This window comes from Klebsiella sp. CN_Kp097 (assembly GCF_040064495.1).
Lineage (GTDB): Bacteria > Pseudomonadota > Gammaproteobacteria > Enterobacterales > Enterobacteriaceae > Klebsiella > Klebsiella aerogenes.
Map to the genome: position 1 here is coordinate 1 of NZ_JBEAIL010000031.1, position 113,743 is coordinate 113,743.

111 protein-coding genes, 1 tRNA gene and 1 pseudogene (1 of these 113 cut by a window edge) are annotated in these 113,743 nt (G+C 54.2%); 54 read left to right on the plus strand and 59 right to left on the minus strand.

What is annotated here, in order from left to right; all coding sequences use genetic code 11:
* On the plus strand, positions 1–215 hold a 215-nt coding region (locus tag ABLV07_RS22370), incomplete at its 5' end, for a hypothetical protein (protein WP_348861502.1).
* Between the two features lie 15 nt (positions 216–230).
* Here ABLV07_RS22370 and ygfZ read toward each other — a convergent pair.
* Positions 231–1,214: a tRNA-modifying protein YgfZ gene (ygfZ, locus tag ABLV07_RS22375; RefSeq protein ID WP_032712495.1), complete on the minus strand. Its 984-nt coding sequence runs from the start codon at positions 1,212–1,214 to the stop codon at positions 231–233.
* A 223-nt stretch (positions 1,215–1,437) separates the two neighbouring features.
* Between ygfZ and sdhE the strand changes: the two genes are divergently transcribed.
* Positions 1,438–1,704, plus strand: a complete 267-nt coding sequence (gene sdhE / locus ABLV07_RS22380) for an FAD assembly factor SdhE (RefSeq protein WP_015369791.1) — start codon at positions 1,438–1,440, stop codon at positions 1,702–1,704.
* On the plus strand, positions 1,685–2,095 hold the full coding sequence (locus ABLV07_RS22385) for a protein YgfX (RefSeq protein WP_020077981.1): 411 nt from the start codon (positions 1,685–1,687) through the stop codon (positions 2,093–2,095). Before sdhE ends, ABLV07_RS22385 begins: the two co-directional genes overlap by 20 nt.
* A 7-nt stretch (positions 2,096–2,102) precedes the next feature.
* On the opposite strand, the gene fldB is transcribed toward ABLV07_RS22385, so the two are convergent.
* Positions 2,103–2,624 (minus strand): flavodoxin FldB, encoded by a 522-nt coding sequence (gene fldB / locus ABLV07_RS22390; protein WP_015369793.1) that lies wholly within the window; start codon positions 2,622–2,624, stop codon positions 2,103–2,105.
* A 100-nt stretch (positions 2,625–2,724) separates the two neighbouring features.
* On the opposite strand from fldB, the gene xerD reads away from it, so the two are divergent.
* The 5 genes from xerD (at position 2,725) to lysS (ending at position 8,807) form a co-directional block, all read left to right on the plus strand.
* On the plus strand, positions 2,725–3,621 hold the full coding sequence (xerD, locus tag ABLV07_RS22395) for a site-specific tyrosine recombinase XerD (RefSeq protein WP_015703420.1): 897 nt from the start codon (positions 2,725–2,727) through the stop codon (positions 3,619–3,621).
* Positions 3,622–3,643: 22 nt separating this feature from the next.
* Positions 3,644–4,357, plus strand: coding sequence for a bifunctional protein-disulfide isomerase/oxidoreductase DsbC (gene dsbC / locus ABLV07_RS22400; RefSeq protein WP_348853335.1), 714 nt, complete (start codon positions 3,644–3,646; stop codon positions 4,355–4,357).
* Between the two features lie 5 nt (positions 4,358–4,362).
* On the plus strand, positions 4,363–6,096 hold the full coding sequence (gene recJ / locus ABLV07_RS22405) for a single-stranded-DNA-specific exonuclease RecJ (protein ID WP_348853336.1): 1,734 nt from the start codon (positions 4,363–4,365) through the stop codon (positions 6,094–6,096).
* A gap of 85 nt (positions 6,097–6,181) precedes the next feature.
* A protein-coding gene (prfB, locus tag ABLV07_RS22410) for a peptide chain release factor 2 (RefSeq protein WP_096335406.1) occupies positions 6,182–7,280 on the plus strand; the annotation gives its coding sequence in 2 pieces (ribosomal slippage) (positions 6,182–6,256 and positions 6,258–7,280; 1,098 coding nt in all).
* Between the two features lie 9 nt (positions 7,281–7,289).
* The gene (gene lysS / locus ABLV07_RS22415) at positions 7,290–8,807 is read left to right on the plus strand and encodes a lysine--tRNA ligase (protein WP_348853337.1); all 1,518 of its coding nucleotides are present in this window, start codon (positions 7,290–7,292) and stop codon (positions 8,805–8,807) included.
* A gap of 105 nt (positions 8,808–8,912) precedes the next feature.
* On the opposite strand, the gene idi is transcribed toward lysS, so the two are convergent.
* On the minus strand, positions 8,913–9,467 hold the full coding sequence (gene idi / locus ABLV07_RS22420) for an isopentenyl-diphosphate Delta-isomerase (protein WP_015703418.1): 555 nt from the start codon (positions 9,465–9,467) through the stop codon (positions 8,913–8,915).
* 231 nt (positions 9,468–9,698) lie between these two features.
* Here idi and actS point away from each other — a divergent pair, with 231 nt between their 5' ends.
* The 4 genes from actS (at position 9,699) to ABLV07_RS22440 (ending at position 13,515) form a co-directional block, all read left to right on the plus strand.
* On the plus strand, positions 9,699–10,418 hold the full coding sequence (gene actS, locus ABLV07_RS22425) for an amidase activator ActS (protein ID WP_015369803.1): 720 nt from the start codon (positions 9,699–9,701) through the stop codon (positions 10,416–10,418).
* Positions 10,419–10,498: 80 nt separating this feature from the next.
* Positions 10,499–10,572: transfer RNA gene (locus ABLV07_RS22430), tRNA-Gly, on the plus strand.
* A gap of 522 nt (positions 10,573–11,094) precedes the next feature.
* Positions 11,095–11,631: a DUF2778 domain-containing protein gene (locus tag ABLV07_RS22435; protein WP_045359433.1), complete on the plus strand. Its 537-nt coding sequence runs from the start codon at positions 11,095–11,097 to the stop codon at positions 11,629–11,631.
* 705 nt (positions 11,632–12,336) lie between these two features.
* Positions 12,337–13,515, plus strand: coding sequence for a nucleoside transporter C-terminal domain-containing protein (locus ABLV07_RS22440; RefSeq protein WP_015703389.1), 1,179 nt, complete (start codon positions 12,337–12,339; stop codon positions 13,513–13,515).
* 34 nt (positions 13,516–13,549) lie between these two features.
* Here ABLV07_RS22440 and ABLV07_RS22445 read toward each other — a convergent pair whose 3' ends face one another.
* The gene (locus ABLV07_RS22445) at positions 13,550–13,792 is read right to left on the minus strand and encodes a hypothetical protein (protein WP_020077988.1); all 243 of its coding nucleotides are present in this window, start codon (positions 13,790–13,792) and stop codon (positions 13,550–13,552) included.
* Here ABLV07_RS22445 and ABLV07_RS22450 point away from each other — a divergent pair.
* The 3 genes and pseudogenes from ABLV07_RS22450 to ABLV07_RS22460 form a co-directional block, all read left to right on the plus strand.
* Positions 13,686–14,972 carry an OprD family outer membrane porin gene (locus ABLV07_RS22450; RefSeq protein WP_157195182.1) on the plus strand — a complete coding sequence of 429 codons (1,287 nt, stop codon included), beginning with the start codon at positions 13,686–13,688 and terminating at the stop codon, positions 14,970–14,972. The genes ABLV07_RS22445 and ABLV07_RS22450 overlap by 107 nt on opposite strands.
* A gap of 43 nt (positions 14,973–15,015) precedes the next feature.
* Complete coding sequence (gene aphA / locus ABLV07_RS22455; protein ID WP_162866820.1) at positions 15,016–15,717, plus strand: acid phosphatase AphA; 702 nt, start codon at positions 15,016–15,018, stop codon at positions 15,715–15,717.
* A gap of 124 nt (positions 15,718–15,841) precedes the next feature.
* Positions 15,842–16,111, plus strand: a pseudogene (locus ABLV07_RS22460) (hypothetical protein); the annotation flags it as partial.
* Between the two features lie 33 nt (positions 16,112–16,144).
* On the opposite strand, the gene ABLV07_RS22465 reads toward ABLV07_RS22460, so the two are convergent.
* Positions 16,145–16,663 (minus strand): hypothetical protein, encoded by a 519-nt coding sequence (locus ABLV07_RS22465; RefSeq protein WP_015703385.1) that lies wholly within the window; start codon positions 16,661–16,663, stop codon positions 16,145–16,147.
* Position 16,664: 1 nt separating this feature from the next.
* Positions 16,665–17,453 (minus strand): winged helix-turn-helix domain-containing protein, encoded by a 789-nt coding sequence (locus ABLV07_RS22470; protein ID WP_015369826.1) that lies wholly within the window; start codon positions 17,451–17,453, stop codon positions 16,665–16,667.
* Positions 17,454–18,096: 643 nt separating this feature from the next.
* Here ABLV07_RS22470 and ABLV07_RS22475 point away from each other — a divergent pair.
* From ABLV07_RS22475 to ABLV07_RS22510, 8 genes are all read left to right on the plus strand, one after another.
* Entirely contained in the window at positions 18,097–18,645 is a 549-nt protein-coding gene (locus ABLV07_RS22475) for a fimbrial protein (RefSeq protein ID WP_015369827.1), read from the plus strand.
* A gap of 69 nt (positions 18,646–18,714) precedes the next feature.
* On the plus strand, positions 18,715–19,263 hold the full coding sequence (locus ABLV07_RS22480; RefSeq protein WP_032712484.1) for a fimbrial protein: 549 nt from the start codon (positions 18,715–18,717) through the stop codon (positions 19,261–19,263).
* 40 nt (positions 19,264–19,303) lie between these two features.
* Positions 19,304–21,775 carry a fimbria/pilus outer membrane usher protein gene (locus tag ABLV07_RS22485; protein ID WP_157195183.1) on the plus strand — a complete coding sequence of 824 codons (2,472 nt, stop codon included), beginning with the start codon at positions 19,304–19,306 and terminating at the stop codon, positions 21,773–21,775.
* A gap of 26 nt (positions 21,776–21,801) precedes the next feature.
* A complete protein-coding gene (locus ABLV07_RS22490; protein WP_020077992.1) occupies positions 21,802–22,578 on the plus strand; it encodes a molecular chaperone in 777 nt (258 codons plus the stop codon).
* An 11-nt stretch (positions 22,579–22,589) separates the two neighbouring features.
* Positions 22,590–23,195 (plus strand): fimbrial protein, encoded by a 606-nt coding sequence (locus tag ABLV07_RS22495; protein ID WP_015703381.1) that lies wholly within the window; start codon positions 22,590–22,592, stop codon positions 23,193–23,195.
* Positions 23,192–24,256: a fimbrial protein gene (locus ABLV07_RS22500; protein WP_015369834.1), complete on the plus strand. Its 1,065-nt coding sequence runs from the start codon at positions 23,192–23,194 to the stop codon at positions 24,254–24,256. Before ABLV07_RS22495 ends, ABLV07_RS22500 begins: the two co-directional genes overlap by 4 nt.
* Positions 24,257–24,265: 9 nt before the next feature.
* Positions 24,266–24,805, plus strand: a complete 540-nt coding sequence (locus ABLV07_RS22505; protein WP_015369835.1) for a fimbrial protein — start codon at positions 24,266–24,268, stop codon at positions 24,803–24,805.
* Position 24,806: 1 nt separating this feature from the next.
* Complete coding sequence (locus ABLV07_RS22510; RefSeq protein ID WP_157195184.1) at positions 24,807–26,474, plus strand: O-antigen ligase family protein; 1,668 nt, start codon at positions 24,807–24,809, stop codon at positions 26,472–26,474.
* A gap of 32 nt (positions 26,475–26,506) precedes the next feature.
* On the opposite strand, the gene ABLV07_RS22515 is transcribed toward ABLV07_RS22510, so the two are convergent.
* The 6 genes from ABLV07_RS22515 to ABLV07_RS22540 form a co-directional block, all read right to left on the minus strand.
* Complete coding sequence (locus ABLV07_RS22515) at positions 26,507–28,330, minus strand: ATP phosphoribosyltransferase regulatory subunit (RefSeq protein ID WP_049035057.1); 1,824 nt, start codon at positions 28,328–28,330, stop codon at positions 26,507–26,509.
* A gap of 112 nt (positions 28,331–28,442) precedes the next feature.
* Entirely contained in the window at positions 28,443–29,711 is a 1,269-nt protein-coding gene (hisS, locus tag ABLV07_RS22520; RefSeq protein WP_015369838.1) for a histidine--tRNA ligase, read from the minus strand.
* A gap of 116 nt (positions 29,712–29,827) precedes the next feature.
* The gene (locus ABLV07_RS22525) at positions 29,828–30,964 is read right to left on the minus strand and encodes a histidine decarboxylase (RefSeq protein ID WP_015369839.1); all 1,137 of its coding nucleotides are present in this window, start codon (positions 30,962–30,964) and stop codon (positions 29,828–29,830) included.
* Between the two features lie 34 nt (positions 30,965–30,998).
* On the minus strand, positions 30,999–32,345 hold the full coding sequence (hdcC, locus tag ABLV07_RS22530) for a histidine-histamine antiporter (protein ID WP_015703377.1): 1,347 nt from the start codon (positions 32,343–32,345) through the stop codon (positions 30,999–31,001).
* A gap of 331 nt (positions 32,346–32,676) precedes the next feature.
* Positions 32,677–33,261 carry a cytochrome b/b6 domain-containing protein gene (locus ABLV07_RS22535; RefSeq protein WP_032709087.1) on the minus strand — a complete coding sequence of 195 codons (585 nt, stop codon included), beginning with the start codon at positions 33,259–33,261 and terminating at the stop codon, positions 32,677–32,679.
* Positions 33,258–34,331, minus strand: a complete 1,074-nt coding sequence (locus ABLV07_RS22540) for a catalase family peroxidase (protein WP_042897711.1) — start codon at positions 34,329–34,331, stop codon at positions 33,258–33,260. The genes ABLV07_RS22535 and ABLV07_RS22540 overlap by 4 nt, the downstream gene beginning before the upstream one ends.
* Positions 34,332–34,833: 502 nt before the next feature.
* Here ABLV07_RS22540 and ABLV07_RS22545 point away from each other — a divergent pair.
* From ABLV07_RS22545 to ABLV07_RS22575, 7 genes are all read left to right on the plus strand, one after another.
* A complete protein-coding gene (locus ABLV07_RS22545; protein WP_162184320.1) occupies positions 34,834–35,790 on the plus strand; it encodes a LacI family DNA-binding transcriptional regulator in 957 nt (318 codons plus the stop codon).
* Positions 35,791–35,906: 116 nt separating this feature from the next.
* On the plus strand, positions 35,907–36,716 hold the full coding sequence (locus ABLV07_RS22550; protein ID WP_348853345.1) for an inositol monophosphatase: 810 nt from the start codon (positions 35,907–35,909) through the stop codon (positions 36,714–36,716).
* Between the two features lie 111 nt (positions 36,717–36,827).
* Positions 36,828–38,186: an MFS transporter gene (locus ABLV07_RS22555; RefSeq protein WP_015703372.1), complete on the plus strand. Its 1,359-nt coding sequence runs from the start codon at positions 36,828–36,830 to the stop codon at positions 38,184–38,186.
* 25 nt (positions 38,187–38,211) lie between these two features.
* Positions 38,212–39,477 carry a histidine-type phosphatase gene (locus ABLV07_RS22560; RefSeq protein ID WP_032709084.1) on the plus strand — a complete coding sequence of 422 codons (1,266 nt, stop codon included), beginning with the start codon at positions 38,212–38,214 and terminating at the stop codon, positions 39,475–39,477.
* Positions 39,478–39,943: 466 nt separating this feature from the next.
* Positions 39,944–40,912: a hypothetical protein gene (locus ABLV07_RS22565; protein ID WP_071609852.1), complete on the plus strand. Its 969-nt coding sequence runs from the start codon at positions 39,944–39,946 to the stop codon at positions 40,910–40,912.
* Positions 40,913–40,927: 15 nt separating this feature from the next.
* A complete protein-coding gene (locus ABLV07_RS22570; RefSeq protein ID WP_032715767.1) occupies positions 40,928–41,518 on the plus strand; it encodes a hypothetical protein in 591 nt (196 codons plus the stop codon).
* Between the two features lie 183 nt (positions 41,519–41,701).
* Positions 41,702–41,938, plus strand: a complete 237-nt coding sequence (locus tag ABLV07_RS22575; RefSeq protein ID WP_063444659.1) for a hypothetical protein — start codon at positions 41,702–41,704, stop codon at positions 41,936–41,938.
* Positions 41,939–42,011: 73 nt separating this feature from the next.
* On the opposite strand, the gene ABLV07_RS22580 is transcribed toward ABLV07_RS22575, so the two are convergent.
* Together ABLV07_RS22580 and ABLV07_RS22585 are read right to left on the minus strand one after the other, a co-directional pair.
* On the minus strand, positions 42,012–42,668 hold the full coding sequence (locus ABLV07_RS22580; protein ID WP_020078001.1) for an epoxyqueuosine reductase QueH: 657 nt from the start codon (positions 42,666–42,668) through the stop codon (positions 42,012–42,014).
* A gap of 116 nt (positions 42,669–42,784) precedes the next feature.
* Entirely contained in the window at positions 42,785–43,891 is a 1,107-nt protein-coding gene (locus ABLV07_RS22585) for a nickel/cobalt efflux protein RcnA (protein WP_015703366.1), read from the minus strand.
* Between the two features lie 118 nt (positions 43,892–44,009).
* On the opposite strand from ABLV07_RS22585, the gene rcnR reads away from it, so the two are divergent.
* Positions 44,010–44,282, plus strand: coding sequence for a Ni(II)/Co(II)-binding transcriptional repressor RcnR (gene rcnR, locus ABLV07_RS22590; RefSeq protein ID WP_015369853.1), 273 nt, complete (start codon positions 44,010–44,012; stop codon positions 44,280–44,282).
* A 48-nt stretch (positions 44,283–44,330) separates the two neighbouring features.
* Here rcnR and potE read toward each other — a convergent pair whose 3' ends face one another.
* The 3 genes from potE to speFL form a co-directional block, all read right to left on the minus strand.
* On the minus strand, positions 44,331–45,647 hold the full coding sequence (gene potE, locus ABLV07_RS22595) for a putrescine-ornithine antiporter (RefSeq protein WP_015369854.1): 1,317 nt from the start codon (positions 45,645–45,647) through the stop codon (positions 44,331–44,333).
* Positions 45,644–47,842 carry an ornithine decarboxylase SpeF gene (gene speF, locus ABLV07_RS22600; protein WP_348853338.1) on the minus strand — a complete coding sequence of 733 codons (2,199 nt, stop codon included), beginning with the start codon at positions 47,840–47,842 and terminating at the stop codon, positions 45,644–45,646. Before speF ends, potE begins: the two co-directional genes overlap by 4 nt.
* A 263-nt stretch (positions 47,843–48,105) precedes the next feature.
* Entirely contained in the window at positions 48,106–48,210 is a 105-nt protein-coding gene (gene speFL, locus ABLV07_RS22605; protein WP_006819052.1) for a leader peptide SpeFL, read from the minus strand.
* 548 nt (positions 48,211–48,758) lie between these two features.
* Here speFL and ABLV07_RS22610 point away from each other — a divergent pair.
* Positions 48,759–50,309 carry a peptide MFS transporter gene (locus tag ABLV07_RS22610; RefSeq protein ID WP_015369856.1) on the plus strand — a complete coding sequence of 517 codons (1,551 nt, stop codon included), beginning with the start codon at positions 48,759–48,761 and terminating at the stop codon, positions 50,307–50,309.
* Between the two features lie 134 nt (positions 50,310–50,443).
* On the opposite strand, the gene ABLV07_RS22615 is transcribed toward ABLV07_RS22610, so the two are convergent.
* The 4 genes from ABLV07_RS22615 to ABLV07_RS22630 are packed head-to-tail and all read right to left on the minus strand — an operon-like array spanning position 50,444 to position 55,161.
* Positions 50,444–51,916 (minus strand): MdtP family multidrug efflux transporter outer membrane subunit, encoded by a 1,473-nt coding sequence (locus ABLV07_RS22615; RefSeq protein ID WP_063410810.1) that lies wholly within the window; start codon positions 51,914–51,916, stop codon positions 50,444–50,446.
* Complete coding sequence (locus ABLV07_RS22620; RefSeq protein WP_348853339.1) at positions 51,913–53,844, minus strand: FUSC family protein; 1,932 nt, start codon at positions 53,842–53,844, stop codon at positions 51,913–51,915. Before ABLV07_RS22620 ends, ABLV07_RS22615 begins: the two co-directional genes overlap by 4 nt.
* Positions 53,845–53,853: 9 nt before the next feature.
* The gene (gene mdtN, locus ABLV07_RS22625) at positions 53,854–54,882 is read right to left on the minus strand and encodes a multidrug transporter subunit MdtN (RefSeq protein WP_032706346.1); all 1,029 of its coding nucleotides are present in this window, start codon (positions 54,880–54,882) and stop codon (positions 53,854–53,856) included.
* A gap of 6 nt (positions 54,883–54,888) precedes the next feature.
* Positions 54,889–55,161: a YtcA family lipoprotein gene (locus ABLV07_RS22630; protein WP_015369860.1), complete on the minus strand. Its 273-nt coding sequence runs from the start codon at positions 55,159–55,161 to the stop codon at positions 54,889–54,891.
* 274 nt (positions 55,162–55,435) lie between these two features.
* Between ABLV07_RS22630 and yjdI the strand changes: the two genes are divergently transcribed.
* Positions 55,436–55,666: a 4Fe-4S mono-cluster protein YjdI gene (yjdI, locus tag ABLV07_RS22635; protein ID WP_020078004.1), complete on the plus strand. Its 231-nt coding sequence runs from the start codon at positions 55,436–55,438 to the stop codon at positions 55,664–55,666.
* Positions 55,667–55,677: 11 nt separating this feature from the next.
* Complete coding sequence (locus tag ABLV07_RS22640) at positions 55,678–55,950, plus strand: GNAT family N-acetyltransferase (RefSeq protein WP_015369862.1); 273 nt, start codon at positions 55,678–55,680, stop codon at positions 55,948–55,950.
* A 36-nt stretch (positions 55,951–55,986) separates the two neighbouring features.
* Here the strand turns inward: ABLV07_RS22640 and ABLV07_RS22645 are convergent, their stop codons facing one another.
* From ABLV07_RS22645 to ABLV07_RS22700, 12 genes are all read right to left on the minus strand, one after another.
* Positions 55,987–57,465, minus strand: coding sequence for an EAL domain-containing protein (locus ABLV07_RS22645; RefSeq protein ID WP_045359464.1), 1,479 nt, complete (start codon positions 57,463–57,465; stop codon positions 55,987–55,989).
* The gene (locus tag ABLV07_RS22650) at positions 57,452–58,357 is read right to left on the minus strand and encodes a fimbrial protein (RefSeq protein ID WP_045359466.1); all 906 of its coding nucleotides are present in this window, start codon (positions 58,355–58,357) and stop codon (positions 57,452–57,454) included. The genes ABLV07_RS22645 and ABLV07_RS22650 overlap by 14 nt, the downstream gene beginning before the upstream one ends.
* 17 nt (positions 58,358–58,374) lie before the next feature.
* Positions 58,375–58,878 (minus strand): fimbrial protein, encoded by a 504-nt coding sequence (locus ABLV07_RS22655; protein WP_032709077.1) that lies wholly within the window; start codon positions 58,876–58,878, stop codon positions 58,375–58,377.
* A gap of 12 nt (positions 58,879–58,890) precedes the next feature.
* On the minus strand, positions 58,891–59,418 hold the full coding sequence (locus tag ABLV07_RS22660) for a fimbrial protein (protein WP_170926280.1): 528 nt from the start codon (positions 59,416–59,418) through the stop codon (positions 58,891–58,893).
* A gap of 13 nt (positions 59,419–59,431) precedes the next feature.
* Positions 59,432–62,065, minus strand: coding sequence for a fimbrial biogenesis usher protein (locus tag ABLV07_RS22665; RefSeq protein ID WP_163374875.1), 2,634 nt, complete (start codon positions 62,063–62,065; stop codon positions 59,432–59,434).
* A gap of 81 nt (positions 62,066–62,146) precedes the next feature.
* Positions 62,147–62,833, minus strand: a complete 687-nt coding sequence (locus tag ABLV07_RS22670; RefSeq protein ID WP_020078009.1) for a fimbria/pilus periplasmic chaperone — start codon at positions 62,831–62,833, stop codon at positions 62,147–62,149.
* A 74-nt stretch (positions 62,834–62,907) separates the two neighbouring features.
* The gene (locus ABLV07_RS22675; RefSeq protein ID WP_020078010.1) at positions 62,908–63,447 is read right to left on the minus strand and encodes a fimbrial protein; all 540 of its coding nucleotides are present in this window, start codon (positions 63,445–63,447) and stop codon (positions 62,908–62,910) included.
* Positions 63,448–63,519: 72 nt separating this feature from the next.
* Positions 63,520–64,068: a type 1 fimbrial major subunit FimA gene (gene fimA, locus ABLV07_RS22680; protein ID WP_015369870.1), complete on the minus strand. Its 549-nt coding sequence runs from the start codon at positions 64,066–64,068 to the stop codon at positions 63,520–63,522.
* Between the two features lie 495 nt (positions 64,069–64,563).
* Positions 64,564–65,160 (minus strand): type 1 fimbria switch DNA invertase FimE, encoded by a 597-nt coding sequence (fimE, locus tag ABLV07_RS22685; protein ID WP_015703357.1) that lies wholly within the window; start codon positions 65,158–65,160, stop codon positions 64,564–64,566.
* A 578-nt stretch (positions 65,161–65,738) separates the two neighbouring features.
* Positions 65,739–66,344, minus strand: coding sequence for a tyrosine-type DNA invertase (locus ABLV07_RS22690; protein WP_015369873.1), 606 nt, complete (start codon positions 66,342–66,344; stop codon positions 65,739–65,741).
* A gap of 124 nt (positions 66,345–66,468) precedes the next feature.
* A complete protein-coding gene (locus tag ABLV07_RS22695) occupies positions 66,469–66,597 on the minus strand; it encodes a hypothetical protein (protein ID WP_015369874.1) in 129 nt (42 codons plus the stop codon).
* Between the two features lie 581 nt (positions 66,598–67,178).
* The gene (locus ABLV07_RS22700) at positions 67,179–67,790 is read right to left on the minus strand and encodes a LysE family translocator (RefSeq protein WP_015703356.1); all 612 of its coding nucleotides are present in this window, start codon (positions 67,788–67,790) and stop codon (positions 67,179–67,181) included.
* A gap of 138 nt (positions 67,791–67,928) precedes the next feature.
* Here ABLV07_RS22700 and ABLV07_RS22705 point away from each other — a divergent pair, with 138 nt between their 5' ends.
* On the plus strand, positions 67,929–68,402 hold the full coding sequence (locus tag ABLV07_RS22705; protein ID WP_032706451.1) for an Lrp/AsnC family transcriptional regulator: 474 nt from the start codon (positions 67,929–67,931) through the stop codon (positions 68,400–68,402).
* A gap of 33 nt (positions 68,403–68,435) precedes the next feature.
* Here ABLV07_RS22705 and ABLV07_RS22710 read toward each other — a convergent pair whose 3' ends face one another.
* The gene (locus ABLV07_RS22710) at positions 68,436–68,681 is read right to left on the minus strand and encodes a hypothetical protein (protein ID WP_015369878.1); all 246 of its coding nucleotides are present in this window, start codon (positions 68,679–68,681) and stop codon (positions 68,436–68,438) included.
* Positions 68,682–69,031: 350 nt separating this feature from the next.
* Here ABLV07_RS22710 and ABLV07_RS22715 point away from each other — a divergent pair, with 350 nt between their 5' ends.
* The 4 genes from ABLV07_RS22715 (at position 69,032) to ABLV07_RS22730 (ending at position 73,844) form a co-directional block, all read left to right on the plus strand.
* The gene (locus tag ABLV07_RS22715; RefSeq protein WP_046883052.1) at positions 69,032–69,598 is read left to right on the plus strand and encodes a fimbrial protein; all 567 of its coding nucleotides are present in this window, start codon (positions 69,032–69,034) and stop codon (positions 69,596–69,598) included.
* A gap of 51 nt (positions 69,599–69,649) precedes the next feature.
* Positions 69,650–70,333 (plus strand): fimbria/pilus periplasmic chaperone, encoded by a 684-nt coding sequence (locus tag ABLV07_RS22720; RefSeq protein ID WP_348853340.1) that lies wholly within the window; start codon positions 69,650–69,652, stop codon positions 70,331–70,333.
* An 18-nt stretch (positions 70,334–70,351) separates the two neighbouring features.
* A complete protein-coding gene (locus tag ABLV07_RS22725; RefSeq protein WP_047053710.1) occupies positions 70,352–72,835 on the plus strand; it encodes a fimbrial biogenesis outer membrane usher protein in 2,484 nt (827 codons plus the stop codon).
* 487 nt (positions 72,836–73,322) lie between these two features.
* Positions 73,323–73,844, plus strand: coding sequence for a hypothetical protein (locus ABLV07_RS22730; protein ID WP_015369883.1), 522 nt, complete (start codon positions 73,323–73,325; stop codon positions 73,842–73,844).
* 43 nt (positions 73,845–73,887) lie between these two features.
* Here ABLV07_RS22730 and ABLV07_RS22735 read toward each other — a convergent pair whose 3' ends face one another.
* From ABLV07_RS22735 to ABLV07_RS22785, 11 genes are all read right to left on the minus strand, one after another.
* The gene (locus tag ABLV07_RS22735; protein WP_045359475.1) at positions 73,888–75,168 is read right to left on the minus strand and encodes an MFS transporter; all 1,281 of its coding nucleotides are present in this window, start codon (positions 75,166–75,168) and stop codon (positions 73,888–73,890) included.
* Between the two features lie 131 nt (positions 75,169–75,299).
* The gene (locus ABLV07_RS22740) at positions 75,300–75,794 is read right to left on the minus strand and encodes a flavin reductase (RefSeq protein WP_015703350.1); all 495 of its coding nucleotides are present in this window, start codon (positions 75,792–75,794) and stop codon (positions 75,300–75,302) included.
* 11 nt (positions 75,795–75,805) lie between these two features.
* The gene (locus ABLV07_RS22745) at positions 75,806–76,774 is read right to left on the minus strand and encodes a PDR/VanB family oxidoreductase (protein ID WP_015369886.1); all 969 of its coding nucleotides are present in this window, start codon (positions 76,772–76,774) and stop codon (positions 75,806–75,808) included.
* 24 nt (positions 76,775–76,798) lie between these two features.
* Entirely contained in the window at positions 76,799–77,539 is a 741-nt protein-coding gene (locus ABLV07_RS22750; protein WP_015369887.1) for an SDR family NAD(P)-dependent oxidoreductase, read from the minus strand.
* A gap of 7 nt (positions 77,540–77,546) precedes the next feature.
* Positions 77,547–78,026 carry an aromatic-ring-hydroxylating dioxygenase subunit beta gene (locus ABLV07_RS22755; protein ID WP_021469133.1) on the minus strand — a complete coding sequence of 160 codons (480 nt, stop codon included), beginning with the start codon at positions 78,024–78,026 and terminating at the stop codon, positions 77,547–77,549.
* On the minus strand, positions 78,026–79,330 hold the full coding sequence (locus ABLV07_RS22760; protein ID WP_348853341.1) for an aromatic ring-hydroxylating dioxygenase subunit alpha: 1,305 nt from the start codon (positions 79,328–79,330) through the stop codon (positions 78,026–78,028). The genes ABLV07_RS22755 and ABLV07_RS22760 overlap by 1 nt, the downstream gene beginning before the upstream one ends.
* A gap of 22 nt (positions 79,331–79,352) precedes the next feature.
* Complete coding sequence (locus ABLV07_RS22765; protein WP_015369890.1) at positions 79,353–79,865, minus strand: nuclear transport factor 2 family protein; 513 nt, start codon at positions 79,863–79,865, stop codon at positions 79,353–79,355.
* Between the two features lie 17 nt (positions 79,866–79,882).
* A complete protein-coding gene (locus ABLV07_RS22770) occupies positions 79,883–81,049 on the minus strand; it encodes an acyl-CoA dehydrogenase family protein (protein WP_015369891.1) in 1,167 nt (388 codons plus the stop codon).
* 39 nt (positions 81,050–81,088) lie between these two features.
* Positions 81,089–82,234 (minus strand): amidase family protein, encoded by a 1,146-nt coding sequence (locus tag ABLV07_RS22775; RefSeq protein WP_230250013.1) that lies wholly within the window; start codon positions 82,232–82,234, stop codon positions 81,089–81,091.
* 347 nt (positions 82,235–82,581) lie between these two features.
* A complete protein-coding gene (locus ABLV07_RS22780; RefSeq protein WP_058676403.1) occupies positions 82,582–83,052 on the minus strand; it encodes a MarR family transcriptional regulator in 471 nt (156 codons plus the stop codon).
* Positions 83,053–83,214: 162 nt separating this feature from the next.
* The gene (locus tag ABLV07_RS22785; RefSeq protein WP_015369894.1) at positions 83,215–83,721 is read right to left on the minus strand and encodes a MarR family transcriptional regulator; all 507 of its coding nucleotides are present in this window, start codon (positions 83,719–83,721) and stop codon (positions 83,215–83,217) included.
* An 80-nt stretch (positions 83,722–83,801) separates the two neighbouring features.
* Between ABLV07_RS22785 and ABLV07_RS22790 the strand changes: the two genes are divergently transcribed.
* Positions 83,802–84,668, plus strand: coding sequence for an EamA family transporter (locus tag ABLV07_RS22790; RefSeq protein ID WP_042897674.1), 867 nt, complete (start codon positions 83,802–83,804; stop codon positions 84,666–84,668).
* A gap of 112 nt (positions 84,669–84,780) precedes the next feature.
* Here ABLV07_RS22790 and ABLV07_RS22795 read toward each other — a convergent pair whose 3' ends face one another.
* Positions 84,781–84,993: a YdgH/BhsA/McbA-like domain containing protein gene (locus tag ABLV07_RS22795; protein WP_015369896.1), complete on the minus strand. Its 213-nt coding sequence runs from the start codon at positions 84,991–84,993 to the stop codon at positions 84,781–84,783.
* A gap of 369 nt (positions 84,994–85,362) precedes the next feature.
* On the opposite strand from ABLV07_RS22795, the gene ABLV07_RS22800 reads away from it, so the two are divergent.
* Positions 85,363–85,680: an antibiotic biosynthesis monooxygenase gene (locus tag ABLV07_RS22800; protein WP_015369897.1), complete on the plus strand. Its 318-nt coding sequence runs from the start codon at positions 85,363–85,365 to the stop codon at positions 85,678–85,680.
* A gap of 21 nt (positions 85,681–85,701) precedes the next feature.
* A complete protein-coding gene (locus ABLV07_RS22805; protein WP_348853342.1) occupies positions 85,702–86,403 on the plus strand; it encodes a winged helix-turn-helix domain-containing protein in 702 nt (233 codons plus the stop codon).
* Between the two features lie 21 nt (positions 86,404–86,424).
* Here ABLV07_RS22805 and ABLV07_RS22810 read toward each other — a convergent pair whose 3' ends face one another.
* From ABLV07_RS22810 to ABLV07_RS22830, 5 genes are all read right to left on the minus strand, one after another.
* Positions 86,425–87,015 carry a helix-turn-helix transcriptional regulator gene (locus ABLV07_RS22810; RefSeq protein ID WP_015703343.1) on the minus strand — a complete coding sequence of 197 codons (591 nt, stop codon included), beginning with the start codon at positions 87,013–87,015 and terminating at the stop codon, positions 86,425–86,427.
* On the minus strand, positions 87,015–87,719 hold the full coding sequence (locus ABLV07_RS22815) for a hypothetical protein (RefSeq protein ID WP_015369900.1): 705 nt from the start codon (positions 87,717–87,719) through the stop codon (positions 87,015–87,017). Before ABLV07_RS22815 ends, ABLV07_RS22810 begins: the two co-directional genes overlap by 1 nt.
* A 400-nt stretch (positions 87,720–88,119) precedes the next feature.
* A complete protein-coding gene (locus ABLV07_RS22820; protein WP_348853343.1) occupies positions 88,120–88,986 on the minus strand; it encodes an aldo/keto reductase family oxidoreductase in 867 nt (288 codons plus the stop codon).
* A 115-nt stretch (positions 88,987–89,101) separates the two neighbouring features.
* Positions 89,102–90,331: an amino acid permease gene (locus ABLV07_RS22825; protein ID WP_015369902.1), complete on the minus strand. Its 1,230-nt coding sequence runs from the start codon at positions 90,329–90,331 to the stop codon at positions 89,102–89,104.
* Between the two features lie 139 nt (positions 90,332–90,470).
* Positions 90,471–90,932 carry a multidrug/biocide efflux PACE transporter gene (locus tag ABLV07_RS22830; RefSeq protein ID WP_108684073.1) on the minus strand — a complete coding sequence of 154 codons (462 nt, stop codon included), beginning with the start codon at positions 90,930–90,932 and terminating at the stop codon, positions 90,471–90,473.
* A 102-nt stretch (positions 90,933–91,034) separates the two neighbouring features.
* Here ABLV07_RS22830 and ABLV07_RS22835 point away from each other — a divergent pair, with 102 nt between their 5' ends.
* From ABLV07_RS22835 to ABLV07_RS22850, 4 genes are all read left to right on the plus strand, one after another.
* Positions 91,035–91,910: a LysR family transcriptional regulator gene (locus ABLV07_RS22835; protein WP_045363499.1), complete on the plus strand. Its 876-nt coding sequence runs from the start codon at positions 91,035–91,037 to the stop codon at positions 91,908–91,910.
* Between the two features lie 111 nt (positions 91,911–92,021).
* Positions 92,022–93,200, plus strand: a complete 1,179-nt coding sequence (locus ABLV07_RS22840; RefSeq protein ID WP_015369905.1) for an acetyl-CoA C-acetyltransferase — start codon at positions 92,022–92,024, stop codon at positions 93,198–93,200.
* A 366-nt stretch (positions 93,201–93,566) separates the two neighbouring features.
* On the plus strand, positions 93,567–94,328 hold the full coding sequence (kduD, locus tag ABLV07_RS22845; protein WP_015703339.1) for a 2-dehydro-3-deoxy-D-gluconate 5-dehydrogenase KduD: 762 nt from the start codon (positions 93,567–93,569) through the stop codon (positions 94,326–94,328).
* Positions 94,329–94,622: 294 nt separating this feature from the next.
* Positions 94,623–96,041: a sugar porter family MFS transporter gene (locus ABLV07_RS22850; protein ID WP_015369908.1), complete on the plus strand. Its 1,419-nt coding sequence runs from the start codon at positions 94,623–94,625 to the stop codon at positions 96,039–96,041.
* Here ABLV07_RS22850 and ABLV07_RS22855 read toward each other — a convergent pair whose 3' ends face one another.
* Positions 96,042–97,037, minus strand: coding sequence for a LacI family DNA-binding transcriptional regulator (locus ABLV07_RS22855; RefSeq protein ID WP_042897666.1), 996 nt, complete (start codon positions 97,035–97,037; stop codon positions 96,042–96,044).
* A gap of 223 nt (positions 97,038–97,260) precedes the next feature.
* Here ABLV07_RS22855 and ABLV07_RS22860 point away from each other — a divergent pair, with 223 nt between their 5' ends.
* The 4 genes from ABLV07_RS22860 to ABLV07_RS22875 all read left to right on the plus strand — a co-directional run bounded on the left by ABLV07_RS22860 (position 97,261) and on the right by ABLV07_RS22875 (position 102,188).
* Positions 97,261–98,502 (plus strand): MFS transporter, encoded by a 1,242-nt coding sequence (locus ABLV07_RS22860; RefSeq protein ID WP_015703337.1) that lies wholly within the window; start codon positions 97,261–97,263, stop codon positions 98,500–98,502.
* Between the two features lie 18 nt (positions 98,503–98,520).
* Positions 98,521–99,951, plus strand: a complete 1,431-nt coding sequence (locus tag ABLV07_RS22865; RefSeq protein WP_320896856.1) for a glycoside hydrolase family 32 protein — start codon at positions 98,521–98,523, stop codon at positions 99,949–99,951.
* A gap of 109 nt (positions 99,952–100,060) precedes the next feature.
* Positions 100,061–101,416 (plus strand): carbohydrate porin, encoded by a 1,356-nt coding sequence (locus ABLV07_RS22870; RefSeq protein WP_049045432.1) that lies wholly within the window; start codon positions 100,061–100,063, stop codon positions 101,414–101,416.
* 79 nt (positions 101,417–101,495) lie between these two features.
* Entirely contained in the window at positions 101,496–102,188 is a 693-nt protein-coding gene (locus ABLV07_RS22875) for an aspartate/glutamate racemase (RefSeq protein WP_320896536.1), read from the plus strand.
* On the opposite strand, the gene ABLV07_RS22880 is transcribed toward ABLV07_RS22875, so the two are convergent.
* Positions 102,175–103,101, minus strand: coding sequence for a LysR family transcriptional regulator (locus ABLV07_RS22880; RefSeq protein ID WP_047055153.1), 927 nt, complete (start codon positions 103,099–103,101; stop codon positions 102,175–102,177). The genes ABLV07_RS22875 and ABLV07_RS22880 overlap by 14 nt on opposite strands.
* A 136-nt stretch (positions 103,102–103,237) precedes the next feature.
* Here ABLV07_RS22880 and lysA point away from each other — a divergent pair, with 136 nt between their 5' ends.
* On the plus strand, positions 103,238–104,500 hold the full coding sequence (gene lysA / locus ABLV07_RS22885; RefSeq protein ID WP_015369915.1) for a diaminopimelate decarboxylase: 1,263 nt from the start codon (positions 103,238–103,240) through the stop codon (positions 104,498–104,500).
* Here the strand turns inward: lysA and ABLV07_RS22890 are convergent.
* Positions 104,493–105,494, minus strand: a complete 1,002-nt coding sequence (locus tag ABLV07_RS22890) for a LacI family DNA-binding transcriptional regulator (protein WP_161798777.1) — start codon at positions 105,492–105,494, stop codon at positions 104,493–104,495. The two genes, lysA and ABLV07_RS22890, sit on opposite strands and share 8 nt — an antisense overlap.
* 196 nt (positions 105,495–105,690) lie before the next feature.
* Here ABLV07_RS22890 and ABLV07_RS22895 point away from each other — a divergent pair, with 196 nt between their 5' ends.
* Entirely contained in the window at positions 105,691–106,170 is a 480-nt protein-coding gene (locus tag ABLV07_RS22895) for a GNAT family N-acetyltransferase (protein ID WP_015703332.1), read from the plus strand.
* Here the strand turns inward: ABLV07_RS22895 and galR are convergent.
* Complete coding sequence (gene galR / locus ABLV07_RS22900) at positions 106,131–107,147, minus strand: HTH-type transcriptional regulator GalR (RefSeq protein ID WP_015703331.1); 1,017 nt, start codon at positions 107,145–107,147, stop codon at positions 106,131–106,133. The genes ABLV07_RS22895 and galR overlap by 40 nt on opposite strands.
* 619 nt (positions 107,148–107,766) lie before the next feature.
* On the opposite strand from galR, the gene aas reads away from it, so the two are divergent.
* Complete coding sequence (gene aas, locus ABLV07_RS22905; protein WP_348853838.1) at positions 107,767–109,926, plus strand: bifunctional acyl-ACP--phospholipid O-acyltransferase/long-chain-fatty-acid--ACP ligase; 2,160 nt, start codon at positions 107,767–107,769, stop codon at positions 109,924–109,926.
* Positions 109,919–111,112, plus strand: coding sequence for a lysophospholipid transporter LplT (lplT, locus tag ABLV07_RS22910; protein ID WP_020078036.1), 1,194 nt, complete (start codon positions 109,919–109,921; stop codon positions 111,110–111,112). The genes aas and lplT overlap by 8 nt, the downstream gene beginning before the upstream one ends.
* An 85-nt stretch (positions 111,113–111,197) precedes the next feature.
* On the opposite strand, the gene ABLV07_RS22915 is transcribed toward lplT, so the two are convergent.
* The 4 genes from ABLV07_RS22915 to mutH all read right to left on the minus strand — a co-directional run.
* Positions 111,198–112,238, minus strand: a complete 1,041-nt coding sequence (locus tag ABLV07_RS22915) for an NADP(H)-dependent aldo-keto reductase (RefSeq protein ID WP_015369921.1) — start codon at positions 112,236–112,238, stop codon at positions 111,198–111,200.
* A 251-nt stretch (positions 112,239–112,489) separates the two neighbouring features.
* Positions 112,490–112,708, minus strand: coding sequence for a YgdI/YgdR family lipoprotein (locus ABLV07_RS22920; protein ID WP_004867116.1), 219 nt, complete (start codon positions 112,706–112,708; stop codon positions 112,490–112,492).
* 123 nt (positions 112,709–112,831) lie between these two features.
* The gene (locus tag ABLV07_RS22925) at positions 112,832–113,545 is read right to left on the minus strand and encodes a TerC family protein (RefSeq protein WP_015369923.1); all 714 of its coding nucleotides are present in this window, start codon (positions 113,543–113,545) and stop codon (positions 112,832–112,834) included.
* Positions 113,546–113,607: 62 nt separating this feature from the next.
* Positions 113,608–113,743, minus strand: partial view of a DNA mismatch repair endonuclease MutH gene (mutH, locus tag ABLV07_RS22930; protein WP_015369924.1) — the final stretch only. 560 nt of this gene lie beyond the right edge of the window; only the last 136 of its 696 coding nucleotides appear in the window; its start codon lies off the right edge, out of view — the gene reads right to left on this strand; it ends in the stop codon at positions 113,608–113,610.

Genomic DNA, 113,743 nt, shown 5'->3' on the forward strand with positions numbered 1-113,743 from the left:
CTTACCGTGGCTACGATATTCTGCGGCCTGGAAATTCCACGGTGGCGCTGCGCTTACCGTGGCTACGATATTCTGCGGCCTGTAAATTCCACGGTGGCGCTGCGCTTACCGTGGCTACGATATTCTGCGGCCTGGAAATTCCACGGTGGCGCTGCGCTTGCCGCGGTCACGATGTTCTGCAGGCTGGTAGCCCGGCTGAGGCGCAAGCGCCGTAAGCCGGGAACTGTTCCTTAATCTTCTTCCAGCGAATACGGCAATGGCTTGATGCTCAGGCTGCCGGCATCATCACGCACGCGGAACACGCTGTCCGGTTCCATATCGTTATTCATCACCACCTGGACCATCAGGCTTCCGTCATCCAACTGTACGGCTGCCAGCACCGTACCAGTGCGGCGCCAGTTGTCGCCCATTTTCAGCTCCAGATCTTCCCCGGCTTCCGGCACCCGGCTGGCGGTACCCGCCAGCGTCCACAGCGCGCGTTTATTGGCGCCGCGGAATTTCGCCCGGGCGACCATTTCCTGGCCGGTGTAGCAGCCTTTCTTGAAGCTGATACCGCCCAACGCCTGCAGGTTGGTCGCCTGCGGAATGAACTGCGCGCTGTTTACGCTGTCGATAACCGGCAGACCGGCCTCGATGTTCAGCGCCAGCCACTGCTGGCTGTTGTTAAGCTGCGCTTCGCCGCGCAGCGCTTCCGTCACCCGGTTGGCGGTGTCGGCATCGGTCACCAGCAGGAAGCGTTCGGCAGGATGTTCAAACCACAGCAGGCTGGTCACGCCTTCGGTGACCACCGGTTTACCAGCGTCCGGCAGCGCGGCGAACAATGGAGCCAGCGCGGCGCGCGCCTGGAAACCGGCAACGCCCAGCAGGACCAGATCGTCGTTTGCGGCGATGGTGACTTTGGAGAAGACGGCATATTTTTTCAGTTCGGTCAGCTGCGCTTCGCGCAGGCTGCGGCGCTCAATCCACGCGAAACCGCCGTCGCGGTGGAAGACGCGCAGGTTGCTCCACATTTTGCCTTTGGCATCACAGTGCGCGGCAAGCAGATGCTGATCGGCGGTTAAATGGCTGACATCGGCGGTGATCTGCCCCTGCAGATACTTCTCGCCATCCGGACCGGTAATCGTCGCCAGCGCCCAATCATCCAGCGTCATCAGCGTTAACGGCAGACGAGCGGAAGAAGAGGGCTGACGCGGAGGAAAAGGTGTAAAAGCCATAGTCATATCCTGAATAGCTTAACGCAGAGTGAATGACTAATGGTAAAAGAGCTATGGTGCAATGCAAGCGCTTTCGGCAAGCCATTTGTGCCCTCAGGATGAGGTGAATAGCCAACCGGATTTTGGGCTTTTATGGAATGCTGCTCGCACAAGGCGATATTACTGTAAAGTAAGTGCCTAAAAAGGGTTAAACTAAGCTATATCTTGATGCTGGAAGGACAACATGGACATTAACAACAAAGCTCGCATCCACTGGGCATGCCGCCGCGGTATGCGCGAACTCGATATCTCCATCATGCCGTTTTTCGAGTATGAGTACGACACGCTCAGCGATGACGATAAGCGCCTGTTCATCCGTTTGCTGGAGAACGATGATCCGGATCTGTTTAACTGGCTGATGAATCACGGCAAGCCGGCAGATGCGCAACTTCAACGGATGATTAATTTAATCCAGACTCGGAATCGGGAACGTGGTCCTGTGGCAATCTGATTTACGTATTTCCTGGCGTTCGCAGTGGTTCTCGCTGCTGCTGCACGGGGTGGTGGCGGCGATAGTGCTGCTCATGCCCTGGCCGTTAAGCTACACCCCGATTTGGCTTCTGTTGCTATCGCTGGTGGTGTTTGACTGCGTGCGCAGCCAGCGGCGGATCCACGCCTGCCAGGGAGAAATTAAGCTGTTGATCGATTCCCGTTTACGGTGGCAAAAAACGGAATGGGATATCGTCGGGACGCCATGGGTTATCAGTAGCGGTATGCTGCTGCGCCTGAAGCATGCGGAAAGCGGCCGTAGCCAGCATTTGTGGGTGGCGGCGGATAGCATGGATGCGGGGGAATGGCGGGATTTGCGCCGGCTGGTGCTGCAAAAACCGGCGCACGACTAACTCAGGATCAGGCGAAGTGCTCCGCCATTTCGCCGAGGATCTGCTCGCACCAGTTCTGGATGCGCTCATCGCTCAGGTCGTACTGATTGGTTTCATCCAGCGCCAGGCCGACAAACAATTGGCCATCGGCGATAACCGGTTTCGGGCTGGTGAACTCATAGCCCTCGGTTGGCCAGTAGCCGACAAACTTCACGCCTTTGGTCGCCAGCTTATCGTGCAGCATCCCCAGCGCGTCAAGGAACCATTCGCCGTAACCAAGCTGATCGCCCATGCCGTACAGCGCGACGATTTTGCCATTCAGATCTAAGGCGTCGAGCTGTTCCCAGACCGCTTCCCAGTCTTCCTGAATTTCGCCGAAATCCCAGGTCGGGATGCCGAGAATCAGCACGTCGTACTGGCTCATCAGCGCGGGGGAGTCATCTTTCAGATTATGCAGCGTCACCAGCTCGGGGCCGATGATATCGCGGATTTTTTCCGCGGCCATTTCGGTGTAGCAGGTACTGGAGCCGTAAAAAAGACCTATATTCATCGCGTAAACGTCTCAATTCTTGCCGTGAATTGCGCCCAGTGTACCAGAAAGGCGGCCTCTTAAGGCATAATGAGGGCGTATAACGAACAAAGAGGCCGATGTGAAACAGGATCTGGCACAAATTGAACAGTTTCTCGATGCCCTTTGGCTGGAGCGTAATCTGGCGGAGAACACGCTCAGCGCCTATCGCCGCGATTTGACGATGTTAGTAGAGTGGCTGCATCATCGCGGGCTGTCGCTGGCGAGCGTCGGCAGCGACGATCTACAGGCGCTGCTGGCCGAGCGGCAAACCGGCGGCTACAAAGCGACCAGTACCGCACGGCTGCTTAGCGCCGTGCGCCGCTTCTTCCAGCATTTGTACCGGGAGAAAGTCCGCCCGGACGATCCCAGCGCGCTGCTGGCTTCGCCGAAGCTGCCGCAGCGGCTGCCGAAAGATCTCAGCGAGGCGCAGGTTGAGCGTCTGCTGCAGGCGCCGCTGGTGGAGCAGCCGCTGGAGTTGCGCGATAAGGCGATGCTGGAAGTGCTGTATGCCACCGGCCTGCGCGTCTCCGAACTGGTTGGCCTGACGATGAGCGATATCAGTCTGCGACAGGGCGTACTGCGGGTCATTGGTAAAGGCAACAAAGAGCGGCTGGTGCCGCTGGGCGAAGAGGCGGTGTCATGGGTAGAAAATTACCTTGAATACGGCCGCCCGTGGCTGCTGAACGGCGTGGCTTCGGACGTGCTTTTCCCCAGCCAGCGCGCGCAGCAGATGACGCGCCAGACATTCTGGCACCGCATTAAACACTATGCCGTACTGGCGGGGATCGACAGCGCGAAGCTCTCCCCGCACGTGTTGCGTCATGCGTTTGCCACGCATTTGCTCAATCACGGCGCCGATTTACGCGTGGTACAGATGCTGTTAGGACACAGCGATCTCTCCACCACGCAGATCTACACCCACGTGGCGACCGAACGGTTACGACAACTTCATCAACAGCATCACCCGCGGGCGTGAGTGCTGAATAAAAGGACTGAGTATGAAAAAAGGTTTATTGATGTTCACCCTGCTGGCGGCTTCACTCTCCGGCGCGGCGCATGCCGATAGCGCGGCGATCAAACAGTCGCTGGCGAAACTGGGTGTGCAGAGCACCGATATCCAACCGTCGCCGGTTTCCGGGATGAGCACGGTGCTCACCGACAGCGGCGTGCTGTACGTCACTGACGATGGCAAACACATTATTCAGGGACCGATGTATGACGTTAGCGGCGCGCAGCCGGTTAACGTCACCAACCAGTTGCTGGTCGGCAAGCTGAACGCCTTAACCAAAGAGATGATTGTCTATAAAGCGCCGAAGGAGCAGCATGCCATTACCGTCTTTACCGACATCACCTGCGGCTACTGCCACAAACTGCACGAGCAGATGAGCGACTATAACGCGCTGGGGATCACCGTGCGTTATCTGGCCTTCCCGCGCCAGGGGCTGCAAAGCCAGGCCGAGCAGGATATGAAAGCGATCTGGTGTGCGAAAGATCGTAATAAAGCGCTGGATGACGCCATGAATGGTAAAGGCGTGCAGCCGGCGAGCTGCAGCGTAGATATCGCCAAACATTATACCCTCGGGGTGCAAATGGGCGTCAACGGCACCCCGGCGATGGTTCTCAGCAACGGCATGGTGCTGCCGGGCTATCAGGGGCCGAAAGAGCTTAAAGCTTTCCTCGACGAGCATCAAAAACAGACAAGCGGTAACTGATTCGCGTGAAACAACAGATACAACTACGCCGCCGCGAGGCGGTTGATGGCGTCGACCTCCCCGCCGACCTGCCGCCTCTGCTGCAGCGGTTGTATGCCAGCCGCGGCGTGCGCAGCGCGCAGGAGCTGGAACGCGGCGTCAAAGGCATGTTGCCATGGACGCAACTCACCGGCGTTGAAAAAGCCGTTGAAATGCTGCATGACGCTTTCCAGAAAGGGTTACATATTGTGGTGGTCGGCGATTTTGACGCCGATGGCGCCACCAGTACCGCGCTCAGCGTGCTCGCCTTGCGCGCGCTGGGCTACGGTAACGTTTCCTATCTGGTGCCGAACCGTTTTGAAGACGGCTATGGTTTAAGCCCGGAAGTGGTCGAGCAGGCGCACGCGCGCGGCGCGCAGATGATCATGACCGTCGATAACGGCATTTCATCACATGCCGGCGTCGATCACGCCCATAAGCTCGGTATCCCGGTGCTGGTGACCGATCACCACCTGCCGGGCGATACGCTGCCGGCGGCGGAGGCCATCGTTAACCCTAACCTGCGCGATTGCGACTTCCCGTCAAAATCACTGGCCGGGGTCGGGGTGGCGTTTTATCTGATGCTGGCGCTGCGCACCTTCCTGCGCGATAACGGCTGGTTCGAGGCCCGCGGTATCGCCGCGCCAAACCTTGCCGAGCTGCTGGATTTAGTGGCGCTGGGCACCGTTGCGGACGTGGTGCCGTTAGATGCCAACAACCGCATCCTGACCTGGCAGGGGTTAAGCCGCATTCGCGCCGGAAAATGTCGGCCAGGCATTAAAGCGCTGCTGGAAATTTCCAACCGCGATCCGCAAAAGCTTGCCGCCAGCGATCTCGGTTTCGCCCTCGGGCCGCGCCTGAATGCTGCGGGGCGGCTGGATGATATGTCCGTCGGCGTTGCACTGCTGCTGTGCGATAACATCGGCGAAGCGCGGGTGCTGGCCAATGAGCTCGATGCGCTTAACCAGACGCGTAAAGAGATTGAACAGGGGATGCAGGCCGAAGCGCTGACTCTGTGTCAGCAGCTGGAACGCAGTAGCGACACCCTGCCCGGCGGGCTGGCGATGTACCATCCGCAATGGCATCAGGGGGTAGTCGGCATCCTGGCATCACGGATTAAAGAGCGCTTCCATCGCCCGGTTATCGCTTTTGCGCCTACCGGCGACGGCACGCTCAAAGGTTCTGGCCGCTCCATTCAGGGGCTGCACATGCGCGATGCGCTGGAGCGCCTTGATACGCTTTATCCTGGGTTAATCCTGAAGTTTGGCGGCCACGCGATGGCGGCGGGCTTATCGCTGGAAGAGGCGCGTTTTGAAGAGTTTCAACAGCGCTTCGGCGAGCTGGTGACCGAGTGGCTGGATCCCGCATTATTGCTGGGCGAGGTGGTTTCCGATGGCCCGCTGGCGGCGGCGGAGATGAGCATGGAAGTGGCGCAGATGCTGCGCGATGCCGGGCCATGGGGGCAGATGTTCCCGGAACCGTTGTTTGATGGCCGTTTCCGCCTGCTGCAGCAGCGGCTGGTGGGCGAGCGTCACCTGAAAGTGATGGTCGAGCCGGTTGACGGCGGGCCGCTGCTGGACGGTATTGCCTTCAACATCGATACTTCCATTTGGCCGGATAATGGCGTGCGTGAAGTACAGTTAGCCTACAAGCTCGACATCAACGAGTTCCGCGGCAACCGCAGCCTGCAGCTGATCATCGATCACCTCTGGCCAAATTGACAACAGTGTATTAATAAGGGCGCGAATCCGGTAGAATTCCGCTCTTATCACCGCATTTTGACAAATCCATTAAAAGAAACCGACCATGTTTGAAATAAATCCGGTAAAAAACCGCATTCAGGACCTCACGGAGCGCTCCGACGTTCTTAGGGGGTATCTTTGACTACGATGCGAAGAAAGAGCGTCTCGAAGAAGTAAACGCCGAGCTGGAACAGCCGGACGTCTGGAACGAACCTGAGCGCGCACAGGCGCTGGGCAAAGAACGTTCTTCTCTGGAAGCTATCGTCGAAACGCTGGATCAGATGACCCAGGGTCTGGAAGATGTCGCCGGACTGCTGGAGCTGGCGGTAGAAGCCGAAGACGAAGAGACCTTCAACGAAGCGGTTGCCGAGCTGGACGGGCTGGAAGAGAAGCTGGCGCAGCTTGAGTTCCGCCGCATGTTCTCTGGCGAATATGACAGCGCCGACTGCTATCTCGATATTCAGGCCGGTTCCGGCGGCACCGAAGCCCAGGACTGGGCCAGCATGCTGATGCGCATGTACCTGCGTTGGGCGGAAGCGCGCGGCTTTAAGACCGAAATCATCGAAGAATCCGAAGGTGAAGTCGCGGGCATTAAATCGGTGACCATCAAAATCATTGGCGATTACGCCTACGGCTGGCTGCGTACTGAAACCGGCGTTCACCGCCTGGTGCGTAAGAGCCCGTTCGATTCCGGCGGCCGCCGTCATACCTCCTTTAGCTCGGCGTTCGTTTACCCAGAAGTTGATGACGATATCGATATCGAAATTAACCCAGCCGACCTGCGCATTGACGTATACCGCGCGTCCGGCGCCGGTGGTCAGCACGTTAACCGTACGGAATCCGCGGTGCGTATTACCCATATCCCGACCGGGTTAGTGACGCAGTGCCAGAACGACCGTTCGCAGCACAAGAACAAAGACCAGGCCATGAAGCAGATGAAAGCGAAGCTTTATGAGCTGGAAATGCAGAAGAAAAATGCCGAGAAGCAGGTGATGGAAGATAACAAATCCGACATCGGCTGGGGCAGCCAGATCCGCTCTTACGTGCTGGACGACTCGCGTATTAAAGATCTGCGCACCGGGGTGGAAACCCGCAACACTCAGGCGGTGCTCGATGGCAGCCTGGACCAATTTATCGAAGCAAGTTTGAAAGCAGGGTTATGAGGAACCAACATGTCTGAACAACAAGCACAGGGCGCTGACGCGGCAATTGACCTTAATAATGAACTGAAAACCCGTCGTGAGAAGCTGGCTGCGCTGCGTGAGCAGGGCGTCGCATTCCCGAACGATTTCCGTCGTGACCATACCTCTGACCAACTGCACGCTGACTTCGATGCCAAAGAAAACGAAGAGCTGGAAGCGCTGAATGTCGAAGTGGCCGTTGCTGGGCGCATGATGACCCGTCGTATCATGGGTAAAGCGTCTTTCGTTACCCTGCAGGACGTCGGCGGCCGCATTCAGCTGTACGTCGCGCGCGATGATCTGGCGGAAGGCGTCTACAACGATGAGTTCAAAAAATGGGATCTCGGCGATATCATCGCCGCCCGCGGTAAGCTGTTCAAAACCAAAACCGGCGAGCTGTCCATCCACTGCACCGAGCTGCGTCTGCTGACCAAAGCCCTGCGCCCGCTGCCGGACAAATTCCACGGCCTGCAGGATCAGGAAGCGCGCTACCGTCAGCGTTACCTTGATCTGATCTCCAACGACGAATCCCGTAACACCTTCAAAGTACGTTCGCAGATCCTGGCTGGCATCCGTCAGTTCATGGTTGGCCGCGGCTTTATGGAAGTAGAAACCCCGATGATGCAGGTGATCCCAGGCGGCGCTTCCGCGCGTCCGTTCATCACCCATCACAATGCGCTGGATCTGGACATGTACCTGCGTATCGCGCCGGAACTGTACCTCAAGCGTCTGGTGGTTGGCGGCTTCGAACGCGTCTTTGAAATCAACCGTAACTTCCGTAACGAAGGGATCTCCGTTCGCCACAACCCAGAGTTCACCATGATGGAACTCTATATGGCGTATGCGGATTATAAAGATCTGATTGAGCTGACCGAATCCCTGTTCCGCACCCTGGCGCAGGACATCCTCGGTAATACCGCGGTGCCTTATGGCGATCAGACTTTCGATTTCGGCAAGCCGTTTGAAAAACTGACCATGCGTGAAGCCATCAAGAAATACCGTCCGGAAACCGAGATGGCGGATCTGGATAACTTCGATTCCGCGAAAGCGATCGCTGAGTCTATCGGCATCAAAGTTGAAAAGAGCTGGGGTCTGGGCCGTATCGTGACCGAGATCTTCGAAGAAGTGGCGGAAGCGCATCTGATCCAGCCGACCTTCATCACCGAATACCCGGCAGAAGTTTCTCCGCTGGCCCGTCGTAACGACGTGAATCCGGAAATCACCGACCGCTTTGAATTCTTCATCGGCGGCCGCGAAATCGGTAACGGCTTTAGCGAGCTGAACGATGCCGAAGACCAGGCGCAGCGCTTCCAGGATCAGGTTGACGCGAAGGCCGCAGGCGACGACGAAGCGATGTTCTATGACGAAGACTACGTCACCGCGCTGGAACACGGCCTGCCGCCGACCGCCGGTCTGGGTATCGGTATCGACCGTATGGTGATGCTGTTCACTAACAGCCACACCATCCGCGACGTTATTCTGTTCCCGGCGATGCGTCCGCAGAAATAATCGCTTTTCGCGAAAAGCAAAAACCCGGCTTGCCGGGTTTTTTTATATTTGATGTCAAGGTTCGTCGCTGGCGTAGCCCGGCTCTTTAATGCTCGTCACTCGCGGTTACGCGCGTAAACGCGCGACAAAGTCTATCAACGCCTGACGCGCGTTTTTGTTTTTGGCTTCCAGCACCATCCACGGGCTAAAGGCCCACGGGGTAGCGGCCAGCGCGCTTAACATTTCCGGCAGCTCAACCCACTGATAATCCATGACTTCATCATCATTAGGTTGTAGTTCGCTGACCACGCGTGCGGCAAAAACCGGGCAGACTTCGTTTTCGACGATGCCATTCGGTGCGACGGCGCGGTAGCGGAAGGCCGGGTGGACGGGGGCAATATCAGCGATCTCGACGCCCAGTTCGAAGCGGCAGCGCCGGGTGACGGCCTGCTCGAAGGTTTCGCCCTGTTGCGGATGTCCGCACACTGAGTTAGTCCACACGCCGGGCCAGGCTTTTTTGCTAAGCGAGCGGCGCGTGACCAGGAACTGGCCTTGCTCATTGAACAACCAGCAGGAAAACGCGAGATGCAAAGGGGTATCGAGCGTGTGGGCGGCATACTTCTCCAGCATACCTGTGGGTTTATCTTGCTCATCCAGCAAAATGACGTGTTCCCCGGCCATGACGACTCCTGAAAAAAATAAATGACCCGGCACAAACCCGCCGGGTCATGTACTCAGGCCACTAGGGTAGCCCATAAATGGGAGAAAGGCATTACCAAAACAAGCCCTGCAGGTATTCGTCGGGCGAGAACAATAGTAGAAAAAGCCCAGAACATTGGGGATCGTCCATCGGGCTGGTATGATATTCGCCCATGATGCCGAGATGAGAAACCGTTGAGTGCAGGACGCCTGATGAAAACACGCTTTTATATCGCGATAATGCTGCTTGCTAGCCTGACTTTAGCCGGCTGTTCCAGTACTTCCGATTCTGGGTCCACCTATACCGTGAAACGCGGCGATACGCTGTATGCGATCTCCCGTAGTACCGGCACCAGCGTACGCGATCTGGCGCGCCTGAATAACATCTCTCCGCCATACACTATTGAAGTCGGACAGAAGCTGAAACTTAACGGCGGTTCGAAAGCAAAAAGCAGCACCGCCGGGAAAAAATCCTCCAGCACCCGTACTGCCGCCGTAACACCATCATCGGCGGTGCCGCAGTCCTCATGGCCGCCGGTGGGGCAGCGCTGTTGGCGCTGGCCGACCAGCGGTAAAGTGGTGATGCCGTACTCCACCCGCGATGGCGGCAATAAAGGTATCGATATCGCCGGTACCCGCGGCCAGCCGGTTTACGCCGCCGGCGCCGGTAAGGTGGTCTACGTCGGCAACCAGCTGCGCGGCTACGGTAATCTGATTATGATTAAGCATAACGAGGATTACATCACCGCGTATGCGCATAACGATAAGATGATGGTTAACAACGGCCAGAGCGTGAAGATTGGCCAGCAGATTGCGACCATGGGCAGTACGGACGCCGATTCCGTACGGCTGCATTTCCAGATTCGCTATCGCGCCACGGCCATCGACCCGCTGCGTTATCTGCCGCCGCAAGGCAGTAAGCCTAAGTGCTAAAAGGTTATTTTATCAGCAGTTAGCCCAATTCGGGCTTGCCACAGGGTGCGTAAGGTCTATAATGCTTTTCGCACCTCTTCGCGGGCGTAGTTCAATGGTAGAACGAGAGCTTCCCAAGCTCTATACGAGGGTTCGATTCCCTTCGCCCGCTCCATATCTCCTGAATAATCAATAAGTTAAATTATTCAGTCAGTTGCGTTGCCCTGCTTGACAGGTACAACTTAAACAACCCATTGTACTACGCCCGCACCTGTCGCGTGATTGGTCTGTGGTACAGGGGAGCATATCTTCACACTGGCAGTCGTTCCATCGTTCATACTGCGACAGTCCAACATGAACATAAAGCCGTCTACCCGGCATAATTCCCCAGGTTTTCAGTGAAGCGCATTTTTGCCGATGCTCCTACATGCCATACGTCGAGATGACGTTGCAGGGAATAAACAAGTTTATGGTGGTGTTCGTACCTGCACACGAAATGTAGGCTCTGCCAGCGGTTCGGCCTCTCTCCTTCGGGTACATGGTCATCCTGATAAACTTCACTGTCTAACATACCCTGATGTTGTCGCCTGGCGGCTCCGCACGTTGTCTTACCACCAGCGGGCTTTATGGCTGCTATTGTTTTGAGATTAGGTAACAACTACTATCAGGTAAAGTTACTGGATGGAGCCTCGAATAGATGCAAATTTGCAGAATGAACTATAACGACCTATCCCCGGATGGAAGAACGGTAAAACTACATTGCTATGGTGTCGGCTCGTTTGATGTGTTGTCTGGCATTGACCGCTATATCAATAATCCTAATTGTTCAGACCGAGAGAAAGCGGCAATTCCCCCGGGCACATATTGGATAGTTGATCGACCTGTTGGGAGCATAGTTAACCAAGTCCGGGCGGAAGTGATCGATATGGCACACCTTTACAAAAATCATCATTCGGAATGGTTCGGCTTGTTCAGTAACGACACCATGAGTGATCATATCTTCGTTAATGGCATGATGCGTGGTAGCTTCCGTCTCCATCCTCTGAATACTGACGGCAGCGGAGTTTCATGGGGCTGCATCACTCTCTATAAATCTGCTGAGTTTCAGATTCTCCGGCACTCACTGTTGAATCGTAAGAAAGTCCGGGTTCCCGGTGGACGTGGCCTTATGGCTTACGGGCGAATCGACGTTCAAGGTATTCCAGATTATAGCAAATGCGTGGTATCACGATGAGAAAGAGCTTATGTGTTTTTGCATTTATCGTGCTGACAATCCTATTCGTGTGTATCCTTCCTGACGGTTTCATCTATCATTATGTAGAGAAAAACGTGGAGATTAGTGGTGACGGTGAGGCAGCGGTGGATAACTTTGAATCTGTTATTCTGCTAATCAAGTTGGGTGCATCCGCAGTGCTCTCCTTGCTCATAGTTTGGGTAGCTAACCGTCGATACAAATAGCCAAGAAAATCCCTAATCAGTACTAAACGTCTTCATACTTGGGCAGCGGTACCATTTTTGGACCTCTGCCTCTTCTGTCCTTTGACTGTCTGCATAGATACAGATTTTCCCATCACTGCTACCAGGCCTGCCTGGCCCTGCTGGAAAACAGCAGGAAACCGCCTCATGAAATCCTACCTAATCAGATGCCGGAATAGCATTGCCGTCGGCAGAAACGTTGAAAACTTCAAAAAGCCATGAAAATAAAACAGATGCGCTTACATTGAAAGAGTCATCACATTTTGTGATGTTATCATTCAAACATAAAATGTGATGATAGTGACTTTTAAGACCGGTAATTTTGTGTTCTTGTGACATTTGTCACTTTAAAGATGTTCATCATTGTTATAGTTCTAACATTGATTATGCTGATGATTCAGATAAATCTTATTGACGCATTCTTTGGTTTATCAGCTAGGGATGAAGATTGTTAGGGGAAAAGATGAAGTATCTTATTGGTATCATGAGTTTTTTAGTAATTTTCATTCTTGCAATCCTTGCCAGTAACAACCGGGGGGCTATACGCTATCGGCCATTGGTCGTGATGTTATTCTGTCAATTCACGTTTGCCGGTTTGTTGTTGAAAACAAGCCTGGGTAACCAGGTGATAGCCGTTATTGCTGGCGCGTTTGCCCATTTAATGGCCTATGCGAGTGAAGGGGTTAACTTTGTCTTTGGTGGTTTGCAAAACCACGGCGAGCTCTCTTTCTTTATTAGCGTCCTCTTGCCTATAGTTTTTGTGTCCGCTCTTATTGGTATTCTTCAACATCTGAAGATACTAGGCTTCCTTATCCGTTACATCGGATTGGGACTCAGTAAGATTAATGGTATGGGGCGGCTTGAGTCGTATAATGCGGTTGCTTCTGCAGTATTAGGTCAATCAGAAGTATTTATTTCAGTTAAGCAACAACTGGGACTTCTACCTCAACATCGTCTTTATACGCTGTGCACATCTGCGATGTCGACTGTGTCAATGGCCATAGTTGGTGCTTATATGGCGATGTTAGAACCGCGCTATGTAGTCACCGCTCTGGTGCTGAACCTGTTTGGCGGGTTTATAATTGCATCTCTACTTAATCCTTATCAGGTCGAACCACAAGAGGATATTCTTACCGTATCCGAGGGCCATCAAAGTTTCTTTGAAATGTTAAGTGAGTATATTTTAGATGGTTTTAAAGTTGCGCTCATTGTTGGGGCAATGTTGATTGGATTTATTGCGTTAATCACTATGATGAACGCCATATTTACCGCAATATTTGGCATCTCATTTCAGGCGCTTCTGGGATATTTGTTTGCTCCTATGGCCTACCTGGTTGGTGTTCCATGGCATGAAACGGTGGATGCAGGGAGTCTGATGGCCACCAAAATTGTAAGTAATGAATTTGTCGCGATGCTGAGCCTGAAAAGTATGGCTGCTGAATTCTCAGTACGTACTATGGCTGTACTTTCGGTATTCCTGGTATCGTTTGCTAACTTCTCATCTATTGGCATCATCGTAGGTGCTATTAAGGCGCTGAATAATGAACAGGGTAACAGCGCGGCTCGTTTTGGCTTGAAATTATTATATGGTGCTACGTTGGTAAGTTTCCTTAATGCGACCATTGTTGGCCTGTTTTTCTAAATTCACAAAGTAATAATCTAATAGTATGTAATCATTATGCCTCAACGTTTTTAAATGTTGGGCCCTTACTCAGCTTTAATAATAAAGAAGCAATATAAGGGATTATTGATATGTTAAATTGCTGTTTTTTAAATAAACCTCTGGCTACGATTTTATTAATGTCTGCATCAATGTCACCGATATATGCAGCTGAAGAATCGAGGAGTAGACCATCAAATGGTGTAACTAACTTTATCACAGACAGTAGCGCTGATATTTCCTTGAGAAACCAATTCAAAAACCTTAACTCCTCTGACTATGGTGAAAGGTCAGTGCAAACAGCCTGGGGGCAAGGGGTAACATTAGATTTCCGTTCGGGTTATATTGCCGATATTATTGGTTTTGATACATCGTATTATCAAGTATTTAAGTTGGCCGCAAGTGATGATTTCGCTGGGCGCAGCGTCTTATACAATGATAATGGGAAAGCGAAGGGATTTCATAAATTTGGCCAGTTATATGCTAAATTGAAACTTGACGGTGAAGATAGTTATTTCAGACTGTATTCTGGTTGGCAGATTATCAATAAATGGGGAGCGTTGACGAATTCGAGTCGTGCGATACCAAGTACCTATCAAGGATGGAAGATGGATAGCGAGTTTGGCCGACTCGCTTTTCGCGGCGCATGGGTTGACCGATACAGCGATCGTGATTCTCCTGAGCAGGTTCATTTCCAGACTGCCGATCGTAAGAAAAATATAAGTTACCTGGCTACAGGAGAGCTCAGCTATAAACAAAAGGATTATAGTGTGCTTTATTTTTATGGCGAAAGTCATAACTATATGCAGCGGCATGGCGTGGAAGTCGGTTGGCAGCCTCAGTCTTTAGCTAAGAATCAGGGCCGAGTACTTACCATGTTATATATGAACCATGGTCTCAAAGATTTCAAAGCGATGAGTGCTGATTATCGTCCATTCAATAATGATGCATGGCATGCTGCATTTTACCTGGAATGGAAACAGCATAAGTGGAAAAATAAGTTTGGTGCATCCTGGACCAGGGCCAATTCTTCAGACGATCACCTTGGGTATTTTGAACGACACATGGCAAAGAATAGTCGCGGAAGATTCAATTCTATGGCGGATGCATGGGGTAATGACTACGTCGGTAATAATGAAAAATCGGTGACATGGACGACGGAATATAACTTAACGCCAGAAGTGAATATCGGGTTACAAAGCGCTATTGGATGGGGGGTGAAATACCACTCCCAAACAATTGAGCGTGGTGAGACTATTTTGTTCTCAAGGTGGAAACCATCGTGGGAAAAGAATTTAAGTTTCCAGTTGTCCGGTGGCCCTTCCTGGAATTACCAAAGTAAAAAAAATCGACCAATTCTAACCGACGATGGTAGACCAAAGCGTGCAGTTAATCATTCTATCGAATTCCAGATTGATTATGCATTTAATCTATTCTAATTGCTAACCTGTTTAAGGATAAATATCCATGTATAAATATAAAATGATTCGTTCAGCGGCTTTCGTTAGCGCTCTTATTTTCAGTGTGCCAGCTTTTTGTGCCAATCCGGTGTCATCCGATACCGGTATCGGCGCAACATTGCAGCAGATTACCGAGCAATATCCTATTCATTTCATTTCTATAGAGCAAATTGTTAAAGAGTTAAAGAATAAGCCGCCGATGGATGTCGGTTTTGATATTGATGATACTATTTATTATTCTACTCCTGCATTTATCCATGGTCAGAGAGAATTGTCACCTAAAAGTAATGAATTCCTGAAGAAAAGTGAGTTTTGGGATCGACTTAGTAACGGTTGGGATAGTTTTTCCGTCCCCAAAAAATCTGCATCTGAATTGATTAAACTGCATCTGGAACGTGGAGATCGTATTTGGTTTGTCACCGGCCGCCCAAAACCCACTAACGGAAAAGAGACGGTGACTGAACTGTTGGGGAGAGACTTTTCCATCCCGCATGAAAAACTTAATAAAGTTATTTTTGCCGGAGAAGATAAAGGGGCAAAAGTACAATATATCCGTGACCGAAATATCAAGTTATATTATGGAGATTCAGATGGCGACATTAAGGATGCTCGTGAAGCTGGCGCAGAACCTATTCGCGTGATGCGTGCACTGAACTCCTCTAATCAGCCTATGCCTCGCAACGGCGCGTTAGAAGAAAAAGTATTGGTTAACTCTGACTACTGATTGTTTCATTTTCGCCCCCACCAGCCTGGGTGGGGGTAGCGAAAACTGAGGAATATATGGCGCAGGGAGTTTGGGCATCTGATTAAAGGTAATATACTTACCTCAACACAAAGCAGGTGATTTCATGAACAACAAAACTAAGCATACTTTCCCCCTGGGTTCAGGCTGGAATGTGCATAGCTGATTGGTATAAGAGTTACTCTTATCGACAGGCCAGTGGGGCAATGAATGTCGGTTTTATCCCTTTCGAAACCTGGATTAGTCAGCTCAGGCGGAAGCGGCAGGATATTTTCTTTGAGGTATAAATTAAGGTTTAACTTACAAAATGGTCCGTGCTACAACGGGGCATATCTTATCGGCCACATCCGTGCTACCGGACGAACAATACATCAGGTCATCCTTAACCCGACGCATATCCAGAAGGTGATTAATCTGCGAAGTGATTCATTACGCAGGCGAAGCGGGGTGAAAAGTTATCGCCAATAAGAACCGTTTCCTCATTCAGCCGCTTTAACATATACAGCTTGTCGGCATGTTCGTAAGCGTCGAAGAAGAGGTAATCGACAGCATCTGTTGCATTATCATCGGGGGATTTTTCGCGTCCCTCGGGGGTTAGCATGAAAACGCCGGCAGTATGTCCAAGCGGACGAGCATACCGAAAGAACAATTTTCGGTTTACAGCAAACTCGCCGTCATCGCTTTTGAGCTTTCCTTGCACTGATAATGAAAGGTGCCCGGAGTTGTAGCTGGTAATCAGCATGATTCCGTGGAGTTCCTTTTTGGTATTCTGGATGTCGATTATCGACGTGAATTCCGAGGAGCAGGAAAAACTGATTTCTTGTTTTTTAGCATTCCCAGTGATAATCAAATAGGCGATAGCTGCCAGCCCAATAATGACGATTACGACTGACCAGAGTAAAAAAGAGTGATCGCTTTCCTGCTTCATATCATTCCTCATGATGGCGATACTGGCTGATGCAATGGTAATAGCCGAGGTTGAGGCCGCATTCAGCGGCAAACGACCACTCAACCAGGTTATGGTTGCTCGCCCAGGTATTAAGATACAGGTCTTTAGGGTGCGAGCAGTTGGGGCTAATCCCCACGGACTTGAAAATATCCAGCGCTTTCTTTTCGGTTATCGTGTCGGTGAGGGCATTTCCTAATATATGTACACGGCATTGCTCGTAGTCGATGGTTCGTAAGATAGCTGCGTCCGTCATGGCTATATGATTGGGTATCCATGTTAACCACGCTGTTGCCAGCACGGCGATGCTGGTAATTAACGCTGTGATAGCGACAGGCCACCGGTTTGGTTTCTTTCTCCTCGGCGTCGATGCAACATAGGCAACTCTGGCGGCCGTTTGCGCTTCTTCCTGTAGCTGAATATTGATATTGACGTCGCCCATCCGAAATCCAATACGAGGAATGGTAACGATGAGTTCTGCAGGATGACCTGTCGACGTAATGGCTTTGCGCAAAAATGAAATGTGCTGGTTAAGATTCGCATCCGTCGCTCTGGCGCCATTATGCTGGAAAACATTCAGCAGAATTTCATCGCGCGAGGATATCTCTTTACCATTTTGCAACAAATAGAGCAGTAATTGTGTAGCCACGTTATTCAATGTGGCTATTTCACCAGATGCCACGTCTTTTAGGGTATTTTTAAGTGGTCTGAAAACTAAACCATCACCAATAATTACGGATTTAATTTTGTTTATTGGTATATGAGAAATCACTGATGTCTCCTTTAAAGCAGGATATCTCGCATTCGAGTGGGGGAAGCAACAGCATAACATAATTCATTTATAAAAAGAGGTTGTGCCATAGATCGCTTTATTATCATTTACATAACAATATTTTAATATTCTTTATGTAATCATTCATTCTCCTTCCTTTCTTTCACTATCTTATTGTCAGCACTCACTTTTGGTATCCCTTTCAATTTTTAAAAATATTTTATAAATATATTTTGCCAGTTATCTGTTCTAAATTAAAAAATAGTTGATAGTTAAAAACTCTATAAAAACTATAAATAATAGACATTAACACTGTTAGTTGCGTGCTTTTTGGCTAATTTTTAGGTAAATGATCGATCTGTAGGCGGGAAAGCAACACGATTTCCTGAGTTTGATTGATTCCGTATTTTGGCATTGTGTCAATTTTTCGTCGACTTAATATAAGCCCCGAAACAGCGTAAACGACTGTGGACGGTATTTCTGATGGAATACCAATGAACTTCAAAATACGGTGCGGTTTGAGATGGATTGTTTGCAAGGATATGCGCTGCCGCCTCCGCGAGATCGGGTTTTCCCGGACAGGAATTGTCTGCGGAAATAGATCGTCGGAATAACCAAAAACAGATATAAGGTTAAGAGTAATATGAAAATGAAAAACGTGGCTGTGGCCTGTGCGCTGATGGCGGGAATGACTTTTACTGCCTCTTCTGCTTTCGCTGCAAAAAATGTTGAACCGACTAACGGTAAAATCCACTTCACCGGCTCTCTCGTTAATTCTGCATGTGGTCTGGCGCCAGAATCCAGCCCGGTGCAGGTGAATTTTGGCGAGATCCCAACTTCTCAGTTAAAAGACAACCAACGTGCTGGCGTTAAACATGCCAAAATTGTTCTGCAGGGTTGCGATACGACTGTCGCAAAAACCGCTACCGTGACTTATACCCCGGCAACGATTGATGCAGACAACAACGCGCTAGCCGCCTTCACCTCTGGTACTGCCAAGGGCGCAGGCATCGGTATGGTTGACAGCGGCAACCAGGATGTTGAGTGGGGTAAAGCTGCCTCTCAGGTCAACATTACCGATGGCGAAACCGACATTGATTTCGTCGCTTACCTGCAGGCAAACAACGCATCTGCAGCGGTAACTCCGGGTGATTTCGAATCTACCGTTAATTTCCAGATCGATTATCAGTAACGATCTGCAGCGGGCGCATTATCGCGCCTGCTTAACCCTTCCTGCGAATAACTGAAAGGAAATGCGGTTATGCCTGGATGGCGTATTTTACTGCTTTTTATCTTCATATCGCCTGCATGGGTTTCGGCTGACACTCTCCGTCTTGTCAGTACGCCCGGAAAAATGCGTATGCGGGGAAATATTATTGAGGCTGCTTGTTATGTCGATCCGCGCGACCGGTCGCTACTGGTTGAATTCGATGATCTCTCAGCCAGAGATATTTCCGGTAAACCTGAAAAAGTATCTGCGCATAATTTCAGCATTCATTTGCTGGGATGCTCACTAGGGGATTCTCAACACCCCGGTAATGTGTTTCAACGCGCCAATATTACTTTTTCCGGTGCCCCCGATAGGGACAATCCAGATTATCTAAGCGTGCAATCGGAAACTGAAAATTTAGCGATAGAAATATACGACAGCAAAGGACAGCAAATTCACTTGGGCGAACCATCACCGGACTATGTACTTAACCCAGGAAAAAATACGCTCAAATTTACGGCTTATTTGATCTCCCGCGACGGAAGAATGACATCTGGCGAATTTACTGCGGTCACGCATTTTGTTGTGAATTATCTCTGAGCTGCACTGCATTTCGGGTATCTGAAGGTTGCGAACAAAAATGATCACGCTGAAAACAGATAAAAAACGTCTGGCGCTATTTATTGCACTGGTCTGCGCCGCTTCATGGGCTGAAGCGGATGAGGCTATTGAATTTAATACCGACGTACTGGATGCCAGCGACAGGCATAATGTCGATTTACAGCGTTTTTCCGAAGGCAACTTTGTGGCTCCCGGAGAATATCTGCTGGATGTTCGAATTAACAGCCAGGAGATTCCTCAGCAGACAATCCGTTATATCGCCGATCCGGCCAATTCACATAAATCTATAGCGTGCCTGACGCCGCAACAACTTGAGTTACTGGCGCTCAAAGAAGAGGCGCTGACCCATATTCATCCCATTAGCGCAACCTGCTATGACATTTCCCACCTGCCGGGTGTGGCGCTGAATAATAGCGCAGGCGTACTGGACATTACCGTGCCTCAGGCATGGATGAAATATACCGACCCAGACTGGACGCCGCCTGAGCGTTGGGATAACGGCGTCGCCGGGCTGATTTTTGACTACAGCATTTCAGGGCAGGCCACGCATTACGAACAGGGTGGCGATCACTATCGCTCTCTGTCCGGCTATGGGCAGACAGGTTTTAACCTCGGCGCATGGCGTTTTCGTGGCCAGTATCAGGCCAATTACGCTTCAGATGATAATCATGGGCGTATCGACTGGGATCAGATCTATGCTTATCGCCCGTTACCGATGCAGGCTGCAAAACTGACGGTCGGCGAAATCTATTTGAATTCTCAGGTTTTTGATTCGGTGCGCTTCACCGGGGTCAACCTCGCCAGCGATGAGCGTATGCTGCCGCCAAATTTGCAGGGCTACGCGCCTGAAGTGCACGGTATCGCCCGCAGCAATGCGAAGGTCACCGTCAGTCAGCAGGGCCGTGTTATCTATCAAACCACCGTCCCTGCGGGGCCGTTTAATATTCAGGATCTGCACGGTTCGGTACGCGGTACGTTGGATGTGCGCGTCGAAGAGCAGGATGGCAGCGTACAAACTTTCCAGGTCAATACGGCTGATATCCCTTATCTGACGCGTCCGGGCTATGTTCGCTACAACGCCGCGGTTGGTAAGCCGTCGCGTTATAACCACGACGTTCAGGGTCCTGCTTTTTATAGCGGCGATTTTTCCTGGGGGGTGAGCAATGCATGGTCACTGTACGGCGGCGCGTTGCTCACCGGCGAGCGCTACAACGCCTGGTCGATGGGGATTGGACGGGATTTAAACTGGCTGGGAGCGCTGTCGGCCGATGCGACGCAATCCGTGAGTCGGGTGAAGCATCAGGCTGAACAAAAAGGCATGTCCTTTAAGCTCAGCTACGCCAAAACCTTTGATGAGTACAACAGCGCGATTACCTTTGCCGGGTACCGCTTTTCACAGCGAACCTTTCGCACCTTCTCGCAGTTTCTCGACGAGCAGTATGAAAGTAACAACAGCGCCGGCAACGAAAAAGAGATGTACACCGTTACCGGCAACAAAACCTTTTTTGCTGACGATCCGCATTTAGCGACCACGTTATACCTTACCTATACCCACCAGAACTATTGGGATCGCGGTTCCCAGGATCGTTACGGATTATCGATGGGACACAGTTTTTCCTTCGCGGGAATCCAGGGGATCAGCACCAACCTCGCGGCTTATCGCTCTGAGTATCAGGGCAAACGGGATGACAGTCTTTCGCTTTCAATTTCAGTGCCATGGGGCGATGGCCGCTCCATGGATTATGAATTACAGAACAGCGGTAACCAGACCAGCCAAATGGTTTCGTATTCCGATAACCGCGATCGTAATAATCCGTGGCGTTTGCGCGCAGGGGTTTCCGGGGAAGGGCGTACGGCATTTGATGGTTATTACCAGCATCGCAGCATGATGGCGGAGCTGGAATCGAACGTCAGCTGGCAGCAATCACGCTATTTCTCCGTAGGCGGCACGGTACGCGGCGGCTTTACGGCGACGCGTCACGGCGCGGCGTTACATAACAGTCAGGCGTCAATGAATACCGCCAGAGTGATGGTTGATACCGATGGCGTTGCCAATGTGCCGCTTAACGGCGAACAGGCGCACTCAAACCGTTTCGGTATTGCCGTTGTACCGGACGTCGTCAGTTATCACAGCTTTGATACCCGTATCGATGTGGACGTCATGGACGAGGATATTTCCGCGACCAAAGCGATCGTGACTAACACCCTGACGGAAGGCGCCATTGGCTACCAGCGCTTTGCCGTCGCGCAGGGGCAAAAAATGATGGCGCTGCTGCGCCTGAAGGATGGCTCGGTGCCGCCGTTTGGCGCCGAAGTGTTTAACGCCAACGGCGTCAGCGTCGCCATGGTGATGGAAAACGGCATGGCCTGGATTGCGGGGGTGAATCCGTCCGAGCGTCTTTCCGTTGCCTGGGCTGGCCGTGCGCAGTGTCACTTACAGGTGCCACAACAAATCAACCCGGAAGGTAACGTGCTGTTGCCTTGTGAATAATTTCAATAACCTGAATGAATTTTGTCATGAATAATCAATCTCTTAAATTCGCGCGCCGTTGGCTTAAACCCGTCGCCTGTGGCCTGTTTTTTATTGCCCAGATCAATGCTTCGTGGGCGGGTATTGCGCTCGACCGTACACGCATGATTATCACCGGTGATGCTCGCTCGGTAAGTGCGAACTTAACCAACACCAGCCCGAGCATTCCATTTCTGGCTCAGTCGTGGGTAGAGGACGCCCACGGAACAAAAATTACCTCGCCATTAATGGTCTTACCGCCGCTGCAACGGATTAACGGTGGGCAGAAGGGAATCGCCCGCGTGACGAAAACCAGCGGAGTTAACGCGTTGCCACAGGATCGCGAGAGTCTGTTCTACCTGAACGTGCGTGAAATTCCGCCAAAACCGGATAAGCCGAACGTGCTGCAGCTGGCGATGCAGTCGCGGATCAAATTGTTCTATCGGCCGACAGCTATCGTGCCGGAAACGCCGGGGGCGGTGTGGCAAAACCAACTGATCTTTCACAAGCAGGGTCAGCGCTGGACCGTGGATAACCCAACGCCATACTTCGTCACCTTAATCGGCTTAAGCCGCAAACCTGAAGCCCAGGGCGGCGGCAGACTGACTGATTTCCCGGGGATTATGATCCCGCCAAAATCCTCTCTCGATTTCAACGTCTCGGACGCCAGCGTCAGCCAGTTCAGCATGATGTACGTGAACGATTTTGGCGGTCACCCTGAATTGAAATTCAGCTGCACAGGCAATGTGTGTAAAGCATTGCCGATGGAGCAACAGCCCCGGTAAAGGACTCGTAAATGAAAAAGATGCTTTGCGCTCTGCTGATGGCAGGCATGGCCTGCTCGGTTCAGGCCACAAGCGGCCGCCATGATATGAGCAACGTTTCCGGCGAGTATGGCAACGTCCGCTTTCACGGTCGGGTATTCGTTTCGCCGTGCGTGCTGGATATGGCTTCACGCGATCAGACCATCGATCTCGGTGATATTTCCGCCAGCCGCTTTCGCCAGAGCGGCGATCGCAGCGATCCGGTATTGGTGACGCTGCACCTGAATGGCTGCTTAAAAGGCTCCGGGCACACGTTAAAGGACTTCCCTGGGCAGACCAGCGAGCTCCCTGAGCTGTCGCACAGTACGGTGGAGCGTGGCGTTTCGATGACGCTGATGGCCGAAAGTGCGCCGGAAAACAGCGATCTTGGGCGGATTCGCGGCGATGTGCGCGGCGCGGGCATTCGGCTACTGACCGAACGCAACCAGTTGATCCACCTGAATCAACCGCAACGCATGTGGATCCTCAAGCCGGGCGATAACGCGATTCACTTTCTTGCCGCGCTGGAATCTTTTGGGCAGGAGGTGACCGCTGGAGAATTTAACGGTCTGGTCAGACTTAAGCTGGAGTATCTATGAGCGTATTGCACAAAGCGCTGCTGTGGGTCGTCCTGGCTGGCTGTCCGCTGGCCGGGCAGGCATTTACTCTCGGTGAGGGAGAACCACAGGGCGGATCGCCGCATCAGTACGATATTGAACTGAACTCACTGGATGTCAGCAAAAACCACGAGGGCGGCAGAACGGATCCGTTCACCTGGAATTTGGGCAGTTGGTATGTCGTGGATTTTCATTGTGAGCAGGCCGACATCTCGCGCCAGCCGATTTACTACACCACCACGACCACCATGCCGCCCTCTAATCAGGGAGCGAACCGTTTTCGTCTGAATGATTACCTGGATGTGGAAGTGAAGGTATGGGTCGCCGGGCGGTATAACGACTACGTTCAGGCGCCGTTCACCAACTTTTCGAATCGCTACAACGACCATAACTGCAAAAAGCGCAAAGGCTACGAGCGAGCCACTAACATTGAAAGTGGCTCTAAAGGGAAAGTGACGTTTATTGTCACTAAACCCATTATTAACGGCATCAATATCACTTCTCAGTCGCTGGTGGAGGTTGCTGGACGTCTGGGCAGCGCTGGCCCTACGCCGACAACGCCAATTTCCCGTGTGGTCATTAAATCCGGGCTCATTACCGTGCCGGACAAATGCATCTTTAATCGCGGAGACAAAATCAGCATTGAATTTGGCGATCTGCCAGGCTCCGCCGCCCGGCTCAACGGCACCAACTACAGCAAGTCGATCCCCATTCATGTGGTCTGCGAGGGGGGGAGCTTCGATCAGGGCGCGTTGAACATTAATCTTGGCGTACAAACTACCACGGCGTCAGGCACGGCGGGATTTAACGATCATCTCCTCGGCACGCTAAGCGGCGGCCAAAAACGCGACGATCTCGGCATTGTGATTAAAGACGCGAGCGGCGGCACCGTCGTGCCCAATCAGTTCTACAACGTGAAGGGTTTTTACCAGAATCAGGGCGACTGGAATCTTACCGCCGCGCCGGTGGCCAAACCGGGCGTGGGAAGCGTCAAAGAAGGTGAGTTTGAAGCCTCCGCCACCGTTGTCGCGCAGTTTCAGTAGGGGGATGCCATGAGATTTACGCTGTTAATCGCCACCAGCGCGCTACTGCTTGGCGGCTTGGCGCAGGCCGACACTAAGCTGGTCGGCGGCGATATGTATTTTCACGGCACCATTCGAGCGCTGGCCTGCAGCCTTGCGCCAGGAGGCGACAAAATCGAGGTCGATTTCGGGCAAATCGCGACCCAGGATCTCTATCTCTCGGGGCGCAGTAAGCCGAAAAAATTCAGCATTGAGTTACGCGACTGCAACCCGGAGGTTTTTCGCGGGATCTCGGTCACTTTCAGCGGAAGTGAAGATGCGGAGCTGGCGGATCATCTGGCGCTGGATAGCAGTGAACAAGGCGCCTCCGGAATCGGCATCGGAATGAGCGAAGAGGATGGTACGGCAATTCGCCTTGATGAAAGCACGTCAGTCAAAGAGATTACTGAAGGCTCGATGACGCTGAACTTTTTGGCATGGGTCGCGGCGGAACCGTCGGCGTTAAAAAATCAGACTCTCGAATACGGCCCCTTCAGCGCCAGCGGGACCTGGACGCTGAACTACCAATAGCATGATGAACGCATTGCATCGTATTGCTCCGCTGCCGGCGCAGAAATTATTGCTGGTTGTCAGTCTGTTTTTCTGGGGTGGGGCAATGCATCTCTACTGGCCGAATAACGGGGGTAGCGGTTTGTCGTTGCCGCTAAATATAACGGCCTGGATTTATGCCGTTGTGCTGGCAGCTAGCGCATTGATGCTGGTACCTCGTCAACGCTGGCGGATAACTATACCCGCCGCGGGGTTTACGATAGGGGCGCTCATTCTGACGTTGCTTTGTCTGTTGACGCCTGAGGTTTGGCGGTCCGAGGCGCTGCTGGTCGCGGGGGCGTTGCTGGGAGGCGTGCTTGTCTATTTGGCGACGTTGCAAATTCCGCTTACGACAAACACGCTGACAGTACTGCTGGCTCTGCTCTGGGGCGCGTGCGTCCTCGAATGTCTGGCGTTTACTTATCAATACTGGCATTGGCCGGGGGTGAATTACTGGGAGTTTGCCTGGCGGCGCGGTACACGCCCCTACGGTATTTTTCAGCAGGTTAATCTGATGGCCAGCTTCACGGCGTGTGGCGTGCTGCTGTCAGCATTGCTTTTTTTACGGCTACGTGGCGGATATCGGATTATCATCGGGATTGCTCTGGTGATAATGGGATTTGTACTGCATGAGTCTCAGTCGCAAACCGGTTACCTGTCTGTGGCGGTAGGCGAGGTCTTGCTGCTGGCGGTTTTTCCTGCGCAGCGCCGTACGCTGCTGTTACTCCTGCTGCCGCTGGCGATAGGCATGATAGCGGGCGCACTTGCTCGCCATTTCTTGTCGGTGGTGACGATTAATCACCTGACGACCTCCCAGGTGCGCTGGACGGTGTTGAAAGCATCGCTGGCATTATTTGCCGAGCGTCCGTGGACCGGATGGGGCGTGGGCAGTTTCGCCGCCGTGTTTCTTGAACGCGCGGGGCCGTTGGGGCTGAGCAGCATCTCGCATCCGCATAACGAACTGGCGCTGTGGCTGGTGGAGGGAGGGCTGGTTGGACTGCTGGGGGCGCTTTGCTTTATGGCGAGTGGTTTATGGCTCTGGCTGTACGGCAATCGCTGGCATCGCGCCTGCCTGGTGGCGGCGCTACCCGTGGTTATCCATATGCTGACGGAATACCCCGTCAGGCAGTCAACGCCACATTGGCTACTGCTGATTTTGTTGCTTCGTTGCGCAGACTGCCGGCGAAAAGCGGCCCGGCTGCCGCTCACCCTGGCGTCGCTGTTGCGCGCTGTGGCATTGATCGCGGTTGCTGTCATCACTCCATTGTTGTTTCTCACGCTGCATACGCAACAGCAACTGACGCTGGCGGAGCGACAATCAACACAGTGGCGTCTGGCCGAATCTCTCCCTGTGGGAGGCTGGCTGCTTGCCACTCGCTACCGGTTTGATGTCCAGATGGGGTATCTACAACGATATCAACATACCCGTGATGAGCGTTGGCTGGCTGCCGTTCGCCGCTGGGCGCCTGACTATGTGCGTGTTCAACCGGACCCGAATGTCTCCTTCACGCAGATCTTGCTGGCGTTACAGCAGCGAGACCTGGCCGAGGCGCATCGTCTGGCGACACGCTTTTGTCTGTTATACCCGAATGATAGGCGTATTCCATGGCTGCAGGATGCGCGACGTCCTTTTAATCAAATAATGGGGTGAGATAAACATATCCTCTTATCGGCCTGCGTTCATCACTGAGACAGAACGACCTGCGCGAGCCGATCGGTGATGTTATCAAGCGTGCAAATCTTAATACGATGGTCCCGTGAATCAGAGAGGATAACCGTTTCTCCGTCGCCTTCGATTTCAAGAATAAATCTCGCCCCCAGGCGTCTGGAATTTTTATAGCGGGTGCTGATTCGTTGGGGAGAGCAGTCGTTGATGATGCTTAAATAGGGAAATTGCTGACGCAGGCTACGCCCGAGCAGCACTGCCTTAGCAGCCACGCGAGGCTGGCCTGCAATAATCACAATGTCGGTCGGCGGATGCGCTCTGGCGGGTTGGGGACGATAACCGAGCAGAGTGACAATCGGCTCCATCATGAATGCAAAACCGCAGGCGGAAACCGGTTTTTCAGCAATACGGCTGGCGCAGGCATCGTATCGGCCGCCACGGCTGATGATTAACTCGCGCTCCATGGCAATGCTGCGCCATTCAAAGACCAACTGACAATAGTCATTGGCGGGAAACAGCGCAGGATCGTATTGCCAGGCAATACCGGCTTGGGTCAGGGCATGCTGAAGGCGCTGGAACCGATGACGGGAGTCAACGGTAATAAAATCCGCCAGGCAGGGCGCCGCAGGAGCAAGACGCTGAAGAAGGATATCCTCATGATGGATCAACCACTCCGGATGTTTCTCCAGCCAGTGCTGCTGCTCCGGGTTCAGCAAACGCGAGATGGGCTGGTAGTAATCGCGCAACGCCCGGCGGAAAGCCGCCAGCGAGGCCTCGTCACCCAGCATATTAATATGCAGTTCCGCCATTTCACCGAGGCCAATACGCCTGAAGAAAACCGCCTGCATAACCAGATGCTCAAGTTCGATATCAACGCCCGGCATGCCGAAGGCTTCGACGCCAATTTGATGATTTTGCCGGATATCTCCATCCAGGGAGCGTTGACGGAACATGGCGCCCGAATACCAAATCCGGCTCATTACTGCGGTATGAGGGTTATCGGCCATCAGGCGCAGACATCCGGTTGTCCCATCGCCACGTAATTTTCCCTTGTCGGCCATCACCGGGCCGCCTGGGGCGAATAGCGATGTATGTTCAAGTAAGGGTAACCTGATTTGTTGATAGCCATGCTGGCGCAGAAACTGTTCAGCCTGAAGTTCCAGCCAGGTCCACTGTTCTGATGGGGAGGATTCATATTTACGCGGGCGGCCGCAATGTCGTGCCCGCAGCGGCCTTTCCATCTGGGCTTCAAGTTGCTGGCTCAACGCTGGCGAGGCAAGCAGGCAATTTTGCGCCAGCGCATGGCGAATCCTGGTCACCAGCGCCCGATTTACCGGTTGCCGGCAGAATTCCTGGAAGTGGGCCTGTCGCTGTTGCTCATTCTCACCGAGCTTGAGCCAGACAGGATGGGAGACTATCAAACCTGAAGGCAGATTACCGTGACTATGGCACCCAGGGCTCCCGTCCTCGTCACATTCAATAAAGCGCTTCACGGCCAGGAAATAGGTTTCAGGTTCCAGGGGGCTGCATAAGTAGCGGCTGTCCCACAATGCGCCATGACGTTGGTAACGACGATTGTAATAAGGCACATAGCTGCGTCCGATATGCTGAATAAAACGGCTCAGCGCCTGTTTATCCGGAGCGCTGACCAGCAGCAGGATACGTGGGACGGCAAGTGACCAACTATGAATAGACACGGCGTAACGTTGCGCCGCGTCTTGCATACACCGTTCGAAGGCCGAGTAATCCTCCTCGTGGCGGAATAACTCCTCGCCATTATGCCCGCGAAGCTGCGCCAGATGCGGCATCCCCGGAATAAATAATCTGTTTTTTCTCGGCATGTCCACGGTTCTCTGCTTAAGGATCTCGCTGTGTGTCAGGGTGAAATGCTGAAGGCGGGATTAGCGCCGGGACGAGTACCGTCCTGCCGCACGGTACCCAATCTGGACGTGTTTACTGGCAGTGCTGTTGCAGCCAGTCAATGAGCGCTTTCTCTTCGAGCGTCATTTGACGGGAGCTGGCGAGGTCCCATAGCCGTATCTCATTGTCGGTATTCAGCGTGATTATCGCGCGACACTGACTTTGCAGGGCGGTCTGATGCTGGCGTTTAAGTTTGTTGCCGCTGCAATCCACCATCACGCTTAACTTTTCAATACGCTGGCGCAGTAGCTCCGCCAGCATCTGGGCCCGTAGGCCATCATCCTGACATTCACTGGTAATGACCACGTCAGGGTGAAAATGCCACAACGGATTATCTTTCTGGCTGACGGTCTGAATCAGTAACAGCAGGCGCTCGATACCGATGGCAAAACCGCAGGCCGGCAACGCCTTCGGATTGAATAACTCCGCCAGGCCGTCGTAGCGGCCGCCACCGCAGACGGTACCCTGCGAGCCCAGTTCGTCAGTCACCCACTCAAACACGGTGCGGGTGTAGTAATCCAGCCCGCGCACCAGACGCGGATTGATGGTGTAGGGGATGTCGGCCTTATCGAGCAGTTCGCAGAGCAGCGAAAAATGGTGACGGGAGTCTTCGAACAGGTAATCCAGCAATCGCGGCGCCTGTTCCAGCATGGGCTGCATGGTCGGATTTTTGCTGTCGAGGATGCGCAATGGGTTGGTTTCCAGCCGTTTGAGGCTATCTTCATCCAGTTGCTCACGATGAGCATTAAACCAGTCAACAAGGGCGGCTTTATGGGCCCGCCGTTCATCCGGCGTGCCCAGAGAATTAATTTCCAGCCTGACATGCGGGGTCAGGCCCAACTCCTGGAACAAATCACGGACCATAAAAATCATTTCAGCATCGACGTCCGGCCCGGCCATGCCGAAGGCTTCAGCACCGAACTGCGTGAACTGACGCAGCCGTCCCTTCTGCGGGCGTTCGTAGCGAAACATCGGGCCCTGATACCACAGGCGCTGGGTTTTGTTGTAACACAGATTATTTTCCAGTACCGCACGCATACAGCCGCTGGTCCCCTCGGGCCGCAGCGTAATCTGTTCGCCGCTTTTATCCGTAAAGTTGTACATTTCTTTGGCAACGATATCTGTGGCTTCGCCAACAGCACGTTCGAATAAGGCGACCGGTTCCAGCAGGGGTAAGCGGATCTCCTGGTAACCATAACGGTAGGTCAGACGACGGAATTTATTTTCAAGCCACTGCCAGATTGGCGTTTCGGCGGGCAGTACGTCGCGCATACCACGTATGGCTTTTAACTTTGCACTCATCGTTTATGACTCCTGATGCGAAATTCCCATATACTGTGCAGGTCTGGCGGGTTCCGGTTGGCGCTGCAACCCACCAGATTGTCCAGCGGGCAGCGGCAGTTTGCCGCTGCTCACTCTTATGCCGCCCGTTGCGCCAGGTCGGCAATCACGTCATCGATCAGCGCATCAATCCGGGAACTGTCCAGGTGGTGAGCGGTGGTGATCAGATGGGCCACGTTGCCGGACGTTGCCAGGCAGTGTTTCTTCCATACCCATTCAGAAGGCTTCGGAAAGACCACCGTGATGGAGTTTTTGTGGCACAGCGCGTCAATACCTGCTGCTTTAAAGCGATCCACGGCGTATTTCGCCATGTTGAGGCTGTGACCAATGCGGCGATGCCATTCGGCATCGGTATGGCTGCGAACGGCGGCCCACATCATCAAAGGGGTATGACCGTTGCGTGACCCTGAAATCGTTTTATCGTGGGCGGAGATGTAGTCGATCTCTACGCTGATACGGTCGACGTTGGCTTTCTTGGCTACCACAATGCCGCATGGAATCGGAGAGCCGATCATTTTGTGTCCGGAAACGCCAATCGAATCGATACCATCCGCGAAGGTAAACGGTTGTGGATCCTCCACGAAAGGCAAGATCATGCCGCTTAGCGCGGCATCCGCGTGTAGATAATAATCTTCACGTGGGATCCCCAGCGCAGCGATACGTTTCTGTATCTCAGCGATATTATCAACAGCCCCGCGTACCGTTGTGCCAATATTGGCGAAAATGATGGGATGGCGTTCGCCTGAGGTCCTGATTTTATTGATCAAATCGTCATAATCCATTTCTCCGTCTGGCTGAGATTCCACCAGTTGCGATTTGATACGCAGCAGTTTGACGATTTTGGCGACGGAATAGTGAGTATCTTTTGAATAGTAGAGCGTGCCTTCCGGGAACAGTTCTCTTCCCAGATAGCAACCAAACATATTACTTTCTGTGCCGCCGTTGGTGACATAGCCCCAGCTTTCCGCAAAGGGGATTTTAAATATGCCGGAGAAATACTCCATGACTTCTTTTTCAAAGTCGAAAGAGTTGAGTAAATAGTTACAGTACTCCCCCCAGTCACCACAGTTATTAATTGAGAAACGCAGAAAACGCTCCAGCATGGTGTAATCAAAATCAGCAGATTCAGGGTAGCCAATATTAAAGTAGCGATTTTTTACACAGTATGACCAAAATGCATCGAGTTTATTTTGATCGGCAATAGATAAAGACATATGAATCTCCATATTTATGTTGGTGAATAAAATATTATTTTTGAAGGTAAAGAATATCCTGGCCTTTTTTATTACGTCCGGCCGCGACAAAAGAAAACAGAGGAATGGTTACCATCATCATAATTGTGCCCCAGAAAATGGAATCGGTACCTGAACCGAGCAGGGCGAATATACTGTAAATCATACCGATGACAGTCAGGACGCAATAAAACATAAAACCACGTCCACGGTTGAGCTTTTTAGAAACCATGATGATAGGTAGCGCGATAATGGCATACATATAAGGCAGCAGGGAGGCAAATACCGACATCAGAATCACCACCTGGAACTGTTTGGCGAGATCGGGGGAAGCCGTCAGTAACAGCACCAGACTCATCAGCACGCCAGAAATAATCAGACCTTTCATCGGGACATCATTTTTATTGGTCTCGGCGAAAATCTGCGGAAATAACCCCTGTTTCGCCCCGGCCCGCGGCCCTTCTGACTGTAGAATCAACCAGCCGGAAATGGAGCCAAAACAAGCGATAATACTCAGCGCGGAGGCGATGTTGCCGGCCATATCACCAAACATATAGCGTGCCGCATCGGCGAATGGGGCGGCAGATTTGACCAGTTCGGCGTGGGGAACCAGGCCCATGATAACGGTACAGCTACCGACGTAACATACGGAGGCAATCAGCAGACCATATACGGTAGCGCGAGGTACCGTGCGTTCAGGATTTTCCACCTGTCCGCTGGAAACCACGGCGGATTCCACCCCTAAGAAACCCCACAGCGCAATGGAGGCCGCGGAGACGATCGCTGAGCTGTCGCTGTTGCCCGTCCCGTTGTAGACTTCAGAGAACATTTTCGGGTCAAACCAGAACCAGCCGACAATGCCCACACCCAGTACGACGACCAGCATGCAACTGGCGGTGAAGGACTGCGCGCGCCCGGCCGTTTTAGCCCCCAGGCTGCCTAAGGCAATAAATGCCCACAGAATAGCGATAGCGGTGATACAACCGTAAACCGGATTATGCAGCGCCGGGAAGAAGTAACTCAGATAGCCGACCCCGGCGACGAGGAGCGCGACGTTGCCAATCCAGGCGCTGATCCAGTAGCAAATCGTCGTCTGAAAACCGATGAAAGGGCCAAACGCATCGCTGGCATAGGCCACGATCCCTCCCGCGCGAGGGGTAATGAGGCTGGTTTTAGCGAAAACCAACGCCAACGCAATTACGCCAATAATAGTAAACAACCATCCCCATAGTGAAATATATCCCACTCCGGCGAGATTGGTCGGCAACATAAAAACACCGGAACCCATCATATTTGATGCGGTCACAAGGGTTAGTGCCGTTAACCCCATTTTTTGCGCAGTACCCGCGCTGACGCTTCCCATATATATCCCCTCTGTATTAAGTAAATGCTTACTTGGTTATTAAACGCATTTTTTCACAGGGCAGGGGTGGGAATATGATCTACATCATTTTTTGAAAATGATATGCGCGAATATATATTAATTTCGGTATATTTTTTGAACAGTGATTAGGTAATTCACTCCGTCCCCTTTTTTATTTAATCATCAAGGTTAGTGGTGATTGTGTAATAAATAACGGGAGGGCTAATTTTTATAGGCGAGCGCTACAGTGAGTGGCTGCTGATTTTTCGGATGCAAAAAATAAGGGGCAAAATCCCCTTATTTTTGCTTCAACGTACCTAATTATTAAGTTTCACCGCTCTACAGGTGGTTTACTTGACCGGCTGGTACTTTTCGCCATGCTGGCAAACACGCCGTCGCGGAATATCCATGCGTGCACTAATGCCGCAGAGAGATGTAGCAACACCACCGCAAAGAGCAGTTTAGCTAGCAGGCGATGGGCATCGTGAAACCAGGCAAAAAGCAGCGGGCTAGTCGGGGTAATGGCCGGAAGGTTAAGTCCTTCAAACATAACAATCGGAACGCCCGCTGCCGACAGTTGCGCCCAGCCAAGCAATGGCATTGCCAGCATCAGCGCGTATAGCGCCCAGTGCGACGCTTTTGCCGCCCGCACCTGCCAGCGTGAGAGCTCCGCAGGAAGAGGTGGCTGCCGGCTATAAAACCGGTTGGCCAGGCGGATGAGCGCCAGCAGCAAAATAGCGATCCCCAGTGGTCGATGTACATCCACCAACCAAATGCGATGGTGTAATGAAGTCATCATAGCTGCGCCGATGAACAGCATGGTCAGGATCATGATTGCCATCAGCCAATGCAGATATCTCGCCAGAGGGTTGAAATGCTGCGGCGCGCGCGCTTGCTTGTGGTGATTAGAGTTCATTTAACCTCCGTTTTTTGCACGGCTTCGGTTGCTTTGCCATAGCCAATTTCCCGTTCGCGACGGCTCCAGGAATGCGAATAGGCGCCAGAGCGCGCATTTAAGACGGGATCGTTAGAGACCTCTACTCCAGCGGGCACGATGGAAGGATCAAAGTTAACGTCACGGCAGGCGCCTTCGGCTTGGGCGACGAGTTGGGTGACTTTGAGCGTACCGGCGACGACCTGCTGGCGATCGTTTGGCCATGGCTGCGAAGGGTCATCCACCGCGTCGCCAGCTTGGGCGAGTTGCAATACCAAATCCCAGTAAATAGGATGCTGAGAAAGTCGCTGCTGTAATTGTTCGAACAGGAAGTTATGGTCGGCTTTCTGTCGCTGTTCATCAGCGATAGAGACAAATGGATCGTGCGGCCGCATCAACCAGCGTACGGGCTGGCGCTGGCGGTCGGCGTTCACGAGATAGAATGCGTTAATACTATAAAATGTCGCCCCGGCAAAGCCGCCTGGCGCTGGCTTTTGCGCCGCCCACTGCAAATATTTACTGGCTTCCGGATAGTCCTGTAAAAATGCCGCGAGACGCTGCGGATCGGGCTTACCGGTAGCCGGGTCGACGGCGGTGGCCTTCTTCATGGCAAGAAAGCCCTCCGGGTTTCGCGTGGCGAAGTAGGGCTCGTTGTTCATTGCCATGCGCCACTGCTGTTTATCGTCCGTTTTCAGTAGCAGCGCCATGCTCAGGGTTTTCGTTGAATTATCAGCCGCGTGTGGATTACCTGCGCCAATGGAGAATCGCCCGACAACGGGGGTTTCCGACTGTGAAAAGAGCCGCGCGGTGGAATAAGAAACGGCTGGAGCGGCTGGCTCGAACGTTCCGCTAAAACAGATCCCTTTGCCGTGCGCCCGGCGAAACCCGGCAGGAAACGGCTTGTCTGGATCGGGGACTAATGACTGGCTGGTGGTTCGCGAACCCAGCCAACCTGAGGTCCAGGCGAATGCCGCTGCCGTTGCCCCGACGATGACCGCGATCGACGCCAGCGCGCGCCAGGTATTTGGGGATCGGAAATCCAGTTTTGACATAGACGTTTCCATCGTTAAGTTTTATTTCACGTCACGCGTGATATATCGCACGCAACACGTTTAATATCGTGAGAATATAGGGGGTGTTGATATCTGAATGCTGCCTTTATATCTTTTTGTGCTGCAAAGATATTGCTTCTGGAAATTATTGTTTATAATAAAATCATTGTGATTTAGTTGGTTACGTTTTTTCTTTAACCGCTTTTTAATTTCTTCATTAAGTATCATGATAATAATTATAATTGGTGCGCGAACGAAAGAAACAATATCACGAAAAGTTTATACTTCTGTTCAGTTAACGTGATAATAAAAAATGTCATTATCTGCGCTGGTTGGCCGGCATTACCAACCCGATTCAGGGTATAGTGAAAGCACGAGTGATCTCGGGATACATTGCCTTCAGCGTGACGAGGGTAATGTGTTGAGCGAAACCTCTATGCCTGATGGATTTCACTGAAAAATCAAAGCGATGAACGATAAAAAATGGATTAAAGCAGAAGACGTGGCGAAACTTGCCGGCGTTTCCCGTTCAGCCGTCTCCCGCGCTTTCACGCCTGGGGCCTCGGTCTCGCCGAAAACCCGCGCCAAAGTGCAGGCCGCCGCGGAAGCTCTGGGCTACCAGGTCAATATCATCGCCCGTACGATGAACACCGGCAGCAGCAACTTTATCGGCATCATCACTTCAGGGTTCGATAACCCTTTTCGCAGTAAGCTGCTGGCGCCGCTGATCCACCAGCTGGCGCTGCATGGATTTATGCCATTGTTGATGAACGCCGATGATCCGCAGCAGTTAGCTCCTTCGCTAAAACATCTTCTCAGCTATCACGTCGCTGGCGTCATTATCACCTCCGGCGCGCCACCGCTGGAGCTGGCTGAGGAATATCTTGCGCGAAAAATTCCCGTTACGCTTATCAACCGTCATGCTGAACTTCCCGGCTGCGACCGCGTCAGCAGCGATAACGCGCTCGGCGGGAAACTGGCCGCTGAGCTGTTGCACGCAGGCCAGTGCCGGGACGTCGGTTTTATTGGCGAAAATCGTGACAATTTCAGCACCCGGCAGCGCTACGAGGGGTTTATTCACCATGTCAGCGGGCTGGCTGTCACGGCGCATTTCTGCGAAACGGGCGGTTATCAGTCCGGTTTTGCGGCCGCTCGCCGGCTCGCCGCGGAAAGGCCAGGATTGCAGGCGCTGTTTTGCGCCACCGATATGCTGGCGATTGGGGCGATGGATGGGCTACGAGCGGATAATCCAGCAGCCGTCCTTCCGGCAATTATTGGCTTCGACGATATTCCCCAGGCGGAGTGGCAGCCTTATCAACTTACCACTATCCAGCAGGACACCACGCTGTTGGCTTATCACGCGGTGGAGATGCTGGTTAGCCGGATCGCCAAATTCAATCAACCTTCACGTCACCGCGAAGTCGCTGTGAAATTAATAATTCGTAATAGCGCTAAATGAAAAATTCATTTTATGATGAATCGATCACAGAATTATCGCTAAAATCCATCCACACTCACTGCGCTCTTCGGGGCTTTTTTAAATAAAATTGCACACGTGTGCAAAAGGAGTAAATGATGACATCACTGGATTCCTCGGCGCTACAGGCCCGCTATCGCCTGGCCTGCGAGCTGGCGAAAGCGGGTGCCGAGCTGGCTTTCGAATACTATCAGCAGCGCGAGGCGCTGGCGGTAGAGCATAAGGGCAATGACCTTCAGGACGTGGTGAGCGTGGCCGATAAACGCGTAGAAGCCTTTGTTAAGCAGCGCATTACTGATGCGTTTGCGGAGGATGGTTTTCTCGGCGAAGAGAGCGGTACGCAGATGCCGGACGCCAGGGTGCTATGGGTGGTTGATCCCATTGATGGCACCAGCTGTTTTTTGAATGGGCTGCATACCTGGTGCTTGTCGCTGGCGATCGTCGTTGACGGCGAGCCGGTGATTGGCGTCGTCTACGATCCCAACCATCGTGAGCTGTTCCACGCGCTACGGGGCCATGGCGCCTGGCTCAATGAGACGCCAATTCGCCCACATCCCGCAGCAACGGTCAAAGAAGGGGTGATGGGCGTCGGAACGTCGCATCGGGTGACGCCGGCGCAATTCCTGCCTTTTCTTGACGCGCTGCTCAGCGATGGCGGCATGTTCATCCGCAATGGCTCCGGCGCGTTGATGAGCGCATGGGCGGCCGCCGGGCGCCTGATTGGCTACTACGAACCGCACATGAACCCGTGGGATGCCTTACCCGGTCTGGTGTTGATGCGCGAAGCGGGGGGCATCGCCAACGACTTTCTGGCGCAAGAGGGGATTCGCCATGGTAACCCCCTCCTGCTGGCCAGCCAAACGCTGTATCCCCAACTCAAAAATATGATTCTTCAACCATTACATTAACCCTTACAGGTTCGGGCTGTTTCTGATTATGTACCCTACACAGTAACGATAACGACCCTCACGGACGAAGCACATCAATCAGTCAAGCCTCCGACCGTCGGAGAAACTATTATGTCTGGAATTATTCATTTTTTCCGGGCGTCGCCGCCGCAAGCGGGCGCCGCGTTTGATGAAAAACGTTTTCGCCGGGTGCGTTGGCAAACGTTTATTGCTATGACCCTGGCCTACGTGACGTTCTACGTCTGCCGCTTATCGTTCACCGTGGCGAAAAGCGCGTTGGTGGAATTAGGCATTACCCCAACGGAGTTGGGAATGATTGGCTCGACGTTATTCTTTAGCTACGCCATCGGCAAACTGGTCAACGGTTTTATCGCCGATCATGCCAACGTGGTGCGCTACATGAGCCTTGGGCTATTGCTCAGCGCCGGGATGAACCTGCTGATGGGCATGACCACCAACGCCATGCTGCTGGCTATCTTTTGGGGGATCAACGGCTGGGCGCAGTCGATGGGCGTCGGCCCTTGTGCGGTTTCGCTGGCGCGCTGGTACGGCTTTAAAGAACGGGGAACGTTTTACGCCATCTGGTCGACGGCGCATAACATCGGCGAGGCCATGACCTACATGGTGATCGCCGCGGTGATCGCGGGTTTTGGCTGGCAAATGGGCTACCTCTCCACGGCTGCGCTTGGCGCCGCTGGCGTGGTGCTGTTGCTGCTGTTTATGCGCGATTCGCCACAGAGCAGCGGCTTTCCCTCCATTAACGTGATTCGTGATGAACCGCAGGAAGAGACTGAAGCGCGGGGATCGGTGTTTAAAAACCAACTGCTGGCATTGCGTAACCCGGCGCTGTGGACGCTGGCGCTGGCATCGGCATTTATGTATATCGACCGTTATGCGGTGAACTCGTGGGGGATCTTCTTCCTGGAGCAGGATAAAGCCTATTCCACCCTTGAGGCTTCAGGCATCATCGGCGTTAACGCGATCGCCGGTATCGCCGGGACCATCATCGCCGGCATGCTCTCTGACCGCTTTTTCCCACGCAATCGTAGCGTCATGGCTGGATTTATCAGCCTGCTGAACACCGCGGGTTTCGCCTTAATGCTCTGGTCGCCGCATAATTACTACACCGACATCCTGGCGATGATCGTCTTCGGCGCGACCATCGGCGCGTTAACCTGTTTCCTTGGAGGATTGATCGCCGTCGATATCTCTTCACGCAAAGCGGCGGGGGCAGCGCTGGGAACCATTGGTATTGCCAGCTATGCCGGGGCGGGGTTGGGCGAATTTCTGACCGGGATCATTATCGATAAAACCGCGATCCTCGAAAACGGGAAAACGCTTTATGATTTCAGCACGCTGGCGTTGTTCTGGATAGGCACCGGATTGGGTTCCGCGTTACTCTGTTTTACCACCGCCGCCATCGTCGCCCGACGCCATGCCGTCGAACGGCAGACTTCATTCTCCTCATAACTGATTAATCGATAAGGAAGATTTTATGATGCCTGCAAGACATCAGGGCCTTTTACGCCTGTTTATCGCCTGTGCGCTGCCGCTGCTGGCGATGCAATCCGCCGCCGCGGCGAACTGGCAACTGGAAAAAGTGGTGGAGTTAAGCCGCCACGGCATTCGTCCGCCAACGCCCGGCAATCGTGAAGCCATTGAAGCCGCGACCCAGCGTCCATGGACCGAATGGACCACACACGATGGGGAGCTGACCGGACATGGCTATGCGGCGGTCGCCAATAAAGGGCGTGCGGAGGGGCAGCATTATCGCCAGCTTGGCCTGCTGCAGGGGCAGTGTCCCAGCGCGGAGGATATTTATGTTCGTGCCAGCCCGCTACAGCGTACCCGGGCAACTGCTCAGGCGCTGGTGGATGGAGCATTCCCCGGCTGCGGCGTGGCGATTCATTATGTCAGCGGCGATGCCGATCCGCTGTTCCAGACCGATAAATTTACGGCTACGCAAACCGATCCCGCCCGCCAACTGGCGGAAGTGAAGGCGAAAGCCGGCGATCTGGCGAAGCGTCGGCAGGCGCTGGCGCCGACGATCCAGTTATTAAAAGCCGCGGTTTGCCAACAGGATAAACCGTGCCCCATTTTTGATAAGCCCTGGCAGGTGGAGCAAAACCAAAGCGGTAAAACCACCATAAGCGGGCTGAGCGTGATGGCCAATATGGTTGAAACGCTGCGTCTGGGCTGGAGTGAAAACCTGCCCTTAAGCCAATTGGCGTGGGGGAAGATTACCCACGCCAGCCAGATTACAGCCATTCTGCCGCTGTTAACGGCAAACTACGATCTCAGTAATGACGTGCTGTACACCGCGCAAAAGCGCGGCTCGGTGCTGCTCAACGCGATGCTGGACGGGGTGAAAGCGGACGCCACGCCGCACGTACGCTGGCTGCTGCTGGTGGCTCATGACACCAATATCGCGATGGTGCGCACGCTGATGAATTTTAGTTGGCAACTGCCCGGTTACAGCCGGGGCAATATTCCGCCGGGCAGCAGTCTGGTGATAGAGCGCTGGCGCAACAGCAAAAATGGCGAACGTTATCTGCGCGTCTATTTCCAGGCGCAAAGCCTGGACGACCTGCGACGCCTGCAGATGCCGGATCAACAGCACCCGATGTTGCAACAGGAGTGGCGTCAGCCTGATTGCCAGCAGACCAGCGTGGGCACGTTATGCCCGTATCAGTCCGCGCTGGAGGCCTTAAGTAAACAGATCGATAAAAGCGCGGTACCGCCGGTGAATATGGTTCTTTAATCAGCGCAAACGCCATAATCCTTAGCGGAAATAGGACGGATTATGGCGTATTGCTTAAAGCATTAGTGTTTCGAGTAATAATTCCAGAGATATTGGTTTAATGGACGCATGGCACTAATTTACTGAGAGGAAAAATAAGCAAGCCTCCTCTGAGTTTTGTTACGTCTTTATGTAATATGCCTTGGTTTTTTGGAGTTTTTAGGAAAACATTTAGGTGCGCTAAGATTGTTCACAACTCAGGAGTTGGTTACCATTTAACTTCTCAAGGTAACGCTATGTAATAGCATAGATATTTTCTTTAAATAATAGGGGTGCATTTTAATACTTCAATTAATAACGTATTGAAGAGCTTGGTAATGGTCATGTTTATTGGTGGGCTAAATTTAGTAGGTGTGGTATTGGTTTTGTTGGATTTTATGCCACCATTTTCTTGGGAGTAAGTTAAAGCTAAAAAAGGATTTATGCAATGGTTGAATATTATTTTGGCCATGATGGCCTCCATAATATCTCTCCTTTTGATAGACCAGCAACATGGGGAGGGCCAGGTCCAGTTGATTTTAATTTTCATGATCTAGCAAAACAATTGGACTGTTCGCGGAATTTCAATCGAGTTGGTATTATTTATTCTAATGGTGTGAGCCAATGGTTGGTAAGACCTTCCCGGCGGATTGCCAATTCGGTCCAAAGCATAGCAAGTCATGTTATTGTCACAAAGGTTTGCGATATCTCACAAGAAAGTTCCACAAAAGCTATTGTTAAGACACTTCAGGCACCATCACTGGCCACCGAAATTACATCAACGGCACTTTCATGCGGAGCGGCTGCAATCACATTAGCCCTTACTCTTACTGGAACGGCGATACTTCCCCTTACGGCAGGAGCATCGGTGCTGGTAGCCGGAGTTATTGCTGCCAGCGGCGTAGCTACCGTTGGGCAATGTTTTATCGGTGCGGGAAGATTATGGACAATAAGCAGAGGTAGGGAAGAGCGTTTAGCATGGCTTGATTCGCAGGATTGGTATCTTACTACGACTACTATCCTTGATATCATTTCTCTTGCAGGTGCCGGGGCTGGGTTAGCGAAATCTATCGAAGTGTGGAAAACGATGAAAAAAATATCTTCAGCAGAAGCTTTATCATGGCTAAGAGGCCTAAGTAGGGTTGAGCGTAAGCGGCTTACTTATGAAATCATTCGTAATGAAAATCCGGGAATATCTAACTCTGGTATAAAAGCTGCTATAGAAATGGGGCATTATCCTAAACGATTTCCATCTGAAGTATTACAACGAACTCTACAAAGGGAGTTGATGCAAGTGATTGTTAATTCATCAGCATTTGCAGGGAGCGGCATTTCCGGAACTGTTAGAAATCCACATAATCTAAAAAAAACAGGACAATATGTGATAGGGATAATACAATCCTTTTCATTAACATAAAATCTGGTTGGCATAATGATTGAGCATATAAAAAACAGCCTTGTGTTAAATATTGATGTGGAAAAAAATCTTGCGTCAATGAGTCCCCGACAACTTGAGATGGTTAAGCAGCGATTGACCGAATATGTAGGAGCAAAAGTCGGGGGGCATACGCTCAGTATTCCAATGGTGGGCGGAATACTATTTGCTGTTTTTTGCTTTGTTATGCCGCAAATTACCGTGTGGGAAATTATTTTCAGGCTTAATGGATGGCCTGATTATGCTATACTGGCTGCGGCTTTTCCCTCGGGAGTTTTGTATAGCATATTGATTTGTATTCCGGCGTTTCTTACTGCACGAGGCCGATTGATAGGTCTGAAATCTCTTTTATGTGTCATTACTGGGACAGGAATTATTGCAATAGCATTTTTATTATTCGCTGTTATTACTTTCATTTTGGGGGGAGGTAATGATGCGGGCGATCTCCTCGGTGCTATTTTAGGAGTGTTTTTTATCGCGATCGGCATCAAATGCCTCAATACGGTTATGTTCACTAAAACAATCGCATTTTACTTACTAAATCGGGTCTCCCGCCAGCAAATAAAATTGAAACACTCGTCTGGTTAAGATCTTGGGTGTCAATGATTGTTCATACTTCTGCGTTAGTTACTATTTGAGTATTCAATGCGTGACGATATCGTAGTCTGGATATTGACTTTAAGATCGCGCTGTCATTATGTACAGCTATTAGATTAACTCGGTGCGGAAAGTGATTATATTACTAACCTTAATTGATCGCCAGGAAATGAAATGCGCATAAGATTTTTCTGTTTATTAACTTCTTTTTTCATCGTTCTCTTCCCGTTGGGTGGGCTGTTAGATTATTTATCCCGGACTAGCAACGATTTCTTGAACAGCACCGGTTTGGGTTTTGCCGATGGGGATGCCGACCCCTCTTTCTTGTGGGTTTTGCTGACGTTGATGATGATTGTGACCGTGGGGTTGAACTATCTCATCCGTAAGATTGTGCCAGAAAATAGAGTATGAAATTTATGTGAAGTTATTAAACAACGGACCTTTGCTGGCCCGTTATTTATCCACATCATTCCCTTTTCTTCAGCTATTCACCTTCATCGCCATAATAGAGCTTGCCGATCTTAATTAGCGGTCGGCCCTGGGATTTACGGTGCAGATTGCTATCGCGCAGCGAGTAGACGCAGCCGCAGTACTCCTGCTGGTAAAAGCGCTCGCGCTTGCTGATATCGATCATCCGCGAGGATCCGCCCTGTTTACGCCAGTTATAATCCCAGTAGACCATGCCTGGATAATGCCCGGCGGCGCGCTCGCCGCAGTCGTTGATTTGCTGCATGTTCTTCCAGCGTGAAATTCCCAGCGAACTGCTGATAACGCTAAAGCCGTGCTCGTAGGCATAGAGCGCGGTGCGTTCGAAGCGCATATCAAAGCACATCGTGCAGCGCACGCCACGCTCAGGTTCCCATTCCATCCCCCTGGCCCGCGCGAACCAGTTATCGGTGTCATAATCGGCATCGATAAACGGCACACCGTGTTTGTGCGCAAAACGAATATTCTCTTCCTTGCGGATTTCATACTCTTTCTGCGGGTGAATGTTGGGGTTATAGAAGAAAATGGTGTAGTCGATACCGGAGGCCTGAATCGCCTCCATCACTTCCCCGGAGCAGGGGGCGCAGCAGGAGTGGAGCAGCAGTTTATCGGCTCCGTTGGGCAACGTCAGCTGTGGGCGCTGGAACTCGGACATCAAGTCATTCCTGAAGTAAATACATCCAGCGCCAACTGTAGCATGTTGAAGGGCTGCTAACCTTCCCCAGAAATGTCAGGCCGCGCATCCTCACGCGGCGCTGAATTCATCTCAAATTAACCTCTCACGCCGAGATAGCCGTGGATCGCCATATAGATCCCCACCGCGCCGATTAGCACGCTGGAAAAGTAGGGGGCCCGACGGGCGAGAGTATTAAAACCACTCCAGCGTTTGGCCACCTGGCGAACGCTTACCGCCGCGCCAACGCCGACGGTGACCAGCGTCAGCGCCAGGCCGATGCTGAAAGAGAGGACCAGCGTCGCACCTAAGGTCAGGGCTTTGAGCTGGATGCAGATAAGCAGTACGGTGATCGCCGCCGGGCAGGGGATCAATCCACCGGTCAGGCCGAACAGTAAGATCTGCCAGTTGGTGACCTCCCGGCCGTCGAAACGACGTTGAATATCGTTTGCATGGGCCCGCTCGTGGGCGTCCTGATAGGCCTGACTTCCTTCCTCAAGACCATCCAGTTCATGATGATGATGTTCATGAAACGCCAGATCATAATCGTGGGTATGGCGCTGGTGGCCGAGCGTCAGGCGTACGTTAAAATCATGCGGTTCCGGGATGGTCTGCGCGGATTCTAAATAATCGCCTTTATCAACAAAAGAGAACATCTGCGCGAAGCTGCTCCCGCTGCGCCGTGTCGCCAGTGAGACATCGCCAGCGGCCCATTGGTTGCCACTTAGCGTGCGAATGCGCCAGCGCGGCGGTTCTCCTTCTTCGAAGATGGAAAGGGCGATTTGACCGTGGCCGGTGTCGACGATTTGCGTTTCATCATCATGATGATGCGCATCCCGATCCTGCATGGCCTGCAGCCAGTTACGTTCACCGCGCCAGGTGCGCCAGAACATCCATATTGCGGTACCGAGAATGATGAACGCGGAAACCAGCTGTAGCCAGGGTTCAGCCGCTTCGGCGGTAAATTTCTGGCTAAAATACATGCCGCCAAAGGCGATCAGCCAGACGATGGCGGTATGCGAAAGGGTCGCGGCGAGGCCCAGCATCACCGCCTGACGTACCGTGCCTTTAATGGCGATGATGAACGCCGCCATCATGGTCTTTGAATGGCCCGGTTCCAGGCCATGTAGCGCGCCTAACAGAATGGCGCTGGGAATGAAAAACCAGGCATTGCCCTGCTGAAGTAAAGGTAAGAATTCGTTCATAAGAAGAGAGTTGGTTGTCGTTGGTGAACGGGATTCTACTCCCCCCCAGTATAAGATACTACCCCCCAGTAGATTACAAACCTATAATTGAGGCATTGAGTTCGCCAGTGAGGTTAACGTGTCGCATACGATTCGGGATAAAAAGAAGCTGCAGGCCAGAGCCAGCAAGATTGAGGGGCAGGTGAGCGCGCTGAAAAAGATGCTGGATGAGCCGCACGAATGCGCCGCCGTGCTGCAGCAAATTGCCGCTATTCGCGGAGCGGTAAACGGGCTAATGCGTGAAGTGATCAAGGGCCATCTGACGGAACATATCGTTCATGAAGGCGATGAAGTGAAACGTGAAGAGGATTTGGACGTGGTGCTGAAGGTGCTGGATTCCTATATCAAATAGCGGCCACGGATAGCGCCGGCGGCGACAGACGCGCCGCCGGCTTCAGCATTAGCTGTGTTTGTTTTTCATCTCAAAACGCGGTGATACCAGGCCGTACAGCGTCCAGCCCATAAAGGTCACGATCGCGCCGTAGAGCATCGCCTCTTCGCCGGAGGAGTACAGCGCATAGAAGCTGTACACCGCGCCGATAAAGGCAATCACGTTGGTGGATCGCGCTTTGCCCGGTTCCACATTGGCCATTTTCTGGATAATCGCCAGCGCCGCCATCGACAGAATGTACGGGATGATGTTAGTCACCACCGCCAGGTTAACCAGCACGTTGAACTGGTTGCTCAACGACGGGCTAATGGTCATCAGCGACAAGCCGGTTTGCAGGATAACGATGGTCAGCATCCCCTGAATCGGCGCGCCGGAAGCCGAGACGCGGGAGAAGATTTTCGGGAAGTAACCTTCGTCAGACGATGATTTAAAGACCTGCGCGATGGTGAACTGCCAGCCGAGCAGCGAACCGCAGCAGGACATCACCATCAGCCCCATAATCACTTTACCTACGCCAGGCGTGAACATCTGGGCAAACGCCAGGCCAAACGGCGCCGTGGAGTTAGCCAGGTCCATGTTCGGCACGATCCCGGCGATGACGTTGGTCGAAACGATATAGATAACCGCCGCGCCGAGGGTACCGCCGAGTACGGCGATCGGCACGTTACGTTCCGGGTTTTCGACCACATCGGTGTTGGCGCAAGCGGATTCCAGACCGAGGAAGGCCCACAGCGTCATGGCGATTGACGAACCAACGGCGCCGAAGAACGGTACGTGGTGCGGGTTCCAGGACTCGACGTACATCGTCGGGCTAAACCAGAACCAGCCGATGACGCACAGGCCGACAACCGGAATGATTACCCCCCATACGGTGATGCTACTGATCTGGCCGGTAATGCGCGCGCCGCCGAAGTTGGCTACGGTACAGATCCACAGCACCCCGATAGTCGCCAGGCCAATCTGCACCGGCGACAGGGTGGCGCCGAACAGCTCGGTGCCATAACCCACCGCGGAGATAGCGATAGCGACGTTGGCGATCAGCAGCGAGACGCCGTAGGTATAGTTGGCCATAAAGTTGCCAGACTTGCCGAACGCGTACTCGGCGTAACCGCCCATCCCGCCTGATTTACGGCTAAACATCCCGCATTTGGCGAAGGCCCACGCCAGCGCCATCGATCCTACCGCGGTCACCAGCCAGGAGATGATGGAGATAGTCCCCACCTCCGCCAGCTTGGTGGGCAGCATGATGATGCCGGAGCCCATCATGTTGACCATGGTTAAGATGGTGAGCTGTACCACTCCCATCTTGTTACTGGATTTGCTCATACAGTTTCCCCTTTCAGCAGCGCGCTTTGTTTCTCGCTTTCCGCGATGACATAGCACCAGACCTGTTTACGGCCATCGTGCTCCTGGATATAAACCCCCTGCAGTTCCGGCGCGAAGCCCGGCAGCAGGTTGATCCCTTCTTCCAGTGCGGTGAAGTACTGCAGCACCGCGCCGCCCCAGACTTCGCCCGGAACTACACACAGCACTCCCGGCGGGTAAGGCAGGGCGCCTTCAGCGGCCACGCGGCCTTCGGCTTGCGGCAGCGGCACCAGATCGACCTGGCCGCGCAGATAGGCGTAGTTAGCCTCTTGCGGGTTCATCACCACCCGTGGGAAGTGATCTTTACGGAACATCTCTTTTTGCAGCTGTTTGACGTTGTGACGGGCATACAGATCATGCATTTCCTGACACAGCTGGCGCAGGGTATAACCGGCATAACGCTCTTTGTGCTGGCTGTAGATAGATGGCAGAACCTCCTGCAGCGGCGCATCGGCGTCGAGCAGCTTATCGAAGCGCGCCAGCAGGGCGACCAGCTGCTGCAGTTTGGCCATATCTTCCGCCGGGGTCAGCAGGAACAGAATGGAGTTAAGGTCGCATTTTTCCGGTACCACGCCGTTTTCACGCAGGAAGTTGGCGAGAATGGTGGCCGGTACGCCGAAGGCGTCATATTCGCCGCTGGCGGTATTGATCCCCGGGGTGGTCAGCAGAAGTTTGCACGGATCGACAAAGTACTGATGCTCGGCATAACCGTCAAAGGCGTGCCAGCGTTCGCCTGGGCCAAACTCGAAGAAGCGCAGGTCAACGGCGATTTGCGCGGTTTCATATGACTGCCACGGTTTACCATCGACCATTTTTGGCACAAATGGACGGATGTGCTTACAGCTTTCAAGGATCAGCTTACGCGCCTTGATGCCGTTCATAACGCAGTCCATCCACATGTTGCGGCCGCTCTCGCCTTCATGCATTTTGGCGTTGATATCCAGCGCGGCAAACAGCGGATAGAACGGGCTGGTGGAGGCGTGCATCATAAAGGCGTTATTCAGACGTTTATGCGGAACATAGCGCTGCTGGCCTTTGATATGGCTGTCTTTTTTATGGATTTGCGAGGTCTGGGAGAAACCGGCCTGCTGTTTGTGCACCGACTGGGTCACCAGAATGCCCGGATCGTTTTCGTTCAGCTCCAGCAGCAGCGGCGAACAATCAGCCATCATCGGAATGAACTGTTCATAGCCGACCCACGCGGAGTCAAACAGGATGTAATCGCACAGATGACCAATTTTATCGACCACCTGACGAGCGTTATAAATGGTGCCGTCGTAGGTACCTAACTGGATCACCGCCAGGCGGAACGGGCGGGCATCCTGTTTCCTATTCGGCGCCACTTCCCCGACCAGCTCGCGCAGGTAGCGCTCTTCGAAACAGTGGGCGTCGATACCGCCGATAAAACCGTACGGGTTACGCGCGGTTTCCAGATAGACCGGTGTCGCCCCGGCCTGCAGCAGCGCGCCATGGTGATTGGATTTATGGTTGTTACGGTCGAACAGTACCAGGTCGCCCGGGGTCAGCAGCGCGTTGAGCACCACTTTGTTAGAAGAGGAGGTGCCGTTGAGCACGAAGTAGGTTTTATCGGCGTTAAAGACTTTTGCCGCATGCTGTTGGGCAATGCATGGCGCCCCTTCGTGGATCAGCAGGTCACCCATGGCGACGTCGGCGTTGCACAGGTCGGAGCGGAACAGCGTCTCGCCGAAATACTCGACGAACTGATTACCGGCCGGATGACGGCGGAAGAATTCACCCCCCTGATGCCCCGGGCAGTCAAAGGCGCTGTTGCCCTGTTTAACGTAATCGACCAGCGCGCTAAAGAATGGCGGACGCAGTTCGGTTTCATATTTATGCGCAGCGGCTTCCAGCTGGCGGCCGTAAAAGTCGTTGCGGGTTTCGTCGTGTTCAAATACCCCCAGCACCGAAGCCATATATTCGGCCGGGACCACCTCTTCTTTATTAATAGCGATAAATACCGGGATGTTATAGCCGGTGGCCTTTAACTCATCGAGTTTACCGCATTCGATATCTTCCAGGGTTAATACTACCGCGGCCACATCAATAAAGTTGGTTTCGCTAGTATTGACAATATTACGCTGGGTAGAAAAACAGTTTGGACATGTACGGCTAACGGCAATTTTTAAATCAGTCATTGTTATCTCTTTATTTTCAGATAATAGCAGGCCCTCAATTTCTCGAATGAGAAATTGATTACGCCGGACAAAAGGTAATAGTCTGCCGCTGATATAATAAATATCAGTAGAGTACCTTTTGAGATGCAATAAACCCTACCAGTCCGGTGGCTGGTAAATAGCAGGATTTATTAGGGCGAGCGCGGTTAGCTACAGGCGAATGCCTGTATTAACAACAAAAGATGCAGGAAGACCTGTATGCTGAAGCGCCCGTAGTCGGAAGACTACCGGGCATTAAAGAAATGAAAATCGAAGCTGTTACGGTGAGCAAACATCATAATATGCGTTGTCCGCCTTATGTGTGGCATCATCCTGTTATTGTTTTCCATGATATACACCTTTCAAATGATTGACTGAAGGTATGGCATATTCTATATCCGGCTTAGACTTAATCTGTGACGCCGATCACTAATAGCCTCTCATTATGATATCAATAGCTGGTATTTTGATCTTATCCAACATTATTCACTGGTTTGTTGTTTATATGTAAATATATTGTGTTGCAATGTGGTTAAAATGAATAATGGCCGGTTAATCATTGCGTTATTTCAGCCATATGACGGAAATATGTCGTATACTCGGGACTTTCTGACTTCTATCCTCTTAACATTATGTTTATTAAGGATTAAGAGGTTCCTGTAGTACGAAAGAACGCTGTCAATCATTATCCCTTTATTGCCAACATAAAATCTGGGAAAAGAGAGCCTGGTCGAGTTTTCATCTAAAAGATATCGCTCAGGGGCTAGACAAAACCACCGTCTGGTTATCAAATGGTTAAATAAAATTAACGCCTGTGTGAACGATAGGCAGGTAGAAAAAATGGTCAATACGCTTTTCGGCATGACAAAGCGCTAAGATCGCCTTATTGGGAGAAGTTATGCATTCCTCTGTTAACAAAAATGAAAGCCGGACCTTCTTTGGTCACCCTTACCCTCTGGGATCGCTGTTCTTCACCGAAATGTGGGAGCGATTCTCGTTTTATGGCATTCGCCCGTTATTAATCCTGTTCATGGCGGCCACCGTCTATGACGGCGGTATGGGTTTAGCCCGTGAGAACGCGTCGGCCATCGTCGGCATCTTCGCGGGCGCCATGTACCTGGCGGCGCTGCCGGGCGGCTGGTTGGCGGACAACTGGCTTGGCCAGCAGAAAGCGGTATGGTACGGCTCGATTCTGATCGCGCTGGGCCATCTGTCGATTGCGCTGTCAGCGTTTATGGGCAACAACCTGTTCTTTATCGGGCTGATGTTTATCGTGCTCGGTTCCGGCCTGTTTAAAACCTGCATCTCGGTGATGGTCGGTACGCTGTATAAGAAAGGCGATAGCCGTCGCGATGGCGGTTTCTCGCTGTTCTATATGGGTATCAATATGGGGTCGTTCATCGCGCCGCTGATTTCCGGCTGGCTGATTAAATCCCACGGCTGGCACTGGGGCTTCGGCATCGGTGGTATCGGTATGCTGGTGGCGCTGGTGATTTTCCGCCTTTTCGCGGTCCCGGCAATGAAACGCTACGACAGCGAAGTGGGTCTCGACTCTACCTGGAATAGTCCCGTCGCGAAGAAAAACGGCGTTGGCGCCTGGCTGCTGGCGCTGGCGGTCGGCGTGGCGGTGGTGATTACGCTGATTGCTCAGGGGGTGATAGTCATTAACCCGGTGGCGGTCGCCAGCATGCTGGTGTACGTGATTGCCGCGTCGGTGGTGCTCTATTTCATCTACCTGTTCGTTTTTGCGGGACTTAACCGTAAAGAGCGCGCGCGTCTGCTGGTCTGCTTTATTCTGCTGGTTTCCGCCGCCTTCTTCTGGTCAGCCTTCGAACAGAAACCGACCTCCTTTAACCTGTTTGCGAACGACTACACCAACCGCATGATTGGCGATTTCGAAATCCCGGCGGTGTGGTTCCAGTCGATTAACGCCCTGTTTATCATCCTGCTGGCGCCGGTATTTAGCTGGGCATGGCCGGCAATGGCGCGCAAAAACGTGCGCCCGAGCAGCATCACCAAGTTTGTTATCGGGATTCTGTGCGCGGCGGCGGGCTTCGGCCTGATGATGCTGGCGGCGCAGAACGTGCTGAGCAACGGCGGCGCCGGCGTATCGCCGCTGTGGCTGGTGGGCAGCATTCTGATGCTGACGCTGGGCGAACTGTGTCTGAGCCCGATAGGCCTGGCAACTATGACCCTACTGGCTCCGGAAAGAATGCGCGGCCAGATGATGGGGCTGTGGTTCTGCGCCAGCGCGCTGGGTAACCTGGCGGCGGGGCTGATTGGCGGCCACGTGAAGGCCGACCAGCTGGATATGCTGCCGGATCTGTTCGCCCGCTGCTCGACGGCGCTGCTGATCTGCGCTGCGGTGTTGTGCGTGCTGATTGTGCCGGTGCGCCGTATGCTGGAGAACAGTAAATCCGTCGAGCAAAAACCGGCGACCAATGCCTGATTGCGCAAGCGGTCAATGAAAAGCCGGCGCTGAGCGCCGGCTTTTTTATAGTAAGCAGAGTATGGAAACGGTAGCCCGGATAAGGCGTAAGCCGCTATCCGGGGATTTCCCTGCTCGCGCTACGCTTAGCAGGGCTACGGTTTTGCGGAACCCACCGCCGGGCCGCGGTAATCGCCGCCGAGGGCCTTAATCAGCGTGATATCGGTGCTAAGGCGCTGGGCCTGAATATCCAGCAATAACAGCTGCTGGGCGATGGCCGGTCGCCGCGCTTCTTCCGCGGCATAGCGGCTTAACAGGCCGCGCTGGTGATGGGCGCTGGCGCTGCGGGTGGTGGCCATCGCTGCCGTCACCTTCAGCTCCTGCAGCGCCACCTGCTGGTTGAGATCGTTAAGCTGACTGGAGCTTATCGCCACGTCCCGTACCGCATCCAGCACCGCCTGGTTGTACTGCTTAATCAGGATATTGCTCGCCGTACGTACCGACTTGAGATTGGCGTTCAGGCGGCCGCCATCGAATATCGGCAAATACAGCCCCGGCAGCAGGTTAATCTGCTGGAAGGACGACTTAAACAGATCGCCAACGCTCAGCGCGTTATATCCCCAAAAGGCTTTAATATCAAAATGCGGATAAAAGGCCGCTTTCGCCGCATCTACCTGGCTCATAGAAGCGGTTACATAACCGCGCAGGGCCTGCAGATCCGGGCGACGCGCCAGCAATTCGAAGGAGAGTGAATCCGGCAGCGTTTCCTGCAACGCCGGCAGGGCGACCGGGTGGATCTCCGGCATACTCTGCGCGTCGGCGCCAATCAGCGCCCGCAACGTTTCACGGTACTGGGTTAGCGTGCCGCGGGCGGTAATCACCTGCTGCTGCGCGCCCAGCAGTTCCGCCTGCGCATTGGCGATATCGACGCTATCCTCCACGCCGCGCTGGGTGCGGTGTTCATGCGCCTGTACCGACAGCCGCGCTATTTCTTCTAGCTGCTGCAGCAGAACGATCTTCTGGAAGGTGGCCTGCATGGCGAAGTACAGCTGCCCCACGCTGCTGGCGAGGTCCAGTTCGATACCGGCGGTTTCCGCCTGGCGAGCGTTCTTTTCGCCAATAGCCGCCGCGACGCGGGCCCGGTCGGCGCCCCATAAATCGATATTCAGCGTTGCGCCGACGCCCACGGTATTGAGCGTGTACCACGGGCCGTTTTTATCCACCGGCAGAGAATAGGAGTAGGGCCAACTAAAGGATTTATCGGTTATACGCATCCGGTTCTGCGCCGCCACGGCGGTCGCCTGCACGCCCATTGCCGACTGCGCCAGCTCGACGGTGGATTGTGACTGTGAGATGCGTAGCCGCGCCGCCTGCATGGTCGGCGAATTTTGCAGCGCGCGGTTTACCAGCATGTTGAGCTGGGGATCGTGATACCCTTCCCACCAGCGGGCCGCCGGCCAGCCGCTATTCGCCAGGTGGATCACCTGCGCCAGCTGCGCCTGTTGCGGATTAACGATCGGCACTTCGCCAGGAGCGTCCTGAATCAGCGCGCATCCTGTCAACAGGCTGATGACGAAGGCCAGCGGTGAGTAGCGCAGAAAACGTGCTGCGGCATCCATTTTTATCATGACGGTTCTGCCTGTCGCGTAAATTCAGAAGGTTTGTCTGACCAGTCCGGCAGGGTGGTCAGTAAAGCCGCCAGCGGTTCGCCGAACGGATTAGCCGGATCGACAACCAGCGGCGCGACGGGCGCCGTCGGCTGCTGACGTTCAATATTATCGGCATACGCCTGTAACTGTTCGGCGCAGCGGCTTAAGAAGGGGTCTCCCGGCGCGGCATACAGCCGGTAGCCCTCGCTCAGGCGTACTATCTCCTGCGCCTGCTGCCAGGTGGCTTTGCTCGGCCAGGATTTCGCCTGCGGCCACGGATGCGCAAAGGTGCCCAGCGGCTCGGCGGCGACCCGATGCATCAGCGTTTCGCTGGTGGTCAGCGCCTGGAACAGCGGCACTATCTGCGGCTTATCATCTTTTGTGCGCAGGAACTCGGCTATCTGGCGATAGAGTTGCGCCAGCCGCGATTTCAGCTGCGGCGCTTCGCTATCCGGCCACAGGTAAAGATGGACGATCGATGAGACCAGTACGCCGAGCAAAATACCGATGACCCGGTCGCGCAGTTCGGTCAGGTTGGTCAGTGGGCCAAACCAGCTGAGGAAGGCCAGCGAGAAGGTAAAGCCGATTTGGATCCCGGCGTAGGCAATACGCTCTGACCCGGCGGCAATCCACGCCGAGAGCGCCATTACCGGCAGAACCATCGCCAGCAGGCCGACGATGGACTCGGTCCACGGCTGTACAAAGACGATCAACAGCAACGCCAGCAGCGTGGCGAGCAGCGCGCCGCCGATACGCAACCAGGTTTTTTGCATCGTCGCCCCCAGCCCCGGCTGGGCGACAATCACGCAGCTCAGCATAATGGTGTGGATCCCTTGCCAGTCCGCGGCGGTATAGAAGACGTAGCACAGCAGCGTCGCCAGCAGGGTTTTCAGGGCGAAATGCAGATAAGCGGGATTGCGCCAGGCATCCGGCAGCAGCAGCGGCGACTTCTCGGCTTCACCCTGCGGCAGGTCGATGGTTTCACCGCGCGCCAGCTTCGCCAGTACATCCGCCATCTCTTGTAAAATCAGCGTATTGGCGCCGCGATCATCAATGGCCGGCGCGGAGAATGAAAACGGCGTACCCTCGTTCATCGACGGCACCAGCGCCTGTAGCGCGGCGGCGATCTGCTGGCGCGCCGCGGCGTGATCGTCGCCCGGTTGCAGCAGCGCCGCGAGGTGATAGCAGCGCAGGGTGGTCGCCATCAGCGCCTGACAGCGCGACGGATCGGCGGCAATTTCCGGCGCCGCAAAACGGGCCTGCTTAAACAATCCTTGCAACTGATTAAAACGCCCGGCGATCTCTTTGAAGGTCGGCGGCGCGGCGTTCTGCGTCAGCACGTCGGCGACCTGCCGCTGCATCACCACCAGTTGGGCGCGGAATTGGTAGCCGGGGAAGGCCTGGCGAAAGCAGGCGTTGACCAGGAGCGTGACCAGCGTTGCGGTATTGATCGCCACCCAAAGCCACAGCAGCAGGCGCACCAGAACTTCACTTTGGCTGGTCATTGACGGGAAGGTCTGGGCATAAATCACCGCCAGCGCCACCACGAAAAACGCCAGCCCGAGTTTGCCCAGCACGCGCATCAGATACATCGCGCCAAAGAACAGGCATACCGAAGCGACCAGGCGAATCAGCGGGAAATCATAGGTCCACTTGATGATCAGCAGCACCAGCCCCAGCGCCACGCTGATGGTGACAAAAAACAGGACGCTGCCCAGCTTAATCATCAGAATGTTCGGCTGGCTGACGTAAAACACCACGATCAGCGCCACGGCGAGAAACGGGATCTGCAGGGTCATAAACAGGGTGATCAGCACTGCGCAGCTCAGCGTCAGGCGCAGGGTATAGTTGGCCCGCCCCGGCGCGTCGGCGAGCTCCCGTTGCAGAAACAACCAGAAATTATGCATGCCGGACCCTTATTTCGCCTGCAGCACGGCGCTGGCGGAGGCGCCCATGCGGAACAGTTCCGGGTCGGGATTTTTCACCGCGATTTTAACCGGGAAGCGCTGCGACACATGTACCCAGTTGATGCTCTTCTGAATCACCGGCAGCCCGCCAATGACGCTACCGCCCTCCGGCAGTACGCCTGAACCAACGGAATCGACGACGCCGTCAAAGGGGCGGCTGTGGTTGGTCATCACCGTCACGGTTGCCGGCACGCCAGGCCGAACGTTTTGCAGATCGGTTTCGCGGAAGTTCGCAATCACATACCAGTGGTCGTTATCCAGCAGCGTGAAGACCGGTTTCAGGGCGGATGCATATTGTCCGACGGTGGTTTTCAGGGCGATAACCACGCCGTTAAACGGCGCGCGAACTTCGGTGAACTCCAGGTGCAGTTCCGCCAGGGCGATTTGCGCGACGATCCCGGCGCGCTGCGCGACCATCGCATCGACGCCGGTGACCGCGGCATCAGCCTGTTTAGCCTGCAGCAGCGTAGCTTCCAGTTCGGCGCGGGCGGCTTTTTCCGCGGTACGCGCCTGATCGAGATCTTCCTGCGCGGCGAATCCCTGCGGCACCAGCGGTTCCAGGCGGATACGGGTCGAGGTAGTCTGTTTCACCAGCGCCTTCGCCCGCTCTACCGCGGCGCTCACCGACTGAGCGTTATACTGCTGGGCTTTGATGGTGCGTTGGGTCAGCATAATCTGCGCATCAAGCGCCGCCAGCCGTGATTTAGCATCGTCCAGCATCGCCTGATAGGGGCGCGGATCGATGCGGAACAGCAGATCGCCTTTCTTCACCCGCTGGTTATCGCGGATCGGCATTTCAACGATTCGCCCGCTGACTTCCGGCACCACGTCGATGGTGTCGGCGTAGACGTAGGCGTCGTTGGTTTCCGGCGAAGTCTGTAACTGCCAGATAACCACGATCAGCGCCACAATGGCGGCGAGGACGAGAGCCAACAAGGGCCATTTTTTCCGTAAAACGCTTGGGCTGGATTGAGTCATAGGTATTTAATGTGCGAAAAGAAGAAACCACAGAATAGTGGCAAATAGAAACATTAACGCCAGGTAACTTAATACCAGCGGGGAAAAGCGCGCCTGCCAGCCTTTACGGGCAATCAGGATATGACAAGGGATCAGCAGTAATGCGCCGCCTAAAAAGCAGAAGAACCAGCCGGGGAATGCTGCGCCTAATACCGGTATGGCGGGGGATAAAGAGCAACCGGAGACCGCCAAAAGAAGTAATAACAATGCCGGGCGCGCCCGTTTTACAATTTGCTTCAAAGGAAGATACCTGAATGTTCATGCCATTGAACAATTGAGCTTATTCGTTTTTGATCAAATAAACCCTCATACACCGCCTAAATTATAGCGCTGATGGTTTGCTTAGCCGAGTTATGGTTATCCTCTGATAATAGTTTAATTTCGCGTAGGTATTAAAAAGTCGCTTTTTCATTAGCGAAATAATTGAAATAGGGCGTTTCTCATTTCTCCATAGTCAGCGGCTATGCCGCGAGCTATTCTTAGGTAAGTACAATAAAAATACCGAGGCAATGTCATGGATAAAGAACTACTGGACGCGGGCTACCGGGCCTATACCGGCGAGAAGATAGATGTCTATTTCAATACCGATATCTGTCAGCACTCGGGTAACTGCGTGCGCGGCAGCGCGAAGCTGTTCAATCTGAAACGTAAACCGTGGATCATCCCCGATCAGGTGGATGTGGCGACGGTGGTCAAAGTGATCGATACCTGTCCCAGCGGCGCATTGAAGTATCGCCACAAATAAGCGAGGAAATGATGGAAATTCTGGAAGGCCATAACAAGTTCTACGTTAATGACGCCGAGGGAAACCAGGTGGCGGAAATTGTCTTTGTTCCAACCGGTGAACATCTGAGCATTATTGAGCATACCGATGTCGATCCCAGCCTGAAAGGCCAGGGCGTGGGTAAACAGCTGGTAGCGAAAGTGGTCGAAAAAATGCGCCAGGAACAGCGCAAAATCATTCCGCTGTGCCCGTTTGCCAAACACGAATTCGATAACACCCGCGAGTACGACGACATTCGCGCCTGAAATACGGCGCCAGCTGTGGCTGGCGCCGTGCTGCGATTACCCGGCCAACCGGCAGGTGGCATGATCTGGTAAAAATCGCGAAATGATCTCTCCCAGATGCTCGCGAGTGACCGGTGGTGAGAACAGATACCCCTGGAAACGATCGACTCCCAGCGCTTTTAGCTGATTAAATTTCTCCAGACTATCTACCCCCTCGGCGATGCAGCGGTTCTGCGTTAGCTGGCAGTAGTAGACCAGGCTTTTAATCAACACCAGCGCGTGCGGGTCGCGCTGAAAATCATTGACGATGCTCATATCCAGCTTGTAGCCGCTAAAACGCGCCGTGCGTACCGGGAACATCACGCTGCTGTGCGAGAAGCAGTCGTCGAGAAAGATGCGAAAGCCCTGCTGCTGAATATTACTCATATTCTCCACCGCTTTTCCTTGCTGCTGTAAATCGACGGTTTCAGCAAATTCCAGCACCAGCCGGTTGGCCCACTGCGGGTTCTGTAGCTGTTGCCAGGCGGTTTCCATCATACGGGCAAGATTATCGTGATAGGCGATGCAGGGAGGGATATTGACCGAAAAATAGAACTCGCCCTGATAGCGATTGATATTCTGCACCGCTTCCTGCAGGACAAAGGCGGTCAGTAATAGCCAGGCGTATTCGGAGTGAATATGCGGGAGAAATTCGCCCGGCGGCAGTACCACGCCATCTTTGCGCCAGCGGGATAAGATCTCGATGCCCTGCAGGCGTAAGCGCTCGTCGACAATCGGCTGAAAGACCGGAAAGATCTGCCGGCTGTGAATAGCATGGATAAACTCACGTTCGAAGGGGGTCAGCGCGGTCATGCCCTGACCTGTTACGCGTTTGCTTCGGCTGCCCGGAAATCGGCTCGCCAGATGCGGATGATACTCCACCATCTTGTTTAGTCCTGAGGTTCTTTGGTTGTAGAGCGTTTTCTGACTGACGCCGCGGATCTGCGCCTGGCTGGTGATGCTGTGGCCATACAGCAGGGCGAGGGTGGCGTTAAGTTCGATTTTGCTTAAGCCCGACGGCGGCTTGCCGCGCGCCAGCGCCTCAATGGCGGAAAGCTGTTGCAGGCCGGGGTAGCCGACCAGGCCGCCTTGCAGCAATGCCGCCAGACGGCGGCACGGTAGATCGGATGAGACCGCCTGCACGGCGGCCAGCAGGCGGCGGTCGCCGACCTGGTGCAGTAAGGTTTGCCACAGCCACGGCGCCGGGCTGCGGCTTAAGATCACCATAGGCAAAGGCCGTTTGGCCTGGTTGAGTAACCAGGCGGCTTCGCGCAGGACGAACAGTAGCCACCAGGGATCGTCGGGCAGAAAAACCACAATTTGCCGGACGTCGGCTGGCGCAGATATCGACAGCATGCTCTGCACTCGCGGCTGTAGCCATACCGGCTGGCGGCAACCGTCGTCGACCATGCGGGCTAATCCCGCCGCCGCCATGGCGCAGGGCGACAGGATGTAGTCTGTCGTCGCCTGCGGGATATCGGCTTTACTGGTAGACAAACGTCACCCCAATAATCGACTGGACGTTACCCGCCGTTACCTGACCGCTGGTGCGCGCGTAGGTGGCGGTCAGCCCGAGATTCACCGGCGAAGTACCCACTGTACCCAGTGAAACATTGCTGTTGGCCGGAACGACGGTACCGTTGCGCGTCATCTGGACGCCAATACCCTGTGCCGGCGAAGCGGAAGCGGTATTGGTGAAAATGGAGTTGGCGCTATCGGCGGTGGTGCCGGAAAGGTAATAGCCAAGATTCTGGTTTTGCGCGCAGTGAACGGTGACCGGCACCGCCATCGAGCCCGGATAATCGGGTAGGGTCACGGTCACATCGCGGGCGGAGACATCGCAACCGCCGGTCGGCACAACGACGTCGTTATTGGCGTAAATATTCCACACGAACTGGAAGGAGTCGCCGTTGTAGTTGTTGGTTTGATGCAGGATCAACACGGCAATCAGCGATCCGGCGGTAATCGCCACCCCGCCCGCAGTGCTGACCGGAGTCAGATAGAGTACGGTCGGCCAGGGTTTATCGGTAGTCGAATCGTAGATCACCCGCGAAGTTTCCGTGGTGGTCGGGAACGGATAAGAGGTACCGTTATATTTTACGGTACCGGAAAAGCTCGACAGCACGCCGCCGTAGGCGGATCCGCGCTGTAGCGTCACATAGTCGGTAATGGTTTGCGGATAGTCGTTATGGCAGAAAATTTGCGTCGACAGGTCGACCACCAGGTTTTGCCCTACGTTAACGGCCGGGGTCAGATTGACGTATACGTTGGCCGAGCCGCCGCCGATGGGGATAGTTGCGCCGGTGGCGGTTTTACAGGCGAAGGACCAGGCGTTAATCGACCAGCCCATCAGCAGCAGGGCGGTAAACAGAGCGATGATTTTTTTCATGAACAAACTCTCCTGACTCAGGCGTAGGTATAGGTGACGCTAATCACCGCCTGAATGGTTCCCTGGGTGGCGCCGCCGTTAACCGACAGGGCCCGAACCTGCAGCGGAAAACGCGCCGACTGCGAGCTTTCGTCGACCTGAACCGACTTTTGCGCCCCGTTATTGAGCGTGGTGCCGCTGTCGTCCTGTAGTTCGAGCTGGATATTTCCTGCGGTACCCTGATTCTTGTAATAGCCGGTGCTGTCCGCGGTGCCGCTAAAGGTGGCGACGACGCGTGACGTGCCGACCGGGCAGTTGCTTAAATCCAGCGCGGTGCTGTGCCAGGCCGAAGCGGAACCCGCCGATACCAGGCTGAAGGTATAAAGATCGCCGAGGTCGACGCTGGCGTTAGTGGTGGAGACCGTACACGGCTTGGCCACCACTTTGCCGTTCACCGTGATGGTGATGTCGGCGGCCTGCAACGGGATAATGTTTAACGCCAGCGCGCCTGCCAGAAGCCATCCTGCGTAGTGTGCTTTCATCTCAGCCTCCGGTTACTGGAATTCAAGGGTAAAGGTGGCGGTGGCATAGACGTGACCGGCGGTCACCGGTACGCGGGTTGCCATCAACCGGGCGTAAAAACCGAGGGTGTTGGTCTGCCCCGGCGTTAAGGTGGTCCAGGCGATCGACGAAGAGGGCGCGTTGACCGGCAGCATCGTCTGCTGGCCGTTGAGGATCTGCACCGCCATGCCCGCCGCCGCGGAGGCGCCGCCGTCGATTTTTAACAGGTCGTTATTGTCGCTATCCGGGGTGCCGTTAAAGCCGACTTTGACCGCCGTCACCGAGCTGCCGCAGGGCGACAGCACGATGCGAAACGGCACCAGCGGCGTGGTCGCGCCGACGGCGTTAAACTGCTTCGCGGCGTTATCCATCAGATCGACGGTAAACTCTTTCGATTCGGTGGCCACCGCGCAGGCGTTGTCGCGCACGTAGCCGCTGATGGTGATGGTGCTATCGGCCGCAAAGGCGTTGGCGCAGACCAGCGTCAGGACGGCGCCGAACAGGTTAAGTGGTTTTTTCATCATCATGCGTTCCTTAACGGCACTCTGCCGATAGCTGGCTCAGCGCCTGTCGCTGACTCTCTTCCGGCAGGCGATAGCTGGCCACGCAGCTGGCGTTCGCGCCTTCGCCCCATTTCACCTGCACGCTGCCGGCGAGCGGCATCCCGCTCAGGTAGACCTGGCCGTTATCGGCCACGATACTGCCGCTCTGATTGCTGCCCGAGGTGACCATCGCGCCAAACGGCACCGGTTTGCCGTTATGGGTCAGCGTCATTAGTAACTTGACCCCGACGTGGGCTTTGAAGTCCGCCCGCACGATAGCGCCGTGGGTAGGGACGACGCTGACCACCGCGTCATCGAGATCGACGTTATCGGCAAGGGTATTGGTATCCAGCGCCACCCGGTTTTCGCGGTATTCGGTGGCGTAAGGCAGCACCGCATAGCCGCGCCAGTCGGTACGCACCCCGGTCTGGTTTTCCACTTTGACATCACCGGCGCCGGGCGCTTTCACCAACACCACGGTGTCATTCAGCGGCTGGCTCAGGGTCACGCCGTTGGCGTGGGCCAGCACACCGCCGCTGACGCCGTAGTAGAGCTGTTTGAAACCGTCGCTGCGGCTGTAGCCGATGTTGGCGTTGCCGTAGCCGCCGCGATAGTTCAGCGCCGCATAGCCGGTGCCGCTGCTATCGCCTTCGCCGCCGCTGGCGTAGCCGGTCTGCACGCTATAGCTCAGGTTATTGTCTTCCAGCAGGGTGCCGTAAAGTCCCGCCAGATTGGTCATCCGGCCATCAAGATCGTGCGACATGCTGTAGCTGGCGCTGGCGTGCCGCCATACCGATTTGCTGTCGGAACGCAGCCAGTGGCTGAACGGAATATTGACGTTGACCGCCAGCATCTGGTCGCGGCCCTGCTGCCAGGCGTTTTTGGTCAGGCTGTAGCTCAGCGTCCAGTTGATGTCGTCCACCGCCGCGTTGAGCCCGGCCTGCAGCTGCTGGTCCGCTTTGCCGGTTGACCAGTAGGTCTGATGGCTGCCGCTCAGATAGAGCGTGGCGGTACGCCCCAACTGTTGGGTGACGCTTAGCTGCACTTTGCCGCGCTTGTTGTAGGCGAGGTTGTAGTAATCGGTGAATTTCGGCTTCACCTGGATTACGCCATCCTGGGTCTCTACGTCGTAACCGCTCATCCGGCGGTAGGTAGTATCGGCAAAGCTGTAATAACCTTTAGTAGAGTAGCGATAGCCCACCAGTTGGATATTGGTGCCGACATCGCTCAGCGACTTGTTATAGAGGAAGCGAATTGACTGCCCCTGATGATCGCTGTCGTCGGGTAGGGTGGCATTGGCCTGGGTGACATCCAGCGACACGGCGCCGAAATCGCCCATATTTTTCCCCACGCCGAGATTAAAGGCGCGGTAGCGGTTGGCGAGCTGCGTACCGCCATACAGCGTCCAGCCCGCAGGCAGACCGTGTAACACGGTGCTCTGAAAGAACTTCGGCTCTTCTTGCTGATCGTTGCCGCTGCGATATTCGCCAGCGGTCAGCGCGTACCGGGTATGCCCTTCGCGCTGCAGTACCGGCACCGTTGACCACGGCACGCTGAAGACCTGGCTGGTGCCGTCGTTTTCTTTAATCGTCACCTGCAGATCGCCGCCGTTGCCTGCGGCATAGAGATCGTTAATGGTGAACGGGCCCGGCGGGACCGTGCTCTGGTAAATCTCATAGCCGTTTTGTTTGATCGATACCTGCGCGGTGCCGCGGGCTATGCCATGGATCACCGGCGCAAAGCCCTTCTGGCTATCCGGCAGCATGTTGTCATCGCTCGCCAGCTGGGCGCCGCGGAAGTTTATGCCGTCGAAAATATCGCCGTTGGTGTAGCTATCGCCGAGGGTCAGGCGCGAGCGTAGCGGTGTGATGTCGCGCTCAAGCCAGGTGTTGACGTGTTGCCATTTGTTCTCATTGCTGGAACTGCTGCCGCCGCTGCTGTAGCTCCAGGTGGTGTTATCACGCAGCCGCCAGGCACCGAGATTGAGGCCGCTTTGCAGGTTTAAATAAGCGTAGTTGCTGCTGCCGCCGGTATCGTTATGGACGTTGTTACCGGTGAAGTTGTAGTTCAGCAGCCCGGCGTTGATGCCGTCATCCCACATTTCTGGCGGAATATAGCCGCGCGCGCGGTTGCCCATAAAAGCCTGCGGCACGGTGAGGTACAGGCGCTGCTGGCCGACATCGAAGCGCGTCGTGGCATCAGTGATAAGTTCGGTCAGCGGCACGCAGGCGTCGGCGGCGAGGGCACTCATCCCGTTCACCGCCGCGGTATTGACCCCCATGCCCGCCAGTTGGCTGCGGGTCAGGCACGGGCTTAACCCATGGCCTTTTTCGCCGCGGTTAAAAGTGACATCGCGAGTGGTCATAAAGCCGTCGTTAAGGTAAATATCGACGCGGTAGGTGCCGGGCGGCACCTCTTGCCCGTTTTCGAAACCGGAAAGATCGGCCACCGCCGCAGGGTCGTCAGCTAAAAAACGCGGGTTAAAATAGAGTTCAGCCTGCGCGTAGCCCGCCTGCAGGACAAAACAGAGCGCCACGGGGAGTTTCGCCATGGCCAAAATAGCGCGTGGGCGGAGCCTCGCGCTGCGGGAACCAAAACGGTCCTGTCCATATTTGAGATGTGACATAGTCCCTCCGGTCTCAATTCGCCCGGCTGTCAGTTCTTATTGTTATGCGCGGTTTGGCCCGCCCGGCGGGCCAAACCTGTATTAACGCAGCACGCCAGTCATTTTTGGGGTCAGCGCGCCGTAATCATTAATCGTGCGATAAGTAATGTTGCTACCGGCATCCGGCGGCAGCTTGACGGAGGTTTTACCCATTGGCGGCACCAGCGCGTTTTCCAGCACCCGGGTGCCGGCGTTAAGTTCGGTGACGGTCAGGTAATAAGGGGTAGGGTTAGTCAACGTTAACGACGAACCGCTGCGGCTAAAGCTCAGTTTTTCCGCCGCCTGATCCGGCGGTAGCGCCAGCTTCGCCGGGCGGTAATAGAGCTTGATGCGGCTGATAATCGCCAGCTGTAGGGTGTTGTCGCTCAGTTTGGATTTATCCATCGACGGGATGGCTTTCACGTTAATCCAGAACAGGCTTTCGCGATCCTGCGGCAGTTGTTTATTGGTGGCGTCAATGATGCGCAGGGTATTCTCTTTTTTGCCCTGCATGGCGAACAGCGGCGGCGTAATCACGAAGCGGCCATCTTTGCCGCCGTCGGCGTTTTCCACCCACGACTGAATCAGATAGGTGCTGCTGTCATCATTATTGGTCACCCCTAACTGCACCTGTTTTTGCCCGGCCGGATAGATAACCCGCGTGGCGCCGAGCGCAACGCCGGCCTGAGCCCAGGCGGAATAACCGCTTGCGACTATCATCAATAATCCCGCCAGTAGTCCGCGCGTCATCCCCAGTCTCTTTTTCACGTTTACCCCTTTTGTACTCACCGTTGTTTCCTGTTTCCGGCATATTTGCTGGTTAATTACTGATAGGTCAGAGAGAACCAAACTTGCGCGTTTGCCGCTCCCCCGGTGACCTGATTGCCGGTCGCCCGATATTTGGCTACAAAATGCAGCGTGGTGGGGCCGGTATACAGCCGCCGCCAGGCGCCCGGCGGGCTATTCAGCGGAATCAATTGATCTTCGTTATCAAATAACGCGATGCCGACGCCGGTGGCGATACCCGGTCCTTCGCCAACCGAGAGCACATCCGGATTTTTGCCGTCGGCCACGCCGCGAAAAGACACGCCGACATGCTGGCTGACTGCGGTGCTGCAATCCTGAAGGTGAATATCGAATGGCACCGGGTTGGTATCTTCCCCGGCTGAATGAAAGCGATTACTGCTGATCTGCCCCATATTGACGGTCATCTGCTGGTCACCGGCTTCAACACGGCAGGACTCAGCGATGATGACGCCTTGAAAACGCATGTTTCCCCCAGCCACCGTGACGTTCCAGTGGTTGCCGGCCAGCGCCAGCGGCGGAAACAGAAACATCAGCAGACCTGTCTTCACTCCTTGCATCGTTATCACCCCAATCCCGTAGTGGATAACGGGCCATCCTGGCCCGGAATGCTTCCCTGTCTGATGTTTGAATTACTCGTATTGCACTTTGAAGGTGGCGTCTGCGTTAGCAGTACCGGCAGTAGCCGCGCCAGTGGCGTAGTAACGCGCCTGGAAAGGAATGATGTTGGTGCCGTCGTTCAGCGTGGTGGCCGCGCTGAAGGTAGCGCCATCCAGGCCCAGCGGAGTGCCGGTTTTGTCGAGGATCTGTACGCCGACGTTGGTCGCGCCGCCAGCAGCGGAGCTCTGCAGAGCCAGAACGCTGGTGTTGGTGCTATCAACCGCGGTACCAGAGAAAGCGACAGAGGCTTTGGTGGCGACAGAGGTATCACAGTCGTCTAACTGAATGTTGAAACCTACAGCGGAGCTGGTGCTGCCCGCGGTAGCCAGTTTTGCCGAACGAACCTGGCCTAACTGAACGGTCTGGTCGATAGAACCGGCATCGACTGCACAGGCTGCGTTGACGATTTCTCCTTTAAAATGCACTGTTCCGCCATTTACCGTGGTGGTATCGGCCAGGGCCGCCGCGGAGCTCAGGGACAGAGCTGACAGGACAACGATTGCCAGTGTTTTGATTTTCATGCTGTTTTCCTTTAAACAAAATCGATATTACGAACCAAAAATGGCAGTCGTCTTGCCTTCCAGGCATTCCATAAATCAGCCGAATGGTGCGACTGCCGGTTCTGCACAGTTTTTGCCCCTACTGATGAGTCAATTGGGGCCATTTTGACTCATCAGGATTTATGGCTTTTATTTTGTTAAGGTTGGTTGTATTTTGGATTTATATACTTCTAATGGTTTGTTTTATGGATTTAAAAGCTATGACTTTGCCGTGAATGGAAAAACGGCGTACTTGACTTCGATAGCGAAAAGCGGGCGAATGCGAGATAGTCTGACGAGGATAAGTAAAGAAAGGTCGTTGGAGAATTCAATGTAAATCAATTAGATATAATTTTTTTTGATGAAATATGCAGTTGTCAGTTGCAAAAGATTACAAAACATTTTTATGATATAGACAGTTTGGCCCCAATTGACTTGTTCGATATTAAAAATTTTCCTTTTTATCAATCGGTTATCCTATTTCTTCCGCGCTTGTAAATTTTCCTCTAACAGATTGTTTCTTTCCCAAATCCCGGCAAAACGCGCTGCATTACTGGCGGTATAACGGACAGTATGACGAATATTACGATGTCCGAGATAATCTTGTATCAAACGGGTATCAGCTCCTCTTTCCGCCAGTTCATAGCCGCAGGCATGACGCAGCATATGCGGATGCGTATGCGTCACGGTTCCCGCTTCTTCCCCGGCGGCGCGGATAATGCGATAGGCCTGTTGCCGTGAAAGCGGGGTGCCGCGGCGCGAGATAAATAGAGCGTCGCTTTTGCCTGCTGCCTTCCAGCCGGCCCGTTGCTGTGTCCAGCGTTCTATCGCTTCGCGTTCATCAAAACGCAGCGGATGTACGGTAGAGAAACCGTTCTTTAAGCGGCGAACATTGATGCGTCCTTCGTTAAGGTCGAGATCGCGATAGTGCAGATCGAGTAATTCGCTGATACGCATCCCGTGGCGAAACGCCAGCAGGATCAGACAGTAATCCCGTTCGCCGGTTGGGCCGTGCTGGGCCGCCTGCATCATTGCCTGAACTTCTTTGGCGGTGAGAAAACGACGTCGGTTCACAATTTTGAGCTCCTGAATTTAAGTTTACTCGCAAGGAACAGCCTGAGAAAAAATCTCAGGATGCATAAAAAATAATCTGAATGGAAAGCCCGTATTATTTGAGAGGGATAAAGACCAACAGGTATCACATTACATTTACACAAACATAAATTACCGCTACGCGATAATTCTTATTTTTATCTATTTTATTCTTTACCACAATAGAGCTGTGCCAGGTCGCGGGCAGGTGCATAAAATAGCAAGGAAAAAAGTTAATGCCAGCTATTTATTGAACGGAAAACATGTGCTGAAAGGATTAATTTAACAATAAATAACGAACTAATATCCTGATGAATTACAGGTGCATAGGAACGTTTTTTTTCATGTTCTAAATAAGAACTTTTAAGAACAATAAACATATTTAACGTATGGTTAATTTTTATTAATGTTTCGCAAGAAAAAATCTATATATGAGGAAAGCTGCAATTTATCGCAGCCTAAACAGAGCAAATTTGCAACAGTCTTGCCGGGGATGGCGGGCAGGGGCTGGCAGTAAGAGGGAACCGACAACGAAACGCCATCCGTGGCGTAAGGCTACCTTACTGGAAAAGCGAGATTCTTTGCTTCTCGCGGGAATTATCCCAGATACCATAAAAGCGCCCGGCGTTACTGGCCGTGTACCAGACGGTATGGCGAATGTTGCGGTGGCCGAGATAATCCTGGATAAGTCGCGTATCGATGCCCATATTGGCCAGCGCAAAGCCGCAGGAGTGGCGTAACATGTGCGGGTGAATTTCCAGCGGTAATCCTGCCTGATCGCCGGAGGCGGAAATGATCTGGTAAAACTGTTGGCGCGACAGTGGATTACCCTTACGCGATAAAAATAACCACTCGCTGGTGGATTGTGGATATTCATCACGAATATCCAGCCAGCGCTTTAGCGCCTGGATCTCTTTATTCAGCAATGGATGAGTGGTTGAGAAACCTTTTTTTAATCGATGGATGTAAATACATTTTGAACGCAAGTCAATATCTGAAATTCGCAGGCGACAAATTTCGCTGGCACGAAAGCCATGAATAAAACAAAGTAATGTCAGGCAATAATTACGAGCTGCATGAGGTCCGCTATTGGCAGCATTGAGTAATGACTCGATTTCATTCTGAGTCAGGAAGTTCCTTTTTTTAATGTCACTATTATTCTTCATTATGTTCCCTTTCTTTTGCAGGCGTACATTACTATCCCATAGGCTCTGGCTGGCCTATTACAGGATCCGAAGATAGGTTGCGCATTTTATGAATAAGCATGATGCGAATCGCTTTTACTATCCCTCAGGTAACAAGGACTTTATCGCGGCAAAGCTGCGCGAAATCCTGTGGATATAATGAAGTGGCTTCATCGCCCGCAAGCTGTACGCAGGCGAATTCCTGATGCGAAGCGCTCAGGCATTTGATGTACATCGGTTTTCCTGGAGGTTTACACGTCCTGTTCATCCTTTCTCCTCTTGAGTATGCGCGCTTACAGCAAGGTCATAGACTACCGGCTGATAAACTGAGTCCTGGCTGGATAACGCTGCAAACCGTTATCCATGAGGATAATTGCCTCAATAAACAGGTTGGCGTTGCGTAAATGTTTTGCCATACAAAATAGCGTAAGACACCTGATAGCATTCACCGCAACACTACAACAGCGATTAAACCATACTGCAAAAATCGTAGAGAGAATAGCGTTAATAAATGTGCAGACGTTTCAAAGAGAGATTTTACTTATTATCGAGCAGTCGGAATTTTCCGCTCGCGTAATCAGTTAATGAGAGACTTAATCGGAGTTTTTAGGAAGCTTTAAGAAGTTATTGCGAAGCGCAATTTCTGCTGTAACCGCTTATGATTTATAGGAAATTTATCTCTGTTTGTATCAGAAAATAACGGCCCGGGCTTGTCAGGCTCAACAACGTAATAGTGACCAGAGAGCCCGGATTATATTTGTTGATGAAGCCGTATGGCGCTAATCAACTTCCCCAGTAAGCGCCACGGCTTACGAATTATCTTAACTGCTGGTAAAACAGGATAATCGCAATGGCAATCATGATAAGCCCTGAAACCATGCTCACTCCTTTCGCCGCCTGTGGGCGGGCCGCCAGTACCGCCCGCGACCCATAGCCGACCAACAGATAAATTAGCGTACAGGTCATCAGGTGCATCGCACCCAGCGCCGACATCTGCAGCGCCAGCGGCCAACTGCCGTGCGGATCGGTAAACTGCGGCAGCAGGGCGAGGAACAACAGAAAGACTTTTGGATTAAGGCCGCTAATGCATAGTCCCTTCACCGCCCACGCATTCCAGCTGCCAGCCGATTGTTGCGCCGCGCCCGGCGCCGCCGGATGGCGTAATATCATGACCCCGAGCCACAATAAATAGGCCGCGCCCGCCAGGGTGATCGCCGATAGCGCCAGTGGATGACCGGCGATTAACACCCCGACGCCGGCGACGACGATAATCGTTGCCAGCAGATGTCCTGACATCAGCCCCATCACCGCCGGAACGACGCGACGGCCGTTGATACCGGCGCTGATGGCATAGGCCCAGTCAGCACCGGGGGTAATAATCAACAGGAACGAGACTATCCAGAAGCTGGCGATCAGGCTTATTTCCATCAGCAACGCTCCACAACGATATTAGACATCACACACTCGCAAAATTAGGTTATCGTGTGAGAAAGAATATCGACATAGAAGCGAAATGAGCTTTCAATGTTATGTCATAATCCGGCGATAAAAGAGAAAATCTTCCAAATGGATAGCATAGATCGAAAAATTCTTGCTGAGCTGCAGGCCGATGGTCGTCTGTCGATAACTGAACTGGCGGAGCGGGTGAATTTGAGCCTCTCTCCCTGCCACCGGCGACTACGCGCGCTGGAGCAAGAGGGGGTGATCACCGGCTATCGCGCCAATCTCGACCCGGGAAAAATGGGCTTCAATTTTCTGGCTATCGTTTTCGCCACGTTAAAAGAGGGCGATAAAAAAGCGGTCAGCGCTTTTGAGGAGGCGGTGGCGGAGATCCCGCAGGTTGTGCTGGCGCAACGATTGTTTGGCGATCCGGACTATCTGATGCACGTCGTCACCCGGGATCTTCCTGCGTTTCAGAAACTCTATGATGACAAACTGTCGGCGATGCCCGGCGTGCAGCATTTACGCTCGACGCTGGTGATGAAAACCGTGGTGCAGGATCGCCCTTTCCCCCTGGAGACGTTAAACGCTTCCCGCTAATGCCCTGCTGCCAGGGCATTGTAGAATGGCGAATTACCACTTTTCATCACGCGCGTCGCGGCGGCCTTCGCGCCGATTTTCACGCTTATCTTCGCGACAGCGCATATTACTCTTATCGTCATTTCTCACGCATTCACGTTTTTCTTCACGTCCACTCTGGCGCGCATCCTGACGGATATCGCGAGCATCCTGGCGTTTTTCCGCGCGGTAGGTGGCGTGCGCGGTGAGGGTCGGCAGCAACAGGGCGGCGGTAAGCAGAGGCAGGATTATTTTTTTCATTGTCGAAACCTTAAATATAAAAATAAATCACGGAAGGTTATAATTGTGGTTCGTAATCTTATGTAAATCGATACAAAATGTGCTGAACTCTCTTTTTTTTAGTTTATTATTAAACAAGCCCGGCAAGTTCTCATTTTATTATTCTCGTTGCTACGTATTTTAGCTTATTACGCTAAAGAGATTACGAATATAGCATCAGGGCTCAGTCGCTTTAAGTATTTGCCTTGATTTTTATCAACGATCCTTATTCATCCGGTTGTGGCGGATATTTGGCCGTGCGATGCTCGCGGCATGAGATTTTTCTCAGTCTCCGCGAAGTTAAATGGAATTGTTAATAAAAGGAATATTATATGAAACGTTCAATTATTGCTGCTGCAGTATTTTCAACCGTGCTGATGAGTATTAATGCTTTTGCCGCGGCGCCAAGTGAAGAGCAGGGCGAGTTAGTTATTATTGGTAATGTTATTAATTCTTCCTGTCGTTTTGAAACCGATTATAGCAGTACGATTCAACTGGCTGATGTTGACGCTACCCGTTTTGCCGGCATGTCAGCCGGTGAAGTCTTATCCGGCAATTTCGCTACCAGTAGCGATCCATTAACTATCGTTTGCCCGGAAGGCACGGTATTGAAATCGATTGATATTAGCGGCGGGACCTATACTACCGGCGGCGTACTTAATCCTATCGCAACTACAACGTCTGCTAATGGTGTCGGTTTTAAATTAAGACTTGGATCCGCGGATATTAATGAAAATACCATATATGACGTCAATAATTTGCCGAATGCGGTGACTTCTTTGGGCAATGGCGTTTATCAAATGAACTTTTCGGCGCAATACGCCCGAATTAATGCCGCCACACCGGTAACCGCCGGTGAAGTCCGCTCGGTGTTAACGATTGCCGTCTCTGCGGAGTAAGGAACTGTGCCGGCGCTTCGCCGGCTATTATTGTGCTAAGGGTGTGGTGCTATGAAACGGATTTTATTAGCAGGTTTATTTATCGCTATGCAGCCCGCGCATGCCGGAGTGGTGATTTTCGGTACCCGGGTGGTTTATCCGGCTGAGAAACAAGAAGTGGTCGTACAGTTGATGAATCATGGCGCCCGCTCTTCACTGGTGCAGTCGTGGATTGACGATGGCAATACTTCATTGCCGCCGGAAAAAATCAACGTGCCTTTCCTGCTGTCGCCGCCGGTGGCGCGCATAACGGGTAACTCCGGTCAGCAGCTGCGAATTAAAAAGTTAGCCAACAAACTTCCGGCGAACAAAGAGTCGCTGTTTTATCTCAACGTACTCGATATTCCTCCGAATACACCAGGAAGTGAGGGGGCGAATACGCTGCGGTTTGCCATGCAAAACCGCATTAAGCTTTTTTATCGCCCTAAAGGTATCGCGGCGGTAAATAAAGATACGTTTAAAAGTATTTCGTTGTCTTCGCGCAAAAACGCTCTGCATATTGCCAATGGTTCGGCAAATTGGTTGACGATTACTGAAATTAAACTCAGTAACGTTAAAGTCAATGAGCGCAGCGTTATGCTTGCGCCGTTATCCAGTCAGGATGTCTTTTTAAAAAGTAATCTCGCCCGCCAGTATTCGCTAACGATGATTGATGATAATGGAAACTTTATTAGCGACAGGCTCAATGTAAAATAATAAATAATGGAGTTGGCCATGTTAAGGATGACGCCGCTTTCCTCAATGATATTGTTGGTTTTATTATCCGGTCAGCTGCAGGCCGCTGAAGAGACTTTTGATACCAATTTCATGATCGGCGGAATGAAAGGTGAAAAATCATCAAGCTTTCACTTTGCGGATAATCAACCACTGCCCGGTGAATATGAATTAGATATTTACGTCAATAAACAATGGCGTGGTAAATATCCAATCGTAGTCGCCAGTAATCCGGATGATACCTGCCTGTCATCGGCATTATTACATCAGTTGGGAATCAAAGCGGATAGCGCGCCGTTGGCAAAAGATAACCAGTGCATGACGCTTAAATCCGCGGTGCGGAGCGGTAGTTATACGTTTAATATCAATATTTTTCAGCTTGATTTAGAAATTCCGCAGGCCTACGTTCTGGATCTTGAGCGCGGCTACGTCGCGCCGGAAAGTTGGGACCGAGGCGTTAACGCGCTCTATACCTCTTATTATCTGAGCCAGTATTACAGCGACTATAAAGACAGTGGCAATAACAAAAGCACTTACGCCCGCTTCAACAGCGGGCTGAACCTGTTGAGCTGGCAGTTGCACTCTGATGCCACCTACAGTAAAGCCGATAGCGGCGGCGGCGACTGGAAAAGCAACACCCTGTATCTGGAGCGCAGCTTTGCGCCGATTTTAGGCACCTTGCGCGCGGGCGACATGTATACCTCAGCGGATATTTTCGATGCGGTACGCTTTCGCGGCGTTCGTCTGTTCCGCGACATGCAAATGTTGCCAAACTCAAAACAGAACTTTACGCCAATCGTGCAGGGGATTGCCCAGAGCAACGCGCTGGTAACCATCGAGCAGAACGGCTTCACCGTCTATCAGAAAGAGGTGCCGCCGGGGCCTTTTGCGATTGCCGATTTACAACTCGCCGGCGGCGGGGCGGATCTCGATGTCACTATCCGGGAAGCCGACGGCTCGGTAACCACCTACCTGGTGCCTTATTCCTCGGTACCCAATATGTTGCAGCCGGGGGTGTCTAAATATGACATTGCCGCCGGGCGCAGCCATATTGAAGGCGCCAGCAATCAGGAAGACTTTATGCAGGCCAGCTATCAATATGGCCTGAACAATCTGCTGACCCTGTATGGCGGTACCATGCTCGGTACCGACTATCAGGCTTTTACTATGGGAACCGGGTGGAATACCCATCTCGGCGCGGTGTCCGTTGACGGTACCTGGGCGCGCAGCGATCAGGATAACGGTACTTTTGAAGGGCAAAGTTATCAGATTGCCTACAACAAATACCTCACCCAGACTAAAACGCGCTTCGGTATGGCGGCTTATCGCTATTCAACCAGCGACTATCGCACCTTTAACGATCATGTCTGGGCGAAGAACCGTAATAGTTATCACCATGATGATAATGACGTTTACAACATTGATGATTATTACCGTTATGATTTTGGCCGTAAAAATAGCTTATCCGCCAATATTAGCCAGTCGTTGCCGGAAGGATTAGGGTCTTTCTCACTGAGCGCTTTATGGCGTGATTACTGGGGAAAAAGCGGCAGTAATAAAGATTATCAACTGAGTTACACCAATAACTGGCAGCGGGTTTCCTGGACCATTTCGGCCAGCCAGACCTATGACGAGGATCATCATGAAGATAAGCGCTTTAACCTCTTCATTTCGATTCCGCTGATCTGGGGAGAGAGCGATAGCGTGCTGGCGCGTCGCCTGACGCTGTCGAATTCGACGACCTTCGATAACGACGGTTTTGCCTCCAATAATACCGGCATCAGCGGTACGGGCGGCCAGCGCGACCAGTTTGACTATGGCGTGAACCTAAGCCGGCAGCAGCAAAACCATGAAACCACCGCCGGCGGCAACCTTACCTGGAACGCGCCGCTGGCGACGCTGAGCGGCAGCTACAGCCAGTCGTCGAAATATACCCAGGCCAGCGGCAGCCTGTCTGGCGGGGTGGTGGCCTGGTCCGGCGGCGTCAATTTCGCTAACCAGCTATCGGAAACCTTCGCCATTATTCAGGCGCCGGGTCTGGAAAATGCTTACGTCAATGGTCAGAAATATCGCACCACCAACGCGCAGGGAACGGTCATTTTCGACCATGTATTGCCCTATCGCGAAAGTTCGTTACTGCTGAATACCGCCAATACGCAGAGCAAAACCGAGTTGATTGGCAACCGTAAAGCGGTCGCTCCGTACCGCGGGGCGGTGGTGCTGGCGCGGTTTGATACCGATCAGCGTCAACCCTGGCTTATTCACGCCGAACGCCCGGACGGTACGCCGCTGAAATTTGGCTATGAAATTGAAGATAACGACGGACAGAATGTCGGCGTCGTCGGCCAGGGCAGCATGCTGTATATCCGTACCGATAACGTTCCGCCGTCGATTACCATCGCGGTCGATAAGCAGCAGGGCCATTACTGCACCATTACATTTAAACATACCATTGATGAAGGTAAGACCTATGTCTGCCGCTAAAAGGACGATTTTCATGAAATGGATAATTTTGCTGGTATTAAGCTTATGCTCTTTTTTAGCGCGGGCGGGGAACTGCGAATTAACGCCGAGCATCCCTCCGGCATCGATTGAGGCTAGCGGCAACTACACTTTTAAACCGCTGGCCGCCAGCGGGGAACTCAATTTACGTGATAGTTCACTTCAGGCTAACGCATTCAGCTTTCGCTGCCCCAGTAACTCAAATATTACGGTCTCGGTCAGTCTGCAATCGCCACCACAAACCTCCTACTATGTTGAGGTAGGCAGTAAGATCTATGAGATTAATTTCTCCTTCGACCAGACTAAAATGGAATCGTTGGGAAACGGAAAAATTGTTGAAAACCAAGTATATAATTTGGCAGATATGTTTAATAGTTTGGTCGGCATACGCTATGAGATTAAAGAAGGTAGCGCTAACGGGCAGCGTGTTACTCCCGGAGTACCTTTCCAGATGCGTTACGGTATAGTTTTGAAATATTGTAAGAATAATGAATGTCATAACGTTAACATCAATTACACCTTTAACGTCACCCTGCAGGTAAATATCATGACCTGTGGTTTTAACGTCCCGAACCGCTTCATTAATATGGGCGATTACAGCTACTTCGATATTAAAGAAGACAAAGCGCAATATCGCCTGGAACGCGTTGATATCGACTGTAGCCGGGACGAGTCGGCGGTATTCGAACTGACGCCGGGTAAAATTGATTACTACTTTGTCGCCGCCTCCGGCTTTGCCGGCACCAGCAAAATATTGAAGAATGACGATCAGGATGCCGCCACCGGCGCCGGCGAAGTCGGTTTTCATCTGCTCGATAGTCAGGGCGGGGAACTCCAGTACGGTAGCGGTTTCCTCTACCACTCCAGTGAGGATGCCCGACATGGCGATAGCAACCCGATCTATCTGCAAATCAAGCCGATGAAATATGGCGAGAATATCCGCGGCGGCACGATTAAAAGCCGGGTTATTATCGTCATCAACAATAACTAGCCGTCCGCGCCGCGCGCCTTCCTTTACGCGCGGCATGCCTGGGTTAGGTGGTCGCGACCGCTTCAGGTCGCGGCTGCGGCTGGCGAATACTTATCAGCGCCACCAGCGCCAGTAGCGCAAAGGCCAGCAGCATCAGCGCAATGGGGATATAGCTATCCCACATCATTAAAAAGGCTACCGCCAGCATCGGGCTAATACCACCGGAAATCACCGCCCCAATCTCATGCCCCAGCGCCAGCCCGGTGTAGCGTACCTCCACCGGAAACAGATCCACCATCAGACACGGCTGCGCGGCAATCATCGCGCCATGGCACAATGGCAATGCCAACAGCATGGCGAGCAGCATCGCCGGGAAGGTGTGCATATTAAGCAGCCAGAAGAAGGGGAAGGCGACCAGCGCCATGCCTATCACGCCGATATAGTAAAGCCGCTTACGGCCAATGCGATCGGAAAGCCATCCCCAGCCGAGAATCGTGGCGATCTCCACCGTCATGGCGATGGTGACCGCCGCGATCAGGTCGCGGGTGTCGATGCCGATATGTTTGCAATAGACCACTGAAAACGTGAAGAAGATATACACCGCGCCGTTTTCCGCCAGCCGCAGGCCGATAGCCTGTAATATCGCTCGTGGATGATTTTTGAAGGCGCTGAGCACCGGTAAATGATGGGCCTCATTTTTGCTGTCGTTTTCTGCTTTGCGCGCCACGAATTCCGCGTTTTCCTGGATGTTACGGCGAATATAGACGCCCACCAGAAAGATAAACAGGCTGAGCAAAAACGGAATACGCCACGCCCACGACATCACCTCTTCCTGCGGCAGCAGCTGCACCAGATAGAATGCCAGCGAAGAAAGAACAAACCCGCCGCAGACCCCCACCTGGCTCCAGGCGGTGTAGTACCCTTTCTGGCTTTCCGGCGCGTTTTCGCTCAGCATCAACACCCCGCCGCCCCATTCGCCGCCGGAAGCCACGCCCTGTACAAAGCGCAGCGTAATCAAGGCGATTGGCGCCAGTACGCCGATATGGGCGTAGGTTGGCAGCAGACCAATTAAGAACGTACTGGCGCCCATCAGCGTCAGGGTGATGATGAGCGTCATTTTGCGACTGTAGCGATCGCCGAGATGGCCGAATATCACGCCGCCGAGGGGGCGGGCGATAAAGCCGATGGCAAAGCCGGAAAAGGCTAAAAATGAACCGAGCAGCGGGTCATTCGTGGCCGGGAAAAACAGCGGCCCGAAGACCAGCGCCGCCGCGGTGCCATACAGGAAAAAATCGTACCATTCCAGCGAGTTGCCGAGAAAAGACCCGATGATTAATTTGCGCATAGGTTGCGCCGGGGGGACCGTTGTACCGCTCACAGCTCCAGACATAAGGTTAACTCCAGTGCAGGTGAATCAGGCGGCGCCTGCTGGCGCCGGGCGATGGGTCGGCAGGGTTTTTATGGTTATGATGAAACTTAACGGCACGACGCCATGCTAAGGGTATGGAACTGGCGATTAAACCAGACCAGCCCGTCGCTGGGGTTGCCGAAGCGGATCTGTTTGACCTCGCAATAAAATACGCTGTGGCTGCCCACTTCATGGCTGTCGGCAATGACGCAGTCGCAGTTCGCCACGGCGGAAGCCAGCGCCGGCGAACCGGTCTCCAGCGCCAGCCATTCGTCGTGCAGGAAGCGTTCTTCAGAGCGGATTTGGCCGTTGGCGAAAATCCCGGACAATTGCTGATGCTGACCGGAGAGCACGTTAACGCACAGCACGCCGTTGTGCTGGAATTTGCCGTGCGCGAAGGACGAGCGGTTCATACATACCAGCAGCGTCGGCGGCGAATCCGTCACGCTACACACCGCCGAGGCGGTAAAACCGAAGCGGCCCGCCGGGCCATCGGTGGTAATGATGGTGATCGCGCTGCCCAGTTGCGCCATGGCATTACGAAAATCAGATGTCAGGTTCATAGTAATACCCGTTATTTCAGTTTGACGTATTCGAAGCCTTCGATAACCAGCCGCGGGGTTTTGGCCCGCGAACAGCACAGCAGGATCTGGTCGTTATCTTCGCGTTCTTCTTCGGTTAAATACTCGTCGCGGTGGTCAGGTTCGCCGCTGCAAACGTTGGCGAGGCAGGTGCCGCAGACGCCCTGTTGGCAGGAGACTTTGACTTTGATGCCGGCCTTTTGCAGCGCGGCGACGATGGTCTCGTTTTCACCGACGGTGACGCTCAGATTGAGTTCCGGAACCGCAACCTCAAAGCTGTCGCCGCTGGTTTCTACCTCGCGGTTGAAATACTCCTGATGCAGCCGCTCCGCGCTGAAACCGCATCCCTGAGCCGTTTCGTTAATCCACGCCATAAAACCCTCCGGGCCGCAAACGTACAGGTGGCCGGCGGCGGCGTGAGGCGTCAGGAGTTCCTGAGGGCGGATCCGGCCGTTTTCATCGCTGATATGCAGCTGAACCTGAGCGCTAAAGTGGCAATCCGCCAGTTCGGCCAGAAACGCCATTCCCTCACGGCTGTGGCCGCAGTAATGCACTTCGAAGGATTTCCCGGCGCGAAATAGCGTATCGGCCATCGCCAGCATCGGCGTGATGCCAATGCCGCCGCCGATCAGAATGCTATGAGGCGCCGACATCTCCAGCGCGAACAGGTTGCGCGGAGGGCTAATTTGCACCTCGTCGCCGGGCTGTAAAGCGTGCGCCGCCAGCGAACCGCCGCGCGAGGCGCGATCCTTGAGGATCCCCAACCGATAGCGCTGCGGGTGATGGGCGCTGCCGCACAGCGAATACTGGCGCACGATGCCATCGCCAAGATGTAAATCGATATGCGCCCCGGCGCTAAACGAGGGCAGGGGAGCGCCGTCCGGCGAGGCCAGCGTCAGGACTACCACCTCGGCTCCCTGAATTTCGCGTTCTGTGACGCGTACCGTCAATGTTTCAGCCATAGTTTTTCTCCACCCGCGAAGGGCTTAACGCATATAAATGCCGCCGTTGATATCCCAGGTCGCGCCGGTGATAAAGGTGGCGGAGGGCGCCGCCAGCAGTTCTACCGCGCGGGCGACCAGCAGCGGATCGCCAAGCCGCTTCATCGGGATCATCTCCAGCAGCGCCGGCATTTTCTCCTCCGGCACCGCGGCGCGAACGGAAGGTAGATCCAGCGGCCCCGGCGCAATCGCGTTGACGCTCACCCCGGCGTTGCTCAGGGCGCGGGCGAAGACTTTGGTCAGCGTAATAATGCCGCCCTTGGAGGCTGCATAGTGGGCGCCGGAGGCGGTACCGCCGTTTTGCCCGGCCAGCGACGCGAGGTTAATAATGCTGCCCTGCTGGCGCTGGCTGAAATAGCGGCCGATGGTCTGGCAGCCGACGAAGGTACCGCGCAGGTTGGTACTGGTGACGCGATCGAATTCTTCTACGTCGATCTCCATGATCGGCGTGGTCAGGGTTAAGGCGGCGTTGTTGACCAGCACGTCGAGTTCGCCGAAACGTGCGCGGATCTGCGTCAGCGCGTCGCTGAACTGTTGCGGCTGGCGAATATCCAGCGCCAGCGGCAGCAGCCGCTGCTGGCTGGGATCGATCTCCTGGGCGCTGCGGGTGACCGTATCGAGATTGAGGTCGGCCATCGCCACCTGATAGCCCTGTTGCCAGAGATGGCGGCTGATAACCAGCCCGAGGCCGTTGGCCGCGCCGGTAATAAGTACGCTACGTGTCATAAAGTCCTCACAGGATGTAGCCAATGCTATGCAGGTAATCGTCGCCGTTAATCAGGCGTACGACCTTTTGCAGGATGCGGAAACTGTCACCCTCCGGCGCCAGCGTCCAGGTGACGTCAGCGGCGTAGTGCTGTTCATTGCCCTTGCGGTACTCGTAAAGGAATTGGGCGCAGCGTACTTCGACGACCTCATCGCTGGCGCTGAGCAGGCGATAACGGCCGCTCATGCGGATAGTGCGCGCGCGCGGTGTGGTGGAGATCGATTCGCCGCTGTATAAACGCTGCACGCGTTTTTCCCGCATCTCGTGGTTGTCGTAGGCGTAGTTGAGCACGTTGGCGAAATCGGTGGTCTGCTGATCGATGGGAATGATGTACATTCCCTCAGCGCGCCACAGCGCCAGCCATTCACGAAATTCGCCTTGATCGAGCAGGTCCGCTTCCAGGTTAATAAACTGAATGGCGGCGTTGAGGATAGGTGATGTGTTCATTATTGCCCCCGGTTATCAGCGGTCATGTACTTTTTCCATTGTTGATAGGCGGCGCGCATGCCGGTTTCGGCGCTGACGTCGCTGAGCAGGCCGTCGGCGGTGCGGACTTCGCCGGGCAGGCCGCGGTTGAGCATGATCCACAGATCGTCGCCCGCGCCGCCGCCGCGCTGCACCCGCTCCCAGGCCTCTGAATCATCGGGGGTGCCGAAGCCCATCGGCCCCTGGAAGTGTTCGTGCAGCCGCAGGCGCGCCTGGTTGGCGATCGCCGGGCCATCTTTCATGGTCAGCACCATGTGATGAATTTCCGTCTCTTTTACCGATATCGGCTGCAGCACGCGGAAGAAGGCCATTGAACAGGCGACATTGGGGAACAGGTTAAGGTTAAAACCGCTGCCGCCGACCGCGCGTACGATGCGCCGCACCTGCTGCTCGTCGTGACCTTCCTCGCGTAGGGCCTGGGCCAGCTCGCTAAAGCGCTCCGGGATTGGCGCATCGAGATTGGCTTCCAGATCGATAAGCTCGGGGATCATCACCATCACGCTGTGGCCATTGCCGAGATCTTCCACGAAACCTTTGCCGTCGACGAAGTTGAGCATCTCTTCGGTCTGTTTATCGACCGAGCTTAAAAACGACTTATGGACGATCGGGAAGTGATAGCCGTCGGTGGTATTTTCCAGCTGGATTTTCCAGTTGCCGGGAAAGCGAAAACGGTGCGCGGTGGTGGCCTGCAGCGCGTAGCCAGCCCCCTGTTTCATGAACAGATCCATCCATTTCATCGCCGGGCCGAGGAAGTCGGTCAGCGGTTCAATGTCGTGGTTGAAGCTGGCGAAAATCATTCCGGCGTAGCTTTCAACGCGCAGGCGCACCATGCCGAGCTCAGATTTGTTCAGCGTATCGCCGTAGCTCTCTGGATGCGGTACCCCGCGCAGCGCGCCGTCGAGGCCATAGCCCCAGCCGTGATACGGGCAGGTAAAACCGTTCGTTTTCCCGCTGCGATGTTCGCAGACGGTGGCGGCGCGGTGGCGGCAGCGGTTGAGCAGCACGTTGATATTGCCTTTGCGATCGCGCACGACGATCACCGGCTGGGTACCCACCATCGAGGATTTATAGCTGCCGGCGTCAGGGATTTCGCTCTCGTGGGCGACCCATACCCAGGTACGGTTAAAAATGTTGTCGATTTCGAGGTCGAAAATTTCCTCGGAAGTATAGAGACAGGTATGGACCCGGTCGCTTTGCACCAGTGCCGCCAGCGTTTCGGCGGTATGGCTGGTATCGATATTTTTTACCGGAATACATTCAGACATTGTCACTCTCCACATATCTCTTTTAATGATCATCAGGCACCGGTAAATCGGCGAGCGAATGCCAGTCATCTACCGGGCGGCTAAATAAATTACGGGTGGTAAAATGATGAATTAACCACTGTTGATCTTGTTTAATAAATTCAATGACGAGCTCCGCGCTATTTAAATGCGAGCCGCCGCGGCGAAACGTTGAAGCCTGCAGCATTTTCCAGCGGCCGACCGCGCGGTTATTTTCGTCGACGCGAATATGCTCGGCCGTTAAATAATGTACGTTGATGGCGAAGTGTGACGGCTCGCTAATATAAGCGTTCATCATCCCGACGATCGCCGCTCTGCCGCAATGGCGCCCGAGCTTGTGTTGATATAATTCGCCGATGCCTTCCCAAATAGCCGTTTCGCTAAATAGCGCGCCAATTTGCCGGGCGGTATCCGGATGCGTCAGGTCATCACAGAGATGCATATACTGGCTGATGGCGTTACGGATCTGCACTACGGCTTCCAGCTTTTCCAGGCGTTGCAGCATTTCTTCATTCATTGCCGGCTCCGTATAACTCATAAATAGCCGGGCTGCGGCGAGTGGCCGAAGAACATATTGCCGGCGTTGATGTATGTCAGCTCGCCCATAAAGGCGTGCTGGGTGATCACCATGGAGTCGCGGGCATAGCGCTGAAGCGGGCTGCGCATCGATATGCCCGGCATCCCGGCCAGTTTCAGCGCGCGGGTGGTAACCGAAGCAGAGACGCGGGTAATGTGGGTGGAAGAGAGGCGCATGGCGTTAATCCGCTCTTCTCCCGGTTCATCGCCGCGCAGAATCGCTTGCCAGACATCGTCGATGGCGTCGTAGAACCAGCAGCGCGCCGAACGAAGATCCGCTTCGCAGTGAGCGATTTCCATCTGCGCGAATTGGCGATCCGCCAGGCACGGCGCGCCGGTGACCGAGCTCTGGCGTTCGGCAATGGCGTAAATTTCCGATAACGCCGCGCGGGCGATACCCAGCGCGACCACCGACAGCACCTGAGTGGCCAGCGACAGTACCGGATAGCGATACAGAGGGCCTTCGAGGTTAAGTTCACCGCCGCGAATAAAGGTCCATTCCTGCGGCACGAAGGCATTATTCAGCACTACGTCATGGCTGCCGGTACCGGAGAGGCCGACCGTATTCCAGACCGGATCGATGGTGAACTCCCCGGCGGGTAGTACCGCGATGCGCGGCAGCGGACGATCGCTGCCGTCATCGGTCAGAATGCCCACGCCGATAAGTTCGGCGCCGCTGCAGCCGCTGGCGAAGCTCCAGCGCCCGCTGACGCGGTAGCCGCCATCCTGAGTCGTCGCTTTTTGCGGCGGGAAGATCCCGCCGGCAAAGACAATATCCGGCCCGTGGCGGTAAAGCTCATCGAGACTGCTCGGCGGTAGGCCGCCAAGATAAAACGGATTCATGCCGAAACTCGCCACCCAGCCGGCGGATCCGTCCGCTGTTGAGAGCGTTTCAATTAACTGACAAAACTCCGCAGGTGATATTTCATCGCCGCCGTAGCGTTTTGGCACCAGCGCGCGATAAACACCGATCTTTTTAAAGCGGGAAATAATATCCGCCGGGATATATTTCTGCTGCTCGAACTCCTCGCTGCGCTTTTTAATATCTGCGAGTAATTCGGCAAACTCTATTGTCGTGGCGTGCAGGGTCTTTTCCGCACGCGAAGTTGCAGAGGGGTTTAACATGCGATTTAGCCTCTTCCAGTTAATGAAAGTACGGTTTTATTATTTTAATTTTTCCAGCAAATACTCAGCGTAATTAAGTAAATCAAACTCTTTATTTTTATTGGCGACTAATTGCAGAGCCACCGGGCGATGATTAATTTCGCCAAGCGGCAGGCTCAGGGCCGGGTGGCCGCTTAAATTAAATGGGCGCACCAGGCGAGTCAGGTTGACCACCTTGAGCGGATCCGCCGCTTCTTCCAGCGTTGGCGGGCATTCCGGGAGGGTCGGCAGCACAATCAGCGGGGTTTTCGCCAGTTGGGCATCCACCGCGGCGCTAAATTGCTGACGCACGCTTTCCGCAGCCTGCCGTTGCTGAGGGCCAATCTCCGCGCCGGCGTGGATCCGCCGGGCGACATCCGGCGCCAGGTTCGGCGCGTTGATGATGCTGTGAAACGCCAGCCAGTTTTCCTGGCTTATCACCGTAAGCCCGGCCTGATGCGCTTCGTTGAACCCCGGTAGTTCAGCGCGAGTCCATGCCAGCCCCGCCTGCTGCAGACGTGAGACGATCAGTTGCTCAATTTCTGGCGTTGCCGTGCCCGCCAGATAACTTATCGCGGGGGCGTCCCGGCGCGCAGGAGGCGCTGATTCCCCCAGCGCTTTTGCCAGCGCCTGACGCAATGTGGCGATATCGCGGGCGAATAGGCCGACGCAGTCGAGCGAACTTTCCGTCGGCATGACGCCAGCGCGGCTCAGACGGCCAAAGCTCGGCTTCAGGCCAACCACGCCGCAGCAGGCCGCGGGCATTCGCACCGAGCCGCCGGTGTCGGTGCCGACGGCGAAGTCGACTTCACCGGCCGCGACCACGGCGGCGGAGCCGCTGGACGAACCGCCGGGGATTAACTGCGGATAATGCGGATTGCGCGGCGTACCGCTATGCGGGTTGATGCCGGTGACGCCAAAGGCCAGCTCGTGCAGGGTGGTTTTGCCGCGCAGTTGGCAGCCGTTATCCAGCAGCGCCTCGACTACGGCGGCATGGCGAACGGCAGGAGGCGCATCCTGCAATACCGGGCTGCCGGCGCGGGTCGGAAAACCGGCAATATCGAGACTGTCTTTAACCGCAAACGTCAGCTCGCCTTCGCCAAGGGTGAAGCGCGAGATAAACCCGGATTCTGCGTTTTCTGCCTCTGTACGATGTTCAGTAACCATGTTTCACATCTCCGTGAGGGGGATAATTACCGCGCGAAATGACTAAAAAACGACCCGCTGGCGTTTGAGGTAATCTTGTCAGTAAAACTTGAAATTTCAAGTAATTTGTCACCTGTTTTTTACATCGTAATTGACGATAAGATGATGCTATGAAAGAGAGGTTGTTTTTTAACTCATTGATTTAAATCATTAAACATTGGTGTTTAAATTTTAATCTCTTGAAGGGCGTCACAAAAATAAATGAAAAATATAAGTTAAAAAAATGATAAAAAAGTGTGCGAAAAACGCAGGGGAGGGTAAAACAAAATGAATAACCATTTATAGTAAATGGTTATTTTTGCAGAGGATCAGTCATCGAGGTTGTGCAGAATGAGCGCCAGCACCTGATTCATCTTTTTTTCCTGGGCCGGGGTGACGCCCTTGAAGGCTTTAGCAAACACGGTTTCCGCTAATGCCCGGGCTTCGGCAACCTTGGCTTCACCGGCGGCGGTGAGTTCCGCTTCGGTGACCCGGCCATCGCTGACGCTAACGTGGGTCGTGAGCAGGCCATCATCGCGCAGACGGCCAACAATTTTGGTCACCGTCGGCATCTTACTAACGGCATATTCGGTGATCCGCGAAATACTGGCGCGGTGGTATTGGTGCACCAGCATCAGTACGCGGAAGCGGGAAAGGTCGATGTTGATTTTTTTGAGCTCGATTTCCATTAATTGGGTATAACGGGCGTAAACGTTAACCACCCAGAAGAAGGGGAACTCTTCTTTATGAAAGCGGCTTTCGTGGCTCTCTGGCGGGGTCGAAGAGTGAGTCTTATCCACAAGCATCTCCTTGCCTGATGACGATAGAATGTGCAGATGGTATGCGCATTTAGCGGTTATTGCAAAACGCGGTACTGCGAAAACCATGCGCTATGATGCCGGGAGGATGGCCTCTTTGTGAGCCGCGCGTTGTTCATCGTAGCAACCGCCTGTCGCCGGAGGTCACTCATTCTCCAGCAGACGCATAAATACCCGTAGCGCTTCGTCTAACTGCTGAAGTTGGGGGGCGGAAAGCCCCGCCAGCAGTTGCTGCTCATTCGCCACGTGGGTGGCAACCGCCTCATCGATCAGCGCTCGTCCCTCTGGCGTTAACGCGACCAGCATGCTGCGGGCATCCTGAGGATTTGCTAAGCGGGTAATCAACCCTCGTTTTTCCAGCGCCTTGAGGCGATGGGTCATCGTGCCGGAGGTAATCATCAGTGTCGAAAAGAGCTGGGTCGGCGACAGCACGAATGGCTCGCCGGCGCGGCGCAGCGTCGCCAGCATGTCGAACTCCCAACGTACCAGCCCATGTTTAACAAACGCCGCCTCCACCCGCGGCTCCAGCAGCATGGCGCAGCGCTTGAGGCGGCCAATCGGCCCCATTGGGCTGCAATCCAGATCCGGGCGCTCGCGCTGCCATTGGGCGAGAATGCGGTCAACGGCATCCGTTGGCGGTAATTTGTCCATGTGTGCTCACTTGTCTTGATATCAAGATATTTATCGATACATACTTGCTGCACAATTTAACTTGATATGAAGATAAAATCATGGCCTTTTTTACTCGTCATCTGGCGGTCGATCTGCTGCTGACCGCGCTGGCTCCCGCCATCTGGGGAACCACTTATATCGTCACTTCGCAATTCTTGCCGCCGGACCGTCCTTTTATCGCCGCGCTGTTGCGCGTGTTGCCCGCCGGGATTGCGTTGTTACTGTGGAGCCGCCAGTTTCCGCAGCGCGGTGAGTGGTGGAAGCTGATCATTACCGGAATATTAAATATCGGCGCCTTTCAGGCGCTGCTGTTTATCGCCGCCTACCGCCTGCCCGGCGGGCTGGCGGCGGTGATCGGCGCGATTCAGCCGCTGCTGGTGATGCTGCTGGCCTGGTGCGTGGATCGCCAGCGTTCGCCGTGGCTGGCGGTGGTTTCCGCCTGCGCCGGGATCATCGGTATGGCGATGTTGCTGCTTTCTCCGCGCACGGTGCTGGATTCGTTAGGTATCGGCGCCGCTTTTCTTGGCGCCGTCAGTATGGCGCTGGGCACCTGGCTGTCGCGGCGCTGGGCGCTATCGTTGCCGGTTGTGGCGATGACCGGCTGGCAATTGTTGATAGGCGGGATCGTGTTACTGCCCATCGCGCTGCTGGTGGACCCGCCGTTGCACAATATCACTCCATTACAGGTTGCGGGTTATGTCTGGCTGTGTGTGGCCGGAGCGATGCTGGCGTATGGATTATGGTTTCGCGGTATCAGCCGATTATCGCCGGTGGCGGTATCGGCAATGAGCCTGCTAAGTCCGGTGACGGCGGTGCTGCTGGGGTGGATCTTTCTCGGGCAGAAAATTGAGGGGATGGCGCTGGCGGGCCTTATTGTGGTACTGGCGAGTGTGCTCTCTATTCAGCGCGCGCTGGCGAAACGTTGACGTGAAAAAGCCCCATAAAGGGGCTCGACATTGCCGTGTTTTTTTACGTGGCGGGAGCCAGACCAGCCGTCCTGAGACGACCTGTCCGGCAGCTCCCTCTGCGACCATTCGGTTATTTAGACAGTTCCGCCGTCATGTGTACCTGATTACCGGTATAGGCTTCGGTAATGTGGTAAGAGGCGCCCTGATCTTTAGCGATAGCAGCGATTTTTGCTTCTGCGTTGTCCAGGGTATCAGAGGTCACGCTCACCGGGTGAGCCGCGAAGCTTGCGAAAGAAACCAGAGACAGCATACCAGCAGCAGCAAGTAATTTTACGTTTTTCATGGTGTTTATCCTTTTAACTTTTATGGTGGAAAGCGTTGTGCTTTCGATGGGTTTATAATAAGTCTGCTAACTATAACGTACGTTGCAAAAAGTGCGATTTAGATCACATTTTTATGACGGTTTGATGAATGTAAATGGGATTTTTATTGAAAAAAACTTTGAAAACAGAATGTTATATCTCATCTTCGAGAGTGCTTATTTCCGTTGACCCGCGTTTAGGTCTCAACAGAATTTCGCCTGGTATTGATTGTGTGAATGGTTTGGTGGTTTTTTGGCTTGTTGTGACCGCGATACTTCGCCCGCTGGCGAAGCATTGCTAACCATCGGCGCGCTACAGTGCGGCTTCATTCATTGCTGGAGGAAAAAACCATGATTGCGGTACTCTTTGAAGCACAGGTCACGCCAGCGCAGCAGGAACGATACCTCGCGCTGGCGGCGCAGTTGAAACCGCTGCTGGAAACCATCGACGGCTTTATCGCCATCGAGCGTTTTCAAAGCCTCAGTGCGCCGGGAAAGATTTTGTCGCTGTCGTGGTGGCGGGACGAACAGGCGGTTGCAGCCTGGAAGCGCAATATTTGTCATCAGGCGGCGCAGCGGGAAGGGCGGGAGTCTATCTTTGCTGATTATCAGATTCGCGTGGCGCAGGTGTTGCGTGAATACCAGATGCAGAGTTCGCATTCTGCGTAACCAATATTAAGCGGAGGCAGTATGTTGCACCCTGCGGTTGTCATTGATGATGACGAAGCGCTGGCCGTCGCGATGGCGGCGGTTGCCTCGGCGATGGCTGACCCTTCACGAGTGAAAATACTCTGCGCGTTAATGGATGGCCGGGCATGGACGGCGACTGAGCTCTCCGGCGCGGCGGATATTTCGCCGTCGACCGCCAGTGCTCACCTTAGCCGTCTGGTCAATAGTCGCTTACTGATCTGCCTGGCGCAAGGGCGACATCGCTACTATCGGCTGGCGGGCGGCGATGTCGCCGGATTGCTGGAAAATATGATGACCATGGCGGGCAAAAGCACAGTGCCGCTGACCACGCGAACGCCGGGAACGCTGCGTATGGCGCGTACCTGCTACGATCATCTGGCGGGTGAAGTGGCCGTCGCCATCTATGATTTTCTGCAGCAGCAAGCGTGGCTCACGGCAAATGGCACCGCGCTTACCGCGGCGGGGGAGGCGCATTTCGCCCGCTTAGGTATTACGTGCGATAGCGGATCCCGCCGCAAAGTATGCTGCGCCTGCCTCGACTGGAGCGAGCGCCGTTTTCATCTGGGCGGTGCCGCGGGCGCTGCCCTGCTGCAGTGGGGCGTGCAAAAAGGTTGGTTTATGCCGGTCCCGGGCTATCGCGAAGTGACAATCAGCGAGCCTGGGAAGCGAGCGCTGCGTCAGCACTTTGGCCTGGCGCTGTAGACCCGGCGGCAGGATAGCCGTTCAGCAGTGATTCATATTGACGATTTGCTTATGCATCACCTGCGAGCTATTCATTCCCAGCTTTTTCATAATGTGAATGCGGTGGCTGTGTACCGTCTTATGATCGATATTCAGCAGCGAGGCAATTCGCTTGTTGTTATTGCAGGCGATAATAAGTTCCAGTACCTGCAGCTCTCTGGCGGTCAGCTTTCGCTGCGTGCGCAAATACCGGGTCTGCGGAGTTTCATCCTGCGTTCTGGTAATTGCCGAAAATGCGTCTAAAGAAGATTTTTCCGTCAGGATTAACAGGTTTTCCAGATCGATTAATTCCCGGCACAGATTGGCGATATCGCTTTTTACCATCAATACCAACAGTGTACAGCGCGAGAAATGAAAGCGCAGTTTGTTGAGTAATACGACCGTATCGGCGGCGGATATATCCTTGTGGATCATATTGAAGATCACCGTCTCAGCCAGGGGCGCGACGCCCCCTTGCACGATGTCCTGATAACTGGCCTGGGTGATATCCTGGTGAATATCGCTCAGATAATCATGAATAGATTGGCCAATGATATTGTCGTCAGTGTACAGCAAGATATTGTTCAAGGGCATTAAACTCTCTTCTTACGCTTGGCTTCCAGAATCAAATCGATCAGCGTTTTTTCTATTTTCTTCCTGTCATCGCTGCGGCGGAACTTAAACTGGCAGGAAATCTGATAGTAGTTTTCCGGACTCTTTTCTTCGCTATCCAGCGTGACCATCGCCACGTTCTTGATAATCAGATCAACGGTGATTTCGCCATATTCAGCCAGAGACAGAATGGCGTTTTTCAGCGTTGAGTTGTTGGCAAGGAATTTCAGATTTGGACTTTGCGCAATCAGCGCGCAGCCACCATCTGAAATATCTTTGATATCAAAAGCATAGTTTTCGCCATTTTTATGGCGCCCATGACAAAAGAAATCATTCTCATCGCGTAAACGAAATCGCGGATCTCGTCGTCTTTGTACAACCTGGATGCATTCCGGTAACGCAAATGCCACCTTATTGCTATTCTCCGCGCCGCCAGCGGAATTCTTCTGCCGCTGGGAGGTGAACTCGATCTTTCCTGAATCACTATGCAGAATAAATTTGAATTTATTCCCCGCAGGGATTTTGCTATCGCTCTGGATATGGAATTCGGCAAAATCTACACGCGCAATCTGAGTACTGATGCTTTTGTTATTAAAGAAAATTTCTATCTCTGTTTGCTTTCTCTGTTCCTCTCTGAAAATAGCAATGATTTCATACTTACTGGTTTTTATCGTTCCCTCTATCATGGGTAATCCTTGTTGAATCGTTACTGTGCATAGTTAATTTTTTTTACAGCAATAGCGACATACTGATTATGTTAACCAGATGTTTTTGTGAACGTTCGATGATATTGACTATCTTTGTAGCCAAATTGATTTGTATAAACGTCGAAGCCGATATTGTTTTTTCCTGTAATCAAGAGTGTTAACAAAAACCATGGAACAATACAAACGACAACAGCCTCCCAATTAGGAGGCCTAAGAAATAACGTAACTCAATGCAATTTATAAGGTTATTTCCTCGACGAGGAATCAGCATAACCCGATTTGTAGGATATATAGTGCCAGCAGAGATGGCCTAATTCCAGCTTAATATTAAGGGGATAGCCCTTCACGGCAAACGCCGTAAAGGGGGGAGTTGACGCCATCAACCGCTGATGCTATCCAGCTTCGCCAGTGCTCCGGCGGGGAGGGTAAGCGTTGCAGCGGCGAGATTTTCCCGTAAATGCGCCACCGATGAGGTGCCCGGAATCAGCAAAATATTCGGCGAGCGCTGCAGTAACCACGCCAGCGCCACCTGCATCGGCGTGGCGTCGAGCATGGCGGCAACCTCGTTAAGTTCTTGCGCCTGTAGCGGCATAAAACCGCCCAGCGGGAAGAACGGCACGTAGGCGATGTTTTGCTGCGCCAGCGCGTCGATTAACGCGTCGTCACCGCGGTTAGCGATGTTGTACTGGTTTTGCACGCAGACGATGGGCGTCAGCTTCTGCGCATCGTCAACCTGTCTGGCGGTGACGTTACTCAGACCGATGTGACGAATCAGACCGCGGGCTTTTAGTTCCAGTAAGGTCGTTAGCGGTTCCTCCAGCGAACCCTCCACCGGGCCGTGGGTGCCGAGCATGCTGCGCAGATTGACCACCTCCAGCCTCTCCAGGCCGAGGTTACGCAGGTTATCTTCGACGGCCTGGGTGAGTTCCGCCGGCGACATCGCCGGTAGCCAATTGCCTTTCTCATCGCGGCGGGCGCTGACCTTGGTGACGATACACAAGTCGTCGCTATAGGGATGCAGCGCCTGACGAATCAGCTGATTGGTGATATGCGGGCCGTAGAAATCTGAGGTATCGATATGATTCACCCCGGCGGCGACGGCTTCTTGCAGAACGCGAATGGCGGCGTCGGGATCTTTTGGCGGCCCGAACACGCCGGGGCCGGCGAGCTGCATGGCGCCGTATCCAAGCCGGTAAACCTGACGGTCGCCTAAGGTCATGACCCCGGATAATGTTACGCTGGACATAATGACTCCCTCCGATGATAGGCAAGGAGTAAGTGTAATCCCGTCAGGGAGAAGCGATGGGCGAGAATGTTGGCAGAACGTGCGGCGACGCTGAAGGCGTCGCCGCGAGAGCGATTTAACTGAAGAACATCACCGAGACGCAGAGCAGGCCGACGATTAAGGTAATGAGATTACCCAGCGAACGGTAGGGCTTGAGCGCCGGAATGATATACGTCGACAACGTCGGCATGATGAACAGAATCATGGCGATAAGCGGGCCGCTGATGGCGTAAATCATCGAGATGGCGTTCGGATTGATAAAGCAGACGATAAAGGTCAGCGCCGAGACCAGCATAATCGACATGGCGCGGTTAAAGGCGCGGCTCTTACGAATGCCGAGCTGGCCGAGCGAGGTTTTAACGATTTCGCTGGCGCCTTCGATCACCCCAAAATAGGTGCCGAGGAACGATTTCGACATCGCGACCACCGCGACGATAATGCCGGTCACTGCAAGCCAGCCCGGCGCGCCCGGCGCCATGGAGAGCGCAGAGAGAATCGTCACCCCTTCATTACGCGCGGCTTCGATGTACGGCAGCGGAATGGACAGCAGGCAACTGAAGACAAAAAACAGCACGCTGGCGCAGATGATGGTGTAGGCCACCTTCATGATTTTTTTGCATTTACCCATGGCCAGCTCACCATATTTCTCCTGCTGATCGATAGCGAAGGTCGAAATAATCGGCGTATGGCTAAAAGCGAAAACCATCACGGGAATCGAGATCCAGATTTGGTGCCAGGTCTTTGCGTTCAGCTGCATCTGACTGGTGAGGTGTTCCGGTTGCCAGCTGCCAATCAGGTAGATGGAGAGGAACAGGAAACAGCCAATCAGCGGGAAGACGAGGAATCCCATCACTTTGATGGTCATATGACGCCCCATCAGGAAGATCAGATTCAGTACCAGCACCACGGCGAGGCTCAGCAGAGCGCGTACGCCAGGAGTCATCGCCACGTGTCTCGCCAGTTGTTCAGCCAGCGAATTAGTGATTGCCACGGCGTAGATCAGGATCACTACGAAGAAGGCGAGAAAGTACAGGCTGGTGATCAGATTGCCGACTTTTTTGCCGTAGTAATGATTGACCGCGCCGGTGATCCCTTCACCGGCCGCCACTTTGGCCGACAGGATGAATTGACACAGCGCTTTGTGCGGCCAGTAGGTTAACGGCCAGGCAACCAAAGCGGTAAGGAACAGCACGATGGCGCCGGCCGAACCGAGTTGAATCGGCAGGAATAGGGTGCCGGCGCCTACGGCAGTGCCATATAGAGCAAAACTCCATAGAGTTTCTTCTTTAGACCAAATTTTAGACATTATGCGAATTTATCAACCGTATAACCCAAAAAAAGGAGTGCAATTTACCACATTTATGAATCGTTTGCGGTGATAGTTTTCGGCGATAAATAAACCTGCGGATCGCCAAAGGGTTAGGCGATCCGCGCGATCGAGAACGTTAACTATTCGGCAGACTCTGCGGCTGGCGATACTTCAGGACGCGCACGCGCAGCGTATCCCACGCCCAGTTAAAGAACATGGTGTAGGGCAGGAAGAACAGCATAAAGCCGATTTCCAGCATAAATGCCTGCACCAGCGACACGTCAAGCACCAGCGCGACGACGGTGACGCCGATGATGATAAAGCCGCACTCAAAGCCGATGGCGTGCAGCGCGCGCACCCGCAGCGTACGCGCCAGGCGTGAAACCGGCCACAGACGGTCGAAGGCGGCGTTATAGATCAGGTTCCAGACCATCGCCATGGTGGCGAGCAAAATGGCCAAGCCGCCCATTTCGACCACCGATCGCTGCATTAACCAGGCCGCGGTCGGGGCCAGAATTAACGTGGCGAGGCCTTCAAAGCTCACCGCGTGGAGTACGCGTTCAAGTAGCGTCTTATGTTGCAGGTTATTGGTTTTCATTTTGGGATACCTCTTGTTAGTTCTGTCATCCAGATTTACCCGGCATTTTATGGAAAAATGTGATAAACAAAAGATAGATTCCATCGATAAAGTAGATAGGTTATGCACTATTCTCCCGAAGCTCTCACCGCCTTTGTAGAAGCCGCCGCCAGCGGTTCGTTCTCCGCCGCCGCCCGGCGGATGCGTAAAAGCCAGTCCACCATCAGTACCGCGATTTCGAATCTTGAAACCGACCTGGGGTTGACTCTCTTCGATCGTTCCACTCGCCAGCCGACGCTAACCGCGCAGGGCGAGCAGGTGCTGGGCTATGTGAAAGCAATACTGGCCGCCAGTTCGCGGCTGGATGAGCTCGCCAGTTCGTTATCCGGCAATACCGAACCGCGGCTGACCTTCGTCTTGTCGGATACCCTGCACCCGGATGTACTGGAGGATTTGCTGGAACAGTTCGATCGGCGTTTTCCGCATACCGAGTTTGAATGTCTGATTGGCGAAGATGAAGACGTGGTAGATCTGCTGCAAAAAGAGCGCGCTCAGGTGGGGCTTATCGAAGCCAGGGACAGCTATCCGATGGAGATCGGCAGCATGCGCCTGCCGTTGCAAACGGCGATGGGGATTTATGTTGCGCCGGGGCATCCGCTGGCCGGTCAGGGGCGGGTTTTCTGGGATGATCTGCACGGCTGGCGTGAACTGCGGCTTAGCACTTATCTTGAGAGTGCGCCGGATCCCTCGCGCGGTCAGGTATGGTCGGCGCCCAACTATTTGCTGCTGCTGAGTATGGCAGTGCAGGGCTTTGGCTGGTGTATTTTGCCCTGCGCGCTGGTGGAAGAGTTCGCCGGTAGCGGCAAGCTTAAAGCGTTGAATATCGCCGGCTGGCCGCGGTCGATCTCGGTGGATCTGCTATGGAACAAGCGTACGCCGCTGGGGGAAGCGGGCAGCTGGCTGCGCCAACATCTTGAAGGGCAAGGCCGCGAGTTGTGACGGCGAACTTTGTGAACCGCCTCACTTTTTTTAAACAATTGCGAAATTTTTTGATAACAATTCTCTACTATAACGGCATCTATTGATGGTTCTTTGCGCAGAAGGTAAAGGATGAAAGATGTCGTGATCGTCGGCGCGTTGCGTACGCCTATCGGCTGTTTTCAGGGAACGCTGGCGCGTCACTCGGCGGTGGAATTGGGCAGCGTGGTGGTGAAGGCGTTAGTCGAGCGGAGCGGAATCGATCCGCAGTGCATTGATGAAGTGATCCTCGGTCAGGTGTTGACCGCGGGCACCGGGCAGAATCCGGCGCGTCAGTCGGCGATCCGCGGCGGGCTGCCGAATACCGTTTCGGCGATCACCATCAACGACGTTTGCGGCTCCGGGCTGAAAGCGCTGCACCTGGCGACTCAGGCTATCCAGTGCGGCGAAGCGGATGTGGTGATTGCCGGCGGTCAGGAAAACATGAGCCGCGCGCCGCATGTGCTTACCGATAGCCGAACCGGCGCGCAGCTGGGCAATAGCCAGCTTATCGACAGCCTGGTGCATGATGGGCTGTGGGACGCTTTCAATGATTACCATATGGGCGTAACGGCGGAAAATCTGGCGCGGGAGTATGGGATCAGCCGTGAACTACAGGACGCCTGGGCGCTTAGCTCGCAGCAAAAAGCGCGGCGGGCGATAGACTCCGGGCGGTTTCGCGATGAAATCGTGCCGGTCGCCACCGAGCATAACGGCAGTCAACGGCTGGTGGATACCGACGAGCAGCCGCGGATGGATGCCAGCGCTGAAGGGTTAGCCAGCCTGATGCCCACCTTCGACCAGCTTGGGTCGGTGACCGCGGGTAATGCATCGAGTATTAACGATGGCGCGGCGGCGGTAATGATGATGAGCGAATCAAAGGCCCAGGAGCTGGGGCTACCGATTCTGGCGCGCATTCGCGCCTTCGCCAGCGTCGGCGTCGATCCGGCGCTAATGGGTATTGCCCCGGTACATGCTACCCGGCGCTGCCTTGAGCGCGCGGGCTGGCAGCTGGATGAGGTTGACTTAATCGAAGCTAATGAAGCTTTTGCCGCCCAGGCGATCTCCGTTGGCAGAGTGCTGGAGTGGGATGAACGGCGGGTTAACGTAAACGGCGGGGCTATCGCCCTGGGCCATCCGATTGGCGCGTCCGGCTGCCGTATTCTGGTGTCGCTGGTACATGAAATGATCAAGCGCGATGCGCGTAAAGGGCTCGCGACGCTGTGTATCGGCGGCGGTCAGGGCGTTGCGCTGGCGGTGGAGCGCGCATAATACGATCTCGCGCCGTCTTCGGCGCGATGTCCAACTTCCTCGCCGATCTTCTTTTCTTCGTTTTTCTCTCCGATTTTCTCTCTTCGCGGTTATTTTTCAAAGATAACCTAACTTACTGTATTTATAGCTTTTGTAAAGGTTGCTAGCTCCTGGCGATGTGATCCGTTTTGCGTTTTTATCATTTTTAATCATAAAAAATGAAACGTTGTTTTAATTGTCGTTGAAAATGATTTTTCAGCGGTCTACTATGTGACCATCAGCAAAACGGAACTCTGTTTTATTTTTATGATGGGGATGCCCCAGGAGTTCTTCTTAGCCTCAGAACCTTGCCTGTGGTGAGCAGGCCGTGAAAGAAAGGAACCAGATATGATTCTTGATGCATTCTCTCTTCAGGGGAAAGTCGCGGTAGTGACCGGCTGCGACACCGGTTTAGGCCAGGGCATGGCGGTTGGGCTGGCGGAAGCGGGCTGCGATATCGTCGGTATTAATATCGTTGAGCCAACGGAAACCATCGAGCGCGTTACCGCGCTGGGGCGTCGTTTTTTGAGCCTCACCGCCGACCTGCGGCAGATAGATGGTATTCCGCAGTTGCTTGAGCGCGCGGTGGCGGAATTTGGCCACATCGATATTCTGGTCAATAACGCGGGGCTAATCCGCCGTCAGGATGCTATCGAATTCAGCGAGAAGGACTGGGATGACGTGATGAACCTGAACATCAAAAGCGTCTTTTTCATGTCTCAGGCCGCGGCGAAGCACTTCATCGCTCAGGGTAACGGCGGCAAGATCATCAATATTGCCTCCATGCTGTCGTTCCAGGGCGGGATCCGCGTGCCGTCCTACACCGCCTCGAAAAGTGGCGTCATGGGCGTAACTCGCCTGCTGGCCAATGAATGGGCAAAGCATAATATCAATGTTAACGCCATTGCCCCCGGCTACATGGCAACCAACAATACCCAGCAGTTACGCGCCGATGAACAGCGCAGCGCGGAAATTCTCGACCGTATTCCGGCCGGCCGCTGGGGCCTGCCGAGCGATTTAATGGGGCCGGTGGTGTTTCTCGCCTCCAGCGCATCCGATTACATCAACGGCTACACTGTGGCGGTAGATGGCGGTTGGCTGGCGCGCTAACAGACATAGTCGAACAACCCGCCAACCGGCGGGTTGTTTTCTGAACAATGATCGTCCATATCATGAGGTTTAAATAATCCATACTCGTTAGTAATGGAAAATAAAATACTCGCCATTCATCAGGGTTGTTTTGACGATCGGACAGCATTTTTTGCATAAGATAAAGTTTAATGTCCATCACAAAAACAATGCTGCCAGCCGTTTTATCCATATCTTCGCCATCTCCCGCCTGACACCTTAGCCCTGCGATCCCGTACTTTCACTGCACGCATACTCTGTTGAGGCAGGAAAAAAATGACTTCATTGACCACCGATCCGGGTTTACTCCCCAATGCGCAGCGCAACACCCGGCGCATGAACCAGTTTGTCTCCATTGCCGCCGCGGTGGCGGGTTTGTTATTCGGCCTTGATATCGGCGTGATTGCCGGGGCGCTACCTTTCATCACCGATCATTTCGTTTTATCCAGCCGTCTGCAGGAGTGGGTGGTCAGCAGTATGATGCTTGGCGCGGCGATTGGCGCGCTGTTCAACGGCTGGCTCTCTTTCCGTCTTGGCCGTAAATACAGTTTGATGGTTGGCGCGGTGCTATTTGTGGCGGGCTCTATCGGCTCGGCATTCGCCACCAGCGTCGAGATGCTGCTGGCTGCGCGTATTGTCCTTGGCGTCGCCGTCGGTATCGCCTCTTATACCGCGCCGCTCTATCTTTCTGAAATGGCAAGCGAAAACGTTCGCGGCAAGATGATCAGCATGTATCAGTTGATGGTCACCCTTGGCATCGTGCTGGCCTTCTTATCCGATACCGCCTTCAGCTACAGCGGCAACTGGCGGGCGATGCTTGGCGTGCTGGCGCTGCCGGCGGTATTGCTGATTATCCTGGTGGTGTTCCTGCCTAACAGTCCGCGCTGGCTGGCGGAAAAAGGCCGCCATATCGAGGCCGAAGAAGTGCTGCGCATGCTGCGCGATACCTCGGAAAAGGCGCGCGATGAGCTGAATGAAATCCGCGAAAGCCTGAAGCTCAAGCAGGGCGGCTGGGCGCTGTTCAAAGTGAACCGCAACGTGCGTCGGGCGGTATTCCTTGGCATGTTATTGCAGGCGATGCAGCAGTTTACCGGCATGAATATCATCATGTATTACGCGCCGCGGATCTTCAAAATGGCCGGCTTTACCACCACCGAGCAGCAGATGATCGCCACGCTGGTGGTCGGCCTGACCTTCATGTTCGCCACCTTTATCGCGGTGTTTACCGTTGATAAGGCCGGGCGTAAACCGGCATTGAAAATCGGCTTTAGCGTGATGGCGTTGGGCACCCTGGTGCTGGGCTACTGCCTGATGCAGTTTGATAACGGTACCGCCGGCAGCGGCCTCTCCTGGCTATCGGTGGGAATGACCATGATGTGTATTGCCGGATACGCGATGAGCGCCGCGCCGGTGGTGTGGATCCTCTGCTCTGAGATCCAGCCGCTAAAATGCCGCGACTTCGGCATCACCTGTTCGACCACCACCAACTGGGTGTCGAACATGATTATTGGCGCGACCTTCCTGACGCTGCTGGACGCGATTGGCGCGGCAGGCACGTTCTGGCTCTATACCGCGCTGAACGTGGCGTTTATCGGCGTGACCTTCTGGCTGATCCCGGAAACCAAAAACGTGACGCTTGAACATATCGAACGCAAGCTGATGTCCGGGGAAAAGCTGCGTAACATCGGCAACTGATCACACGGATTCGCGCGGCAGCCACGGGCTGGGAACCTTAATGGTATCCCGATGGCTGTCGCTGTTAATAATATGCAGGGCGCTCAGGCGGCCAATTTCATAATGCGGTAACTGCACCGTTGACAGCGGCGGCAGGAACAGATCGCCAATCCCCACCATGTTGTCATAACCCACCACCGCCACATCTTCAGGGATTCGCAAGCCCTGCGCCAGCAACGTCTGGTAGACCATAAAAGCGATACGATCGTTACCGCACACTACGGAATCAAACCGCGGTTTACCCTGATCAATATGGGCCAGCAGCTGGCCGGGAATATCGCGATAGTGTTCGTCACCGTAGGTCATATAGCAGTGATCGAGCGTATCCGGATCGACCTGCGCCTCGCGGCAGGCGCGTTCCATCCCCTGTCGGCGGCGTATCGTCGCCAGATGCCTGGCCGGAAGATGCAAACAGAGCGGGCGGCGATAGCCGGCGGCCAGCAGCGCTTTCACCGCGTCGTACTGGCCTTGCTCATCGTCCGGAATATAGCTGGCGACGTTCTCGTTCAGGCTTTCGCAGTTGGCCAGCACGCAGGGCAGCGTCAACAATTTCGCCGGTAGCGGAACCTGGCGTAGCCCCATGGTGGTGTAAATGATGCCGTCCGGGCGGTGGGAAAGCAGCAGGTCAAGGATGGCATCTGGATTGTCATCCGAGAACATGTTAACCACAAAGCTGTTCCAGCCGTGGGCCCGCGCCGTCTCTTCGATAGAGAGCGTTATCTCTACCGAGAATGGGGTGGTCACCGTGTCCAGCGCCAGTACGCCGATGGTGCTTGGGGTTGCCCGGGCGCCGCGAATTTTCTTCGCCGACAGGTCGGGGACGTAATTGGTCTGTTCGATAGCCGCCTGTACGCGGGCGAGCGTTTCCGCCTTCAGGCGCTCCGGGCTGTTCAGCGCGCGGGATACCGTCATCAGTGAGACGTTGGCTAGCTTCGCTACATCTTTCAGGGATGCCATGGTGATTACTCCGGTATACAACTAAGTCGCTGATGTAAAAGGATCATACGATAGTCTATCCCAGCCTGATGGTGAAGCATGGCGAGGAATAGTTGATCGCGATCTCATCTCCATTATGTTAACGTTAACTTTTGTGATTAACATCATGAATCGTCACAAAACCAGATGAGAGTTGTTTTTTGTTAACGTTACCATTTGCGCATTACTCCAACACGAGAATGTCATGATGAAGATGCATCACTCTCACAGCTACCCCTTACTCAGTGCCTTACTGTTTTTCTTTTTTGTTACCTGGTCTTCTTCCGGCTCGCTGCTTTCCATCTGGCTACATCAGGAAGTGGGGCTGAAAGCCGGGGATACCGGCATTATCTACGCGGTGCTGTCGGTCTCGGCGCTATTCGCCCAGATTTGCTACGGCTTTATCCAGGATAAACTGGGGCTGCGCAAAAATTTACTCTGGTATATCACCGTCTTACTGATCCTTTCCGGCCCGGCCTATCTGCTGTTTGGCTATCTGCTGAAAATCAACGTGCTGCTCGGCAGTATTTTTGGCGGCATCTATATCGGCCTGACCTTTAACGGCGGCATTGGCGTGCTGGAGTCCTATACCGAGCGCGTAGCGCGGCAAAGCCAGTTTGAATTCGGCAAAGCGCGGATGTGGGGATCGCTGGGCTGGGCGGTGGCGACCTTTTTCGCTGGGCTGCTGTTCAACATTAACCCACAACTGAACTTCGCCGTCGCCAGCTGTTCTGGTCTGGTTTTCTTCATGCTGCTGGCGCGGCTTAAGGTCTCTTCAGCGCCGCACGCCATGCAGGAGGCGGTCAGTGGCGGTAAAGTCACGCTGGAAGACGCGCTGCGCCTGCTGACGCTGCCGCGCTTTTGGGCGCTGGTGTTTTTCGTCGTTGGCACCTGTATTTACGGCGTTTACGACCAGCAGTTTCCGGTCTACTTCTCCTCGCAGTTCGCCACGCTCCATGAAGGGAACGCCATGTATGGCTATCTCAACTCCTTCCAGGTGTTCCTCGAAGCGGCGGGAATGTTCTGCGCCCCGTGGCTGGTCAATCGCATCGGCGCGAAAAACGGCCTGATCTTCGCCGGCATGGTGATGGCGATGCGCATGGTGGCCTCCGGGCTGGTGGAAGGCCCTGTACTGATCTCGATTACGAAACTGCTGCACGCCGTGGAATTGCCGGTGCTGCTGGTGTCCATCTTCAAATACAACAGCCTGAACTTTGATAAACGCCTTTCTTCCACCCTGTACCTGGTTGGTTTCGCCTGCACCAGTTCGGTCATCGCCACCGTACTGTCGCCGCTGGCGGGCTATAGCTATGAAAAATACGGCTTCGCCGACTCCTATCTGATCATGGGACTGCTGGTGTTCTGCACCACCTTCATCTCCATCTTCCTGCTGCGATCCAATAAGGCCTCTTCGGATTCGCTCATGTCGCAGCCATCCACTATCTGACTGAAAAGAGAAATGAATATGATCTATTCCATTAGTAACGCGGAGCGGGAACTGCAGGCGAAAAGCGTGGATCTCAACCCGCGCTGGTATCCGCGTTATCACCTGGCGGCCCGTGCCGGCTGGATCAACGACCCCAACGGACTGGTATGGTTCGACGGCTGGTACCACGCGTTTTATCAGCACCATCCGTATTCAAACCAGTGGGGGCCGATGCACTGGGGCCACGCGCGCAGCAAGGACCTTGTGCATTGGGAACACCTGCCGGTGGCGCTGGCGCCGGAAGGGCCGGAAGATAAAGACGGCTGTTTTTCCGGCTCGGCGGTGGTTGATGGCGATACGCTGGCACTCATCTACACCGGCCATAAATTTCATGGCGATCCCGCGGATGAAAATAACCTGTACCAGGTGCAGTGCCTGGCGACCAGCCGCGACGGCATCCATTTTGAGCGCCAGGGGATGGTTATCGATACCCCGCCGGGGATGCACCATTTTCGCGACCCGAAAGTATGGCGTGAAGGTGAAAGCTGGTACATGGTGGTCGGCGCGCGGGTAGACGACGTCGGCCAGGTGCGGTTGTACCGTTCTGACGACCTGAGCCACTGGCAGGACGCCGGTATTCTTGCCCAGGCCGAAGCGGGGATGGGCTACATGTGGGAGTGCCCGGATTTCTTTGAACTCGATGGCAAGCGGGTGCTGATGTTCTCGCCGCAGGGGATGGCCGCGGACGGCTTTGCCCGGCGCAATTTATTCCAGAGCGGCTATCTGCTGGGGGACTGGCAGCCGGGGCAACCTTTTGTCCGCGAAGAGGCGTTTGTCGAACTCGACAGCGGTCACGATTTCTATGCGCCGCAAAGTTTCCTCACCCCCGATGGCCGGCGGATTGTGATCGGCTGGCTGGATATGTGGGAGTCGCCGTTGCCGGAGCAGCAGGACGGTTGGGCCGGCATGCTGTCGCTGCCGCGTGAGTTAAGCCTCGGCGCGAATAATCGGTTATTGATGCGTCCGGCAAAAGAGGTGGAAGGCCTGCGCCGCGACTGGTTCCCGTGGCCGGTCAGTTCGTTGAAGAATCAGCAACTGACGATGGTAGAGCATTGTGAAACCATGGAGGTCAATCTGCATTGGGATATGGCCAATAGCGGCGCCGAGCAATACGGTTTGAGCTTAGGCGAAGGGCTGAAGGTATATGTCGACAATCAGATGCAGCGTCTGGTGCTGGAGCGTCGCTATCCGCAATATGGTTTGTGCGGCACGCGTAGCGTTCCGTTACCAGCCGGTTCGGCGCTGAAGCTGCGGCTATTTTTCGATAGCTCATCCGTCGAGGTTTTCGTCAATGACGGAGAAGCCTGCCTCAGCAGCCGTATTTATCCTGATACCCGGTGCCGGGAATTAGCTTTATTTTCCTGGAGCGGTAGCGCGGCATTAATTGATGGCGGAGCATGGAATCTCTAATTAAATAGTAATTAACCAGAATAACCCGTTAGCAATCGCCGGCGGGTTATTTAATATTCACCAAAATAATAAAACAATACCTTTAATATATAATAAGCAGGGTCTAACGATGAATAAAATCTGGGTTGGATGTCTTATCTCGTCTTTATTTATTCCCGCCGCCGACGCGCAGCAAACGCTTTCTCTTGAGGAGCGTCTGGCGCAGATGGAGCAGCGCTTAAAAGCCACCGAGCAGCGGGCAGAGAATGCCGAAGCGGAAATTCGCGAATTGAAGCATCAGGAGCGCTCGATGGCTAAAAGCAGTGCACCTGCGCCCGCGACGGTTGCCGCGCCCGCGCTGGCGGTGAATAAAGATGTCGATTTAAAATTTTACGGTGATGTTGAATTTAATATGGATGGCGCCAGTCGAACCGGCAGCCTGACCTCGGTAAAAACCAGCGCGAATAAGAACTGGGCGCCGGGGGATAAAGAGCGCTGGGATATTAATGGGCGTATTTTGTTAGGATTCGATGGTTTACGTAAAGGCGCTAATGGGAAATACTCCGGCTTTAGCGTACAACCGCTGGCGGATATGACCGGAAAAATGAATCTTGATGATGCCGTATTTTTCTTTGGTCAGGAAAATGATTGGAAAATAAAAGTCGGGCGCTTTGAAGCCTACGATATGTTCCCGCTGAATCAGGATACGTTTATTGAATATTCTGGTAATACCGCCAACGATCTCTATAGCGACGGTTACGGTTATATCTACATGATGAAAGAGGGGCGCGGGCGTAGCAGCAGCGGCGGTAATTTCCTGCTGAGCAAATACCTCGATAACTGGTACTTTGAGCTCAACACGCTGGTGGAAGACGGTAGCTCGCTGTTTGTCGATCAAAACTACCACGGCAACGCGCTCGAAAATCATAAAAACGTGGTCTATGTGCGGCCGGTGGCGGCCTGGCAGTCCGGGCCGTGGTCAGTGGCGGCGGCGGTAGAGAGCAACCTGGTGAATAATGCCTATGGTTATCAAAACCAGAACGGACGCTGGGTCGATCAGTCCAGCCGTACCGGCTACGGTCTGACCATGAGCTGGAATACGCTGAAAACCGATGCCGAGGATGGCATGGTGGTGAACCTCAGCACCGCTTATCTGGACGCGGCGGATGAAGAGGATTTCAGCGCCGGTATCAACGCGCTGTGGCATCGCGTCGAGCTGGGATATATCTACGCGCACAATAAAATTGACCAGTTTAATATGGCAGGGGTCAGCGGCGAGTGCGATGGCGACTGCGCGATTCTGACGCCGGGCCGCTATGACATCCACACGATCCATGCCTCCTGGCAACTGCCGAATATCATGGATATGCCGAACTTTAATATTTACCTCGGCGCCTATGCCTCATGGCTGGATTCGTCGGCCCAGCAGAGCGGGAACGACGACGAACGCTACGGCGCGCGCGTGCGCTTTAAATATTTCTTCTGATGGGGTCGCCGCCCAACAGCAACAGTGGAAAGTTATCGGCAGGTTTGCTTCACTGGAGCAAACCATAAAGGAGCAGATAATGAAAACCATCGGCCTGCTGGGCGGCATGAGCTGGGAATCCACCATTCCCTATTACCGGTTAATCAATGAAGGCATTAAAGCGCGGCTCGGCGGCCTGCATTCCGCCAGCCTGTTGCTACATAGTGTTGATTTTCATGAGATTGAAGCCTGCCAGTCGGCAGGGGAGTGGGATCGCGCCGGCGAGATCCTCGCCGCGGCGGCGCTGGGGCTACAGCAGGCCGGCGCCGAGGGCATCGTGCTGTGCACCAACACCATGCATAAGGTGGCTGATGCGATTGAAGCCCGCTGCGAGGTGCCGTTCCTGCATATCGCCGACGCCACCGGACGGGCTATCAGCGCTAAAGGCCAGCGTCGGGTCGCGCTATTGGGCACCCGCTACACCATGGAGCAGGATTTTTATCGCGGCCGTCTACAGCAGCAGTTTGCCATTGAGACGCTGATCCCGCAGGCCGAAGATCGGGCGCGCATCAATCAAATTATTTTTGATGAGCTCTGCCTCGGCACCTTTAGCGACGCCTCGCGCGACTATTATCTGCAGGTCATCGAGGCGCTGGCGGCACAGGGGGCGCAAGGCGTTATCTTCGGCTGCACTGAAATCGGCCTGCTGGTACCGGAAACGAGTAGTCTGCTGCCGGTATTTGATACCGCGGCGATCCATGCCGCCGACGCGGTGGAATTTATGCTCTCTTAAGTACCGCCGCCAGCGGCTGTTCGATACGCGGCAGGCTGGTTTGCAGATGCTGGACAAAGGCGTCGACCAGCGCGGAACCGGGGCGATGTAGTGGGCGGATGAGGCTGACGGTAAAGGGCACATCGACGCTGAAGCGCCGCACCACCACGCCGCTCTCAGCGTAGTCGAGGGCGGTGAGCGGGTTAACCACCGAAATGCCCGCACCAGCGCGCACCAGCGCGCAGATCGACGCCGCGCTGTGGGTTTCAACCACCATCCGTCGTTTCACCTGGTGCTCCATAAACAGCGCATCAAGCAGCTGACGATAGCTGTCGGTGCGCGACAGGCTGATATAGTTTTCACCGTGGAAGTCGGCGGGGGTGAGTTCGGTTTTAACGGCCAGCGGGTGATTTTGTGGCAGCACACAGACTTCATTTAAGGTCAGCAGCGGCGTGCGCTCGGTGCCGGCCGGCGTATGCAGCGTTTCCGTTAACCCCAAATCATGGCGCTGGGCGGACAGCCACTCCTCCAGCAGCGGCGACTCCTGCGGCACGATCTGCAGGCTGAGGTCCGGATAGCGCGCGAGGAACGGCTGCAGCAGCAGCGGCAGAAATGACTGCGAAAAGACCGGCAGGCAGGCTACCGACAACTCTCCCTGGCGGAATTCGCGCAGGCTCTCCGCGGCGCTAACGATGCGATCCAACCCGTACCACGAGCGCTGTACTTCTTCAAACAGTCGCAGCCCCTGCACCGTCGGCTGCAGACGGCCGCGGGCGCGCTCAAACAGCTTTAAGCCCAGCACTTTCTCAAAACGCGCCAGTTCACGGCTGACCGTCGGCTGCGAGGTATGCAGCATCCGCGCCGCTTCGGTTAGGTTGCCGGTGGTCATCACCGCGTGGAAAATCTCAATATGGCGTAAGTTGACGGCAGGCATGGGCGGTTCCCGGTTAGCATCAGATAGCCATATCATTTTTGCATAGACTCGCGATAAAACGATATTTTTTATTCTCTCCCCGCTGTGGCGTAATCGGAAAAAACATCGACAAACACACGTACGCACCGGAGTCCTTATGCCACGCTCGCTAAACGCCACCGATACCGATCTGACCGCCGACAATCTACTGCGCCTGCCCGCTGAGTTCGGCTGCCCGGTATGGGTCTATGACGCGCAGATTATCCGCCGCCAGATTGCCCAACTTAGCCAGTTTGACGTGGTGCGTTTTGCGCAGAAGGCCTGCTCCAATATTCATATTCTGCGTCTGATGCGCGAGCAGGGCGTGAAGGTGGATTCGGTGTCGCTTGGCGAGATCGAACGCGCGCTGGCGGCAGGTTACGATCCCGTGCAGCATCCGGACGATATCGTCTTTACCGCCGATCTGATCGATCGTGCGACCCTTGAGCGGGTGAAAGCATTACAGATCCCAGTGAATGCCGGATCTGTGGATATGCTTAGCCAACTGGGCGAAGTCTCGCCGGGTCACCGCGTCTGGCTACGGGTCAACCCGGGATTTGGTCATGGCCACAGCCAGAAGACCAATACCGGCGGCGAAAACAGCAAACACGGTATCTGGTTCAGCCAGCTGCCGCAGGCGCTGGAGGTGATTCGCCGCCATTCGCTGCAGCTGGTCGGCATCCATATGCATATCGGCTCCGGCGTTGATTACGGCCATCTTGAGCAAGTATGCGGCGCGATGGTGCGCCAGGTGGTGGAGTTTGGTCAGGATCTGCAGGCGATCTCAGCCGGCGGCGGTTTATCGATCCCCTATCACGAAGGCGAAGAGGCGATCGATACCGATCACTACTTTGGCCTGTGGAATGCGGCGCGCGAGCAGATCGCCAAACATCTGGGGCATCCGGTAAAGCTGGAGATCGAACCGGGGCGTTTCCTGGTGGCGGAGTCCGGCGTGCTGGTATCGCAGGTGCGTAGCGTGAAAGAGATGGGCAGCCGCCACTTCGTGCTGATCGACGCCGGCTTTAACGATCTGATGCGCCCGGCCATGTACGGCAGCTATCATCATATTACCGCGCTGGCGGCGGACGGGCGCGACCTGAGCGGCGAACCGCAGCTGGAAACCGTGGTCGCGGGGCCGCTGTGCGAATCCGGCGACGTCTTTACCCAACAGGAGGGCGGTAAAGTGGAAACTCGCCTGCTGCCGGCGGTGGCGCCGGGCGATTACCTGGTGCTGCACGACACCGGCGCGTACGGCGCATCGATGTCTTCAAACTACAACAGCCGCCCGCTACTACCGGAAGTGCTGTTTGATAACGGCAGCGCGCGCCTGATTCGCCGTCGCCAGACCATTGAAGAACTGCTGGCGCTGGAGCTTATTTAAAGAATGGCCCCGTCGTCACCGATTCACGCAGTACCAGCGTACCGGTGAACGGCGGGATGGTTTCGATCGGCTGTTCGTTGGCGAGCTTAATCGCCTGGTCGATGGCGGTGGTGATCATATTGTCGATAGGCAGGTAGACCGTCGATAATCCGGGCTCCAGCCACTTCGCGCTGGGGGCGTCGTCAAAGCCGAAGAGCGATACGTCCTGCGGAATGCGCAGCCCCGCCTGATGCAGCGCTTTCGAGGCGCCCAACGCCATATCATCGTTACAGGAGAACAGCGCGCTAAACGGCGTTTTCTCTTCTAATAATTCCCGACACAGCTCATAACCGCGGGTCATCGTTGAATCGCCGTACTTGACCCGCGCCGGTTCCCACGCAATTCCGTGCTTTTCCAGGGCGCTGCGGTAGCCCGCCAGGCGCGCTTTACCCGTTGGGGTATGCATCGGCACGGTCAGGCAGGCGATATCGCGATGCCCCTGGGAGATCAGATAGTCGACGGCCTGAAACGCCGCTTCCTGCTGTTCGAAGAACACGCAGCGTTCCCGCGCCTGGCTAACGTCGCGGTTAATCACCACCAGCGGCGTTTCAATGGTCTCGATAAGCGACATGATTTTCTGTTCGCTCATATGGCGGGTGTAGAGCACGATGGCGTCGCACTGACGGTCGGCCAACATTTGTACCGCTTCTTCTTCCCGTTCGGGCGCATCGTGGCCGTCGGTGACGATAAGCTGTTTGCCCCAGGCTTCCGTTTGGCGCGACGCCTGTTGCAGCAAGCGGCCAAAGTAAAAACCGTCGAATGTCGATACCACCAGTCCAATGCTGTTGCTGGTGCGATTCGCCAGCGAGCGGGCGAGAAAATTAGGCCGGTAGCCCAGCTCTTCCATCGCTTTGAAGACCTGTTGACGGGTACTCTCTTTTACCTGACCTGTGCCGTTCAACACGCGGGAAACCGTCGCTTTCGAGACGCCTGCGCGTATTGAGACATCCAGCATTGTTGCCATTCGTCGATTCCTGATAACCGGTGATAGGGCGCAGTTTACCACAGTCATTCAGAGGGATATGAGCCTGACGACGGCAAAGACTATCGCGATCACGCTTTTTGCGGAAATCCTGTTGAAGGCATTTTCCGACCCCGGATGCGCGGGCGCGAGCGGCGCGCTAGAATTCATCGATTCACAGGGGGAAAAAATGCAGATTCAACCGTTGTACGCCGCGCCGCAGCATGGGCCGCAGGTGGCGGAGTGGCTATGGCAGGCTTTTGCCGGCGATGCCTTACCGCAGGCGTTTTTTAGCAGTATTGTTGAACATAGCCAAACGCCGGGGGCGCTGCCGCTGACCTTTATTGCCACCGATGGCGAGGCGCTGCTGGGTACCGTGGGGCTGTGGCGTTGCGATTTGATAAGCCGTCAGGATCTATTTCCATGGATGGCGGCGCTGTTTGTCGCCGAAACGGCGCGCGGGCAGGGGCTGGCCGGGAAGCTGCAGCGGCACGTCATCGACTATGCCCGCCAGTGCGGTTATCCGCAGCTTTATCTCTATTCCGCCTGCCGCGATTTTTATGAGCGCTTTGGCTGGCGCTATATCGGCGAGGGCCTGGATTACCCGGCCACCGCCGTGAGCCTGTACCGCTATGACTTGTCACTTTCCGCGGGCGTTATCACCGAGTGACGGCGCACCAGCGTCGGGCTGAAGAGGTGAGTGATTTCCGGCGCCGGACGCTGTTCTGCTAGTGCCAGGGCCAGCTCCGCCGCCTGGGTCGCCATGGTGACGATCGGATAACGTACGGTGGTCAGGCGGGGGCGCACGTAGCGCGAGATCAGCACATCATCGAAGCCAATCAGCGAAATTTCCTGCGGCACCTCGATACCGTTATCGTTGAGCACCCCCATCGCGCCGGCGGCCATTGAATCGTTGTAACAGGCGACGGCGGTAAAGTTTCTGCCGCGGCCTAATAGCTCGGTCATCGCCAGCTCGCCGCCGCTTTCGTCAGGCTCGGCGAAGGTGACCAGCCGGTCATTGACGGCCAGGCCGCTCTCTTTCAGGGCATCGTAATAACCTTGCAGCCGGTCTTCGGCATCGGAAATCGCGTGGTTGGAGCAGATATAGCCAATGCGGCTGTGGCCCTGCTGAATCAGATGGCGCGTCGCCAGCCAGGCGCCGTAGCGGTCATCGAGCGCCACGCTGCGCTGCTCGAAACCCGGCACGATGCGGTTAATCAACACCATGCCGGGGATCTGTTTCATCAGCCCCGCCAGCTCATCGTCGGGGATCATTTTGGCGTGCACCACCAGCGCCGCGCAGCGGTGACGGATTAGCTGTTCAATCGCCTGACGTTCCTTTTGCACGTTGTGGTAGCCGTTGCCGATAAGCAAAAAATTACCGGTGCTGTAGGCCACCTGCTCGACGGCTTTGACCATCGCGCCGAAGAAGGGATCGGAAACGTCGCCCACCACCAGGCCGATGGTTTCCGTTGACTGCTGCGCCAGCGCGCGGGCGTTGGCATTGGGGTGGTAGTTCAGGGTTTCCATCGCCGCCGTCACCGACTGACGAGAGGCTTCACTCGCTTTTGGCGAGTTGTTGATAACGCGTGAGACGGTAGCGACGGACACTCCTGCGAGTCGGGCTACATCCTTAATTGTCGCCATACCGGACCTTTTTTAGGGTAAGCGTTTACATAATAGTTATGTTACGGGAAAGCGCAGCGGATTCAAGGCTACCGCTATTCTGGTTGATACAAATGTGACGCAGACAGAGATTAGCAGTGAAAAAGTTACACAGCACAATGCGTGGGATGCAACGGTGAAAAGAGAATTCTCATCTTTGCTTACACTTTGCGATTAGCTGTTGCGAATGTTCGCTGGTTTCGTTGAGTGATGCATTGATACTCTGGCTATCCCAGAGGTATTGATAGGTGGAGTCAACGTCATGTTGACCACTTAATTACACCAACCTGCGCAGATGCGCAGGTTTTTTTTGCCTGTTATTCATGCTGTTACAGATAGCGAGAATCGTAATACCTGGTTGCACTTAGGCTCATTCCCTTGCGTTTTCGCGCTGGCGCGATCGCGGGGAAAAACGCGACAATCAGGGTCCCAGAGGTATTGATTGGTGAGTTTCTTAAGTACGCACTTCGTACTGATTATCTTGCACCGGCCTGCGCGGATGCGCAGGTTTTTTTTATTCTGAATTTTATCCCCCACACTGCTTTTCCCCGCCTTCTCATGTAACCTGCTTGGATTACTAAATCAGCCACGCGGAGTCGTTATGCTGTTGGGATTTTTTCGATTACTGTTCAAAGGATTGTACCGGGTGCGATTGACCGGAGACACTCAGGCGCTTTATCAGGAAAAAGTATTAATAACGCCCAATCATGTCTCATTTCTCGACGGTATTTTACTGGCGCTCTTTCTGCCTGTGCGGCCGGTGTTTGCGGTCTATACGTCGATTAGCCAGCGCTGGTTTATGCGGGCGCTGACGCCGCTTATCGACTTTGTGCCGCTGGACCCCACCAAACCGATGTCAATTAAGCATCTGGTGCGCTTGATTGAGCAGGGACGCCCGGTGGTTATTTTCCCGGAAGGGCGTATTTCGGTCAGCGGTTCGCTGATGAAAATCTATGACGGCGCGGCGTTCGTGGCGGCGAAGTCGAAAGCGACCATTGTGCCGCTGCGAATTGAAGGCGCCGAACTTACGCCATTCAGCCGGCTGAAGGGGCTGGTAAAACGCCGCCTGTTCCCGCGTATTCAGCTCCATTTACTGCCGCCGACGCATCTGCCGATGCCGGAGGCGCCGCGCGCCCGCGATCGGCGAAAAATCGCCGGCGAAATGCTGCACCAGATCATGATGGAAGCGCGGATGGCGGTGCGCCCGCGTGAAACGTTATATGAGTCGCTACTGGCGGCGCAGGACCGCTTTGGCGCGCGCAAAAACTGCGTGGAAGATATTAATTTCCAGCCGGATACCTACCGTAAACTGTTGACCAAAACGCTGTTCGTCGCGCGTATTCTGGAAAAATACAGCGCGCAGGGCGAGAAAATCGGCCTGATGCTGCCTAACGCCGGTATCAGCGCGGCGGTGATTTTCGGCGCGATTGCCCGCGGGCGAATCCCGGCAATGATGAACTATACCGCCGGCGTCAAAGGACTCAGCAGCGCGATTACCGCCGCGGAAATCAAAACCATTTTTACTTCCCGTACCTTCCTCGATAAGGGCAAGCTCTGGCACCTGCCGGAGCAGTTGACTCAGGTGCGCTGGGTGTTTCTGGAAGATCTGAAAGGCGATGTCACCACCGCCGACAAACTGTGGATATTTGGCCATTTGCTGGCGCCGCGTCTGGCGCAGGTCAAGCAGCAGCCGGAAGATGCGGCGATGATCCTCTTTACCTCCGGCTCGGAGGGGAACCCAAAAGGGGTGGTGCATAGCCATAAAAGCCTGCTGGCTAACGTCGAACAGATTAAAACCATCGCCGATTTTACCGCCAACGACCGCTTTATGTCGGCGCTGCCGCTTTTCCACTCCTTCGGCCTGACGGTCGGCCTGCTGACGCCGCTATTCACCGGCGCGGAAGTATTCCTCTATCCAAGCCCGCTGCACTATCGGGTGGTGCCGGAGCTGGTTTACGATCGTAACTGTACCGTTTTGTTCGGCACCTCAACCTTCCTCGCCAACTATGCCCGCTTTGCCAACCCGTATGATTTTTATCGCCTGCGCTATGTGGTGGCAGGGGCGGAAAAACTGCAGGACAGCACCAAGCAGCTGTGGCAGGACAAATTTGGTCTGCGCATCCTTGAAGGCTACGGCGTGACCGAATGCGCGCCGGTGGTCTCCATCAACGTCCCGATGGCGGCGAAAGTCGGCACCGTCGGGCGTATTCTTCCGGGGATGGATGCCCGATTGCTGGCGATGCCGGGCATCGAACAGGGAGGCCGACTGCAGTTAAAAGGGCCTAACATCATGAAAGGCTATCTGCGGGTAGAAAACCCCGGCGTGCTGGAAGCGCCGACGGCGGAAAACCAGTACGGTGAAGTGGAAAGCGGCTGGTACGACACCGGCGATATCGTCGTCTTTGACGAACAGGGCTACGTCCGCATTCAGGGCCGCGCCAAGCGCTTCGCCAAAATCGCCGGCGAGATGGTCTCGCTGGAGGTGGTCGAGCAGGTCGCTTTGGCGGTCTCGCCAGACAAAATGCACGCCACGGCCATTAAGCAGGACGCCAGCAAAGGCGAGGCGCTGGTGCTGTTTACCACCGATAATGAACTCAATCGCGAAAAGCTGTTGCGCTACGCACGTGAACATGGCGTACCGGAACTGGCGGTGCCGCGCGATATTCGTTGGCTGAAACAGCTGCCGGTACTGGGCAGCGGCAAGCCGGACTTTGTCACCCTGAAAGGCATGGTAGAAGAGGCGGAACATTCAAATGAGTGAGTCAGTGCACACTAACGCTTCACTGTACTCGAAAGGGATGATGGCGGTGATCTGCGCCCAGTTCCTGTCGGCCTTCGGCGATAATGCGCTGCTGTTCGCCACCCTGGCGCTGATGAAACAGCTCTACTATCCGGAGTGGAGCCAGCCGGTGTTGCAGATGTTGTTTGTGGGCGCTTACATTCTCTTTGCGCCGTTTGTCGGTCAGTTTGCCGATAGCTTCGCCAAAGGCCGGGTGATGATGGTCGCTAACGGCCTGAAGCTGCTCGGCGCCGGGTGTATTTGCTTTGGCGTCAATCCGTTTATCGGTTATACACTGGTGGGTGTTGGCGCGGCGGCCTATTCGCCGGCGAAATACGGTATTCTGGGCGAACTGACCACCGGCGATAAGTTAGTGAAGGCTAACGGACTGATGGAGTCGTCGACCATCGCGGCGATCCTGCTGGGGTCAATGGCGGGCGGCATTCTTGCGGACTGGCACGTGCTGGCGGCGCTTATCGTTTGTGCGCTGGTTTATGGCGGCGCGGTGGTCGCTAACCTGTGGATCCCGAAACTACCGGCGGCTCGTCCTGGGCAGTCGTGGCGTTTCAGGCCGATGACCCATAGCTTCTTCAGCGCCTGTAAAACGCTGTGGCGTAATAGCGAAACGCGTTTCTCGTTGATGGGTACCAGCTTGTTTTGGGGCGCGGGGGTGACGCTGCGCTTTCTGCTGGTGATTTGGGTGCCCGTAGCGCTTGGGATCACCAGCAACGCGATGCCGACCTACCTCAATGCGATGGTCGCCGTCGGGATTGTGGTTGGCGCTGGCGCGGCGGCGAAGCTGGTAACGCTGGAAACCGTCTCGCGCTGTATGCCCGCCGGGATATTGATTGGCGTCGCGGTGATTGCCTTCGCGGTGCAGCAGTCGCTATTGCCAGCATTTGGCCTGCTGCTACTGCTCGGTGTGTGCGGCGGCTTCTTTATTGTGCCGCTGAACGCGCTGCTGCAGGAACGCGGGAAACATACCGTTGGCGCAGGTAACGCCATTGCGGTACAGAACCTCGGCGAAAACGTGGCGATGCTGCTCATGCTGGGGCTGTACTCGCTGGCGGTCAGCGTTGGGATCCCGCCGGTTGGCGTGGGGATAGGGTTTGGCGCGGTCTTTGCGCTAGCCATCGCCGCATTGTGGTGGTGGGGACGGCGTAAATAACGCCCCGGAGGGGGACGGACTCACAAATGTCTGCTCTCCAGTAGCCCGGGTAAGGCGTTTACGCCGCTACCCGGGTTTTACCCTCTTAAGGCGCCGGGTAGGTATATACCTTATGCACCGCTTCAATCTCCGCTAACACCTCTTCGCTCAGCTCAAGATGCAAACTTTCGACGTTGGTCTTGAGCTGCTCCATGGTCGTGGCCCCGAGCAGGGTGCTGGCGACAAATGGCTGGCGACGCACAAAGGCCAACGCCATTTGCGCCGGATCGAGATTGTGGCGTTTGGCAATGTCCACATAAGCGGCCACCGCTTTCTGCGCCTGCTCGCCGCTGTAGCGGGTAAAGCGGCTGAATAGCGTATTGCGTGCGCCAGCCGGCTGCGCGCCGTTGAGGTACTTACCGGTCAGCGTACCGAACGCCAGGCATGAATACGCCAGCAGCTCAACGCCCTCATATTGGCTCACTTCCGCCAGCCCCACTTCGTAGCTGCGGTTAAGCAGGCTGTACGGGTTTTGAATCGTGACGATGCGCGGCAGGTCGTGCTTATCGGCCAGGTGCAGATAGCGCATGACGCCAAAGGCGGTTTCGTTAGAGACGCCGATATAGCGAATTTTCCCGGCGCGCTGGAATTCGGTGAGGGCTTCCAGCGTATCGAGCAGGGTGACCACCGGCGCGGAGTCGCTCCAGGTATAGCCCAGCTTGCCGAAACAGTTGGTCTGGCGCTGTGGCCAATGTACCTGATAGAGGTCGAGATAATCGGTTTGCAGACGCTTGAGGCTGTCGTGCAGCGCGTCGCGAATGTTTTTGCGATCCAGCGCGTGATTTGGGCGAATGCTGCTGTCGTTATTGCGCGCCGGGCCGCTGACTTTAGAGGCGATAACCAGCTTTTCGCGGTTGCCGCGTTTTGCCAGCCAGTTGCCGACGTAGGTTTCGGTCAGACCCTGGGTTTCCGGGCGCGGCGGGACAGGATACATTTCGGCGACATCAATCAGGTTAATTCCCTGACTTACGGCGTAGTCGAGCTGTTCATGAGCGTCGGCCTCGCTATTTTGTTCACCAAACGTCATTGTGCCCAGCCCTAGCGTGCTGATTTCAAGAGAACTGTGTGGGATACGGTGATACTGCATAGCCGGCTTCCTTATTTTTATCAACAAGGTCAGGAGTTTCCCGACAAAACTATCTCCCCACAAACTTCAAAGCGCTTGCAGGTTGATGGGAATAACAACATGGCAGAGGGAGAGAAAAAGAGAAAGGGAAAATATCAAAAAAGCCGGGTCTGGAGATCCTGAAGGGGGTTGCCCTGGGATATAGCAGGGGGATCCCGACTCTTTTCTGTTGCTGTGGTTGTCGGAAATTGTGCTTTTAACCGACGAAAAGCTTAACGCTTAATAATTTGTGACACGTCGTCGCGGTTGATCTGCATTTTATTGCCTTGCTGATCTTCGTAGCTTATCAAACCGGTGTCATCGTCAACCGCCGGTTTACCGTCGGTAAGAATCATACGTCCGTCTTTTGTCGCCATGACATAATCGCTGCTGCAACCGGAAACCGAGAACGCCAGTCCTACGGCGGAAATCAATACTGCCCATTTTTTCATCGTCATTACCTCACTTATGGCCGCACCTCGTACCAGTATATTAATAGCCTGATTTGTGAGACATAAAAAGCAGTAAAGTCTTAAAAAGAATTGCAGCCCGCTTCCGGACTGCAATTTTGTGGCTTACAGCGGGTTTTTCTTATTGCGCATCAGGTTGAGAGTTTCGACCGCAATGGAGAAGAACATCGCGAAGTAGATGTAACCTTTCGGCACATGCACATCGAAGCTCTCCAGCATCAGGGTGAAACCGACCAGGATCAGAAACGACAACGCCAACATTTTGACCGACGGGTGACGGTCAACGAAGTCGCCGATCGGACGTGCGGCAAACATCATCACCCCAACCGCAATCACCACCGCGGCCATCATAATGAACAGATGATCGGAGAGGCCGACGGCGGTGATGACTGAATCAAGACTGAAGATGATATCCAGCAGCATGATCTGCACGATGGCGCCAAAGAAGGAGTGGACGTTGCTTTTAAGACCTTCTTCCTCGCCTTCAATCGATTCGTGGATCTCTTTACTCGCTTTCCAGATCAGGAACAGGCCACCGAGCAGCAGGATCAGATCGCGAAACGAGATCTCCTGACCGAATACGGTGAAGAGTGGATTGGTGAGCTTAACGACCCAGGCGATAGACGCCAGCAGGCCGAGACGCATCAGCATTGCACCCATCAGCCCGATACGCCGCGCATGGGCGCGTTGGGCGGTGGGCAACTTAGCGACAACCAGAGAGAGAAAAATAATATTATCGATCCCGAGAACGATCTCCAGCAGCGTCAGCGTGCCGAGCGCCAGCCAGGCGTTAGGATCGGTTATCCATGCAAATAACATTGTTCAAAGTCCTGCAAAAATAAAGTCGTAATTATATGCAGGCGTTGCGGCAGAACAAAAAATTATTCATGCCCTAATAGAAAATGACGCGCCAGCAGTGCGGCGGTAAAGTTCTTTTTCAGATAAAAGCCGCGCGGCAAAGTGAGGATTGGCTCGCCGTGGGCGCCGATCGCTTCCGTTAGCGCCTTGCTGTTGGCC

Excerpts from the sequence above, each read along its gene's own strand:
- ygfZ (WP_032712495.1), bottom strand. The coding sequence starts at position 1,214 with ATGGCTTTTACACCTTTTCCTCCGCGTCAGCCCTCTTCTTCCGCTCGT.
- sdhE (WP_015369791.1), top strand. The coding sequence starts at position 1,438 with ATGGACATTAACAACAAAGCTCGCATCCACTGGGCATGCCGCCGCGGT.
- fldB (WP_015369793.1), bottom strand. The coding sequence starts at position 2,624 with ATGAATATAGGTCTTTTTTACGGCTCCAGTACCTGCTACACCGAAATG.
- dsbC (WP_348853335.1), top strand. The coding sequence starts at position 3,644 with ATGAAAAAAGGTTTATTGATGTTCACCCTGCTGGCGGCTTCACTCTCC.
- lysS (WP_348853337.1), top strand. The coding sequence starts at position 7,290 with ATGTCTGAACAACAAGCACAGGGCGCTGACGCGGCAATTGACCTTAAT.
- idi (WP_015703418.1), bottom strand. The coding sequence starts at position 9,467 with ATGGCCGGGGAACACGTCATTTTGCTGGATGAGCAAGATAAACCCACA.
- actS (WP_015369803.1), top strand. The coding sequence starts at position 9,699 with ATGAAAACACGCTTTTATATCGCGATAATGCTGCTTGCTAGCCTGACT.
- ABLV07_RS22435 (WP_045359433.1), top strand. The coding sequence starts at position 11,095 with ATGCAAATTTGCAGAATGAACTATAACGACCTATCCCCGGATGGAAGA.
- ABLV07_RS22440 (WP_015703389.1), top strand. The coding sequence starts at position 12,337 with ATGAAGTATCTTATTGGTATCATGAGTTTTTTAGTAATTTTCATTCTT.
- ABLV07_RS22450 (WP_157195182.1), top strand. The coding sequence starts at position 13,686 with ATGTCACCGATATATGCAGCTGAAGAATCGAGGAGTAGACCATCAAAT.
- aphA (WP_162866820.1), top strand. The coding sequence starts at position 15,016 with ATGATTCGTTCAGCGGCTTTCGTTAGCGCTCTTATTTTCAGTGTGCCA.
- ABLV07_RS22465 (WP_015703385.1), bottom strand. The coding sequence starts at position 16,663 with ATGAAGCAGGAAAGCGATCACTCTTTTTTACTCTGGTCAGTCGTAATC.
- ABLV07_RS22475 (WP_015369827.1), top strand. The coding sequence starts at position 18,097 with ATGAAAATGAAAAACGTGGCTGTGGCCTGTGCGCTGATGGCGGGAATG.
- ABLV07_RS22480 (WP_032712484.1), top strand. The coding sequence starts at position 18,715 with ATGCCTGGATGGCGTATTTTACTGCTTTTTATCTTCATATCGCCTGCA.
- ABLV07_RS22485 (WP_157195183.1), top strand. The coding sequence starts at position 19,304 with ATGATCACGCTGAAAACAGATAAAAAACGTCTGGCGCTATTTATTGCA.
- ABLV07_RS22490 (WP_020077992.1), top strand. The coding sequence starts at position 21,802 with ATGAATAATCAATCTCTTAAATTCGCGCGCCGTTGGCTTAAACCCGTC.
- ABLV07_RS22495 (WP_015703381.1), top strand. The coding sequence starts at position 22,590 with ATGAAAAAGATGCTTTGCGCTCTGCTGATGGCAGGCATGGCCTGCTCG.
- ABLV07_RS22500 (WP_015369834.1), top strand. The coding sequence starts at position 23,192 with ATGAGCGTATTGCACAAAGCGCTGCTGTGGGTCGTCCTGGCTGGCTGT.
- ABLV07_RS22505 (WP_015369835.1), top strand. The coding sequence starts at position 24,266 with ATGAGATTTACGCTGTTAATCGCCACCAGCGCGCTACTGCTTGGCGGC.
- ABLV07_RS22510 (WP_157195184.1), top strand. The coding sequence starts at position 24,807 with ATGATGAACGCATTGCATCGTATTGCTCCGCTGCCGGCGCAGAAATTA.
- ABLV07_RS22515 (WP_049035057.1), bottom strand. The coding sequence starts at position 28,330 with ATGCCGAGAAAAAACAGATTATTTATTCCGGGGATGCCGCATCTGGCG.
- hisS (WP_015369838.1), bottom strand. The coding sequence starts at position 29,711 with ATGAGTGCAAAGTTAAAAGCCATACGTGGTATGCGCGACGTACTGCCC.
- ABLV07_RS22525 (WP_015369839.1), bottom strand. The coding sequence starts at position 30,964 with ATGTCTTTATCTATTGCCGATCAAAATAAACTCGATGCATTTTGGTCA.
- hdcC (WP_015703377.1), bottom strand. The coding sequence starts at position 32,345 with ATGGGAAGCGTCAGCGCGGGTACTGCGCAAAAAATGGGGTTAACGGCA.
- ABLV07_RS22535 (WP_032709087.1), bottom strand. The coding sequence starts at position 33,261 with ATGAACTCTAATCACCACAAGCAAGCGCGCGCGCCGCAGCATTTCAAC.
- ABLV07_RS22540 (WP_042897711.1), bottom strand. The coding sequence starts at position 34,331 with ATGTCAAAACTGGATTTCCGATCCCCAAATACCTGGCGCGCGCTGGCG.
- ABLV07_RS22550 (WP_348853345.1), top strand. The coding sequence starts at position 35,907 with ATGACATCACTGGATTCCTCGGCGCTACAGGCCCGCTATCGCCTGGCC.
- ABLV07_RS22555 (WP_015703372.1), top strand. The coding sequence starts at position 36,828 with ATGTCTGGAATTATTCATTTTTTCCGGGCGTCGCCGCCGCAAGCGGGC.
- ABLV07_RS22560 (WP_032709084.1), top strand. The coding sequence starts at position 38,212 with ATGATGCCTGCAAGACATCAGGGCCTTTTACGCCTGTTTATCGCCTGT.
- ABLV07_RS22565 (WP_071609852.1), top strand. The coding sequence starts at position 39,944 with ATGGTTGAATATTATTTTGGCCATGATGGCCTCCATAATATCTCTCCT.
- ABLV07_RS22570 (WP_032715767.1), top strand. The coding sequence starts at position 40,928 with ATGATTGAGCATATAAAAAACAGCCTTGTGTTAAATATTGATGTGGAA.
- ABLV07_RS22575 (WP_063444659.1), top strand. The coding sequence starts at position 41,702 with ATGCGCATAAGATTTTTCTGTTTATTAACTTCTTTTTTCATCGTTCTC.
- ABLV07_RS22580 (WP_020078001.1), bottom strand. The coding sequence starts at position 42,668 with ATGTCCGAGTTCCAGCGCCCACAGCTGACGTTGCCCAACGGAGCCGAT.
- ABLV07_RS22585 (WP_015703366.1), bottom strand. The coding sequence starts at position 43,891 with ATGAACGAATTCTTACCTTTACTTCAGCAGGGCAATGCCTGGTTTTTC.
- potE (WP_015369854.1), bottom strand. The coding sequence starts at position 45,647 with ATGAGCAAATCCAGTAACAAGATGGGAGTGGTACAGCTCACCATCTTA.
- speF (WP_348853338.1), bottom strand. The coding sequence starts at position 47,842 with ATGACTGATTTAAAAATTGCCGTTAGCCGTACATGTCCAAACTGTTTT.
- speFL (WP_006819052.1), bottom strand. The coding sequence starts at position 48,210 with ATGGAAAACAATAACAGGATGATGCCACACATAAGGCGGACAACGCAT.
- ABLV07_RS22610 (WP_015369856.1), top strand. The coding sequence starts at position 48,759 with ATGCATTCCTCTGTTAACAAAAATGAAAGCCGGACCTTCTTTGGTCAC.
- ABLV07_RS22615 (WP_063410810.1), bottom strand. The coding sequence starts at position 51,916 with ATGATAAAAATGGATGCCGCAGCACGTTTTCTGCGCTACTCACCGCTG.
- ABLV07_RS22620 (WP_348853339.1), bottom strand. The coding sequence starts at position 53,844 with ATGCATAATTTCTGGTTGTTTCTGCAACGGGAGCTCGCCGACGCGCCG.
- mdtN (WP_032706346.1), bottom strand. The coding sequence starts at position 54,882 with ATGACTCAATCCAGCCCAAGCGTTTTACGGAAAAAATGGCCCTTGTTG.
- yjdI (WP_020078004.1), top strand. The coding sequence starts at position 55,436 with ATGGATAAAGAACTACTGGACGCGGGCTACCGGGCCTATACCGGCGAG.
- ABLV07_RS22640 (WP_015369862.1), top strand. The coding sequence starts at position 55,678 with ATGGAAATTCTGGAAGGCCATAACAAGTTCTACGTTAATGACGCCGAG.
- ABLV07_RS22650 (WP_045359466.1), bottom strand. The coding sequence starts at position 58,357 with ATGAAAAAAATCATCGCTCTGTTTACCGCCCTGCTGCTGATGGGCTGG.
- ABLV07_RS22655 (WP_032709077.1), bottom strand. The coding sequence starts at position 58,878 with ATGAAAGCACACTACGCAGGATGGCTTCTGGCAGGCGCGCTGGCGTTA.
- ABLV07_RS22660 (WP_170926280.1), bottom strand. The coding sequence starts at position 59,418 with ATGAAAAAACCACTTAACCTGTTCGGCGCCGTCCTGACGCTGGTCTGC.
- ABLV07_RS22665 (WP_163374875.1), bottom strand. The coding sequence starts at position 62,065 with ATGTCACATCTCAAATATGGACAGGACCGTTTTGGTTCCCGCAGCGCG.
- ABLV07_RS22670 (WP_020078009.1), bottom strand. The coding sequence starts at position 62,833 with ATGACGCGCGGACTACTGGCGGGATTATTGATGATAGTCGCAAGCGGT.
- ABLV07_RS22675 (WP_020078010.1), bottom strand. The coding sequence starts at position 63,447 with ATGCAAGGAGTGAAGACAGGTCTGCTGATGTTTCTGTTTCCGCCGCTG.
- fimA (WP_015369870.1), bottom strand. The coding sequence starts at position 64,068 with ATGAAAATCAAAACACTGGCAATCGTTGTCCTGTCAGCTCTGTCCCTG.
- ABLV07_RS22690 (WP_015369873.1), bottom strand. The coding sequence starts at position 66,344 with ATGAAGAATAATAGTGACATTAAAAAAAGGAACTTCCTGACTCAGAAT.
- ABLV07_RS22695 (WP_015369874.1), bottom strand. The coding sequence starts at position 66,597 with ATGTACATCAAATGCCTGAGCGCTTCGCATCAGGAATTCGCCTGCGTA.
- ABLV07_RS22700 (WP_015703356.1), bottom strand. The coding sequence starts at position 67,790 with ATGGAAATAAGCCTGATCGCCAGCTTCTGGATAGTCTCGTTCCTGTTG.
- ABLV07_RS22705 (WP_032706451.1), top strand. The coding sequence starts at position 67,929 with ATGGATAGCATAGATCGAAAAATTCTTGCTGAGCTGCAGGCCGATGGT.
- ABLV07_RS22710 (WP_015369878.1), bottom strand. The coding sequence starts at position 68,681 with ATGAAAAAAATAATCCTGCCTCTGCTTACCGCCGCCCTGTTGCTGCCG.
- ABLV07_RS22715 (WP_046883052.1), top strand. The coding sequence starts at position 69,032 with ATGAAACGTTCAATTATTGCTGCTGCAGTATTTTCAACCGTGCTGATG.
- ABLV07_RS22720 (WP_348853340.1), top strand. The coding sequence starts at position 69,650 with ATGAAACGGATTTTATTAGCAGGTTTATTTATCGCTATGCAGCCCGCG.
- ABLV07_RS22725 (WP_047053710.1), top strand. The coding sequence starts at position 70,352 with ATGTTAAGGATGACGCCGCTTTCCTCAATGATATTGTTGGTTTTATTA.
- ABLV07_RS22735 (WP_045359475.1), bottom strand. The coding sequence starts at position 75,168 with ATGCGCAAATTAATCATCGGGTCTTTTCTCGGCAACTCGCTGGAATGG.
- ABLV07_RS22740 (WP_015703350.1), bottom strand. The coding sequence starts at position 75,794 with ATGAACCTGACATCTGATTTTCGTAATGCCATGGCGCAACTGGGCAGC.
- ABLV07_RS22745 (WP_015369886.1), bottom strand. The coding sequence starts at position 76,774 with ATGGCTGAAACATTGACGGTACGCGTCACAGAACGCGAAATTCAGGGA.
- ABLV07_RS22750 (WP_015369887.1), bottom strand. The coding sequence starts at position 77,539 with ATGACACGTAGCGTACTTATTACCGGCGCGGCCAACGGCCTCGGGCTG.
- ABLV07_RS22755 (WP_021469133.1), bottom strand. The coding sequence starts at position 78,026 with ATGAACACATCACCTATCCTCAACGCCGCCATTCAGTTTATTAACCTG.
- ABLV07_RS22760 (WP_348853341.1), bottom strand. The coding sequence starts at position 79,330 with ATGTCTGAATGTATTCCGGTAAAAAATATCGATACCAGCCATACCGCC.
- ABLV07_RS22765 (WP_015369890.1), bottom strand. The coding sequence starts at position 79,865 with ATGAATGAAGAAATGCTGCAACGCCTGGAAAAGCTGGAAGCCGTAGTG.
- ABLV07_RS22770 (WP_015369891.1), bottom strand. The coding sequence starts at position 81,049 with ATGTTAAACCCCTCTGCAACTTCGCGTGCGGAAAAGACCCTGCACGCC.
- ABLV07_RS22775 (WP_230250013.1), bottom strand. The coding sequence starts at position 82,234 with ATGGTTACTGAACATCGTACAGAGGCAGAAAACGCAGAATCCGGGTTT.
- ABLV07_RS22785 (WP_015369894.1), bottom strand. The coding sequence starts at position 83,721 with ATGGACAAATTACCGCCAACGGATGCCGTTGACCGCATTCTCGCCCAA.
- ABLV07_RS22790 (WP_042897674.1), top strand. The coding sequence starts at position 83,802 with ATGGCCTTTTTTACTCGTCATCTGGCGGTCGATCTGCTGCTGACCGCG.
- ABLV07_RS22795 (WP_015369896.1), bottom strand. The coding sequence starts at position 84,993 with ATGAAAAACGTAAAATTACTTGCTGCTGCTGGTATGCTGTCTCTGGTT.
- ABLV07_RS22800 (WP_015369897.1), top strand. The coding sequence starts at position 85,363 with ATGATTGCGGTACTCTTTGAAGCACAGGTCACGCCAGCGCAGCAGGAA.
- ABLV07_RS22805 (WP_348853342.1), top strand. The coding sequence starts at position 85,702 with ATGTTGCACCCTGCGGTTGTCATTGATGATGACGAAGCGCTGGCCGTC.
- ABLV07_RS22810 (WP_015703343.1), bottom strand. The coding sequence starts at position 87,015 with ATGCCCTTGAACAATATCTTGCTGTACACTGACGACAATATCATTGGC.
- ABLV07_RS22815 (WP_015369900.1), bottom strand. The coding sequence starts at position 87,719 with ATGATAGAGGGAACGATAAAAACCAGTAAGTATGAAATCATTGCTATT.
- ABLV07_RS22820 (WP_348853343.1), bottom strand. The coding sequence starts at position 88,986 with ATGTCCAGCGTAACATTATCCGGGGTCATGACCTTAGGCGACCGTCAG.
- ABLV07_RS22825 (WP_015369902.1), bottom strand. The coding sequence starts at position 90,331 with ATGTCTAAAATTTGGTCTAAAGAAGAAACTCTATGGAGTTTTGCTCTA.
- ABLV07_RS22830 (WP_108684073.1), bottom strand. The coding sequence starts at position 90,932 with ATGAAAACCAATAACCTGCAACATAAGACGCTACTTGAACGCGTACTC.
- ABLV07_RS22835 (WP_045363499.1), top strand. The coding sequence starts at position 91,035 with ATGCACTATTCTCCCGAAGCTCTCACCGCCTTTGTAGAAGCCGCCGCC.
- ABLV07_RS22840 (WP_015369905.1), top strand. The coding sequence starts at position 92,022 with ATGAAAGATGTCGTGATCGTCGGCGCGTTGCGTACGCCTATCGGCTGT.
- kduD (WP_015703339.1), top strand. The coding sequence starts at position 93,567 with ATGATTCTTGATGCATTCTCTCTTCAGGGGAAAGTCGCGGTAGTGACC.
- ABLV07_RS22850 (WP_015369908.1), top strand. The coding sequence starts at position 94,623 with ATGACTTCATTGACCACCGATCCGGGTTTACTCCCCAATGCGCAGCGC.
- ABLV07_RS22855 (WP_042897666.1), bottom strand. The coding sequence starts at position 97,037 with ATGGCATCCCTGAAAGATGTAGCGAAGCTAGCCAACGTCTCACTGATG.
- ABLV07_RS22860 (WP_015703337.1), top strand. The coding sequence starts at position 97,261 with ATGATGAAGATGCATCACTCTCACAGCTACCCCTTACTCAGTGCCTTA.
- ABLV07_RS22865 (WP_320896856.1), top strand. The coding sequence starts at position 98,521 with ATGATCTATTCCATTAGTAACGCGGAGCGGGAACTGCAGGCGAAAAGC.
- ABLV07_RS22870 (WP_049045432.1), top strand. The coding sequence starts at position 100,061 with ATGAATAAAATCTGGGTTGGATGTCTTATCTCGTCTTTATTTATTCCC.
- ABLV07_RS22875 (WP_320896536.1), top strand. The coding sequence starts at position 101,496 with ATGAAAACCATCGGCCTGCTGGGCGGCATGAGCTGGGAATCCACCATT.
- ABLV07_RS22880 (WP_047055153.1), bottom strand. The coding sequence starts at position 103,101 with ATGCCTGCCGTCAACTTACGCCATATTGAGATTTTCCACGCGGTGATG.
- lysA (WP_015369915.1), top strand. The coding sequence starts at position 103,238 with ATGCCACGCTCGCTAAACGCCACCGATACCGATCTGACCGCCGACAAT.
- ABLV07_RS22890 (WP_161798777.1), bottom strand. The coding sequence starts at position 105,494 with ATGCTGGATGTCTCAATACGCGCAGGCGTCTCGAAAGCGACGGTTTCC.
- ABLV07_RS22895 (WP_015703332.1), top strand. The coding sequence starts at position 105,691 with ATGCAGATTCAACCGTTGTACGCCGCGCCGCAGCATGGGCCGCAGGTG.
- galR (WP_015703331.1), bottom strand. The coding sequence starts at position 107,147 with ATGGCGACAATTAAGGATGTAGCCCGACTCGCAGGAGTGTCCGTCGCT.
- aas (WP_348853838.1), top strand. The coding sequence starts at position 107,767 with ATGCTGTTGGGATTTTTTCGATTACTGTTCAAAGGATTGTACCGGGTG.
- lplT (WP_020078036.1), top strand. The coding sequence starts at position 109,919 with ATGAGTGAGTCAGTGCACACTAACGCTTCACTGTACTCGAAAGGGATG.
- ABLV07_RS22915 (WP_015369921.1), bottom strand. The coding sequence starts at position 112,238 with ATGCAGTATCACCGTATCCCACACAGTTCTCTTGAAATCAGCACGCTA.
- ABLV07_RS22920 (WP_004867116.1), bottom strand. The coding sequence starts at position 112,708 with ATGAAAAAATGGGCAGTATTGATTTCCGCCGTAGGACTGGCGTTCTCG.
- ABLV07_RS22925 (WP_015369923.1), bottom strand. The coding sequence starts at position 113,545 with ATGTTATTTGCATGGATAACCGATCCTAACGCCTGGCTGGCGCTCGGC.